At 70.2% G+C, this 113,437-nt stretch carries 100 protein-coding genes, 1 tRNA gene and 2 pseudogenes (2 of these 103 cut by a window edge); 49 read left to right on the plus strand and 54 right to left on the minus strand.

Features of this window, described 5'->3' with window-relative positions:
• Window positions 1–980 carry the 3' portion of a hypothetical protein gene (locus ACFY0T_RS03715; RefSeq protein ID WP_388864731.1) on the plus strand. The gene continues 655 nt to the left of window position 1, outside the view, so only the last 980 of its 1,635 coding nucleotides appear in the window; the start codon falls outside the window, past its left edge; it ends in the stop codon at window positions 978–980.
• Here the strand turns inward: ACFY0T_RS03715 and ACFY0T_RS03720 are convergent.
• Window positions 934–2,985, minus strand: coding sequence for a bifunctional glycosyltransferase 87/phosphatase PAP2 family protein (locus tag ACFY0T_RS03720; RefSeq protein ID WP_388864369.1), 2,052 nt, complete (start codon window positions 2,983–2,985; stop codon window positions 934–936). The genes ACFY0T_RS03715 and ACFY0T_RS03720 overlap by 47 nt on opposite strands.
• A 308-nt stretch (window positions 2,986–3,293) precedes the next feature.
• Between ACFY0T_RS03720 and ACFY0T_RS03725 the strand changes: the two are divergent.
• The 3 genes and pseudogenes from ACFY0T_RS03725 to ACFY0T_RS03735 all read left to right on the plus strand — a co-directional run bounded on the left by ACFY0T_RS03725 (window position 3,294) and on the right by ACFY0T_RS03735 (window position 6,822).
• Window positions 3,294–4,831 (plus strand): annotated as a pseudogene (locus ACFY0T_RS03725) (MFS transporter).
• A 68-nt stretch (window positions 4,832–4,899) separates the two neighbouring features.
• Window positions 4,900–6,042 carry a DUF2330 domain-containing protein gene (locus ACFY0T_RS03730; RefSeq protein WP_388864370.1) on the plus strand — a complete coding sequence of 381 codons (1,143 nt, stop codon included), beginning with the start codon at window positions 4,900–4,902 and terminating at the stop codon, window positions 6,040–6,042.
• A gap of 108 nt (window positions 6,043–6,150) precedes the next feature.
• On the plus strand, window positions 6,151–6,822 hold the full coding sequence (locus tag ACFY0T_RS03735; protein ID WP_388864371.1) for an O-methyltransferase: 672 nt from the start codon (window positions 6,151–6,153) through the stop codon (window positions 6,820–6,822).
• 23 nt (window positions 6,823–6,845) lie between these two features.
• Here the strand turns inward: ACFY0T_RS03735 and ACFY0T_RS03740 are convergent, their stop codons facing one another.
• A complete protein-coding gene (locus tag ACFY0T_RS03740; RefSeq protein WP_388864372.1) occupies window positions 6,846–7,241 on the minus strand; it encodes a hypothetical protein in 396 nt (131 codons plus the stop codon).
• Window positions 7,242–7,380: 139 nt separating this feature from the next.
• On the opposite strand from ACFY0T_RS03740, the gene ACFY0T_RS03745 reads away from it, so the two are divergent.
• The gene (locus ACFY0T_RS03745; RefSeq protein ID WP_388864373.1) at window positions 7,381–7,785 is read left to right on the plus strand and encodes a DUF1992 domain-containing protein; all 405 of its coding nucleotides are present in this window, start codon (window positions 7,381–7,383) and stop codon (window positions 7,783–7,785) included.
• Between the two features lie 119 nt (window positions 7,786–7,904).
• Here the strand turns inward: ACFY0T_RS03745 and ACFY0T_RS03750 are convergent, their stop codons facing one another.
• Both ACFY0T_RS03750 and ACFY0T_RS03755 read right to left on the minus strand, forming a co-directional pair.
• Complete coding sequence (locus ACFY0T_RS03750; protein WP_388864374.1) at window positions 7,905–8,669, minus strand: hypothetical protein; 765 nt, start codon at window positions 8,667–8,669, stop codon at window positions 7,905–7,907.
• A gap of 5 nt (window positions 8,670–8,674) precedes the next feature.
• Window positions 8,675–9,337 carry a hypothetical protein gene (locus ACFY0T_RS03755; protein WP_388864375.1) on the minus strand — a complete coding sequence of 221 codons (663 nt, stop codon included), beginning with the start codon at window positions 9,335–9,337 and terminating at the stop codon, window positions 8,675–8,677.
• A gap of 187 nt (window positions 9,338–9,524) precedes the next feature.
• Between ACFY0T_RS03755 and ACFY0T_RS03760 the strand changes: the two genes are divergently transcribed.
• Window positions 9,525–10,043: a GNAT family N-acetyltransferase gene (locus tag ACFY0T_RS03760; RefSeq protein ID WP_388864376.1), complete on the plus strand. Its 519-nt coding sequence runs from the start codon at window positions 9,525–9,527 to the stop codon at window positions 10,041–10,043.
• A gap of 64 nt (window positions 10,044–10,107) precedes the next feature.
• Here ACFY0T_RS03760 and ACFY0T_RS03765 read toward each other — a convergent pair whose 3' ends face one another.
• Entirely contained in the window at window positions 10,108–12,204 is a 2,097-nt protein-coding gene (locus ACFY0T_RS03765; protein ID WP_388864377.1) for a DHA2 family efflux MFS transporter permease subunit, read from the minus strand.
• Window positions 12,205–12,414: 210 nt separating this feature from the next.
• Between ACFY0T_RS03765 and ACFY0T_RS03770 the strand changes: the two genes are divergently transcribed.
• Window positions 12,415–13,410 carry a peptidoglycan-binding protein gene (locus tag ACFY0T_RS03770; RefSeq protein ID WP_388864378.1) on the plus strand — a complete coding sequence of 332 codons (996 nt, stop codon included), beginning with the start codon at window positions 12,415–12,417 and terminating at the stop codon, window positions 13,408–13,410.
• Window positions 13,411–14,134: 724 nt separating this feature from the next.
• Here ACFY0T_RS03770 and ACFY0T_RS03775 read toward each other — a convergent pair.
• Together ACFY0T_RS03775 and ACFY0T_RS03780 are read right to left on the minus strand one after the other, a co-directional pair.
• On the minus strand, window positions 14,135–14,800 hold the full coding sequence (locus tag ACFY0T_RS03775; protein WP_388864379.1) for an HAD-IA family hydrolase: 666 nt from the start codon (window positions 14,798–14,800) through the stop codon (window positions 14,135–14,137).
• Between the two features lie 692 nt (window positions 14,801–15,492).
• Window positions 15,493–16,074, minus strand: coding sequence for a TMEM165/GDT1 family protein (locus tag ACFY0T_RS03780; protein ID WP_388864380.1), 582 nt, complete (start codon window positions 16,072–16,074; stop codon window positions 15,493–15,495).
• Between the two features lie 499 nt (window positions 16,075–16,573).
• Here ACFY0T_RS03780 and ACFY0T_RS03785 point away from each other — a divergent pair, with 499 nt between their 5' ends.
• The 5 genes from ACFY0T_RS03785 (at window position 16,574) to ACFY0T_RS03805 (ending at window position 22,722) form a co-directional block, all read left to right on the plus strand.
• Window positions 16,574–17,218, plus strand: a complete 645-nt coding sequence (locus tag ACFY0T_RS03785) for an HNH endonuclease family protein (protein ID WP_388864381.1) — start codon at window positions 16,574–16,576, stop codon at window positions 17,216–17,218.
• A 110-nt stretch (window positions 17,219–17,328) separates the two neighbouring features.
• Window positions 17,329–19,008, plus strand: a complete 1,680-nt coding sequence (locus ACFY0T_RS03790) for an alkaline phosphatase D family protein (RefSeq protein WP_388864382.1) — start codon at window positions 17,329–17,331, stop codon at window positions 19,006–19,008.
• A gap of 424 nt (window positions 19,009–19,432) precedes the next feature.
• On the plus strand, window positions 19,433–21,340 hold the full coding sequence (locus ACFY0T_RS03795) for an FAD/NAD(P)-binding protein (protein WP_388864383.1): 1,908 nt from the start codon (window positions 19,433–19,435) through the stop codon (window positions 21,338–21,340).
• Between the two features lie 86 nt (window positions 21,341–21,426).
• A complete protein-coding gene (locus ACFY0T_RS03800) occupies window positions 21,427–21,876 on the plus strand; it encodes a DoxX family protein (protein ID WP_388864384.1) in 450 nt (149 codons plus the stop codon).
• 222 nt (window positions 21,877–22,098) lie between these two features.
• Entirely contained in the window at window positions 22,099–22,722 is a 624-nt protein-coding gene (locus ACFY0T_RS03805) for a DedA family protein (protein WP_388864385.1), read from the plus strand.
• 1 nt (window position 22,723) lies between these two features.
• Here the strand turns inward: ACFY0T_RS03805 and ACFY0T_RS03810 are convergent, their stop codons facing one another.
• Complete coding sequence (locus tag ACFY0T_RS03810) at window positions 22,724–22,951, minus strand: DUF2277 domain-containing protein (RefSeq protein ID WP_388864386.1); 228 nt, start codon at window positions 22,949–22,951, stop codon at window positions 22,724–22,726.
• Window positions 22,952–23,251: 300 nt separating this feature from the next.
• Here ACFY0T_RS03810 and ACFY0T_RS03815 point away from each other — a divergent pair, with 300 nt between their 5' ends.
• A complete protein-coding gene (locus ACFY0T_RS03815) occupies window positions 23,252–24,025 on the plus strand; it encodes an MBL fold metallo-hydrolase (RefSeq protein ID WP_388864387.1) in 774 nt (257 codons plus the stop codon).
• A 142-nt stretch (window positions 24,026–24,167) separates the two neighbouring features.
• Window positions 24,168–25,082: a ketopantoate reductase family protein gene (locus ACFY0T_RS03820; RefSeq protein ID WP_388864388.1), complete on the plus strand. Its 915-nt coding sequence runs from the start codon at window positions 24,168–24,170 to the stop codon at window positions 25,080–25,082.
• 525 nt (window positions 25,083–25,607) lie between these two features.
• On the opposite strand, the gene ACFY0T_RS03825 is transcribed toward ACFY0T_RS03820, so the two are convergent.
• From ACFY0T_RS03825 to ACFY0T_RS03840, 4 genes are read right to left on the minus strand one after another with little or no spacing between them, the layout of a single operon-like run.
• Entirely contained in the window at window positions 25,608–26,546 is a 939-nt protein-coding gene (locus ACFY0T_RS03825) for a LysR family transcriptional regulator (RefSeq protein ID WP_388864389.1), read from the minus strand.
• Between the two features lie 58 nt (window positions 26,547–26,604).
• On the minus strand, window positions 26,605–27,192 hold the full coding sequence (locus tag ACFY0T_RS03830) for a hydrolase (protein WP_388864390.1): 588 nt from the start codon (window positions 27,190–27,192) through the stop codon (window positions 26,605–26,607).
• 58 nt (window positions 27,193–27,250) lie between these two features.
• Window positions 27,251–27,643: a hypothetical protein gene (locus ACFY0T_RS03835; protein ID WP_388864391.1), complete on the minus strand. Its 393-nt coding sequence runs from the start codon at window positions 27,641–27,643 to the stop codon at window positions 27,251–27,253.
• Window positions 27,640–28,098: a MarR family winged helix-turn-helix transcriptional regulator gene (locus ACFY0T_RS03840; RefSeq protein ID WP_388864392.1), complete on the minus strand. Its 459-nt coding sequence runs from the start codon at window positions 28,096–28,098 to the stop codon at window positions 27,640–27,642. Before ACFY0T_RS03840 ends, ACFY0T_RS03835 begins: the two co-directional genes overlap by 4 nt.
• 263 nt (window positions 28,099–28,361) lie before the next feature.
• On the opposite strand from ACFY0T_RS03840, the gene ACFY0T_RS03845 reads away from it, so the two are divergent.
• Window positions 28,362–28,694, plus strand: coding sequence for a hypothetical protein (locus ACFY0T_RS03845; protein WP_388864393.1), 333 nt, complete (start codon window positions 28,362–28,364; stop codon window positions 28,692–28,694).
• A gap of 67 nt (window positions 28,695–28,761) precedes the next feature.
• Here the strand turns inward: ACFY0T_RS03845 and ACFY0T_RS03850 are convergent, their stop codons facing one another.
• The 3 genes from ACFY0T_RS03850 to ACFY0T_RS03860 all read right to left on the minus strand — a co-directional run bounded on the left by ACFY0T_RS03850 (window position 28,762) and on the right by ACFY0T_RS03860 (window position 31,305).
• Window positions 28,762–28,968 (minus strand): DUF6886 family protein, encoded by a 207-nt coding sequence (locus ACFY0T_RS03850; protein ID WP_388864394.1) that lies wholly within the window; start codon window positions 28,966–28,968, stop codon window positions 28,762–28,764.
• Between the two features lie 375 nt (window positions 28,969–29,343).
• Window positions 29,344–29,679, minus strand: a complete 336-nt coding sequence (locus ACFY0T_RS03855) for a hypothetical protein (protein WP_388864395.1) — start codon at window positions 29,677–29,679, stop codon at window positions 29,344–29,346.
• Window positions 29,680–29,940: 261 nt separating this feature from the next.
• Window positions 29,941–31,305 carry a chaplin family protein gene (locus ACFY0T_RS03860; protein ID WP_388864733.1) on the minus strand — a complete coding sequence of 455 codons (1,365 nt, stop codon included), beginning with the start codon at window positions 31,303–31,305 and terminating at the stop codon, window positions 29,941–29,943.
• Window positions 31,306–31,719: 414 nt separating this feature from the next.
• Between ACFY0T_RS03860 and ACFY0T_RS03865 the strand changes: the two are divergent.
• Window positions 31,720–31,848 (plus strand): annotated as a pseudogene (locus ACFY0T_RS03865) (integrase); the annotation flags it as partial.
• A 67-nt stretch (window positions 31,849–31,915) separates the two neighbouring features.
• Here the strand turns inward: ACFY0T_RS03865 and ACFY0T_RS03870 are convergent.
• A tRNA-Val gene (locus ACFY0T_RS03870) sits at window positions 31,916–31,990 on the minus strand.
• Window positions 31,991–32,278: 288 nt separating this feature from the next.
• On the opposite strand from ACFY0T_RS03870, the gene ACFY0T_RS03875 reads away from it, so the two are divergent.
• Both ACFY0T_RS03875 and ACFY0T_RS03880 read left to right on the plus strand, forming a co-directional pair.
• Window positions 32,279–33,061: a DUF4097 family beta strand repeat-containing protein gene (locus tag ACFY0T_RS03875; protein WP_388864396.1), complete on the plus strand. Its 783-nt coding sequence runs from the start codon at window positions 32,279–32,281 to the stop codon at window positions 33,059–33,061.
• Window positions 33,062–33,136: 75 nt separating this feature from the next.
• Window positions 33,137–34,558: a hypothetical protein gene (locus ACFY0T_RS03880; RefSeq protein ID WP_388864397.1), complete on the plus strand. Its 1,422-nt coding sequence runs from the start codon at window positions 33,137–33,139 to the stop codon at window positions 34,556–34,558.
• Between the two features lie 262 nt (window positions 34,559–34,820).
• Here ACFY0T_RS03880 and ACFY0T_RS03885 read toward each other — a convergent pair whose 3' ends face one another.
• The 3 genes from ACFY0T_RS03885 to ACFY0T_RS03895 form a co-directional block, all read right to left on the minus strand.
• Entirely contained in the window at window positions 34,821–35,957 is a 1,137-nt protein-coding gene (locus ACFY0T_RS03885) for an amidase domain-containing protein (RefSeq protein WP_388864735.1), read from the minus strand.
• 155 nt (window positions 35,958–36,112) lie between these two features.
• Complete coding sequence (locus ACFY0T_RS03890) at window positions 36,113–37,411, minus strand: hypothetical protein (RefSeq protein WP_388864398.1); 1,299 nt, start codon at window positions 37,409–37,411, stop codon at window positions 36,113–36,115.
• A gap of 117 nt (window positions 37,412–37,528) precedes the next feature.
• Complete coding sequence (locus ACFY0T_RS03895; protein WP_388864399.1) at window positions 37,529–39,595, minus strand: transglycosylase domain-containing protein; 2,067 nt, start codon at window positions 39,593–39,595, stop codon at window positions 37,529–37,531.
• A 410-nt stretch (window positions 39,596–40,005) separates the two neighbouring features.
• Between ACFY0T_RS03895 and ACFY0T_RS03900 the strand changes: the two genes are divergently transcribed.
• Window positions 40,006–40,233 (plus strand): zinc ribbon domain-containing protein, encoded by a 228-nt coding sequence (locus tag ACFY0T_RS03900; RefSeq protein ID WP_388864400.1) that lies wholly within the window; start codon window positions 40,006–40,008, stop codon window positions 40,231–40,233.
• A gap of 283 nt (window positions 40,234–40,516) precedes the next feature.
• On the opposite strand, the gene ACFY0T_RS03905 is transcribed toward ACFY0T_RS03900, so the two are convergent.
• Genes ACFY0T_RS03905 through ACFY0T_RS03915 form a run of 3 tightly spaced genes read right to left on the minus strand, consistent with a single transcriptional unit; the run spans window position 40,517 to window position 45,089 of the window.
• Window positions 40,517–41,335 (minus strand): HAD family hydrolase, encoded by an 819-nt coding sequence (locus ACFY0T_RS03905; RefSeq protein ID WP_388864401.1) that lies wholly within the window; start codon window positions 41,333–41,335, stop codon window positions 40,517–40,519.
• Window positions 41,335–43,875 (minus strand): phosphoribosyltransferase, encoded by a 2,541-nt coding sequence (locus tag ACFY0T_RS03910; protein WP_388864402.1) that lies wholly within the window; start codon window positions 43,873–43,875, stop codon window positions 41,335–41,337. Before ACFY0T_RS03910 ends, ACFY0T_RS03905 begins: the two co-directional genes overlap by 1 nt.
• Before the next feature lie 44 nt (window positions 43,876–43,919).
• Complete coding sequence (locus ACFY0T_RS03915; protein ID WP_388864403.1) at window positions 43,920–45,089, minus strand: HpcH/HpaI aldolase/citrate lyase family protein; 1,170 nt, start codon at window positions 45,087–45,089, stop codon at window positions 43,920–43,922.
• 180 nt (window positions 45,090–45,269) lie between these two features.
• Here ACFY0T_RS03915 and ACFY0T_RS03920 point away from each other — a divergent pair, with 180 nt between their 5' ends.
• The gene (locus ACFY0T_RS03920; RefSeq protein WP_388864404.1) at window positions 45,270–46,139 is read left to right on the plus strand and encodes a TerD family protein; all 870 of its coding nucleotides are present in this window, start codon (window positions 45,270–45,272) and stop codon (window positions 46,137–46,139) included.
• A 247-nt stretch (window positions 46,140–46,386) separates the two neighbouring features.
• On the opposite strand, the gene ACFY0T_RS03925 is transcribed toward ACFY0T_RS03920, so the two are convergent.
• The 6 genes from ACFY0T_RS03925 to ACFY0T_RS03950 all read right to left on the minus strand — a co-directional run bounded on the left by ACFY0T_RS03925 (window position 46,387) and on the right by ACFY0T_RS03950 (window position 50,965).
• Window positions 46,387–47,124: a Tellurium resistance gene (locus tag ACFY0T_RS03925; RefSeq protein WP_388864405.1), complete on the minus strand. Its 738-nt coding sequence runs from the start codon at window positions 47,122–47,124 to the stop codon at window positions 46,387–46,389.
• A 144-nt stretch (window positions 47,125–47,268) separates the two neighbouring features.
• Window positions 47,269–48,417 (minus strand): DUF475 domain-containing protein, encoded by a 1,149-nt coding sequence (locus tag ACFY0T_RS03930; protein WP_388864406.1) that lies wholly within the window; start codon window positions 48,415–48,417, stop codon window positions 47,269–47,271.
• A gap of 111 nt (window positions 48,418–48,528) precedes the next feature.
• Complete coding sequence (locus ACFY0T_RS03935) at window positions 48,529–49,104, minus strand: TerD family protein (protein ID WP_388864737.1); 576 nt, start codon at window positions 49,102–49,104, stop codon at window positions 48,529–48,531.
• Window positions 49,105–49,202: 98 nt separating this feature from the next.
• Entirely contained in the window at window positions 49,203–49,778 is a 576-nt protein-coding gene (locus ACFY0T_RS03940; RefSeq protein WP_388864407.1) for a TerD family protein, read from the minus strand.
• A gap of 113 nt (window positions 49,779–49,891) precedes the next feature.
• Window positions 49,892–50,350 carry a peroxiredoxin gene (locus ACFY0T_RS03945; protein WP_388864408.1) on the minus strand — a complete coding sequence of 153 codons (459 nt, stop codon included), beginning with the start codon at window positions 50,348–50,350 and terminating at the stop codon, window positions 49,892–49,894.
• Between the two features lie 186 nt (window positions 50,351–50,536).
• The gene (locus tag ACFY0T_RS03950) at window positions 50,537–50,965 is read right to left on the minus strand and encodes a DUF3052 domain-containing protein (RefSeq protein WP_388864409.1); all 429 of its coding nucleotides are present in this window, start codon (window positions 50,963–50,965) and stop codon (window positions 50,537–50,539) included.
• Between the two features lie 424 nt (window positions 50,966–51,389).
• Here ACFY0T_RS03950 and aceE point away from each other — a divergent pair, with 424 nt between their 5' ends.
• Window positions 51,390–54,137 (plus strand): pyruvate dehydrogenase (acetyl-transferring), homodimeric type, encoded by a 2,748-nt coding sequence (gene aceE, locus ACFY0T_RS03955; RefSeq protein WP_388864410.1) that lies wholly within the window; start codon window positions 51,390–51,392, stop codon window positions 54,135–54,137.
• 108 nt (window positions 54,138–54,245) lie between these two features.
• On the plus strand, window positions 54,246–55,019 hold the full coding sequence (locus ACFY0T_RS03960; protein ID WP_388864411.1) for a potassium channel family protein: 774 nt from the start codon (window positions 54,246–54,248) through the stop codon (window positions 55,017–55,019).
• Window positions 55,020–55,481: 462 nt separating this feature from the next.
• On the opposite strand, the gene ACFY0T_RS03965 is transcribed toward ACFY0T_RS03960, so the two are convergent.
• Window positions 55,482–57,131: an MFS transporter gene (locus ACFY0T_RS03965; protein WP_388864412.1), complete on the minus strand. Its 1,650-nt coding sequence runs from the start codon at window positions 57,129–57,131 to the stop codon at window positions 55,482–55,484.
• 113 nt (window positions 57,132–57,244) lie between these two features.
• Between ACFY0T_RS03965 and ACFY0T_RS03970 the strand changes: the two genes are divergently transcribed.
• The 3 genes from ACFY0T_RS03970 (at window position 57,245) to ACFY0T_RS03980 (ending at window position 60,253) form a co-directional block, all read left to right on the plus strand.
• Window positions 57,245–57,904, plus strand: coding sequence for a TetR family transcriptional regulator (locus tag ACFY0T_RS03970; RefSeq protein ID WP_388864413.1), 660 nt, complete (start codon window positions 57,245–57,247; stop codon window positions 57,902–57,904).
• Window positions 57,905–58,115: 211 nt separating this feature from the next.
• The gene (locus tag ACFY0T_RS03975; protein WP_388864414.1) at window positions 58,116–59,324 is read left to right on the plus strand and encodes an alpha/beta hydrolase; all 1,209 of its coding nucleotides are present in this window, start codon (window positions 58,116–58,118) and stop codon (window positions 59,322–59,324) included.
• A gap of 74 nt (window positions 59,325–59,398) precedes the next feature.
• Window positions 59,399–60,253 (plus strand): DUF4429 domain-containing protein, encoded by an 855-nt coding sequence (locus tag ACFY0T_RS03980; protein ID WP_388864415.1) that lies wholly within the window; start codon window positions 59,399–59,401, stop codon window positions 60,251–60,253.
• Between the two features lie 205 nt (window positions 60,254–60,458).
• Here the strand turns inward: ACFY0T_RS03980 and ACFY0T_RS03985 are convergent, their stop codons facing one another.
• On the minus strand, window positions 60,459–61,475 hold the full coding sequence (locus ACFY0T_RS03985; RefSeq protein WP_388864416.1) for an aldo/keto reductase: 1,017 nt from the start codon (window positions 61,473–61,475) through the stop codon (window positions 60,459–60,461).
• A complete protein-coding gene (locus ACFY0T_RS03990; protein WP_388864417.1) occupies window positions 61,475–61,960 on the minus strand; it encodes a MerR family transcriptional regulator in 486 nt (161 codons plus the stop codon). Before ACFY0T_RS03990 ends, ACFY0T_RS03985 begins: the two co-directional genes overlap by 1 nt.
• A 96-nt stretch (window positions 61,961–62,056) precedes the next feature.
• On the opposite strand from ACFY0T_RS03990, the gene ACFY0T_RS03995 reads away from it, so the two are divergent.
• Window positions 62,057–62,527: a GNAT family N-acetyltransferase gene (locus ACFY0T_RS03995; RefSeq protein WP_388864418.1), complete on the plus strand. Its 471-nt coding sequence runs from the start codon at window positions 62,057–62,059 to the stop codon at window positions 62,525–62,527.
• Between the two features lie 19 nt (window positions 62,528–62,546).
• Window positions 62,547–63,368, plus strand: coding sequence for a serine hydrolase domain-containing protein (locus tag ACFY0T_RS04000; RefSeq protein ID WP_388864419.1), 822 nt, complete (start codon window positions 62,547–62,549; stop codon window positions 63,366–63,368).
• 137 nt (window positions 63,369–63,505) lie between these two features.
• Here ACFY0T_RS04000 and ACFY0T_RS04005 read toward each other — a convergent pair whose 3' ends face one another.
• The gene (locus tag ACFY0T_RS04005; protein ID WP_388864738.1) at window positions 63,506–64,162 is read right to left on the minus strand and encodes a pirin family protein; all 657 of its coding nucleotides are present in this window, start codon (window positions 64,160–64,162) and stop codon (window positions 63,506–63,508) included.
• 95 nt (window positions 64,163–64,257) lie between these two features.
• Between ACFY0T_RS04005 and fasR the strand changes: the two genes are divergently transcribed.
• From fasR to fabF, 5 genes are all read left to right on the plus strand, one after another.
• Window positions 64,258–65,463 (plus strand): fatty acid biosynthesis transcriptional regulator FasR, encoded by a 1,206-nt coding sequence (gene fasR, locus ACFY0T_RS04010; protein WP_388864420.1) that lies wholly within the window; start codon window positions 64,258–64,260, stop codon window positions 65,461–65,463.
• 89 nt (window positions 65,464–65,552) lie between these two features.
• Window positions 65,553–66,470, plus strand: a complete 918-nt coding sequence (locus tag ACFY0T_RS04015; protein ID WP_388864421.1) for an ACP S-malonyltransferase — start codon at window positions 65,553–65,555, stop codon at window positions 66,468–66,470.
• Between the two features lie 13 nt (window positions 66,471–66,483).
• Window positions 66,484–67,515 carry a ketoacyl-ACP synthase III gene (locus tag ACFY0T_RS04020; RefSeq protein ID WP_388864422.1) on the plus strand — a complete coding sequence of 344 codons (1,032 nt, stop codon included), beginning with the start codon at window positions 66,484–66,486 and terminating at the stop codon, window positions 67,513–67,515.
• 72 nt (window positions 67,516–67,587) lie between these two features.
• Complete coding sequence (locus tag ACFY0T_RS04025; protein WP_388864423.1) at window positions 67,588–67,836, plus strand: acyl carrier protein; 249 nt, start codon at window positions 67,588–67,590, stop codon at window positions 67,834–67,836.
• A 129-nt stretch (window positions 67,837–67,965) separates the two neighbouring features.
• Window positions 67,966–69,237 (plus strand): beta-ketoacyl-ACP synthase II, encoded by a 1,272-nt coding sequence (fabF, locus tag ACFY0T_RS04030; protein ID WP_388864424.1) that lies wholly within the window; start codon window positions 67,966–67,968, stop codon window positions 69,235–69,237.
• Window positions 69,238–69,426: 189 nt separating this feature from the next.
• Here fabF and ACFY0T_RS04035 read toward each other — a convergent pair whose 3' ends face one another.
• Window positions 69,427–69,921 (minus strand): DUF3145 domain-containing protein, encoded by a 495-nt coding sequence (locus tag ACFY0T_RS04035; RefSeq protein WP_388864425.1) that lies wholly within the window; start codon window positions 69,919–69,921, stop codon window positions 69,427–69,429.
• 220 nt (window positions 69,922–70,141) lie between these two features.
• On the opposite strand from ACFY0T_RS04035, the gene ACFY0T_RS04040 reads away from it, so the two are divergent.
• Window positions 70,142–71,044: an SGNH/GDSL hydrolase family protein gene (locus ACFY0T_RS04040; protein WP_388864426.1), complete on the plus strand. Its 903-nt coding sequence runs from the start codon at window positions 70,142–70,144 to the stop codon at window positions 71,042–71,044.
• A 36-nt stretch (window positions 71,045–71,080) separates the two neighbouring features.
• Entirely contained in the window at window positions 71,081–72,166 is a 1,086-nt protein-coding gene (locus ACFY0T_RS04045) for an aldose epimerase family protein (RefSeq protein ID WP_388864427.1), read from the plus strand.
• On the opposite strand, the gene ACFY0T_RS04050 is transcribed toward ACFY0T_RS04045, so the two are convergent.
• From ACFY0T_RS04050 to ACFY0T_RS04065, 4 genes are all read right to left on the minus strand, one after another.
• Window positions 72,163–73,113 carry a hypothetical protein gene (locus ACFY0T_RS04050; protein WP_388864428.1) on the minus strand — a complete coding sequence of 317 codons (951 nt, stop codon included), beginning with the start codon at window positions 73,111–73,113 and terminating at the stop codon, window positions 72,163–72,165. The genes ACFY0T_RS04045 and ACFY0T_RS04050 overlap by 4 nt on opposite strands.
• A 123-nt stretch (window positions 73,114–73,236) precedes the next feature.
• Window positions 73,237–75,726: a beta-glucosidase gene (locus ACFY0T_RS04055; RefSeq protein ID WP_388864429.1), complete on the minus strand. Its 2,490-nt coding sequence runs from the start codon at window positions 75,724–75,726 to the stop codon at window positions 73,237–73,239.
• Between the two features lie 96 nt (window positions 75,727–75,822).
• Entirely contained in the window at window positions 75,823–76,212 is a 390-nt protein-coding gene (locus ACFY0T_RS04060; RefSeq protein WP_388864430.1) for a RidA family protein, read from the minus strand.
• 12 nt (window positions 76,213–76,224) lie between these two features.
• On the minus strand, window positions 76,225–77,037 hold the full coding sequence (locus tag ACFY0T_RS04065; protein ID WP_388864431.1) for an NAD(P)-dependent oxidoreductase: 813 nt from the start codon (window positions 77,035–77,037) through the stop codon (window positions 76,225–76,227).
• A 130-nt stretch (window positions 77,038–77,167) separates the two neighbouring features.
• Between ACFY0T_RS04065 and ACFY0T_RS04070 the strand changes: the two genes are divergently transcribed.
• Window positions 77,168–78,076 carry a LysR family transcriptional regulator gene (locus tag ACFY0T_RS04070; protein ID WP_388864740.1) on the plus strand — a complete coding sequence of 303 codons (909 nt, stop codon included), beginning with the start codon at window positions 77,168–77,170 and terminating at the stop codon, window positions 78,074–78,076.
• A gap of 132 nt (window positions 78,077–78,208) precedes the next feature.
• The gene (locus tag ACFY0T_RS04075) at window positions 78,209–79,489 is read left to right on the plus strand and encodes a pyroglutamyl peptidase (protein WP_388864432.1); all 1,281 of its coding nucleotides are present in this window, start codon (window positions 78,209–78,211) and stop codon (window positions 79,487–79,489) included.
• Here ACFY0T_RS04075 and ACFY0T_RS04080 read toward each other — a convergent pair.
• The 5 genes from ACFY0T_RS04080 to ACFY0T_RS04100 form a co-directional block, all read right to left on the minus strand.
• Window positions 79,461–80,075 carry a LysE family translocator gene (locus tag ACFY0T_RS04080; RefSeq protein WP_388864433.1) on the minus strand — a complete coding sequence of 205 codons (615 nt, stop codon included), beginning with the start codon at window positions 80,073–80,075 and terminating at the stop codon, window positions 79,461–79,463. The genes ACFY0T_RS04075 and ACFY0T_RS04080 overlap by 29 nt on opposite strands.
• The gene (locus ACFY0T_RS04085) at window positions 80,072–80,884 is read right to left on the minus strand and encodes an EI24 domain-containing protein (RefSeq protein WP_388864434.1); all 813 of its coding nucleotides are present in this window, start codon (window positions 80,882–80,884) and stop codon (window positions 80,072–80,074) included. The genes ACFY0T_RS04080 and ACFY0T_RS04085 overlap by 4 nt, the downstream gene beginning before the upstream one ends.
• 156 nt (window positions 80,885–81,040) lie before the next feature.
• Complete coding sequence (locus ACFY0T_RS04090) at window positions 81,041–81,859, minus strand: hypothetical protein (protein ID WP_388864435.1); 819 nt, start codon at window positions 81,857–81,859, stop codon at window positions 81,041–81,043.
• A gap of 412 nt (window positions 81,860–82,271) precedes the next feature.
• A complete protein-coding gene (locus tag ACFY0T_RS04095) occupies window positions 82,272–82,700 on the minus strand; it encodes an organic hydroperoxide resistance protein (protein ID WP_388864436.1) in 429 nt (142 codons plus the stop codon).
• 94 nt (window positions 82,701–82,794) lie between these two features.
• Window positions 82,795–83,817: an NADP-dependent oxidoreductase gene (locus ACFY0T_RS04100; RefSeq protein WP_388864437.1), complete on the minus strand. Its 1,023-nt coding sequence runs from the start codon at window positions 83,815–83,817 to the stop codon at window positions 82,795–82,797.
• A 126-nt stretch (window positions 83,818–83,943) separates the two neighbouring features.
• On the opposite strand from ACFY0T_RS04100, the gene ACFY0T_RS04105 reads away from it, so the two are divergent.
• The gene (locus ACFY0T_RS04105) at window positions 83,944–84,381 is read left to right on the plus strand and encodes a MarR family winged helix-turn-helix transcriptional regulator (RefSeq protein ID WP_388864438.1); all 438 of its coding nucleotides are present in this window, start codon (window positions 83,944–83,946) and stop codon (window positions 84,379–84,381) included.
• 136 nt (window positions 84,382–84,517) lie between these two features.
• On the opposite strand, the gene ACFY0T_RS04110 is transcribed toward ACFY0T_RS04105, so the two are convergent.
• Window positions 84,518–85,339 carry a hypothetical protein gene (locus ACFY0T_RS04110; RefSeq protein ID WP_388864439.1) on the minus strand — a complete coding sequence of 274 codons (822 nt, stop codon included), beginning with the start codon at window positions 85,337–85,339 and terminating at the stop codon, window positions 84,518–84,520.
• A gap of 254 nt (window positions 85,340–85,593) precedes the next feature.
• Here ACFY0T_RS04110 and ACFY0T_RS04115 point away from each other — a divergent pair, with 254 nt between their 5' ends.
• From ACFY0T_RS04115 to ACFY0T_RS04150, 8 genes are all read left to right on the plus strand, one after another.
• Window positions 85,594–86,751 (plus strand): mandelate racemase/muconate lactonizing enzyme family protein, encoded by a 1,158-nt coding sequence (locus ACFY0T_RS04115; protein WP_388864440.1) that lies wholly within the window; start codon window positions 85,594–85,596, stop codon window positions 86,749–86,751.
• A complete protein-coding gene (locus tag ACFY0T_RS04120) occupies window positions 86,748–87,752 on the plus strand; it encodes a zinc-binding dehydrogenase (RefSeq protein ID WP_388864441.1) in 1,005 nt (334 codons plus the stop codon). The genes ACFY0T_RS04115 and ACFY0T_RS04120 overlap by 4 nt, the downstream gene beginning before the upstream one ends.
• Window positions 87,753–87,873: 121 nt before the next feature.
• Window positions 87,874–88,842, plus strand: coding sequence for a hypothetical protein (locus ACFY0T_RS04125; protein ID WP_388864442.1), 969 nt, complete (start codon window positions 87,874–87,876; stop codon window positions 88,840–88,842).
• Between the two features lie 140 nt (window positions 88,843–88,982).
• A complete protein-coding gene (chvE, locus tag ACFY0T_RS04130) occupies window positions 88,983–90,089 on the plus strand; it encodes a multiple monosaccharide ABC transporter substrate-binding protein (protein ID WP_388864443.1) in 1,107 nt (368 codons plus the stop codon).
• A 32-nt stretch (window positions 90,090–90,121) separates the two neighbouring features.
• Window positions 90,122–91,672, plus strand: a complete 1,551-nt coding sequence (mmsA, locus tag ACFY0T_RS04135) for a multiple monosaccharide ABC transporter ATP-binding protein (protein WP_388864444.1) — start codon at window positions 90,122–90,124, stop codon at window positions 91,670–91,672.
• Window positions 91,669–92,916: a multiple monosaccharide ABC transporter permease gene (gene mmsB, locus ACFY0T_RS04140; RefSeq protein WP_388864445.1), complete on the plus strand. Its 1,248-nt coding sequence runs from the start codon at window positions 91,669–91,671 to the stop codon at window positions 92,914–92,916. The genes mmsA and mmsB overlap by 4 nt, the downstream gene beginning before the upstream one ends.
• A gap of 56 nt (window positions 92,917–92,972) precedes the next feature.
• Entirely contained in the window at window positions 92,973–94,121 is a 1,149-nt protein-coding gene (locus tag ACFY0T_RS04145) for an aldose epimerase family protein (protein WP_388864446.1), read from the plus strand.
• Window positions 94,122–94,357: 236 nt separating this feature from the next.
• Window positions 94,358–96,046, plus strand: a complete 1,689-nt coding sequence (locus ACFY0T_RS04150; protein WP_388864447.1) for a pyridoxal phosphate-dependent aminotransferase — start codon at window positions 94,358–94,360, stop codon at window positions 96,044–96,046.
• 21 nt (window positions 96,047–96,067) lie between these two features.
• Here ACFY0T_RS04150 and ACFY0T_RS04155 read toward each other — a convergent pair whose 3' ends face one another.
• The gene (locus ACFY0T_RS04155; RefSeq protein WP_388864448.1) at window positions 96,068–97,036 is read right to left on the minus strand and encodes an arabinan endo-1,5-alpha-L-arabinosidase; all 969 of its coding nucleotides are present in this window, start codon (window positions 97,034–97,036) and stop codon (window positions 96,068–96,070) included.
• A gap of 255 nt (window positions 97,037–97,291) precedes the next feature.
• On the opposite strand from ACFY0T_RS04155, the gene ACFY0T_RS04160 reads away from it, so the two are divergent.
• Complete coding sequence (locus ACFY0T_RS04160) at window positions 97,292–98,557, plus strand: ABC transporter substrate-binding protein (RefSeq protein WP_388864742.1); 1,266 nt, start codon at window positions 97,292–97,294, stop codon at window positions 98,555–98,557.
• Between the two features lie 63 nt (window positions 98,558–98,620).
• Here the strand turns inward: ACFY0T_RS04160 and ACFY0T_RS04165 are convergent, their stop codons facing one another.
• Entirely contained in the window at window positions 98,621–98,815 is a 195-nt protein-coding gene (locus tag ACFY0T_RS04165; RefSeq protein ID WP_388864449.1) for a hypothetical protein, read from the minus strand.
• A gap of 140 nt (window positions 98,816–98,955) precedes the next feature.
• Between ACFY0T_RS04165 and ACFY0T_RS04170 the strand changes: the two genes are divergently transcribed.
• Together ACFY0T_RS04170 and ACFY0T_RS04175 are read left to right on the plus strand one after the other, a co-directional pair.
• Window positions 98,956–99,723 (plus strand): intradiol ring-cleavage dioxygenase, encoded by a 768-nt coding sequence (locus ACFY0T_RS04170; protein WP_388864450.1) that lies wholly within the window; start codon window positions 98,956–98,958, stop codon window positions 99,721–99,723.
• Window positions 99,724–99,904: 181 nt separating this feature from the next.
• The gene (locus ACFY0T_RS04175) at window positions 99,905–101,164 is read left to right on the plus strand and encodes an MFS transporter (RefSeq protein WP_388864451.1); all 1,260 of its coding nucleotides are present in this window, start codon (window positions 99,905–99,907) and stop codon (window positions 101,162–101,164) included.
• Between the two features lie 43 nt (window positions 101,165–101,207).
• On the opposite strand, the gene ACFY0T_RS04180 is transcribed toward ACFY0T_RS04175, so the two are convergent.
• Window positions 101,208–102,125 (minus strand): sulfite exporter TauE/SafE family protein, encoded by a 918-nt coding sequence (locus tag ACFY0T_RS04180; protein ID WP_388864452.1) that lies wholly within the window; start codon window positions 102,123–102,125, stop codon window positions 101,208–101,210.
• A gap of 240 nt (window positions 102,126–102,365) precedes the next feature.
• On the opposite strand from ACFY0T_RS04180, the gene ACFY0T_RS04185 reads away from it, so the two are divergent.
• Window positions 102,366–105,335, plus strand: a complete 2,970-nt coding sequence (locus tag ACFY0T_RS04185) for a beta-galactosidase (protein WP_388864453.1) — start codon at window positions 102,366–102,368, stop codon at window positions 105,333–105,335.
• Here the strand turns inward: ACFY0T_RS04185 and ACFY0T_RS04190 are convergent.
• From ACFY0T_RS04190 to ACFY0T_RS04225, 8 genes are all read right to left on the minus strand, one after another.
• The gene (locus ACFY0T_RS04190; protein WP_388864454.1) at window positions 105,332–106,834 is read right to left on the minus strand and encodes an alpha-N-arabinofuranosidase; all 1,503 of its coding nucleotides are present in this window, start codon (window positions 106,832–106,834) and stop codon (window positions 105,332–105,334) included. The two genes, ACFY0T_RS04185 and ACFY0T_RS04190, sit on opposite strands and share 4 nt — an antisense overlap.
• 115 nt (window positions 106,835–106,949) lie before the next feature.
• Window positions 106,950–107,918 (minus strand): arabinan endo-1,5-alpha-L-arabinosidase, encoded by a 969-nt coding sequence (locus tag ACFY0T_RS04195; RefSeq protein WP_388864744.1) that lies wholly within the window; start codon window positions 107,916–107,918, stop codon window positions 106,950–106,952.
• A 27-nt stretch (window positions 107,919–107,945) separates the two neighbouring features.
• Window positions 107,946–108,803 carry a carbohydrate ABC transporter permease gene (locus ACFY0T_RS04200; protein ID WP_388864455.1) on the minus strand — a complete coding sequence of 286 codons (858 nt, stop codon included), beginning with the start codon at window positions 108,801–108,803 and terminating at the stop codon, window positions 107,946–107,948.
• Entirely contained in the window at window positions 108,800–109,750 is a 951-nt protein-coding gene (locus tag ACFY0T_RS04205; RefSeq protein ID WP_388864456.1) for a carbohydrate ABC transporter permease, read from the minus strand. Before ACFY0T_RS04205 ends, ACFY0T_RS04200 begins: the two co-directional genes overlap by 4 nt.
• On the minus strand, window positions 109,747–111,105 hold the full coding sequence (locus tag ACFY0T_RS04210) for an extracellular solute-binding protein (RefSeq protein WP_388864457.1): 1,359 nt from the start codon (window positions 111,103–111,105) through the stop codon (window positions 109,747–109,749). Before ACFY0T_RS04210 ends, ACFY0T_RS04205 begins: the two co-directional genes overlap by 4 nt.
• Window positions 111,106–111,333: 228 nt before the next feature.
• Window positions 111,334–112,185 carry an SMP-30/gluconolactonase/LRE family protein gene (locus tag ACFY0T_RS04215; RefSeq protein WP_388864458.1) on the minus strand — a complete coding sequence of 284 codons (852 nt, stop codon included), beginning with the start codon at window positions 112,183–112,185 and terminating at the stop codon, window positions 111,334–111,336.
• Entirely contained in the window at window positions 112,182–112,955 is a 774-nt protein-coding gene (locus tag ACFY0T_RS04220; RefSeq protein WP_388864459.1) for an IclR family transcriptional regulator, read from the minus strand. The genes ACFY0T_RS04215 and ACFY0T_RS04220 overlap by 4 nt, the downstream gene beginning before the upstream one ends.
• A 177-nt stretch (window positions 112,956–113,132) precedes the next feature.
• Window positions 113,133–113,437 carry the 3' end of a PucR family transcriptional regulator gene (locus ACFY0T_RS04225; RefSeq protein ID WP_388864460.1) on the minus strand. The gene runs 946 nt beyond the window's last position, so 305 of the gene's 1,251 nt are visible here — the last part of the coding sequence; its start codon lies off the right edge, out of view; the stop codon is at window positions 113,133–113,135.

The following is a 113,437-nucleotide window of genomic DNA, read 5'->3' on the forward strand; positions in this document are numbered from 1 at the left end:
TCGTGGTCGGCGCGACGACGCTGCTGTTCCCGTTCGCCGGGGAGCAGTTGATGCCGCCCGCCCGGGTCTGGCCGCCCGTGCTGCTCGGGCTGACCGTCGCCGCGCTGGCCCCGCGGGGCTGGCGGGTGGCGCGGTGGAGCGGTGTCGTCTACGCCGCCGGGACCGTCCTGACGTATCTGATCCCCTCGCCGGTCGGCACGAACGTCGAGCGGTTCGCGGAGCTGTTCGCGCCGGCCGTGCTGCTGGCGGTGCTGCTGGGAGCGCCCCGCCTCAGAAGGCTGCGGCGCAACGCGCTGATCGCGGCCCTCGTGTTCTCGGTCGGCTGGGTCGGCAAGAAGACCGTCGACGATCTGGAGGTCTCGACCGCCGTACCGGCCTGGGCCGCCCACACCCATGGCGTCGTCACGGAGCTGAAGCGGCTCGGCGCCGACCGCGGCCGGGTCGAGGTGGTCCCGGCCCGCAACCACCGCGAGGCCACCACGCTCGCCCCGCATGTGAACCTGGCGCGCGGCTGGAACCGCCAACTGGACATGGAGCGCGGCCGGCTCTTCTACGACGGTTCGTTCTCGGCGGCGACCTACCGGGCCTGGCTCAACCGCTGGGCGGTCGGCTATGTCGTCCTGCCGTCGGGCAAGCCCGACGGATTCGCGGAGGACGAGGCGCGCCTGGTGAAGAACCGGCCCGCGTGGCTGGAGCCGGTGTGGAACGACGCGCACTGGCGGGTGTTCCGGGTGCGCGGCGCGGTGCCGCTGGTGTCGGCGCCCGCCTCCGTCGTGCGGACCACGAGCGCCGAGGTCGACGTGCGGATACCGAGGCCCGGCTCGGTGACCCTGCGGGTCGCGTACTCGCCGTGGCTGCGCGCCGAGGGCGGCTGCCTGGAGAAGGACGGCGAGTTCACGCGGCTGACGGTGACCGAGCCGGGCGAGTACCGGATCAGCTCGGAGTACGGCCCGTCGCCGGGACCAGCTCCTTCGTGCTGACCTCCACTGGCTTCATCAGCGCCCCGGGCCGCGGGCCCTGGAGGAGGTAGGTCAGACCGAAGCCCGCGCCGACGACGGCCGCGCCGCCCACCGCGTCCAGTACCCAGTGGTTTCCGGTCGCCACGATCGCGGAGACCGTGAAGAACGGGTGCAGCAGGCCCAGCGCCTTCATCCACCACTTGGGCGCCAGGACCGCGATGACGAGCCCGCACCACAGGGACCAGCCGAAGTGCAGCGAGGGCATCGCCGCGTACTGGTTCGTCAGCGCGGTCAGCGTGCCGTAGTCCGGCTTGGAGAAGTCCTGCAAGCCGTGCACCGTGTCGATGACGCCGAGGCCCGGCATCAGACGCGGCGGGGCGAGCGGGTAGAGCCAGAAACCGACGAGCGCGAGCAGGGTGGCGAAGCCGAGCGCCGAGCGCGCCCAGCGGTAGTCGGCGGGGCGGCGGGCGTAGAGCACGCCGAGGACGGTGAGCGGGACGACGAAGTGGAACGACTCGTAGTAGAAGTCGAAGAAGTCCCGCAGGAAGCCGACCTTCACCACCGCGTGGTTGGCCCAGTGCTCGATGTCGAGGTGCAGGAACCGCTCGATGGCGAGGATCTGGTCGCCGTGGTGCTCGGCGGTGGCCCGCCCGCCCGCGTTGGTGCCGCCGGTCGCCGCGAGTCTGACCTGCTGGTAGGCGGAGTAGCCGACGCGGATCAGGAGCAGTTCGAGCAGCAGGTTCGGTCGGGTGAGGACGCGGCCGAGGAAGGGCAGCAGCGGCACCCGCTTGAAACGGGTGGGGACGGGCTCCGCGTAGTCGGTGGGGATCGGCTTGCGGTAGTACTCCGAGGTGCGCGACAGGAACGGCACGACGGTGGCGGCGGCGAGCGCGGCCAGCAGCACCACGTTGTCGCGCAGCGGGTAGAGCGCCGCCATGTTCGGCAGCATCATCTTCGCGGGCAGCGTCATGACGAGGATGACGGCGACCGGCCACATGTAGCGGTCCGAGGTCTTCCTGCCGACCCGGCCGACCACCGCGAGCAGCACCCACAGCAGCTGGTGCTGCCAGGTCGTGGGCGAGACGGCGACGGCGACACAGCCGGTGATCGCGACGGCGAGCAGCAGCTGCCCGTCCTGCGCGTACCGCACCGCGCGGCGCAGGCCGAGGACGGCGACGGCCGCCCCGAGGACCAGGAACAGGCCGATCTCCAGCGGCCCTTCGAGGCCGAGCCGCAGCAGCGCGCCGTGCAGCGACTGGTTGGCGAGGTCGTCCGCGTCCTTGCCGAGGCCGACGCCCGCCAGGTGGTGCACCCAGTACGTGTACGAGTCGTGCGGCATCGCCGACCAGGCGAGCGCGGTCAGGCCGGCGAAGGTGATCCCGGTGGACGCGGCGGCGCTGCGGCGGCCGGTGAACCAGAGCAGCGGCGCGAAGAGCAGCACGGTCGGCTGGAGCGCCGCCGCGAGCCCGATCAGGACGCCGCTCGCGCGCTCCCCGCGTACGGCGAAGCAGCCGAGCAGGACGAGCAGGACCGGGATGATGCTGGTCTGGCCGAGGTAGAGGGTGTTGCGCACCGGCAGCGACAGCATCAGCAGGCTGATCGCGACGGGCGCGGCCAGCAGCGACGTACGCCGGCTCACGGGCTGCGGCAGGGCGCGCGCCGCGACCAGGCCGAGTGCGACGACCAGCAGCAGGGTGCCGAAGGTCCAGCCCCACCCGAGGGCCTGTTCGGCGGCACGGGTGAGGGGCTTGAGGACGAGTCCGCCGAACGGCGTGCCGGTGAACCGCGTCGAGTCGTACAGCGAGCCCTTCACATGGAGCACGCCGTTCGTGCCGACCCAGGTCTCCAGGTCCGTCAGCCGCTCCCCCTTGGGCGTGCTGAGGACGACGGTGACCTGCCGTACCGCCAGGACGGCGGCGATCACCCACAGCCCGATACGGGCGGCGCGCAGCCGTTCCCTCGCTGTCTCGGCAGCCCCCGCCCCGAAGGCATTACCCGCTCGTCCGCCGTGCTCCACGTTCGCCACGCCTCGTCGGCCCTCCCGCCCCATCCGTCCCGTGTGTCCCGCAGGTCTCATCCTGTGCGAACCCCGAGAGGCTCGCACCACCCCCGCTGTGAGACGCAGGCAACCCCCTCTTCACCTGACGGCCTCCCGTCTTTTGTCCGGATGACGATAGTGCGCGAACGGTTCGGTGACCCCCTCGCTCCGCGACATAGATCACAGACAGGCCATCGAAAAGGGATTCCCAGCCGCTTCATCACCCCTGCGTACGACGTATTCGTGCGCTCTGTGCAGTGAGTCGCGTACGGCACGTAATGCAGATGAATGCCCCTATGGTCGCTTTTCGGTCCGCCCCCGGGTGGGCCGATTCCGGTCCGCCCCCGGATGGGCCGATTCCGGTCCCGCTCCGTCCCCGGGTGGGCCGCGTCCCTGTCCCCGTCGAAAGGCATGCCCTTGTCATCCGCCACGACCGTCGCGCCCGTCGTCCCCGGACCCCGGACTCCCGCACCACCGGAGGCCACCGTCACCGACCCCGCCCTGGTGAAACGCGCCGTGAAGGCCGCCGCCCTGGGCAACGCGATGGAGTGGTTCGACTTCGGCGTCTACAGCTACATCGCGGTGACCCTGGGCAAGGTCTTCTTCCCGTCGGGCAACCCCACCGCGCAACTGCTCTCCACCTTCGGCGCCTTCGCCGCGGCCTTCCTCGTCCGCCCGCTCGGCGGCATGGTCTTCGGCCGCTCGGCGACCTCCCCCACGCCTTAAGGGCGTGGGGGGACCCCCAGGCCGTCAGAAGGTCCTCGCGCTCACCATGATCATGATGGCCGCGGGCACCTTCGCGATCGGCCTGATCCCGTCGTACGCGACGATCGGCGTCGGGGCGCCCCTGCTGCTCCTGGCGGCCCGTCTGGTGCAGGGCTTCTCGACCGGCGGCGAGTACGCGGGCGCGTCGACCTTCATCGCCGAGTACGCGCCCGACAAGAAGCGCGGCTTCCTCGGCAGCTGGCTGGAGTTCGGCACGCTCGCCGGATACATCGGCGGCGCGGGCCTGGTGACCCTCATGACCGCCTTCCTCTCCACCGAGGACCTGCTGTCCTGGGGCTGGCGCGTGCCGTTCCTGATCGCGGGCCCGATGGGCATCATCGGCCTCTACCTGCGGATGCGCCTCGAGGAGACCCCGGCGTTCGCGGCGGAGCTGGAGAAGTCCTCTCAAAAGGAGAAGGACCGCCCCAAGGTGCCGCTGCGCGAGATGATCACCGGCCAGTGGCGCGCCCTGCTGCTGTGCATGGGCCTGGTGCTGGTCTTCAACGTCACCGACTACATGCTGCTCTCCTACATGCCGAGCTATCTGACCAGCGAGCTCAAGTACGACGAGACGCACGGCCTGCTCGTCGTGCTCGGGGTCATGGCGCTGATGATGATCGTGCAGCCCTTCGCGGGCGCCCTCACCGACCGGATCGGCCGCCGCCCGGTGATCGCCGCGGGCTGCGCCGGCTTCCTGGCCCTCTCCATCCCGGCCGTGCTGCTGATCCGCCAGGGCAGTCTGCTCGCGGTCGCGCTCGGCATGGGCGCCCTCGGTCTGCTCCTGGTCTGCTTCACCGCCGCGATGCCCGCGGCGCTCCCCGCGCTCTTCCCGACGAAGGTCCGCTACGGCTCGCTGTCCATCGGCTTCAACGTCTCCGTCTCGCTCTTCGGCGGCACGACCCCGCTGGTGGTCACGGCGCTCATCGGGGCGACCGGGAACATGATGATGCCCGCCTACTACATGATGGCCGCGGCCGTGATCGGCGGCGTGGCGGTGTGGTTCATGACGGAGTCGGCGGGACGGCCGCTGCCGGGCTCGGCGCCCTCCGTCGAGCCTTCGGTGCGCTGACCTGGAACCGTGGCTTCCGTCGTGTCGTCTGAGACCCTGTCCGACGGCACGACGGAAGGCTACGGGGGATGTTGCGCGACATACGGACGCGTTGGTCGAGTTTCGTACGGGGGCGGGTCCTGACCGTCCTCCTGGCGCTGTTGGGGATCCAGCTCGGATCGCTGGTGGCACCGGCGTACGCCTGCGGGTGCGGCGCGATGGTGCCGGACGGCACCCGGCACGTCACCGTGAACCGCGAGATGTCCGTCGTCCGCTGGGACGGCCGCCAGGAACAGATCGTGATGAGCCTGACGGTCTCCGGGGACGCCCACAAGGCCGCGTGGATCATGCCGGTGCCGCACCGCGCGACGGTGAAGCTGGGCGACAGCGCGCTGTTCGACCAACTCGACGAGGCGACCGCGCCCGAGCACCGCACCCGGCACTACTTCTGGCCGGACAGCGGCGACTGGCCCTTCGCGGGCGACGACGACAGCGCGGACGCCCCACGAGCCGGCGCGACGGCACCCTCCGTCGGCGTCGTCGGGCGCGAGCGCCTCGGCCCCTTCGACGTGGCCCGCCTGACCGCCACCGACTCCGACGCGCTCGGCGACTGGCTCGCCGACAACGGCTTCGCCCTCCCCGACCGCCTCGACCAGGCGCTGCGCCCGTACGTCGACCAGGGCTGGGAGTACGTGGCGATCCGCCTCGCCCCGGAGAAGACCGACACCCCGCTCGGCGGCACCCTCGACCCGCTCCACCTCACCTTCGCCAGCGACAGGCTGGTCTACCCGATGCGGCTGTCCCGCCTGGCCAGGACCCCGCAGTCGCTGGGCCTGTACGTCCTGGCCGCGCACCGCATGGAGCCGACCTCGGCGATCGGCGGGGACCAGCCGGTGGTCTCGTACGCGGGCCGCGTCTCCTCGACGTCGGGTGCGCTGGCCCCGCTGGCGACCGACGGCACCGACTTCCTCACCGCCCTCGACCAGGAGTTCCCGCAGCCGTCGAAGATCTGGGGCGACCACGTACTGCACCGCGCGGCGAGCGACGCGACGTACCGCAGGGTGATCTACGAGGACCGGCTGCTGAGGGTCGGCGGGGTCCCGGCGTGGCTGCTGACGGTGGGCGGCGTGTTGTCGGCGGCCGTCGTGGTCGTGGCGATCCGCGTACGGGCCCGCAGGCGCCGTCCGGTGCTGCCGCCCCCTCCGGTGCAGGCACCGCCGCCGATCGGCTGACGTCGCGGGTGAACACCCGGAAACCCGCTGGCGAGCGCGTGCGCCCGCGACTAGATTCGCGGGGGGACTAGTTAGGGCATCTAACTAGACATACGAAAGGCATGGTGCATGAGCGAGTCGCAACGCTGGAACGACGTCGACGACTACTTCACCACCCTCCTCGCCCCGGCCGACGACATCCTGGCCGCCGCGCTGCGCGACAGCGACGCGGCCGGGCTGCCGCCCATCAACGTCGCGCCGAACCAGGGCAAGCTGCTCCAGCTCCTCGCCCAGATCCAGGGCGCCCGCCGTGTCCTGGAGATCGGCACGCTCGGCGGCTACAGCACGATCTGGCTGGGCCGCGCCCTCCCGGCCGACGGCCGGCTGATCACCTTCGAGTACGACGCCAAGCACGCCGAGGTCGCCCGCGGCAACCTCGCCCGCGCCGGCCTCGACAAGATCGCCGAGGTGCGGGTGGGCCCCGCCCTGGAGTCGCTGCCCAAGCTGGCCGAGGAGAACCCGGAGCCGTTCGACTTCGTCTTCATCGACGCCGACAAGGTGAACAACCCGCACTACATCGACTGGGCCGTCAAGCTCACCCGCCCCGGCAGCCTGATCGTCCTCGACAACGTCGTACGGGGCGGCGCGATCACCGACGCGGCCAGCACCGACCCGAGCGTGCGGGGGACGCGGGCCGCGCTCGAACTGATCGCCTCCCACCCGAAGTTGAGCGGTACGGCGATCCAGACGGTGGGGATCAAGGGGTACGACGGGTTCGCGCTGGCGCGGGTGCTGGCGTAACCGCGGCTGGGGTCCAGGGCCCCCTAGGCCTCGTGATAGAAGCCCACGTTCACGGTGCGCGGGCCGGTGCGGTCCTGGATGACCAGCTCTCCGGAACTGCCCGCGGGGAGCTTGGCCGTGCCGCCGTACGGGAAGCTCTGAGGCGGCTGACCGGCCAGCGTCAGCCGTACCTCGGAGGACGGCTCCGGGTGCGAGCCGCGCAGCCAGGTGACCTGCCAGGAGCCGTCCGGGCCGCACAGGAACTCCAGGTGGACCCGGGACACGAACAGCCAGTCGTCGGGGGTCGCGAGACGGCACACGGCCCGGTCCCGGCCCACCCGCAACACGGCTCCGGGGTCGCTCGGCGCGTCGGCCATCAGCATTCCGGCCGTCGCACCCGCGTCCGCCCCGGACACCGAGGCCATGGTGAGTTCGAGCACGCGCGCTCCTTCGTGTGGTGCTGGGCCAATGTGTTTGGCGCAGGTCCAATTGTCCTCGCGCGGGGCACCGTTGGCGCACCGCCGCCGCATGATAATTCGACCGATCGCCCCGCCGTGCGGCCTCCGGCACAATGGACTCATGACCGAGCGCAAGCCACCCGGTGTCAGCTTCGAGTCCTGGATCGACAGACAGATCCGCGACGCGCAGGCGCGCGGCGAGTTCGCCGAACTTCCGGGCGCGGGCAAGCCACTGCCGCAGGCCACCGACACGTCGTACGACGAACTGTGGTGGATCAAGCAGAAGATGGCCCGCGAGGGGCTGTCCGTCCTCCCGCCGTCGCTGGCGCTGCGCAAGGAGGCCGAGGACGCGCTCGCCGCGGCGTCCGCCGCCCCCTCGGAGCGGGTCGTCCGCCGGATCGTCGAGGACATCAACACCAAGATCCGCGAGATGATGTTCAAACCCCCGCCCGGCCCTCCCCTCGGCCTCAAGCCGTACGACGTGGAGGAGATCGTCCGGGACTGGCACGAGCGCCGGGAGAGCTGACCCGGCGGCAGCAGTGAGGGCCGCGCCCCGGGACATGGTCCGGGGCGCGGCCCTCACGGTTGCCGTGAGTCCAGCGCGTACGCGAAGGTCGTGCGCAGAGCTCGTACGCGGGGTCGTGCTCAGAGCCGGAGGAGGCGCTCCGTCATGTCGCGGTAGTCCCGGAGGGCCAGCCGGAGGTCTTCGGTGGACGGGGTGGACCGGGTGGACGGCGTGGACGGGGTGGCCTCGTCGCCCGGCTGCCAGGACGTCCGGAGCGTGCGGCGGCGGTGGGCCACGGCCTCCGTGAAGCGTGCGGCCAGCTCCTCCAGTACGTGGTCGGCCTCCTCCACGGCGTCCCGAGGGCCGTCGACGAAGCCGCCGACCGCGTGCCGCAGCCGCAGCGAGAACTTCTCGCACTCGTCCTCGCGGAGCAGGCGCGCTGCGGCCCGGCCACGGACGCCGACGTCCCTGGCAGCGGTCGAATCGCCGTCGGCGCGAGGGGTGGACGGGGACTCGTCCCCGCGCCCGGTACCGGCGCCTTCGCGAGGCGCGGCAACGGGATGGTGCCGCTCGGCCTGGTGTACTGCGGTGCCCTCGCCGGACGCGGCGGTGGCGCCGGGACGGGCCCGTTCTTGCTCACCGCTCGGGGACTCGTGGGCGGGGGTTGCGGGGGTGGGGGTTGCGGGGGCCGGGGTCGCGGGGGCGGGGAGCTCGATGCCCTGTTCGGGCGCGGTGCCTGTGCCGGGACGGTCCGGCGTCTCCGCGCGGGCCGCCGTGCCCTCGCCCACCATGGCCTTGGTGGGCGCAGGGGCTGCTTCGGTCGTGTCCGGGGCGCCCGCGCGGCCCTTCATCGCCTCGCGGCGGCGTGTTTCTTCGGTGCCGTTACCTGATGTCGCGTCCTTCACGTTCCTCAACTCCCCTTTGCGTGGCGCCTGGTGAACGCCCACGGCAGGTGGCCGCCCCGACCGTCGGAGGAGGGGGAGGGGGAGGGCTCGGGGCGGGCGGTGGCCTGGCGGGGCGGCGTCAGCAGGTCCTCGAAGAGGGCGCGGGCCTCGATCATGGCCTCGCGCATCTCCTCCGTGTCAGCCTGCCGCTCCGGCGTCCCGCCGGTGCGGGCCGACGCGGCACGGTGCACGCGACGGTAGCCGTGGACGTGCTGCCCGTGGTGGACGGAGAGCGCGGCGACCTGCTCCTCGTAACGGCCCCCATCGGGGAACCCGCGCACGCCGGCCAGCTCACCGAGCAGCTGGTCGGCCTCGGCCACCGCCTCCCGCGGCGCATCGACGAAGCGTTCCTGGGCGGCCGTCCAGCGGGCCGCGTACCGTTCGCGGTCCGCGGGCTCCAACGGCCGCTCCCGCAGCGCACCGTGCCGCTCCACCCGCTCGGCCAGGTCGCGCTCGGCGGCCCTGGCGTCACCGTCGTGCCGGGCGACGGTCCGGTCGTACTCGGGCCCGAAGCGCCGGCGCAGTCTGCGCCCGCCCTGGGGCCTCCGGGCGAGGAGGGTCACTGCGGCCGCGACAACGACAACGGCCGCCACGATCACGATCAGAGCGATGATCACGCCTGTGGACATGGATGCCTTCCGAGGTTCTCGACCCAACGGGCCGGTTCCCGGACCGGGTTGCCCGGAAGCCGCCCCTCAAACAGGCCGCGTCACGGCGCGAAGCGCCGCAGCCCCCAGCTCAGTTTCCCTACTGCCCCTGACAGTCCGTCGAAATCCGCTTGCGGGGCCGGGGCGGTGCCTCACAACAATGACCGTCATGACCCGTACGCGTACGACGACTTCCTGGACCGTCGCCCCCGAACCCTTCGACTCCCCCGTCGCCGCCGCGCTGTGGCGGACGTACTACACGGAGGTCAGCGACCGCTGGTACCTGCTGCACGAAGGGCGTACGACGGATCCCGACGAACTGGAGCGGGAGGTCGCGGCGCGGACGGGCAGCGAGTTCGCGGCGCCCACCGGAGTGCTCCTGGTCGCTCGGTACGACGGGGAGCCCGGGGGCACGGCGGGCGTGCGGATGCTGGACGCCACGACGGGCGAACTGAGCCGTGTCTTCGTCCGTGAGGAACTGCGCGGCAAGGGCGGCGGCCCCGTGCTGCTCGCCGCGGCCGAGGAGGCGGCACGCGCCCTGGGCGCCGAGCGGCTGATCCTCGACACCCGCAGCGACCTCGTCGAGGCACGTGCGCTGTACGCCCGGCACGGCTACGAGGAGACCGCGGCGCACAACGACGACATCTATGCCGAGCACTGGTTCAGGAAGGAGCTGAAGCCGACCTGACCGGCTGGCTCAGGGGGTTCGGGTTCGGAACGCCGGCGGTTCGGGACTCCGGGCGGTCAGAGGCTCAGGCCGGCTTCCCCTGCGTGCGCGGCACCGTCCCCTCGTGCGGGCGCTCCGCGTCGGAGCCGCACATCTCGGCGTTCAGTTCCTGGACCAGCTGGGCCAGGTCGGTGGGGCGGTCCGGGCCCCACCAGTCGCCCAGCAGTTCGGCGAGGGACTCCTCGCGGGCCTTGGCGAGTTTCTCGGCGGCCTCCCTGCCCTGCTCGGTCAGGACGAGGTCGAGCCCCTCGCGCAGAGCGAGCCTGCGCTCCTCCACCTGCCGGGCGGCGGCGAGGATGATGGGCAGCGGTACGGCGCTGCGCTCGGCCAGCTCCGCGGGCTCCGCCCACCCGTACTTCCTGATCCGCAGCAGCAGCCAGCTCGCGGCGGGCAACAGGTCCAGGCCCGCCCGCTCGGTGATCTTCTCGTAGATCCGGCGCCGCCCCTCCCGGGTGCCGAGCACCGACAGCGCCCGGCACACCTCGTCGTACGACGACCGCTCCACCGGATTGCTGGCGAGCGTCTCCGTGACGTCCGGCGCGGTGACGGATCCGCGCAGCTTGTCCTCGCGCAGGAACCAGGCCAGTACGAAGCCGAGAAGCGCGACCGGGGCGGCGTACAGGAAGACGTCCGTGATGGACGTCGCGTACGCGTGCATGACGGGCTGCTGCAGATGCGACGGCAGGTCGGCGATGCCCTTCGGGTCGGCCTTGAGGGAGTTCGGGGTGATGCCCGCAGGGAGCCGCTGCCCGCTGAGCACGGCTGTCAGGTTGTCGCCGAGGCGGCTCGCGAAGACCGTGCCGAAGATGGCGACGCCGAACGAGGCGCCGATGGAGCGGAAGAAGGTCACGCCCGAGGTGGCGACCCCCAGATCCTCGTACGACACCGCGTTCTGCACGATCAGGACCAGTACCTGCATGACCAGGCCGAGGCCCAGCCCGAAGACGAAGAAGTACGAGCTCATCTTGCCCGTCCCGCTGTTCTCGTCGAGCTGGTGGAGCAGGAGGAGGCCGACCGTGGTGACCCCCGTGCCCGCGATGGGGAACACCTTCCAGCGGCCGGTGCGGCTGACGATCTGCCCGGAGACCGTGGAGGAGAGCAGCAGGCCGAACACCATCGGCAGCATGTGCACACCGGACAGCGTGGGCGACACGCCCTGCACCACCTGGAGGAAGGTCGGCAGATAGGTCATCGCGCCGAACATCGCGAAGCCGACGATGAAGCTGATCACGGCGGAGAGGGTGAAGGTGCGGATGCGGAAGAGTTTGAGGGGAAGGACGGGTTCGGCGGCCTTCCCTTCCACGGCCACGAACGCCACGGCCAGGACCACGCCGAGGACCGCGAGGCCGATGATCTGCGGCGAGCTCCAGCTCCAGGTGGTACCGCCGAGCGAGGCCACCAGGATCAGGCTGGTGGCGACCGCGGCGATCAGGAGGGTGCCGAGATAGTCGATGACGTGCTGCGCGGCCTTCCTGGGGATGTGCAGGACCGTCGCGATCACGGCGAGCGCGACGATGCCGACAGGCAGGTTGATGTAGAAGACCCAGCGCCAGCTGAGGTGCTCGGTGAACAGCCCGCCGAGCAGCGGTCCCAGCACGCTGGTCGCACCGAAGACGGCGCCGAACAACCCCTGATATTTCCCCCGTTCACGCGGCGAAACGATGTCGCCGACGATCGCCATCGACAGCACCAACAGACCGCCGCCGCCAAGTCCTTGCAGCGCCCGGAAGCCGATGAGCTGGGGCATGTTCTGCGCCATGCCGCACAGCGCGGACCCGATCAGGAAGATCACGATCGCGGCCTGGAACAGCTTCTTCCGGCCGTACTGGTCGCCGAGCTTGCCCCACAGCGGGGTCGCCGCGGTCGACGCGAGCAGGTACGCGGTGACCACCCAGGACAGGTGCTCCAGACCGCCGAGGTCGCTCACGATCGTCGGCAGCGCCGTCGACACGATCGTCTGGTCGAGCGCGGCGAGCAGCATGCCGAGCAGCAGGGCGCCGATCGAGACGAAGACGCTGCCGTGCACGGTGTCGCGGGCGTCGGCGGCGGCTGCGGCGCGGCGCCGCACGGCGGACTCGTTCACGCCGGTCGGCGCGTCCGCTCCTGGTACGTCGCCCGTCATGCAGGCCTCCCGTGGGCGCCAAGGGTCTCGGTCTCACTCCATGGTGGTCGGTGTGACCGGTTATGGCCTGTTGAGTCCTCGTTGAGTCCGTAAACCCCTCACTGAGTACTCGCCGAAGCCTCCGGAGGCCGGGATTCCGGGGACTCCTGGAGATTGCGTGAAGGACCTCCGGATAACCTCAGGAGTTCTCCAGGGGGGAGGGACCCACGCGTGACTGAACAGAACAGCCATATTTGCCCCGAGTGCGCGGCGCCCCGCGCGCCGGACGGCACCCCGTCGTGCGCCTGCACACAGCGGGCGTCCGACGCCTTGCGCGATGCGCGTACGGCGGAGGCGGCTGCGGCGGAGGACTTCGATCCCTTGCGGATTCGGCCCTATGTGGAGTTGGGGACGGAAGGCTCCGCGGAGGGCTCCGTAGGGGATGGGGCGTCGGGAGGCGCCGACAACGGGGGCGCGCCCACGATGCGGCTCGCCGCTGTGCCGTCCGAACCGCAGCCGTACGTCGCCGACGTACGGCTGTTCCATGAGCAGCCTCCGCCGACGGCGTCGGCGGAGGCCGGACCACCGGCCGTATCGGACGAGCGGCCCCGGCGTCGGCGGCGTACCGCTGTCCTGGGCGTCGCCGGAGGCGTCGTGGCCGTGGTCGCCGCGGCGGGCATCGCGAGTGGGCTGTTCTCGTACGACGCTCCTGCTCGGGACGGGGCGTTGCCGGAGGATGTGCGGGCGAGCGTGCCGGACGTGTCGTCCGAGGCGGCGACGGTGACGCCGTCGGAGAACGCGCCGTCCACGGCGCCGACGTCGGCGCCTGCCGTACCCGCCCCGTCGCGCAGCGCGAGCCCGTCGCCCTCGGCGTCCCGGTCGAGCGAGTCGGCGACACCGTCCCGGTCGGCCACGCCGACACAGCCGCAGACGCAGACGCCAACGACCGCGACTGCGACTGGCTCGATAGAACCCACGCGGAATGGATCGGACAACCGCCGCGCGCAGACCCTGCGACGCGGCGACAAGGGCCCCGAGGTCACCGAACTCCAGCTGCGCCTACGCCAGTTGTCCGTCTACACGGGCGACGACAACGGCAAGTACGACGACCAGCTCGAACAGGCCGTACGCCGCTACCAGTGGGCGCGAGGCATCACGGCCGACGAGCAGGGCGTGTACGGCAGCGCCACCCGGACGAGCCTGGAGTCGGAAACCGCAGAACCGTGACGCGTGACCGCCCCGCTTTCCGCCGGTGGGTGGGTCGGGGCCGTGTCAGTACATCCGCCCCGTCGACGGTTGCAGCTGGGCGTGGTGCCGTTGCTCGGCCTGGTGACCATCACGGGGCGACGGGGCATTTGATGTACTGACACGGCCCCTCCTGTGGTCTGGCGGCAGCGGGTACGCGGGGGCGCGCGTCGACGGCCGCGGGTACGCAGGCGTCTATGGGCACGGCGGGGCGCGCGTCGACGACTGCGGGTACGCAGACGTCGACGGGCACGTGGGGGCGCGCGCCGACGACTACGGGCACGTGGGGGCGCGCGCCGACGACTACGGGCACGTGGGGGCGCGCGCCGACGACCGCGGGCACGTGGGGGCGCGTGTCGAGGGCTGCGGATACGCGGGGGGCCCGCATCGACGACCGCGGCTACGCGGGGGCGCGCGCCGACGACTACAGGCACGCGGTGGCGTATGCCGACGACGGGCGTGCGTCGACGACCGCGGGCGCATCCCACCCACCCCGCTGGATTCCCACCCACCCCGGCTGCCCTCTCTGGGCTGCCCTCTCTCCCCCCAGCCGACAATCTTTCAGCCCTGGCCAGGCGTCTTCAGCCCGTCCGGCGTTTGAGGACGAGGCCGTTAAGGCCGAAGGGGGGTCTGGGGGCGCAGCCCCCAGGTACGGGATGGGTAGGGGCGGAGGGGGCGAAAAACCCGGGCGGTCACCCCAGGGGTGTCACCCGACGTGGAGTCGAATCGTGCCGTCGCCGACGGCCTCCACCCGCACCTGCGTAAGGTCGCGAACGAGAACGTCCGGGCGGTGGAAGCCCGCCCGGGGCCCCACCCCGACGACCCGCATCCCCGCAGCCCTCCCCGCCGCAATCCCCGCCCCGGAGTCCTCGAAGACAACACAGTCCTCAGGGGCAACCCCCAACTCGGCGGCCCCCTTGAGGAACCCCTCGGGATCCGGCTTGCTCGCGCCGACGGACTCGGCGGTCACCCGCACGTCGGGCAGCCCCAGCCCGGCGGCAGCCATCCGCGCGGTGGACAGGGCCACATCCGCAGAGGTCACAAGCGCGTGCGGCACCTCACCGAGGGAGGCCAGAAACTCCGGGGCACCCGGAATCGCGACGACGCCGTCCATGTCGGCGGTCTCCTCGGCGAGCATCCGCGCATTGTCCGCGTGGTTCTGCTCCATCGGCCGGTCCGGCAACAGCACCGCCATCGACGCGTACCCCTGCCTGCCGTGGACGACCTTCATGACCTCGTCCCCGTCGAGCCCGTGCCGGTCGGCCCAGCGGCGCCAGCAGCGTTCGACGACGGCGTCCGAGTTGACGAGGGTGCCGTCCATGTCGAGCAGGAGGGCGCGGGCGGTCAGAACGGTGGTGGCCGTCATCGGCATGCTCCAAAGCGCGGGAAAGGGGGCCATGGCGCGGCCCCCAGGACAAGGCGGCCCCGCCCGCCGGTCAGGGAGTGCGGGCGGGAGCCACTTTGTTCCTCCACGATACAAAATCGCAGCCCCCGGCGCCACCACTCCTGACCTGCGCCTCAGCCAGCAGACCCCATACAGCCACCCCGGCGACATTGCACAGACACCAATCCGACGCCGCACGGACACCAACAGACACCGACAGGCGCCAACGGACACCAAGGCAGCCAATCCCCAACGGCCCCGCAGCCCTCGACACGCGCCCCCACGTACCCGTAGACGGTCGACACACGCCCCCACGGTGCCCGCGGTCGTCGACGCACGCCCCCACGTGCCCGTAGACGTCGGCGCGCGCCCCCACGTGCCCGTAGACGTCGGCGCGCGCCCCCACGTGCCCGTAGACGTCTGCGTACCCGCAGTCGTCGACGCGCGCCCCCACGTACCCGCTGCCGCCAGACCACGGGAGGGGCCGTGCCAGTACATCAAATGCCCCGTCGCCCCGTGATGGTCACCAGGCCGAGCAACGGCACCACGCCCAGCTGCAACCGTCGACGGGGCGGATGTACTGACACGGCCCCGACCCACCCACCGGCCGGCAGGCAGGCGAACCCGCACGGGCCCCGCCCCACCCCCGGCGGCAGGCGACCCGGCGAGCACACCACACGTCAGCCCGCCACCGCCTCGTACAGGCTCCAGCCCCCCAGCCCCAGCATCAGCACCGCCGCCACCTTCGTGACCAGCTCCAGCGGCACCCGCTTCATCAGGGCCCGGCCGCCGACGATGCCCAGCCCTGCCACCGCCCACAGCGCCAGGACCGCGCCGAGGCCGACGGAGAGCGGGTCGTCGTAGCGGGCCGCGAGGTTCGCCGTCATGATCTGGGTGAGGTCGCCGAACTCTGCGACCAGGATGAGCATGAAGCCCGCCCCCGAGACCTTCCAGAAGCTCTGGTTCTCGGGCTTGCGGATCTCCCCCTCGTCCTCGCCCTTCTTCATCAGCAGCACCGCCGCGCCGCCAAGGAAGAGGACACCGGTCAGCGCGTGCACGATCTGCTGCGGCAGCAGGGTCAGCACGCTGCCCGCAGCGACGGCGAGCGCGACATGGAGGGCGAAGGCGGCGGCGACACCGGCGAAGACGTACGAGGCGCGGTAGCGCGTGCCGAGGACGAGGCCGGCGAGCGCGGTCTTGTCCGGCAGCTCGGCAAGGAAGACGACGCCGAAGACGAGCGCCATCACGGTGAAGCTGATCAAAATTCCTCAATCGGTCGGGCTGCCCCACCGAGAGGTCTGCGACTGCGCTGCGACACCTCGGCACGGCAGCGCACAGCGGTGCCCGCACCGGGAGGCGCGGGCAGGAGCACCCACGCCGGACGAAAAACACGACACGGCACGGGTAGTGCACTGCTTGCCGAAGGTCTCGCTGGCCGGCCCCTCGAACGAGGCCTGCCTCCGGGCGCCGGCTCAGGCGAGCTGAGCAGTATGTCGACGGTCCGGCGAAGAGCTACTCCCCTTCTGCGCCATCCATCGTACGGGATCGGCCGACGGGCACCGTAGGGCCTTTGGTCCCGTCAGCGGCCCCACCAGGCACAGAGCTCACTCGCGGCACACACCCCACCGCAAGTCCTGTCGCGAGCATTGCAATGACATGAACACGTCATTAGCTTCTTACCTGACTCACACCTTCCGGAAATACGCCGCCGCAAGCATGTGCTCGCTCACCCCAACGGCCCCCCGCTCCAAGGGAGTTCGCATGTCCAAGGTCTACGCGCGTCGACGGCTGAGCATACTCGCAGCCGTCACCGGCCTGATAGCCATGGCCGGGATTTTCAACGGCCCCACCGCCTCCGCCGCCCTGCCCACCCCGGTCAGCGCCGCCACTGCCCGGACCTACCTCGCCTCCCTCACCGTGGCGACGGAGGACCGCACCGGCTACAGCCGTGATCTGTTCCCGCACTGGATCACCATCTCCGGCACCTGCAACACCCGCGAGACGGTCCTGAAGCGCGACGGTTCGAACGTCGTCACCGACTCCTCCTGCGCGGCCACCAGCGGCAGCTGGTACTCCGTCTACGACGGCGCCACCTGGACCGCCGCGTCCGACCTCGACATCGACCACCTCGTGCCGCTGGCCGAGGCCTGGGACTCCGGCGCCGACAGCTGGACCACCTCCCAGCGTCAGGCCTTCGCCAACGACCTGACCCGCCCGCAGCTCATCGCCGTCACCGACAACGTGAACCAGGCGAAGGGCGACCAGGACCCGGCCACCTGGATGCCGTCCCGCACCGCCTACGCCTGCACCTACGTCCGTGCCTGGGTCCAGGTGAAGTACTACTACGACCTCTCGGTCGACTCGGCCGAGAAGAGCAAGCTGAGCTCGGTCCTCAGCGGCTGCTGATCCGCGGCGCCCGGCCGAACCGCTCGCGGTTGCCGTTCGCGGTTGCCGGAACCTCCCCACCGACCTCCGTCGTTCCGTACCGTACGGGGCGACGGAGGAGGGTGATCACCATGGCGGAGCTGCGCCTGGGACCGCTGTTGAGATACGTCGACGGCTCGTCCGCGACCTTCTGGGTCGAGGCGAGCCGTCCGTGCGTCGCCGAGGTGCGGTGCGCCGACGGCGCCCGCGGCGAGGCCCGCACGTTCCAAGTCGCGGGCCATCACTACGCGTTGGTGCCGGTGAGCGGACTGACGCCGGGCACGACGGTCGCCTACGAGGTTCTGCTGGACGGCGCCACCGTGTGGCCGCCGGCCGACTCCCGCTTCCCGCCCTCGGTCGTCCGCACCCCGGACGGGGACGCCGCCGTCCGCGTCACCTTCGGCTCCTGCCGCTGGGCCGCGCCGCCCGCGGACGAGAAGGACCCGGTGGGTCCGGACGCGCTGGACACCCTCGCCGCCCGCATCGCCGCGGATCCCGACGGCGAACGCCCGGACGTGCTGCTGCTGTTGGGCGACCAGGTGTACGCCGACGAGGTCTCCAAGGCCACCCGCGCGTGGATCGCCGCGCGGCGCGGTCTCGCCGATCCTTCCCCAAGTTCTCGGCTTCGCTCGAACAAGGGAGACCCCATCGGCCATCAGGTCGCGGACTACGAGGAGTACACCCGGCTGTACTACGAATCGTGGCTCGACCCCGAGATCCGCTGGCTCCTGTCCACCGTGCCGAGCTGCATGATCTTCGACGATCACGACGTCATCGACGACTGGAACACCAGCGCCTCCTGGCTCGCCGACATGCGCGCCACTCCGTGGTGGCGCGAGCGGGTGCTGAGCGGCCTGATGTCGTACTGGGTCCATCAGCACCTCGGCAACCTCTCCCCGAGGGAGCTGTCCGACGACCTGCTGTACGCCGCCGTACGCGAAACCCCCGACGGCACGGACGTGTTGCGGGCCTTCGCCGCCCAGGCGGACGCGGACCCGGCCTCCGTCCGCTGGAGCTACCGCCGCGACTTCGGCCGCACCCGCCTCATCATGCTCGACACCCGCGCGGCCCGCGTCCTGGAGGAGCCGAACCGCGCGATGCTCGATCCGGGGGAGGCGGAGTGGCTGCGCGAACAGGCGCTGGACGCGCCCGGCTCGTACGACCATCTCCTCATCGGCACCTCCCTGCCCTGGCTCCTGCCCCACCTCGTGCACGACGCCGAGGCATGGAACGCCGCGCTCTGCCGGGGCGAACGGGGCGCGCGCTGGGCGCGGTTCGGGGAGGATCTGCGCCGGCGGGCCGATCTGGAGCACTGGGCGGCGTTCCCGGAGTCGTTCGAGGCGCTGACGGCACTGATCGCGGAGGCCGGGTCGGGGGCGGACGCACCGGCGACCGTGCTCGTGCTGTCCGGGGATGTGCATCACGCGTACGTCGCCGAGCCGTCGTGGTCCGGTGGCGTACAGCCCGATGCCCGTGTCCTTCAGCTGACCTGTTCCCCCGTCCACAACTCCATCCCGCTCTCCATACGACTCGGGTTCCGCTTCGGGTGGAGCGGACCGGCCCGGGCGCTCGGCCACTGGTTCGCCCGTCATGGCCGCTGTGCGCGCCCGGCGGTCGACTGGCGGAATACCGGCGGCCCTTGGTTCGGCAACCAGTTGATGACCCTGACGCTGCACGGGCGTTCGGCGTCACTGCGGCTCGAACAGGCGCGGGAGCGGCGCGGCGGGAGGGCCCGGCTCGAGGCGGTCATCGAGTCGGCGCTCAGCCCCTGAGACGACGGTGACGACATCGGAGCGGCCGACCACCACTCCGACGGCAAGAGCTTGGTGACCCGCTGGGAGACCGACTACGGCCGCTCCGGCGAGTGCAAGGACGCCAACGGCGCGGGCAGCGGTGGACCGAGAACCCCTCGGTCCCGGGCGCGCTGACGTGTCCGGGCGCCGCCGAGCCCACGGAGGACGTCCGCACTCCTCCGCAATCGACCGATTCCCTACGCTTGTTGTGCCCGTGACCCGTGATGCTCGTGACGCATCCCACACCCGGCGCCGATCATCCGCTCCAGGGCTCGGCTCCCGCACCGTACGACGGCATGATGAGGCGGACCGTCCGCTTCCAGCGGGCGGTTTGCTGCCATGACCGCCCGCTTCCGGCGGACGGTTCACCGCCCTGCGCCCCACACGCCCGGGAGTCACACCCTTGTCTGCAGCACCGGCCGCGCCCTCCGGGACCAGCCATGTCTCCGTCGCCGTCGTCGGCGCGGGTCCGCGCGGCACCAGCGTTCTGGAACGCCTCTGCGCCTCCGTGCCCGAGCTGATCGCGCCGGGCACGCGGCTGACCGTGCACGTCGTCGATCCGGACCCGCCCGGGCCCGGCCGCGTCTGGCGCACCGCGCAGTCCCCGCATCTGCTGATGAACACCGTGGCCTCGCAGGTGACCCTCTTCACCGACGAGAGCGTGGACTGCTCGGGGCCGATATGTCCGGGGCCGAGCCTGCACGCGTGGGCGGGCGGCGAGCTGGGCCCCGACGACTATCCGACCCGCGCCCAGTACGGCCGCTACCTGGAGTGGGTCTTCGGCGCGGTGGTGCGCGGGGCGCCCGACGCGGTGCGCGTCGAGGTGCACAGCGCCCGCGCGGTACGGCTCGACGACGCGGGCGACGGCCGCCAGACCCTCACCCTGTCCACCGGCCGTACCCTGTCGGGCCTCGCCGCCGTGGTCCTCGCGCAGGGCCATCTGCCGGTGCTCGCGGATCCCGCGGAGCAGCGCCTGGCCGCGTACGCCGAGCGGCACGGCCTGCGCCACATCGCGCCCGCCAACCCCGCCGACGTCGACCTCTCCCCGCTCGCCCCCGGCGAACCGGTCCTGCTGCGCGGCCTCGGCCTCAACTTCTTCGACCACATGGCGCTGTTGACCACGGGCCGCGGCGGCCGTTTCGTCCGGACCCGTGTGGGCCTGCGCTATCTGCCCTCAGGCGACGAGCCCCGTCTGTACGCCGGCTCGCGGCGCGGCATCCCGTACCAGGCGCGCGGTGACAACGCGAAGGGCCCGTACGGCCGCCACACCCCGCTCGTCCTCACCGACGAGGTGATCTCCTGTTTCCGAAAGCGCGTGGACTCCGGTGACGCGCCGGACTTCCTGCGCGAGATATGGCCGTTGGTCGCGAAGGAAGTGGAAACGGTCTATTACGACGGGCTGTTGGGGACGTCGGAGGGCCCGGACTTCCGGGACCGCTTCCTCGCCGTCCCACACCGGAGCCCCCAAGAAGCCGCCCTCCTCGACGAGTTCGGTATCGCGCAGGCCGACCGCTGGTCCTGGGACCGCATGTCACGCCCGTACGCCGGACTCGCCTTCAGCGGCCCCGGCGCCTGGCGGGAGTGGCTGCTCGGCCATCTGCGGGAGGACGCCGCGCAAGCCGCGCTCGGCAATGTCGAAGGGCCGCTGAAGGCCGCCCTCGACGTGCTGCGCGATCTGCGCAACGAGCTGCGGCAGATCGTGGACCACGGCGGGCTGTCGGGCGATTCGCGCCGGGCGCACCTGGACCGTTGGTACACGCCGCTCAACGCCTTTCTCTCCATCGGCCCGCCCCGGCGGCGTATCGAGGAGTTGGCCGCGCTGATCGAGGCGGGCGTCCTGGACGTCCTCGGTCCGCGGCTCGAGGTGCGGGCCGAGGACGGGGCGTGGGTCGCGCACTCCCCCGACGTGCCGGGTTCGGTCGTACGGGCGACGACGCTCGTGGAGGCGCGGCTACCGGAACCGGATCTGCGGCGGACCGCCGACGGCCTGCTCGCCCGGCTGCTGAAGACGGGCCAGTGCCGCCCGCACACCGTGGACGGTTACGAAACCGGAGGGCTGGACGTCACTCCGCGCCCTTATCGCCTGATCGACCGTCAAGGCCGGGCGCACGCACGGCGGTTCGCGTTCGGAGTGCCCACGGAGGGCGTGCACTGGGTGACCGCGGCCGGGGCCAGACCGGGCGTGGATTCGGTCACCCTTTCGGACGCCGACGCGGTGGCGCGGGCGGCGCTACGTGCGGCGATGGCGCAAACGGAACCGCGAGCGGAAGCGGAACCATGGCCAGATGTTGAACTTGCAAGCATTGATTAGGTTCGCCTAACGTTGATGACTCACTCGGTTCCGTCCCCAAGATCCGGTCCCCCATGGACCGGACCAGACCGAAGGAGTTCCCCCACATGACCGGACGCCTCAGCAGCGCCCAGCCGTACGCCATCGGCCTGTTCCGCATCGTCGTCGGCCTGCTCTTCGCCTGCCACGGCGCCGCCTCGCTCTTCGGCGTCCTCGGCGGCGCGATGGGCGGTGGCACCATCCCGGCCGGCACCTGGCCCGGCTGGTACGCAGCCGTGATCCAGCTCGTCGGCGGCTCCCTGGTGCTGCTCGGCCTCGGCACCCGCGCCGCCGCGTTCATCTCGTCGGGCTCGATGGCGTACGCGTACTTCGACGTGCACCAGTCGGCCGCCCTGTGGCCGATCCAGAACGGCGGCGAGCTCTCCGTGCTGTTCTGCTGGACCATGCTCCTGCTCGTCTTCACCGGCTCCGGCGCCCTCGGCCTCGACCAGCTGCTGGCGGGCCGGACCGCCTCGGCCACCGAGGACAAGCGGGCCTCGGAGCCTGTCGCGGCCTGACGCACCTCTGTGCATGACCGACGCCCGTCTCCTCGTACAGGAGGCGGGCGTCGGCATGACGGGCACAGCCGGTGAACGTGATGTGACAGACACATGAGCCCCCCGTGGATCGCCTGTCACACCTGCCGCGTACGCTGTATGGCTGTTACAGGCCGCCCTGCCGCTCCCCGCGACGTCGCGGCGTGGTCGTGGCCTACGGGGGATTTCAGGGGGAGTGTTTCGGTGCTGGAGAGTGTGGGGTCGCTGACGGGCAGCCCATGGATCTACGCGGCGGTGGCCGTGTCCGTTCTTCTTGATGTGTTCCTGCCGCTCCTGCCGAGCGGCGTCCTGGTCATCACGGCGGCCACGGCCGCGGCGGGCTCCGCCACCGGCGCCGTCCCGCACGCCGTACCCGACATCCTGATGCTCACCCTCTGCGCGGCCACGGCCTCCGTCCTCGGCGACCTGGTGGCGTTCCGCCTGGCCTGGCGCGGCGGCGAACGCCTCGACCGGGCCATCGCCCGCTCCCGCCGCCTGACCAGCGCGCAGGAACGTCTCGGCGTGGCCCTCTCGCGCGGTGGCGGCGCCCTGGTCGTCATCGCCCGCTTCGCCCCGGCCGGCCGCTCGGTCGTCTCGCTCGGTGCCGGCGCGGCCCACCGCCGCGTCCGCGAGTTCCTGCCGTGGTCCATACTCGCGGGCCTGACCTGGGCCGGGTACAGCGTCGCCCTCGGCTACTTCGGCGGCCAGTGGCTGGGCGCGACCTGGCTCGCCACGGGGGTTTCCTTCGCGGCGCTGTTCGTCGCGGGCGCCGGAGCGGCGTACCTGATGCGGCGGCCCGCGGTCCAGGAGCCGAGCACCGGCGCCTGACCTATCCCGCGCGCTGCGCCGCCCCGCGTACCTCCAGGCCGCCCAGCAGCTCGGCCGTCGCCGCCGCGATCGCCTCGACCGCGTGGTCGAAGACCTCACGGTTGTGGGCGGCCGGGGCGCTGAAACCGGACACCTTGCGCACGTACTGGAGGGCGGCGGCGCGGATCTCCTCCTCGGTGGCCTCTTCGGGGAGCACGGGCGGGCGGAGTGTTTTGATGCTGCGGCACATACGACCAGTCTCTCGCGCGTACGCCGCCGGAACGGTCACCGGCACCGGGAATCCGAAGCGACCACCGGCCGGGAATCCGCAGCAGTCACCGGTAAGGAATCCGAAGCGGTCACCGGTCGGGAGCTCGGAGGACCCACCGGTCGGGAATCCGAAGCGGTCAGCGGCCTGGAGCTCGAAGAGGCCACCGGGTCGTGAGTCCGGAGGGGCCGCCGGTCGGGAGTCGCGAAGATCCGCTGGTCGGGAGTCCCCACGACCCGCCGGTCGGGAATATGGCCGCTCGCTCCACAGATTGTGCAGAGCATGACCACTGTGGAGATCACTTACGTCGGCGGCCCCACGGCCCTCATCGCGCTCGGCGGCGTACGGCTGCTGACCGATCCGACCTTCGACGCGCCCGGCGAGTACCCCATCGGCGCGCGGAAGCTGGTGAAGACGGCCGGACCCGCGCTCCCGGCCGCGGAGATCGGCGCGGTCGACGCGGTGCTGCTCTCGCACGACCAGCACCCGGACAACCTCGACGCGTCCGGGCGTACGTATCTCGCGGGCGCCCCGCTGACCCTCTCGACGGCATCGGCGTACGACCGTATCGGCGCGCCCGTGCGGGCGGTGCCCTCCTGGGAGCACGTCGAACTGCCGCGTCCCGACGGCGGTGTGCTGCGGGTGGCCGCCGTGCCCGCGCAGCACGGCCCCGACGGCTCGGAGCCGCTGGTGGGCGAGGTGACCGGCTTCGTGCTGTCCGGGGACGGGCTGCCCAAGGTGTACGTGAGCGGCGACAACGCGTCCCTGGACGTCGTCCGTGAGATCGCGGGCCGCGAGGGCCCGTTCGACGTGGCGGTGCTGTTCGCGGGCGCCGCCCGCACCCCGCTGGTGCCGGACGCCCCGCTGACCCTGACGAGCGAGGACGCGGCGCGGGCGGCCGAGATCCTCGGCGTCCGCCATGTCGTGCCGCTGCACTTCGAGCACTGGGGCCACTTCACCCAGGACGGCGCCACACTGACGAAGGCCTTCGCGGAGGCCGGACTCACGGACCGGCTGCACCTGCTGGAGCCCGGAACTTCGGTACGACTCCCTTAGCACTCTCCAACTCCCAACCTCCGACCCCAAGCATTTCCTGGGGTTTGGGCAAGCAACTCCGAGGATTGACTCGGGTGTCCAGCGCTTGTGATCATCGCGGGGGTCCTCGCTCGGGGGCCCTGGCGGAGAGAGGCAAGGACTCATGGCGAATGACCGGCTCACGGTGGCGGTACTGGGCCCGGGCGGGGTCGGCGGTCTGCTCGCCGCGCTCCTGGCGCGCGCCGGGCACCGGGTGATCTGCCTCGCCGGGGACGAGACCGCGCGGGCGCTGGCCGCGAACGGCATCCGCGTACGCAGCGGGCACTTCGGCGACTTCACGGCGCGCGTAGAGGCGGACACCGAGTTGCGCGAGCCCGTCGACGCGTGCCTGATCGCGGTCAAGGCCACGGTGCTCGACGCGGCCCTGGCGCGCGTCCCCGCGAAGGCGCTGGGCGACGACGCCCTGGTCGTCCCGTTCCTGAACGGCGTCGAGCACCCGGCGGTCCTGCGCGAGCGCTACCGCCCCGAGCAGGTGGCACCCGCGGTGATCCGCGTCGAGTCAACTCGCCTGGCAGCGGGAGTAATTGAACACGGCAGCCCCTTCGCGGAAATCGACCTCACCGGCGACACCGCGCCGCGCGCCCGGCTCGACGCGCTGGCCGGAGCCCTGGAGTGGGCCGGCGCGCGCGTCCGCGTCCAGGACGACGAGGCGGCGGCATTGTGGGCCAAGATGTCATTCCTCGCGCCCTTCGCCCTGCTGACAACTCGCTACGGGGTGCCCCTGGGCGACGTACGCACCCTCCACCGCGACGAGTTGATCGCTCTGACCGAGGAAACGGCCACCGTCAGCCGAGCATGCGGCGCCCCCATCGACCCGGCGACGTCCCTCTCCCGCTACGACGCCTTCCCCGCCGCAACCAAGTCCTCCATGCAACGCGACGCGGAGGCGGGCCGCCCCCTCGAACTGGACGCAATCGGCGGCGCGTTGCTACGCGCGGCCGAGCGCCACAGGGTGCCGGTACCCGTGGCGAGATGGCTGGTGAGCGAGCTGGCGTCGTCCAGCCGCTCTGGGGGTTGAGGAGTGGGGGCGGAGCCATTGGTGGCGGGGGCGAAGGGGGCGGAGCCGCCGGGGGCCAGGGCGAAGCCTCGGGGCGGGGCCAGGGCGAAGCCTCGGGGCGGGGCCAGGGCGAAGCCTCGGGGCTGGGACGAAGCCTCAGCAGGGACGGAAGCGCAGCCCTCGGGGGCCAGGGGCGCAACCCCGGCGGGGATCAGGGTGCAGCCCTGGCGGAACCGGAGTGCAGCCCCGGCACGGACGGAGACGAAACCCCAGTAGGGACGGAAGCGCAGCCCGGCGGGGACAGGGCGATCCCCGGCAGGGACCAGGGCGCGGCCCGGGTACGGACGAAGGCGCAGCCCCGGCGGAACCGGCGCAGCCCCAGCAGGGAAGCAAAGCCCTTGGGGGGCCAGGGGCGGAGCCCCGGGCAGGGGTGCAGGGGGCGCAGCCCCCGCCGGGGTTCAGGGGCAGCGCCCCTGGCGGGGGTCTGGGGCGGAGCCCCAGGTACGGGAATGGGTAGGGGCGGCGGGGGCGAACAACGCTCGGTCCTCAGCCCCGTACGGCGGTGGCGTCGGAGTCGGCGCCGGCGTCGATGTCGGGCCCCCCACAGTGGCGGGTGACCGTGTCGGCAAAGGCGCGGGCCGGGGGCGACAGCGCGTCCCACTGACGTACGGCCCAGCCTGCCGTGAGAGGCGGAAGCGCCGGAACCGGGATGAAGCGGAGGCCGCGATGGCCGGGACCGCGCCAGCCGGGCAGCGCGGGCACGACGGCATGGCCGAGGCCGAGTTCGGCGAGCAGGATCGCGGTGTCCCAGTCGGCGACGCTGGTGTCGGAGGCGGCGGCCGGCACCCCCAACTCCCGGTAGGCGGTGTCGAGATGGGCCCGAGAGGTGGAGTTCTCGGGCAGCCCGATGAGCCGCATCCCGGCCAACTCCTCCCCCTCGATGCGCCCGCGCCCGGCGAGCTCGTCGTCGGCGCGCACGGCAAGCACCCAGGGCAGTTCGACCACGGCCCGCTGCTCGACCCCACGCACGGCCGCCCCAAGGGTCACCCACGCGAGGTCGAGCCCATGGTCGCCGAGCGCCTCGAAACAACTGCGACTCGAGCTCTCGGTCTGGAACTCCAGGCTCACCTGCGGATACCGCCGCCGGAAGTCGACCACGGCATCGGCCATGAAGTGCCGCACGGTGGCCCCACCGGTGGCGATCCGTACGACGCCCCCGCCCCCACGCACCATCTCGTCGAGCCGCCGCAGCGCGAGGTCGAGCCCGGATATGCCCTCGGCGGCGGCCCGCTCCAGCACCCGCCCGGCACGCGTCGGCACGACACCCCGCGCCTGTCGCTCCACGAGCCCGACCCCCACCTCCCGCTCCAGCCGCCGTACATGCTGGCTCACCGCCGACTGGGTGCACCCCAGCTCCCGGGCCACGGCGCTGAGACTCCCGGCCCGGCAGACGGCGACGAAGACACGCAGATCATCAAGGGTCACGAGGGGCAAAACTATCGGGGGCGGCCCGGGCCCCTGACCTCGGATGCGGGCTCTGGCGTCACACGCGGGTCTTGGCCAGCAGCTCGACGATCTCCGCGGTGGTCCCGGTCTCGCCGAGCCGGGGGAAGATCCGCTCGACGCTGTTGCGGTGCGTGACGTCGTCGATGTCGGACATGGCGTCGGTGGCCAGTGTGACGTGGTAGCCGTGTTCGTGGGCGGCACGGGCGCTGGACTCGACACCGATGCTGGTGGCGATGCCGGCCAGCACGATCTGGGTGATCCCGCGGCGACGCAGCTGAAGATCGAGGTCGGTGCCGTGGAAGGCGCCCCAGTTCCGCTTGGTCACGGTGATGTCCTCGGGGTGCCCGGCCAGCTCGTCGACGAGGACGTCCCAGCCCTCCGGCCAGGTGCGCGAGCGGCTGCCGCCGTCGATACGGCCGGGCGTGGCGTCCGATCCGTCGGCGGCCTGGGTGACCCGTACGAGGACGACCGGGAGGCCGTGCTCCCGGAAGGCGTCGGCGAGTTGACCCGCGCGCCCTACGACCTCGGCGGCGGGGTACGGGGCGAGGTGCGGGTTTCCGACGATGCCGTTCTGCAGGTCGATGAGGACGAGGGCGGTACGCGGGTCGAGCGTGGTGAGAGCCATGGTCAGGCCTTTCCGGGGGCAGAGGATGTCCGGGTGCGGAGGGATCGGTCGAGGAGGGTCACCGCCAGGAGCAGGACAGGTCCGGCGAGCATGAAGAGGGCCAGGTCGTGCAGGCCGCCGGTGTCGGCACCGTGCGGGAAGAAGGCGCGGTGGCGGCGTGCAGCCCGCGCCCCTCCTCCAGCCACTGCGTGAACCCGTACAGGAAGGCGTACGCCGAGGTGTAGCTCAGGAGTTGGCGCAGGGGTGAGGAGTTGACCGGATTCAGGACCGAGCCAAGGACCATCGGGGCGATGAGCCGCCGGTCGAAGCCGTCGGCGGGGCGGGGGCGTGGGAGCCGGGTGGCGCGAGTCCCGGTCCCGCGGGTGGCGCGGGTCTCGCGGGACCCTTGAGTGGCGCGGGTCCCGTGAGTGGAGCGGGTGGCACGGGTCCCGCGGGTGGGTTTCGGTATCACGGCCGGGTGAGCCGCTCCAGTACGGCCATCGCGTCGATGACGGTCTGCCGCTCGGCCTCCGTGCAGTGGTCGTGGAAGGCCCGGGCCAGCCACTCCTCGCGAGCCTGCCGGGTGCCCTCGACGCGCTCGCGCCCGGCTTCGGTCAGCGTGACGAGTTGCCGCCGGCCGTCCCCCGGGTCCGGACTGCGCTCGATCAGCCCCTGCTGGTCGAGCGCGGCGAGCGTGGCGGCCATGGACTGCGGCCGTACCCCTTCGGTCGCCGCCAGCCCACTGGTCGTGGCGGCCCCGCTCTTGCTGAGCAACGTCAGCGCGGACAACTGGGAGGGCGTGAGCTCCTGCGTCTCGGAGACTTCCCTGATCCGCCGCCGCAGCCGGCTGAACGCCACCCGCAGATCGCGCGCGGCGCGGGCGGCGGACTCGGAGATGCCTTCGGGGTCCCCGTTGCTCTCGTCCATGCCGTCACGGTAAATCGTTCAGTCCAGACTGTCCAGTTTCAACTGCACAGTCAGGACTGATTACTTTCTGGGCACCCTCGAGGAGGGCGCCGAGTACGTGACTCGAAGTGACGGTGGCGACTGCTTCACCGAACGCAACGTCCGAAGAAAATCGCAGGCCAGGAGCCACGGGTCCGGTCATCCCGCTTGGTCGCCCACACTCGTTCGCGTGAAGTCCCCTAAGGAACTCGCATCCCAAAATCGAACAGGCGTAGCATTGCCGCGTGGCTGCGACCTATGACTTTCCGAGTGACCTCCTGGCCGGCCAGGAGGAGCTGCATCAGGTCCGGGCCGAGCTGCTGGCCCTGCTGAAACGACTCCCCTGGTCCGTAGAACCCCTGGACGGCTTCAGCGACGCGGGCGGCTGGCGCAAGGTGGAACGCCCCGCCTCCCCCGGCTGGACCGCCGACGAACAGGCCGAGGTGGAGAAGCTCCGCCGACGCGAGCGCGAGCTTGCCGTGTTCGTGACCTGCCACCGCTTCTGGTCGGAGATAGAACCCCCGGAGACGGTCGACGCACGAGCGAAGCTGAAGCACGCCCACGAGGAACCGGAGTGAGCGGGCGAGGGCAGCGGGGCTTGCCGCTGAACTGCAGCGTGCCGGCGACCACCGCGTCCCAGAACTCTCAGAGGTTGTCCAGGACGCGCATCGGGATCCCGGCATCCCGATGCAGCCGCAGGAAATCACCGACCGGCTGGGCGGCACCGAACGGTCCGACGGGCTCGGTCGCCACGAACGCGTGCGGGACCGGCTCGCCGAAGGGCCGGCACGGCGCGGCGGGCAGCCGACTGTCTCTCGACGGGTAGATCACACCCCCGAGGCTGTGCTCCACGCAGCGAGCGTGTTCGAAGGAGGGAGAGGTACGCGCCGCACACAATGCGGCGCGAAAGCTCCGGCAAGCACCGCTGCGATTACTGGTGGTCGGCTGCGGTCGTACCGGTTGCTGTACTTCGCTGCTGCACGGCAACCGGCTCCACCTCATCGGTCCTGCCGTCGTCTACGACGCAACTTCCCGGCGCCGGCGACGGCGAAGAAGAAAGTGCCTCCTACTGTCATAGGGAGGTGAGAGGTAAACCTCTGAGGGTGGTGTCCAAGGAGGACTTGGTCGAACGCGATTCCGATCAGGGCGGCTGCCAGTGTCATCGCCCACAAGAGCAGGACGAGCAACCATGTGCTCCGGGTGCTCAGCCAAGAAATCATTGGATCATCATGTACCCGACGTACCGCCGACCACAGTCCCCTTCGGTTCTCCTGCCCAGCTGCGCGGCGAGACAGACCGCCCCGGACTTCGCGCCGGGTCGTCGCCCGTTTGGCTGGGGTCGAGGTCGTCGAGGATACCGAGCAGCGTGGTGCGGGCTTGGGGCAAGTGGCCTGCCTTCAGCTGGGTGTTGCCCTTGAACGCGGCGAGGCGTACCGGGCTGAGCCAGTTGAGCCACTCCGGGCTGTCGTGCTCGGACCCGGCGGCGAGAGTGTCTTCGGCGTGCCCGATCAGGTGCAATGCCGTCCTGGTCTCTCCCACCGAGCGTGTCGGGACTTCCGACATGCGCTGACTTGGGCAAACACCCTGATCGTTTAGGGGATATATAGGGGACGCGGCTCCGTAGGCGGATGTCGGCGGTTCGAAACCGTCCGCGCCCACCAGGTGAACAGGAAGGAACGGGCCCTTATGGCTGTCTGCCACTGCGGGCAGAGTTGCCGTTGTCTGCCCTCGTTCAGCGGCGTTGGTGTCAACTGGTGATGTCAGCCGGACGATCTGTGCCCGCCGGGACCCGCCCGGTCCCGGCGCGGCGAGTGACCTGGTCGGCTAGCCGTTGACGCAGACGTTGCCCGTCGCCGGGTTGAGCAGTCCGATGACGTTCACGGAGTTGCCGCAAGCGTTGACCGGGATGTCCACCGGTACCTGCACCACATTGCCGGACAGCAGACCGCCCGAGCCCGTCGCGGTGCCCACCGCTGTTGCTCCCTTGGTCTTGACGGTCAGGGTCGCGGGGTCCGGGGGATTCAGGCCAACCGTGGTGATCGCTTCGGGGCGGTTGACGTAGGTGCCCGGCTTGTCGGCCGTGACGTTCACCGTGACCGTGCAGGACTTCTCGCCGGCGGCCAGGTCGCCGCCGTTCAGAGCAACGGACGCGCCCCCCGCCGTCGCGGACACCGTGCCGTTGCCGCAGGTCGTCGATGCGTTCGCGTTCGGGGCCACCTTCAATCCGGCGGGCAGGTTGTCGGCGAAGCTGAAGTCGTTCTTCGCCGCCAGTTCACTGGTGTTGGTCACCGTCATAGCGAGTGTCGAGGTGCCACCCTGATCGATCGTGGCAGGATTGAACGCCTTGTCCAGCTGCGGAGTCGCATCCAGGATCCGGATGTTGTCGAATGCATGGTCATTACCGAACCAGTCGCCTTGCCCATTGACCATCTTGATGCCCAACTGACTATCGTTGAACAGTACAGCTCTGTTGCTGGCGAACGCCCCGGCCCTCAACCCGCTTCCTCCGGGGTAGGGCTTGGAGTTGGGATCGGCGCAGGGATTGATGGGGGTGGTGAAGGTAGGGATGTCTGACCCGTTGCCGGTCAGATAGAACTTCAGCAGCGGAGGAGCCGCTTGGCCGCAATTCACGGCGGCTACGTCCACTGCGAAGGTGATGTAGCGGTTCGGCTTCGCGATCGGGATCGGCTGCTCGGTCCGGAACTCCACCCGGTCGGCGCCAGGTGGCACCCAGTTGGTGTAGGCCGCGACCACGTGGTTGGTCGGCGGATTCGTTCCGCCTACCTGTCCCAGCGCATTGGCCATGTTCTTCAATACTGCCGGGCAGTTAGGCTGATCAGCACCGGTCTGATTGAGGATGATGCCGTTGCATTGTCCGTGGTCAAGCCACCGGGGGTCGGCTGTGTATGTCTCGGTGAGCGGTGGAGCGCCGACGTAGTCCTCCAGGAAGATCGGGGTCTCGCCTGCGTTTTCGAAGTCTTCGACGAACACCGTAACCGGGGCCTGCGGGGCCCTCGGAGTGCCAGATGCATGCCGGGCGTTCACCCCCGGCGACATAACCAGAGCCTGGGCTTGAGAGGCCAGCGGAGCACTCGCGATCGCAAGTGCTACCAGGGACACCGGTGCAGTGCGCGTGCGCCAGGAAAGCTTGACTGCGGAAATTTCCACCATCTCTTTTCCAATCACCACGGCGTACAAGCAACAACGGACATGGGCAGAAATGGCGCAGTCCAGACCATTAGCTATGCACCCCGATAGGCAGGTCACCTTAATTCCAGCACGCGCCCTCAAAAAAGACGACCAGCGACCTCGACGACTGTACCTTTCACCGCGTTGGCCGAACTGGGAACGGACACTGTGGGCTTATATCGGAATTTCATCCAGCAATGTAATGCCTAAATGCGCGCCTCCCGGAAATGGCCACTGAGTTCGAATTAAGGTCGGTGGAACCGACCGGCCCCAGCCACAGAGGTTTTTTCCTGCTCGGCCCGCTGCACGTAGCGCGCCGCCGGGCGCGGCCAGCCGGGGCGCAGACAGGAGGCAGGCCGCGCCGCAGAGGCGGCGCGCGTACGCGCCGTGCGCGGGCCTTGATGAAGTAGGGAAATGGAGATCCTGGGGCACAGCCAGATCGCCGTCACGATGAACGTCTACGCCCACGTGGTCCAGGACACGCAGCGCGAGGCGGTCAGCCACATGGACCGGCTGCTCACGAGGCGCCTACAGCGCGAGTAGTCCCGGCGCTGATGTCAGATCCGGATGTCAAAGACCCCCAGCCATGATCGGTTGGGGGTCTTTGTCCTGGTGGGCGCGGACGGTTTCGAACCGCCGACATCCGCCTTGTAAGGGCGGCGCTCTACCGCTGAGCTACGCGCCCAGGACGAGTCGACAGCCTACATTGCCCGAGGGGATGCCCTGCAAACCCGTATCCGTGAGTGAGGGTGGACGGACCGGGGCGGGGGTTATCCCCACCCCCGATCCGGGAGCGGGCCGGATCCCCCGGCGAGGCCCGGATCCGTACGGTCGAAGAGCCTTCGCAGTCCGTCTTGGGCCCTCGCAGTCCGTCTTGGCCTTCGCAGTCCGTCTTAGGCCTTCGCAGACCGTCTTGGGCGTTCACCGTGCGTCCAAGTCGGGCCTTCGCAGTCCGTCTCAGGGGGAGATCACCATGGCCCGTATCGTTCCCGTTCCTGTCCGCGCGGTCGCCGTTGCCGGTGTCGTCGTGGGCCTCGTCGCGGCTGCCACCGGCTGTGGCGCGTCCGCCGGGGACGACAAGGAGCCGGACCACCGGTCCTTCGCCCTGCACGGCCGCACGCTCACCGTCGACTCGGACGACTCCGCGCTCGAACTCGTGGTCGCGGGCTCGGCCAAGGCGGACAAGGTCGAGGTCACCCGGTGGTTCCGGGGGCGCGTCGTCGTCGGTGGGGACCCCCGGGTGACCTGGGCGATGGAGGACGGCGACCGGCTCGTGCTGCGGATGAAGTGTTCGGGCGTCGTCGCCGACTGCGCGGCCAGGCACCGGATCGTCGTCCCGCGCGGCGTCGCCGTCACCGTGAAGGACGGGGACGGCAGCGTGCGCGCGCAGGGCTTCAAGGAGGCGCTGAGCGTTCGTACGTCGGACGGTTCCGTGCGGGTGACGGACTCCTCGGGGCCGCTGGACCTGTGCAGCGCCGACGGGTCCATCCGCGCGCTGGGCGTCGACTCGCGCAGCGTGCGCGCCCGTACCCAGGACGGTTCCGTACGGCTCGAACTCGGCGTCGTACCCGACCTGGTGGAGTCCCGCAGCCAGGATGGTTCCGTCACCATCGCGCTGCCCCGGGACAGCTATCGCGTGACGACCAGGAGCGGTGACGGCTCGGTGGATGTGTCCGTGCCCCGTGACCCGTCCAGCTCCCATGTGGTGTCCGCCCACACGAACGACGGGAAGATCACGGTACGAACCGCGAACTAACCGGCCCGTGTGTTCGTCCTTAACCGGTGGGAGAATGACAGCCGGGCAAGGCGGATGACAGCACGGGAGAGGGATGTGACGGCGACACCTTCGCAGCCGTATTCGCCGTTTGTGCCATGCGCGCAGCCAGCCCCGCCCGGCCGTCGTGCACGCCGCCGTGTGCGCCGTCGTCCGTCGTACGCCTTCCGTGACACGTTCACCCTCGTCGCCCTCCCCCTGCTCGCCGCGCTCGCGCTGCCCGCCGCCTTCGCGGGCGGCGGCACCCGGCGGTGGTTCGGTGGGCGCGCCGAGAGTCAGCGGGCCGAGGCGCAGGCCGCCAAGGACGCCGCCGCGGCCGCCTTCTACGAGCTCGACACCGCGCAGCGCGATCTGCGGATCTCGATCGAGACGATCACGGCCGTCGACGACTCCTCCGCGGCCCGCCGCGCGGTCTCCGACTTCGAGGCCCTCGGGCGGCAGATCGACGAGGCCAGTACTCGGTACATCACCGCCGTCGACGCCCACGATCTCGACCGCGACGACCTGGAGGCGTCGGTCGCCGCACGGGCGCGCACCGAGCTGACCGCCGCGAAGGACGAGCTGGGGCGGGTCAAGGGGGATCTGGAGCGCTTCGAGCGGGGGCTCGGACCGCTGCTCGGCAAGGCCGAGACGCAGCTCGCCCGGCTCGCCCCGGCCGTCGAGCGCGCCCGCCAGGCCCTGCTCGCCGCCTCGAACGCCCTCGACGGCGTACGGGGATCGGGACTCAAGGCCGACGACCTCGCCGCCCGGCTCGCCGCCCTCGGGCCCGAGCTGACCAAGCTCAACCAGGGGGCCGGACAGCACGGCGTACCGGAGACGCTGGAGCGCGCCGAGCGGGTCTCGCGGGAGGCCGGGGCGGTGCGCGCGGAGGCGGAGCGGCTGCCCGAGCGGGCCGCCGAGATCGACCACCGGCTGGTCTCGCTGCGCACCCGCGCGCAGGCGCTGACCACGCGGTCCGGGCAGGTGGAGCCGGTGCTGAGCGAGCTGCGGCGGCGGTTCTCGGCCGCGTGCTGGCAGGACCTGCAGCACGTACCGGAGCAGGCCGCCGAGAGCGTACGGCAGGCCGAGCTGAAGCTGAAGGAGGCGCAGGCCGCGCGCGACGAGCAGCGCTGGCCGGACGCGACCTCGCTGCTGTCCACCGTGCGGGCGCTGCTGAACAACACGGACGAGGCCGTCTCGGCGGCCGGCGACCGGCTGCGGCGGCTGAACGCCGTGGCGAAGGATCCGCAGCAGGAGATCAACCGGACCCGCTTCGCCATTCGCGACGCCCAGCGGCTGGCCATGGCGGGCCGCAGCACCCCCGACCCGCGGCACGCCCGCCCGCTCGACGACTCCGTCGCCCGCCTCGACCGTGCCGTCGCCACGCTGGAGGGGCGCCACCCCGACTACTGGCACTTCCTGACCGAGACGGAGGCGGTACGGCAGACGGTGGCGCGGGTGGTCTCGCAGATCCGCGAGGAGCGGGGCGGAGGGGTCTGACGCCGCTCGTTTCTGTGGCGTTGGCGGTCCCCGTCGATCGGGCAGATCCTGGACTGCAAGGCCCGCCATCCGGAGCAGGTGGAGTGCGAGCGGCGGCTGCGGGCCTCGGAAACGGCCCTGCGGCGTGCGCGCAGGGCCGTGCCGAAGGGGTGAAACAGCCGAGGAATCAGCCGAGAAATCACCTGAGGAATCGGCCGAGGAATCAGCCGAGGAATCAGCCGAGGAATCAGCCGAGGAATCAGCCGAGGAAACGGCTCAGGACTCAGGTGCGGTACGCGTAGTACGCCGAGTTCGGGTACGCCGCGATGATGCTCGCCACCGACCTGCGGTAGGTGTCGGTGTCGTGGTAGGTCAGATACGGGACGCCACTCGAACTCCGGTAGGAGGTCAGCATGGAGTGGTCCTTGGACCCGTCCTTGTCGAAGTCCATCTGCATCACGTCACCGACGTCCATCTGGTAGACGTTCGCCAAAGCCGTGGACCGCTTGGCCGTCTGCGTGAACCACGACCACTCGTTCACGCCGACCCATGTGTCGGTCTGGCCCGACGTCTTGTAGTACCAAGTGCCGTAGTCCTTGGTCGAGCTCGTGATGGCCTTCCAACCGCCCGCCTTCAGGGACTGGCTCAGGTAGTTGGTGCAGTCGCCGCCGGCCGAATTGAAGCTCCGGTAGGCCGGGTTGTAGTTCTTCCAGTACTTCTCGGCGTACGTCGCCATCGCGGCGTAGTTGTACGTGGTGCCGGTGAGCTTCTTGGGCTTGGCGGGCGCGGGATACGTGGTCGCTGCCCGGGGGGCGTCGACAGCGGCCATCGTGGTCTTGCGCGCCGCCGTGGTGACGGGCTCGTTGATCTGCCGGGGACCCTTGTCCGTCGAGCGCTCGCCCGACAGCTTCCAGGTGCCGTCCTGCTGGGCGCCGAAGGTCAGGACGTGGTGCGCGCGAAAGCCCGTTGTGTCGGGCTCGTCACCGCGGATCTTCTTGTACGTGAGGGTGGTGGTCTCGGTGACCCAGACCGTTGCCCGCTGTCCCGTCACCCGGGTCCTGTTCACGGTGACCTGGGTGTCGGCGGCGGTGTAGGCCTCGCCCAGTGCCGCGAGGCGGGACCGGGTGTCGCGCAGGTCGGACACCGTGGTGGTCTCCGTCCGCGTCAGCGCGTCGGACAGCCGTATGCCGCCGACCGACTTCAGCGCCGTACGCGTCGCCCGGCCGCCATCGAGCAGGGCGGCCGTGCGATCGGTGAACACGGCGTCCGCCGCACGGCCGAAGGCGTCGGTCGTCGCGCGGTCCACCATGGCGGAAGCGCCCCCCATGGACGACGCGTCCGCCGCGTGGGCGGCGGACAGGGGCAGCAGGAGGGCGGAGACGGCGACCGCCGTCACGGTCGAGCGTCTGCGGCTCAACATCTTTGATCTCACTGATGATTCTCCTTGATCCCCGGTCGGACACCGGGGAGGGGAATCTTTACATGTTCTCCTCAACTGTGGGGAGCCCGGGGGGATCCGCCGGGCAACTGATCAACTCCCTTACGGCCCAGGTAGGTTCACGGACCGAACCGCCGTTACTTCACCACCGTCGACCACTCCGGCGACTGCGCGGGGTCCAGGCTGCGCAGCCGCTCCAGGACCTCGGGCTTCTGTACGTCGAGCCAGTCGGCCAGTTCACGGAAGGACACACAGCGAACGCCCTTCTTCGTGCACACGTTCTTGACGACCTGGTCGATGGCCTTCATATAGATGCCGCCGTTCCAGTCCTCGAAGTGGTTGCCGATGAAGAGCGGTGCCCGACTGCCGTAGTAGACCCGATCGAAGCCGTTCATATAGGACTTGACGGTCTCCTGCTCCCACTCGGGGTACTTGGCCGGATCGCCCGTCGTCTCGCCGGCGGACTGGTTGTAGAGGAAGTTGAAGTCCATGGACAGGCCTTGGTACGTGCCGCCCTCGTAGGGAAGCATCTGCAGCGGGAAGTCCCAGACGCCCTCCTTCTTGGTGGGCCATATCTGGAAGTCGCCCGCGGAGCTGGCGTCGTAGCGCCAGTTGTAGTCGTTGGCCGTGGCCTTCATGGCCTTGAGCAGGTTCTTCTGGCCCTCCAGACAGGGCGCGCGCCCGCCGGTGATGTCGCGCGTGGCGTCGAAGGGCAGGGCGGGCAGATCGGTGTAGCCGGTGTTGGTCTTCCACTTCTCGACGAACGAGAAGAACTGGTCGATCTCGCTCTTCCACTCCGCCACGCTCCAGTCCTTGCCGCCCTTGGCGTCGCAGAAGTGGCCGTTGAAGTGGGTGCCGATCTCGTTGCCCTCCTTCCACGCCTTGCCGAGCTGCTCCAGCGTGGTGCGGATGTGCTCGTCGGTGGCGAAGTCGATCGCCGCGGAGCCCGGCTTGTGCATCGGCGGTTCGTAGAGCGTCTTCTTGTCCTTGGGCAGCAGATAGATGCCGGTGAGGAAGAACGTCATGTGGGCGTCGTACTTCATGGCCAACTCGCGGTAGTGCGAGAAGAGTTGGTCGTCGCCCTGGAGGGCGCCGTCCCAGGAGAAGACGACGAACTGGGGTGGTTTCTCACCGGGCTTGAGCGGTACGGGCTTCAACTCGCCCTGCTGCGGGCCGGTGTAGGACGTGGATCCGTCGCCGAGCATCTTGGTCTTGCCGTCCCACGCGGGTTCCTTGGTCGCCTTGGCGGCGGCGCCGTCGTCGGAAGGGTGCGCGCGGGCGGAGGCGGCCGGTGTGGTGGGGTCCGAGTGGTTCAGGGCCAGGTAGGTGGCGGCCGTGGAGGTGACGACGAGGAAGGCGGCCATGGCCGCGAAACCCTGGCGGGCGGAACCGGGAGCGGGGTCACGGCGACGGCGCCGGCTGTGCTTCGAGTTCATACGGGGCACATTCTGCGAGGGGGGTGGAAGGTGGTGCGTGGTGCGGCCGCTCGGCCGTCGGGCTCGGCCCAGCGGAGTCATCCGTCGGGCCCAGCCCAGCGGAGTCGTCCGTCAGGCTCAGCCGAGCGGAGTCATGGCGCCCGACCAGATGCCGTACGGGACGTCGGCGGCGCCGGATGCGTCGTCGATGCCCTGGAGCGGCAGTGGTTCGAGGCTCTTGGACAGGTCCATGCGGTAGAGGACGACCGCGGTCGACACGGAACGGTTCGTGCCCACGTACCAGGCGGCCTTGTCGTCCCCCGTGGTGCCGCTCTTCCCGGCCACCTGTGCCGACGCGGGCGCCGCGCCGGCGTGTCCGGTACGGAAGGAGTCCGTGAGCGCCTCGGTGACCTCGCGGGCCACCTTGGCGCCCACCGCTCGCCGGGTACCGGATGCGTCCAGGGCGACCCGGGAACCGTTGCGGGTGAGGCGGCGCACGGAGTACGGCTCGATGTGCGTCCCGCCCGCGGCGAACGTGGCGTAGGAGCTCGCCATCCGGATCGCGCTGGGCGTGGAGCTGCCCAGGGACAGCGCGGGCACCTGCGGGCCGAGGCTGGACGAGAGCAGGCCCGCCGCCTCGGCGGTCTGTCGCACCTGGGCCAGGCCGGTGTCCATGCCGAGCTGCATGAACGGCGTGTTCACCGACTCCGCGAGCGCCTTGCGCAGGGTGATCCGGCCGTAGGACTTGTCGCCGTCGTTGTGCGCGGCGACCTTCTTGCCGCTGCGGTCCCAGTAGGGGCCCTCGGGCGTGGTGACCGGGACGCCGTCGTCGCCGTCGTAGACGGACTCGGGGGTGACCGGTGTCGCCGCGCTGTCGCGGGTCTTGTGGACGCCGTGCTCCAGGGCGGCGGCGTAGACGAACGGCAGGAACGCCGAACCGGCGGGGACGGTGGTCGCGTTGGACTCGTTGTAGCCCTGCGTACGGTGATCGGGGCCGCCGTAGACGGCGAGGACCCGGCCGTCGGTGGCCACCGAGGCGGCCCCGTAGTGCGCGGTCTTCGCCTTCGCGGGGTCCTTCTCCTTCGCCTTCTTGCGGGCCTTGGTCACGGCGTCGGTGAGCGCGGTCTCCCGCTTCCGGTCGAACGTCGTGTAGATCTGGTAGCCGCCCAGGTCGAACTGTTTGTCCGAGATGTGCGCGGCCTTCTTGGCGTACTGGGTCGCCACCTCGACCAGGTAGTCGCTCTGCTTGCCGGTGTCGTAGGTCCGGGACTGCTTCAGCGGCTCGGGGAACTTCGTGTACGTGGCCCGCTCGGACGGCGACAGCTTGCCGGTCTTCACCATCCGGTCGAGGATCCAGGACCAACGCTCCACGGTCCGCTGGTGGTTGGCCTTGCTCAGCGTGGGGTCGTAGAGGCCCGCGCCCTTCAGCAGCGACGCGAGGAAGGCGGCCTCACTGGCGTTGAGCCTGCTGACGTCCTTGCCGTAGTAGGCCTGGGCGGCGCGCTGGATGCCGTAGGTGCCGCGGCCGAACCAGCTGGTGTTGAGGTAGCCCTCCAGGATCTTGTCCTTGCTCATCTTGTTGTCGAGCTTGAGGGCGATCATCGCCTCGGTGAACTTGCGGCTCACCGTCTGGTTCTGCGTCAGGTAGACGTTCTTGACGTACTGCTGGGTGATGGTGGAGCCGCCCTGCGTGTCCCCGTCGCCCACCGTGCGCACCAGCGCGCGGGTGAGGCCTTTGAGGGAGATGCCCGGGTCGGAGTAGAAGCTCTCGTTCTCCGCAGCGAGGACCGCCCAGCGCACGTGCTCGGGAATGTCCTTCAGCGGCATGGCCTGGCGCCGCACCCATCCGGTACGGGCCATCGGTGTCCCGTCCGACCAGAAGAAGACGTTGTCCTGCTGGGTGGCGTACGTGTTCAGGTTCTCGGGGATGTCCGTGGCCGCGTACGCGATGACCAGCAGCGAGCCGGTCAGCCCCACGGTCAGGGCCCAGCCCGCCAGCCACTGCCGCCAGGAGGGCAGCCAGCGCCGCCAGCCGGTGCGGCCCGGGCGTGGGTACGCCGGTCTGAGCCGGCGGACCAGCGGGGCGAACCGTGCGGCCAGAGCTGCCAGGCCGCGTGCGGCCAGGCCGGCCGCGCCGGGGCGTTGCGGGGGTCTGCGGCGGCGGCCACGCCGGCGTGAACCGGGCCCTCGCTCCGGGCTAGCCACGGTGGGCTCCGGCGCGTGGGCGGGTCAGGGGATGCCGGGCATCCGTTCGATGCCATGCCTGGGTCACGACTGCGTCTCCCTCCGCACTTCACCATTGCGCGCGCGGGTAGATGCAGCGGCCGCACATGCGGCAGCGAGCCCCCCTCTCCCCGACCTTGCGGCTCGTCGCGGCTCCCATAAATTATCAGCGCCTCTTGTGAACTTTTCGATCAGACGCCATACAAAAATGGTCAGTTGACGAAGTCGCCCCTCCGGCACGCCGGACCCACCGGCGGCGCGCGGTGCTCGCCTCCGGCCCTCGCGCCTCCCCTCGGGCCTCGCTTCCCGGCCGTCGGCCCGGCTCGCGGCACCGCGCCGGGGAAGCCCGCGGAGCCCTACGGTCGTCGGTCGGCTCCGGTTAACCTGTGCGCATGCCTCGCTACGAGTACCGCTGCCGGACCTGCGGCGACACCTTCGAACTGAGCCGCCCGATGGCGGAGTCCGCCGCCCCCGCGGCCTGCCCCGCCGGGCACGACGACACGGTGAAGCTGCTGTCGACGGTCGCCGTCGCCAAGGGCGGCTCGTCGTCCGCCCCGGCCCCTGCGCCGCGCGCCGGCGGAGGCGGGGGCGGCTGCTGCGGCGGGGGCTGCTGCGGCTGATCTACGGGGTCGGCCAACGGGGTTTTTCGCCCCCTCCGCCCCTGCCCGTCCCGAACCAGCCTGTCGGCTGCGGGTGGGTGGGGGCTTGTCGCGCAGTTCCCCGCGCCCCTTCAGGGGCGCGGGGAACTGCGCAATCTTTTGGCGGGGGTCTGGGGGCGCGGCCCGGGGCGGCCGGGCCGCGGGGGGGGGGGGGGGGGCTCGTCGGTTGGGGGGGGGGGGGGGGGGCCCCCCCCCCCCCCAAGGACGGGACGGGCAGGGGCGGAGGGGGCGAGAAACCCGGAGGTCAGCGGCCGTCGGAGGCGGTCAGGAACTCCCGTAGGATCCGCTCCCCCGCCGCAACCCCCCGCTCCGGAAGCGCCGTGATCGCGGGCGCCGTCCAGTCGGCGTCAGCGAGCTCGCCGTGGCCGGGACGCCAGCCTAGGTCGGCGGCCAGCAGGAGATCGGCGTCGAGGAGAGAGTCACCGGCCGCGAGGCTGAGCGTCGCACCGCTGCGCCGACCGACCTCCCGCATAGCCGCACTCTTGGTGAGCGGCTTCGGCACGGCGTAGATCTTGCGCCCCTGCAACGACACCGTCCAGCCGCGGTTCTCCGCCCACACGGCCAGCTCCTTCACCCACTCCTCGGGGAGCAGCTCGCGCTCCACCACCAGATAGGCGAACAGGTCCTCCGCGACCCGGTGCTTGCGGACCCACGCCGGATCCGCTGTGGCCGCCAGGTGCTCGCGCACCTCGGCCAACGGCGCGCACTCGCTGGCGAGCCGCTCCGTCACGCTCGCGTGCCAGTCGTGGTCGGAGACGCCGTCGACGAGCAGGTGCCCGCCGTTGGCGCAGATCGCGTACTTCGGGGCGGGGCCCGGCAGGTTGATGCGCTGGTACTGCTTGCGAGTGCGGGTCGTGGTGGGCACGAAGACCGCCGTGTCGCCGAGTTCGGTGAGGAGAGCGGCCGCGGTCTCCGTCATGAACGACAGCGGCTTGCTCTCGTGCACCTCGACGCAGAGCAGCCGGGGCGCGCGGGCGTCCGGCATGGTCAGCGCCAAGGCCGCGGAGGAGTAGATCAGCGTACGGTCGAGGTCGCTGGCGACGAGCACGGTGGGCGCGGACATCAGACCGTCACCGCCTTGCCGTCGGCACCGGTCGCGCCGCGCGTGTACTTCGGGTGGATCAACCCCACGCAGGTGTACGGGAGTTCGGCGACCTCCTCGACGGGCACCCCGCGCTGCCCGGCGAGCAGACGGACGTGGTCGAGGTCGGCGCCCGCCCCGGCGCGCGCGAGGATCTTCCAGGGGACGCGGCGCAGCAGCACCCGGGTGGTCTCGCCGACGCCCGGCTTGACGAGGTTCACATCGTGGATCTCGTACTCCTCGCTGATCCGCTCGACCGCCGCCCAGCCCTCCCAGGTGGGGGTCCGGTCGGCGGCGAGGAGCTCCTTGGCCTGGGCGCAGGCCGCGTCGGCGACGTCGGCGAAGTGGGCGGCGACGGCGTCCAGGAAGTCGACGGAGACGTCGGAGCCGGCGAGTTCGCGGTAGAACTTCGCGCCGTGGAAGTCGTGTTCGCCGACGAGGTCGGCACGCAGGACGGTGCGCGAAATCAGCCCGGAGACCGTCGAGTTGAGGCAGGCGGAGGGGATGAGGAAGTCCTCGCGGGTGCCGTACGTCCGCACGCACGAGCCCGGGTCGGCGAGCACCGCGATCTCCGGGTCGAAGCCGGTGATGCCATCCGACGCCTCGAACTCCCTTATGGCGTCGGCCAGTTCGCGGGTGATCGCACCCTTGCCGGTCCAGCCGTCGACGAAGACGACATCGGCCGGGTCGTGGTGGGCGGCCAGCCAGCGCAGCGCGTTGGCGTCGATGCCACGGCCGCGGACGATGGAGACGGCGTAGTGCGGCAGGTCGAGGTCGTGACGGTGCTTGGCCCAGCGGCGCATCAGGACGCCGACGGGTGTCCCCGCGCGGGCCAGCGACACAAGGACCGGGCGCGGAGAACGTTCGGCCAGCACCAGCTCGGTGACGGCGCCGACGGCCTGGGCGATCCGGGCCGCCGAGGTGCCGAGGGCCGCGTGGAACAGCTCCTGGTACTGGGCGCTCGGCTGGTACTCCACCGGCAGCGACTCCGCGTAGTGCGCGCCGCCGCTCTGAATTGCCTCCTCGCGCTCCTCGGTCGGCGCCTCCAGGCCCACGTCCGAGAGGTCCTGGAGCAGCCAGCCGACCTCGTCGGGCGCGTACGAGGAGAAGGCGGGGCCGCGGAGGGGCTCGGGGAGCATGGAGGGCCTTTCGGTGGACGCCCGTGCGGGGACGTACGAAGGGACGACGGCGAGCAGGACGCTCGGGGTGTGCGCCGCGAGCTGGGCCAACAGGCCGTCGGGGGCGTGCAGTTCGGGGGTGTCGGCGGCGGAGTCGACGACGGCGACCACGGCGTCGAAGCCGGCACCCGCGACGTTGTAGGCGTAGCGCTCGCCGGGGCCGTCGTCCGGGTTGTCGTGGGCCGGGAAAACGATTCGGCTGCGGATCGCGTAGCCGGGGTCGTCGAGGGCGAGCACCGGGGAGCGGGTGGTCGTGGAGTAGCGCACCTCGGCGGCCACCACCTGCTCCAGCTCCCGCGCCAGCCTGAGCGGCGCGTACATCAGCTCCTCGAAGCCGAGCACGAGCACGCGCCGGGCGCCGTCGGGCAGCGCGTCGGCGATCCGGGCGGCCATGGCGGGCAGGGCACCCTCCAGCCGTATTCGATGCCCGGGCGTGAACCCGTGCCGCCCACCATCCGGAACACCGCGCGGCCACCCGAGCTCGACACGAGCGGCCTGCCCGGCGGGTCCGGGCGCCGCGGAAGCGAGCGCCGCAGATCCAGACGCCACAGGCCTGGGAGCCGTAGGCCCGGGAGCCGTGGAACCGGACGTCGCGAGGCCAGGCACCGCGAGGCCAGGCACCGTCGGCTCATGGGCCGCGACCAGCGCCTGCCCCTTCTCCAGGACCCCCTCCGGGAGCCTGACCGTCCCCGACGCCGCGGACACCAGGTCCACCCGCGCGCCGATCTCCCGGGCGAACTCCTCCAGGCGCCCCAGGTCGGCGGCCGAGCGCATGTCGACCAGCGCCACGACGACGTATCGCTCGCGCGGATACCGCTCGTGCAGGGCGCGGATCGTGTTGAGGACCGTGTTGCCGGTGGAGAACTCGTCGTCGACGAGGACCAGGGGGCCGGAGCCCGCCAGCAGGCCCGGGTCCTCGGGGAGCAGCAGATGCGAGGTGGCGTGCGAGTGGGACTCCTCGAAGCCGCCCGCCCGGGCGACGCCCTCGACCGGGCGGCGGGTGGAGTGCAGATAGGGCGCGAGGCCGACACCGTCCGCGACCGAGTGGCCGAGGCCGGTGGCCGTCTCGGCGTACCCGAGGACCACGGCCGCACCGGCCTCCTCGGTGCCCAGCAGGTCGCGCACCCGCCGGCCGAGCGCGAACCCGTATCCGTACACCACGGACGGCGACTGCGGTACGTGCTTGCCGAGGACGTTCGAGACGAGCAGATGCGCGCGCTTGGGGTTGCGCCGCAGCGCGAGCCCCAGCAGGTCGCTCAGCTTCTCGTCACCGACCAGTTCGACACCGAGCCGCTCGGCGACCCAGGTCCCGGTCCACACCAGGTCGTTCACTGCGTTGTTCATCAATTCCTTGTTGATCGGGTTCCGCATCGCCGGGTCGGGCCGGCTCACGCCGGGAGCCCGGCGGCGAGCAGGTCCACGAAGCCGATGTCCTCGTGGGCGACGCCGAAGACCTCGGCGCGCTGAAGGGTGCGCTCGGCCCAGGCGCGGTGCGGCTTCACCTCGTTCATCTTGTTCGTGTACGCCGACCGCAGTACACCCCCGCCGCCGCGCTCGGGCCGGAGGATGTCCTGCGCGTCGCTGAACTCCTCGTGGCTGACCACGGACAGCGCGTGCACGGGCAGGACGTGCGAGGGGTGGATGCAGGTCTTGCCGAGCAGGCCGTTGGCCTGGTCGAGGGTGATCTCGCGGAGCAGTCCGTCCATGGCGTGCTCGATCAGCGCCTCGCGCAGTTCCTCCGCCTGGCCCTCCAGGAAGGGGCTGCGGCGCAGCTGCGGCTTGAACATGCGCTCCTGGACCCGGAAGTACTCCCACACCGGCCCGGTCACCGTGAAACCGGTGCCGTCCGCCCGCCCCAGCATGTTCACCACGTCGGCGATCACGGAGGCGACGACCTGGACGTCGTATGCCGTCATGTCGGGGGCCCTGCGCAGGGCGTACGAGGAGCAGAAGTCGGTCACCCCGAGGCGCAGCGCGAGCACCCGGTCGCGGTACTTGCCGACGGCGCGGGAGATCCCCTCCAGGGTGTCCACGCGCGACTCCCGGTACAGCAGCTCGGGCGATTCAAGGACCGGCATGGCAAAAAGCCGCCTGCCGCTCGCCACCTCGGCGGAGGTCAGCGCCTCCAGGAAGGGCATGCCGCGTTCCTCGGTGAACTTCGGCATCACGAATCCGGACAGCAGCCGGACGGCGGGACCGAGGCGCTGGACCAGGTCGGGGATCTGCTCGGGGAAGCGCACCCGGATGAACAGCAGCGGCAGCTCGCCGTCCGCCGACCGTCCCGCGAGCTCGGTGAACTGCCGGACCAGGTTCTCCTCGGCGCCCACGACCTCCGCGTCGTCGATCGAGTCCTCCAGGCACAGCACCATCGAGACCACACCGCGCCCGGCCTGCTTGATGATGTCGTCGGCCAGCTGCGACCGGGTCGCTGGGCTGTACAGCGTGGCCCCGAGGGCCGCCGCGAGGACCCGGGCCGGCGAGTCGGCAGTGAAGGCGCTCGGCTCCCGGAAGAAGAGGCGCTGTCGCTCCTCAGGGGCGATGTGCCCGAAATGACGCATAAAACTCCCCCGTGGCGGCTAGGCGGCCCAATTCAATGTGGCCGGTAATAGTACGTATGGATCCATGTCAGAGGTTCCCACCGGGCATGAAGTTCAGGTAACTCGGCCGTGTCCAACTCCCACGGATCCTGGGGAGACCCCGCGTTGTCGTGACCAGGACCGAGAGGGCAGGATGACCGCATGACGCACGCGATGCTGAAGGGGTCGAACGTCCCGCTGGACGCCACAGCGGTGCGCGCCGTGCTGCGCTGGACACCCGGGCAGGGTGTCCCTGATGTCGATGCCTCGGCGCTGCTCCTCGGCCCCGACGGTCGTGTGCGATCCGACGAGGACTTCGTCTTCTACAACCAGCCCCGCCATCCCTCCGGCAAGGTCTGGCGGCTCGGCAAGAAACGCGTCACCGAGGGCCTGACCGACACGATCCAGACGGATCTGGCGGGTGTCGAGTCCGGTGTCGGACAGATTCTGCTGGTCGCATCGGCGGACGACGTCCCCTTCGACCGCGTACGGGATCTGCGCATCCTGCTGTACGACGCCGCCGTCGCGGACGGCGAACCTCTGGCGTACTTCGACATCAAGCCGGAGACCGGTGCGGAGACCGCGCTGATCTGCGGCGAGCTGTACCGGCGCGGTGAGGGCTGGAAGTTCCGGGCGCTCGGCGAGGGCTACTCCGACGGTCTGGTGGGGCTGGCGACCGACTTCGGGATCTCGGTCGACGAGACGGAGGCCGGGGCGGCCGCCGCGGCGCCCGTGTCCGGAGCCGTGCCCGATGCTGCGCCGGTGTCCGGGGCCGTACCCGAGGCGGCCTGGTCGGCGCCCGCCGCCGTCCCGGAGACCTCGGTGCCGCTGCCGCCCGAGCAGCCCGCGCCCGTGCCGCAGCAGCCCGCGTACGGCTATCCGCAGCCGCAGACGGCTCCCGCGGCGGCGGCCGCCGCCCAGCCGGCGTACGGGTATCCCCAGCCGGCCTACGGGTATCCGCAACCGGTGGGCGTCGCCCCCGACCCGAGCTTCCGGCTGCCCCCGCAGGGGCCTCAGTTCATCGGACGTTAGGCGGTACGGCGCCGCGTCCGGTACGCCGTGGGTGGGACCGCGAGCCCGGCGGTTACAGGGTGCCTCCCCCAAGCTCTTCGAGCAGGGGGTACCCCCAGCGCCCACCCGTGCCGCCTGGGGGTCCCCCCACGCCGTTAAGGCAGTGGGGGAGGCACGATTGCCCGCAGCTAGGACAGCCCCGGAAGGGGCGCGGAGACCGCTGCCCCGAGCTATTGGGCGAACCTGCCAAGCCGGCGGCAGCGCGACGTCATCGCTCCACCTTCGACTTGTAGCCCCGGCCCCACTGGAGCCCCCACCCGTAGAGCCGGTCCAGTTCGGCCTGGAAGCCGTACACGAACTTCACCTCGCGGCGTACGGTCAGCTCGCCCTTGTTGTTCTGGATCATGACGACCGCGCAGGAGCGGGCCTGCGGATGGCGCTCGTCGAGGCCGATCTCGATGCGCGGGCCGTTGCTCGGGTAGAGCGTGATGATCGCGTGCGTACGGTCGAAGGCCGGGGTCTGGTCGTAGATGTAGACGAAGACCAGCAGGCGTTTGATGTCGTCGCGGTGGTCCAGGTTGACGTAGGCGGTCTCGCCGGAGGCGGAGCCGAAGCGGTCGTCGCCGCTGAGCTTGACGTACGGCGGGGCGTTGAGCTCGCCGAAGAAGCTGCCGAGCGGCTGGACCACACCCTTGGTGCCGTCCGTCAGCTCGTACATGACGCCCAGGTCGAGGTCGACGTTGACCATGCTCTGGGTGTGCGCCTGGACCACTTCCGGTTTGAAGGTGCGGAAGGGGTGGCGCAGCAGGCTGCCGCGCTGCGGCCCGCCTATGTCGGAGGTGCGCATCCGCCAGGACAGGTTGATGCGCAGATTGCCGGTGGCCGCGCCCTGTTTGGTGAGCGAGACCGTGTGGTTCCGCTTGGTCAGTTCGATGGCGTTGGTGGCCGCGCTGCCGGAGTCGAAGTCCACCGAGCGTCCGCGCCACAGGTCCTGCCAGATGCCCATTCCGCCCCCCACGTTCCTCGATATGCGGCGGGGCGGCCGTCGAGGACTTGTCCTCGACGGCCGCCCCGCTCAGAGCGTTCCTCAACCGGAGGGGTGTCACACCCGAAACCGGTGGGGTGTCACACGCCGGAGACCGGCGGCTTGTCACACCCCGGACGAGACCTCAGCCTTCTCGTCCGAGGTCTTACCTTTTCCCTCGGCCGCTGCGAGCGCCCTGTTGCGGCGCACGGACGACCAGAAGGACCAGGCGATCAGGACGACGCCGACGAGGCCGGTGATGACCTCGTTGATCTCGTACTGGATGGTGATCATGAGGAGCACGGCGAGGGCGCCGATCGCGTAGTGCGCGCCGTGCTCCAGGTAGACGTAGTCGTCGAGGGTGCCCTGGCGGACCAGGTAGACGGTGAGCGACCGGACGTACATGGCGCCGATACCGAGGCCGAGCGCCATCAGCACGATGTCGTTGGTGATGGCGAAGGCGCCGATGACACCGTCGAAGGAGAAGGACGCGTCCAGCACTTCCAGGTAGAGGAACATGAAGAACGCGGCCTGGCCGGCGAGGACGATGGCCGGCTTCTTCTTGCCGGTCCGCTCGGCCTCCTCCTCTTCCTCGTGCTCGCGCTCCTCCTCTTCCTCGAGCTTGTCCTCGAAGTAGCCGGAGAGTCCGCCGACGACCATGTACGTGATCAGGCCGGCGACGCCGGCGATCAGCACCGTCTGCGCCTTGTCGACGTGCGCGCCGCCGTGCTGGTGGGCGTGGGTCGCGAAGGTGAACGAGGTGATCAGCAGGACGACCAGGGCGATGCAGACCGCCAGCATGTCGACCTTGCCGAGCTTGGCGAGCGGGCGCTCGATCCAGCGCAGCCACTGGATGTCACGCTCCTCGAAGATGAAGTCGAGGAAGATCATCAGCAGGAACATGCCGCCGAAGGCGGCGATCGCCGGGTGGGCGTCGGTGACGAGTTCCTGGTAGTGGTCCTTGTTGTTCAGCGCGAGGTCGACCGCGTCGATCGGGCCGATCTTGGCGCTGATGGCGACGATGACGACGGGGAAGACCAGTCGCATGCCGAAGACCGCGATGAGCACACCGACCGTGAGGAAGATCTTCTGCCAGAAGGCACTCATCTTCTTCAGGATTCCGGCGTTGACCACCGCGTTGTCGAAGGACAGCGAGATCTCCAGGATGGACAGGATCGCCACGATGCCAAAGGCGGTCCACCCCCCGTAGATCACCGCTGCGACCAAGCCGAGCGCGGTGACCGCAAACGACCAGCCGAAGGTTTTCAGAAGCACTGGCTACCCAATCATCGTGTGTGTACGGGTCTCCCCCGCGCCGTACTCGGCTTTACCTAACGTTGACCACGAAGTCTAGAGGGCTGCCCCTTCGGCTGGCGTAGGTGGGCCCTAGGAAACATTGACCCCGAAGTCGAGGGCGATTCCTCGCAGGCCCGACGCGTACCCCTGACCGACCGCGCGGAACTTCCACTCCTGGTTGTAGCGGTAGACCTCGCCGAAGATCATCGCCGTTTCGGTGGAGGCGTCCTCGGAGAGGTCGTAGCGGGCCAGCTCCTGGCCGTCGGCCTGGTTGACGACGCGAATGAACGCGTTGCTGACCTGGCCGAAGGTCTGGCCGCGGTTGTCGGCGTCATGGATCGAGACCGGGAAGACGATCTTGTCCACGTTGGCCGGCACCTTGGAGAGGTCGATCAGGATCGACTCGTCGTCGCCCTCGCCCTCACCCGTGAGGTTGTCACCGGTGTGCTCCACCGAGCCGTCCGGGCTCTTGAGCTGGTTGTAGAAGATGAACCACTCGTCCCCGAGCACCCGGCCCCCTTGGCACAGCAGCGCGCTGGCATCCAGGTCGAAGTCGGCTCCGGTGGTGGAGCGCGCGTCCCAGCCGAGCCCGATCATCACCTGCGTGAGGTTCGGTGCGGCCTTCGAGAGGGAGACATTGCCCCCCTTGGCGAGCGTGACGCCCATGATGCTGGTCCTCCCCGAGGTCATCTTTGAGTTGTACAGCGGGCCCGGCACCGCACTTGAGGGTGCGGCGCCGGACCGATGAGCCGAAGGCCTACGGCTCAGACGTTCACGCCGAAGTCCTGCGCGATGCCGCGCAGGCCCGAGGCGTAGCCCTGGCCGATGGCGCGGAACTTCCACTCCGGGCCGTTGCGGTAGAGCTCGCCGAAGACCATCGCGGTCTCCGTCGAGGCGTCCTCGGAGAGGTCGTACCGTGCGATCTCCGCGCCGCCCGCCTGGTTCACCACGCGGATGAACGCGTTGCGCACCTGTCCGAAGGACTGCTGGCGGTTCTCCGCGTCGTAGATCGACACGGGGAAGACGATCTTCTGCACGTCGGCCGGGACGGCGGCGAGATTGACCTTGATCTGCTCGTCGTCGCCCTCGCCCTCACCCGTGAGGTTGTCACCGGTGTGCTCCACCGAGCCGTCCGGGCTCTTGAGGTTGTTGAAGAATACGAAGTTCTGGTCGTTGGCGACCTTGCCCTGGTCGTTCGTCAGCAGTGCGCTGGCGTCGAGGTCGAAGTCGGTGCCGGTGGTGGTGCGGACGTCCCACCCCAGACCGACGATGACCGCGGTCAGTCCCGGGGCCTCCTTCGACAGCGATACGTTGCCGCCCTTGCTGAGGCTGACTCCCACGAGTCCTCCCAATGGTGTCCAGGGGCGGGGAGCCCCGTAGTGCGTTGGTATCGGATCAACGATTCGATCCTAGTGACGGGTTCCCGCACCCCGCAGGGCTTGGAACCGAACAATCACAGGGTGTCGAGCGCCTTGACGTACTCATTCAGGTCACGCGCGTCCGGCAGAGCGTTGACGACGGTCCAGCGGACCACGCCCTCCTTGTCGATGATGAACGTGCCGCGCACCGCGCAGCCCTTGTCCTCGTCGAAGACGCCGTACGCGCGCGAAATGTTGCCGTGCGGCCAGAAGTCGGAGAGCAGCGGGTACTCCAGGCCCTCCTGCTCGGCGAAGACGCGCAGGGTGTGGATGGAGTCGTTGGAGACGGCCAGCAGCTGGGTGTCCCGGTCGGTGAACTGCGGCAGGTTGTCGCGCAGGGAGCACAGCTCGCCCGTGCACACGCCGGTGAAGGCGAAGGGGTAGAAGAGCAGCACCACGTTCTTCTCACCACGGAAGTCGGACAGCTTCACGGTGGCGCCGTGGTTGTCCTTGAGCTCGAAGTCCGGGGCCTTGGAGCCGACCTCGATCGCCATAGTCACACGCTTCCCTTCCAAGGGTCTGTTCGGGTGACGACCAGCCTACGCAGTGATCGACACGCGCCCCGGCAACGGCATCGCCGCGCCGCCCCGGGCGACCCGGCCCGGCGCATGCGTGAGGCCCCCGCCGACGGTGGTGTCGGCGGGGGCCTCACGATGCTCTGCGGCAGACGGAGCGGGAGCTCAGCGCTTCGACTTGGGCGTGCCCAGGCGCGTACCCGACCACTCCTTGCCCACGGAGATGCTCTTCGTCTGGGAGAGGCCGGCGGTCTGTGCGGCATCGCTGATGTCGCTGGGCTCGACGTAACCGTCCCGGCCGGTCTTCGGAGTCAGCAGCCAGATCATGCCGCCGTCCTCGAGGAGACCAATGGCGTCCACCAGAACGTCCGTGAGATCGCCGTCCTCATCGCGGAACCACAACAGCACGACGTCGGCGACGTCGTCGTAGTCCTCGTCGACCAGTTCCTGGCCGATCTGCGATTCGATGCTTTCACGGAGCTCGTGGTCAACGTCGTCGTCGAAGCCGATCTCCTGGACCACCTGTCCGGGCTCGAACCCCAGCCTGGCGGCCGGGTTGGTCCGCTCCTCCGCGTGGTCCGCGGTCGCGCTCACGGCTTGCCTCCTGATTGTGTTGCGGTAGATGTCCAGCCACGCGCGTGCGCGAAGCATTGGCCGTAGTCCACACGGGCGGGGCGGATCGCGCAAGTACCCGGCCGTCGAGACCGCCGAAACGGTGACGTTCCCGGCGGTGTCGCCGCAACTCCAGGCATGGACTCGCGGTGGCAGGTGACGCGCACCACACCTTTCTGCCCGATTTGTGAATTTCGGAACCCTCGAAGCGTACGAGACCCGAACGACTTTGCGGAACGCGTCATGGAGTGCAGCGTATCGTTACGTTTTGGTCGGGCCCGTCCCAACGGTCTGCAGGAATGTCTCGGTTACCTCCCAGTAGAGATGACGATTCCGTCCCCTAGGTACACGATGGGGAACGGTGCAGACATCAAGCAAAGTGGCCCTCTGACAGCGAAGGAACAGCGTGGCTTCCGGATCCGATCGCAACCCGATCATCATTGGCGGCCTTCCCAGCCAGGTCCCGGACTTCGACCCTGAGGAGACTCAGGAGTGGCTCGACTCCCTCGACGCCGCCGTGGACCAGCGCGGCCGTGAGCGGGCCCGTTATCTGATGCTGCGGCTGATCGAGAGGGCCCGCGAGAAGCGCGTGGCCGTGCCCGAGATGCGCAGCACGGACTACGTCAACACCATCGCCACCAAGGACGAGCCGTTCTTCCCCGGCAACGAGGAGATCGAGCGCAGGATCCTCAACGCGACCCGCTGGAACGCGGCCGTGATGGTGTCCAGGGCCCAGCGCCCCGGTATCGGGGTCGGCGGCCACATCGCGACGTTCGCGTCCTCCGCCTCGCTCTACGACGTGGGCTTCAACCACTTCTTCCGCGGCAAGGACGAGGGCGACGGCGGCGACCAGATCTTCTTCCAGGGGCACGCGTCCCCCGGTATCTACGCCCGCGCCTTCCTCCTCGACCGGCTCTCCGAGCAGCAGCTCGACGCGTTCCGCCAGGAGAAGTCGAAGGCGCCGTACGGCCTGTCCTCGTATCCGCACCCGCGGCTGATGCCGGACTTCTGGGAGTTCCCGACCGTCTCGATGGGCCTCGGCCCGCTCGGCGCGATCTTCCAGGCGCGGATGAACCGCTACATGGAGGCGCGCGGCATCGCGGACACCTCCAGGTCGCACGTGTGGGCGTTCCTCGGCGACGGCGAGATGGACGAGCCGGAGTCGCTCGGCCAGCTGTCCATCGCGGCGCGCGAGGGCCTGGACAACCTGACCTTCGTGGTCAACTGCAACCTGCAGCGCCTGGACGGCCCGGTGCGCGGCAACGGCAAGATCATCCAGGAGCTGGAGTCGCAGTTCCGCGGCGCCGGGTGGAACGTCATCAAGCTGGTGTGGGACCGCAGTTGGGACCCGCTGCTGGCGCAGGACCGCGACGGCGTGCTGGTCAACAAGATGAACACCACGCCGGACGGCCAGTTCCAGACGTACGCCACCGAGACCGGTGCGTACATCCGTGAGCACTTCTTCGGCGACGACCACCGGCTGCGCGCGATGGTCGAGCACATGACCGACGACCAGATCCTGCACCTGGGCCGCGGCGGTCACGACCACCGGAAGATCTTCGCGGCGTTCTCGGCGGCCAAGGAGCACAAGGGCCAGCCGACGGTGATCCTCGCCAAGACGATCAAGGGCTGGACGCTGGGTCCGAACTTCGAGGGCCGCAACGCCACGCACCAGATGAAGAAGCTGACGGTCGCCGACCTCAAGGGCTTCCGCGACCGGCTGCACCTGCCGATCTCCGACAAGCAGCTGGAGGACGGCCCGCCGCCGTACTACCACCCGGGCCGCGACTCGGAGGAGATCCAGTACATGCACGACCGCCGCAAGGGGCACGGCGGGTACGTCCCGACGCGCGTCGTGCGGTCGAAGCCGCTGCAGCTGCCGGACGACAAGACGTACGCGAGCGTGAAGAAGGGCTCGGGTCAGCAGTCGATCGCCACGACCATGGCCTTCGTGCGGCTGCTCAAGGACCTCATGCGGGACAAGGAGATCGGCAGGCGCTTCGTGCTGATCGCGCCCGACGAGTACCGCACCTTCGGCATGGACTCGTTCTTCCCGAGCGCGAAGATCTACAACCCGCTCGGCCAGCAGTACGAGGCCGTGGACCGCGATCTGCTGCTCGCGTACAAGGAGTCGCCGACCGGCCAGATGCTGCACGACGGCATCTCCGAGGCGGGCTGCACGGCGTCGCTGATCGCGGCGGGTTCGGCGTACGCCACGCACGGCGAGCCGCTGATCCCCGTCTACGTCTTCTACTCGATGTTCGGTTTCCAGCGCACCGGCGACCAGTTCTGGCAGATGTCCGACCAGTTGGCGCGCGGTTTCGTTCTCGGTGCGACCGCCGGTCGTACGACGCTGACCGGTGAGGGTCTCCAGCACGCGGACGGCCACTCGCAGCTGCTCGCCTCGACGAACCCGGGCTGTGTCGCCTACGACCCGGCGTTCGGGTACGAGATCGCGCACATCGTGCGGGACGGTCTGCGCCGGATGTACGGCTCGTCCGAGGAACACCCGCACGGCGAGGACGTCTTCTACTACCTCACCGTCTACAACGAGCCGATCCAGCACCCGGCCGAACCGGAGAACGTGGACGCCGAGGGCATCCTGAAGGGCCTCTACCGCTTCAGCGAGGGCACGTCGGGGTCGATTCCCGCGCAGATCATGGCGTCGGGTGTCGCGGTCCCGTGGGCCGTCGAGGCGCAGAAGCTCCTCGCCGAGGAGTGGAACGTCAAGGCGGACGTCTGGTCGGCGACCTCCTGGAACGAGCTGCGGCGCGAGGCCGTCGAGGTGGAGCGGCACAATCTGCTGCACCCCGAGGAGGAGCAGCGCGTCCCGTACGTGACGCAGAAGCTGTCGGCCGTCCAGGGTCCGTTCGTGGCCGTCTCCGACTGGATGCGCTCGGTGCCGGACCAGATCTCGCGGTGGGTGCCGGGGACGTACCAGTCCCTCGGTGCGGACGGCTTCGGCTTCGCGGACACGCGGGGCGCGGCCCGGCGCTTCTTCCACATCGACGCGCAGTCGATCGTGGTCGCGGTGCTGACCGAGCTCGCGCGCGAGGGCAAGGTCGACCGGTCGGTGCTGAAGCAGGCGATCGACCGCTACCAACTGCTCGACGTGACGGCGGCCGACCCGGGGGCGGCGGGCGGCGACGCGTAGACCGGACGTACGACGGTTGAGGGGCGGCGGGGGCATGGCCTCCGCCGCCCCTCCGTCGTCGGGCCGCCCCGCTCTCCGCTTTTTCTGCTTTCTTTCTACGATGCGGGCATGAAGGATGAATCGGCACAGGCTCGTTGGGAGCTGCACACCCAGCGGCCTCTGCTCGCGCTCGCGGTGGCCTTCGCCCTCGCGTACGCCGTGCCGATCGTGGACAGCAGCGCCAGCCGTTCGCTGACGGCCACGTGCACGGTGGTGGAGTGGGCGGTGTGGGGGGCGTTCGCCGCCGACTATCTCGTACGGCTCGTACTGGCCCGGGAGCGGCGGGAGTTCGTCCGCACCCACTGGCTGGACCTGTGCGCGGTGATCCTGCCGATCCTTCAGCCGCTGCGGCTGCTGCGGCTCGTCTCCACGCTGCTGCTGGTGGGGCGGCGGGCGCGGATGGCCTCGCAGATCCGGCTGACGACATACGTCGGCGGCGCGGTGATCGGGCTGCTGATGTTCGGCTCGCTCGCGGTGCTGTCCGTGGAGCGGGACTCGCCGAACGGGAACATCAAAACGCTGGGCGACGCGGTGTGGTGGTCGTTCACGACGATGACGACCGTGGGGTACGGGGATCACGCCCCGACCACCGGCCTGGGCCGCATGCTCGCGGTCGGGCTCATGCTGTCCGGTATCGCCCTCCTCGGTGTCGTCACCGCCAACATCGCCGCGTGGTTCATCTCCCGCTTCGAGAAGGACGACGTGGAGGAACGCCGCCAGACCGCCGCGATCGAGGCGCTGACGGAGGAGGTACGCGCCCTGCGGGCGGAGGTAGCCGCCCTGTCGCGCCCGACCCCCTCGGGGGTGCCCCACCCCGTGCCGGGTGCCTCCGAACCGTCGTAGCTAGCTGTGGGCATGCGTGCCGCTAGGCGCGGCACCGCTGTGCCCACCCAGCGGCACCCTGCACGCGCCCGGCGCGGGCGTTACGCGTCCTCGCTGTGGGCAATCGTGCCGCTGGGGCGGCACGGGTGGGCACAGCGGCACCCTGCACGCGCCGGTAAGCGCACCCACCCCGAGCCCAGCCCCGGTGCCGGGAGCCTTCGTCGCAACGGCACCCGGCTGGTGGCTGCGGTTGCCCGCAGCGGGGGCGGGCTTCGGGACGGGTGTTGGTGCCCGTAGTGGTGGCCGCACGCGCGCTGCCCCCCTCCGGCAGCGCGCCGCAGCATCGGCCGTTCTCCGCGCCGTACATGCCGCGCGGAGGAGCTTGACCCACTGTGACCTGGGGCGCGTGCCGAGCGGGAGGGATCTTCAGCTCAGTCACCCTGATAGGCGAAGATAGGCGAACGTGCCCGAAGTGAGGGCCCGTCAGATGTGCCCGGCCCCCGCCCCCGCGGCCTCCGCGTTCTCCCCCCGCTTGGTGAGCATCGCGACGAACACCGCCACGACGGCGACCCCCGCGGCGACGAGACACGCGAGGCTCATCCCGGAGATGAACGTGTCGTGCGCGACATCGGTGATCTTCGCGGCGATCGCGGCCGGGGTGTCCTTGGCGACCGGCGCGGCGCCGACCTGGACCGCCTCGGAGGCCTGGTCGAGCTGCGCCGGAGTGAGCGGCGGCAGCTTGGCCTCGGCCCAGTTGCCCGCGAGGTCGCCGTCGACCTTGGAGGCCATCACGGCACCCAGCACCGCCGTACCGAGGCTGCCGCCGATCTGCATGGCGGCCTGCTGGAGACCGCCGGCGACACCGGAGAGCTCCATCGGCGCGTTGCCCACGATGACCTCGGTCGCACCGACCATGACCGGCGCGAGGCCGAGGCCGAGCATGGCGAACCAGAGCGACATGATGCCGCTGCCCGTGTCCGTCTCCAGCGTGGACATGCCGAACATCGCGATGCCGGTGAGGGCCATGCCGCCGGCCAGCGGGATCCGCGGACCCGACTTGGTGATCAGGGCGCCGGCCAGTGGCGAGCCAACGATCATCATGCCGGTCAGCGGGAGCAGGTGCAGGCCCGCGTCCACCGGGCTCATCCCGTGCACGTTCTGAAGGTAGAAGGTGACGAAGAATAGGCCGCCCATGAAGGCGATGGCCATCAGGACCATGAGCACCACGCCTGCCGACAGCGGCACCGAGCGGAACAGCGCCAGCGGGATCAGCGGCTCCTTGACCCTGGTCTCCCAGAAGGCGAAGAGCCCGAAGCCGAGCACCGAGGCGCCCAGGAAGGCCCACGTCAGACCGTCGCCCCAGCCCCAGGTCGGGGCCTTGATGAGCGCCCAGACCAGGCAGAACATGGCGCCGGAGAGCAGCGCGATGCCGAGGACGTCGAGGGAGCGCGGGGCGCTGTGCTCTTCTAGCGGGCTCCGCCCGCGGGCAGCGCGGTGGTCGGTCAGGATCAGCACGCCCAGGACCAGCGCGAGGACGCCGACGGGCACGTTGATGAAGAACACCGACTGCCAGCTGACGTGCTGGACCAGCAGACCGCCGAGGATCGGCCCACCGGCGGTGGAGGCGCCGATGACCATGCCCCAGATGCCGATCGCCATGTTCAGCTTCTCGGCCGGGAAGGTGGCCCGCAGCAGGCCGAGCGCGGCCGGCATCAGCAGCGCGCCGAAGAGGCCCTGGAAGACGCGGAAGGTGACCACGAGGGCGATGCTGTCCGACAGGCCGATGGCCCCCGAGGCGGCGGCGAAGCCGACGACGCCTATGAGGAAGGTCTGCCGGTGTCCGAACCGGTCGCCGAGCTTGCCCGCGGTGATCAGCGTGACCGCGAGCGCGAGGAAGTAGCCGTTGGTGATCCACTGGACGTCGGCGAAGCTCGCGCCGAGGTCCTTCTGGATGGCCGGGTTGGCGATGGCCACGATGGTGCCGTCCAGGGCCACCATCATGACCCCGACGGCCACGGTGATGAGGGTGAACCACGGATGGCCGCGCAGCCCCTTGGCCGGGGCCGAATCCGACGGGGCGACGGGTGTCTTGCCCCCCGGGCCCGTCGTGCCGATGGTGGTCTGACTAGTCATGCTTTCGAGGTTAGTGACAGCCACTGACAGTTGACAATCCCATTCACAAGTCGGTAACTGTCACGCCACTCACGGATAGGCTGAACTGGGCAAACAGTTCGAAGAGGAGGCCCATGGACATGGCGTACACGACCGAGGCGGCGCCACGCCCGGGGCTGCGCGAGCGCAAGAAGAAGCGCACGCGCGACGCGCTGCTGCGCGCCGCGCTCGAACTGTTCACCACCAAGGGCTACGAGCAGACGACCGTCGACGAGATCGCCGAGGCCGTCGACGTCTCCCAGCGCACCTTCTTCCGGTACTTCGCGGGCAAGGAGGACGTCGCCCTCTTCAGCCAGCGGATCGCGGAGTCGCACTTCCTCGCCGCCGTGCGTGAACGCCCGCCCCACGAGGCCCCGTTGGAGGCGCTGCGGCTGGCCGTCCTGGAGAGCTGGGACACCATCGGCCAGGCGATCGAGGCCGTCATCCCGATCGAACTGCACATGCGCATCTTCCAGTTGATCGAGTCGACCCCCGCACTGCTCGCCGTCCACCTGCGCCACTCCGCCGAGCTGGAGGAGGAGATCGCACGGGTGATCGCCGAACGTGAGGGCCTCGACGTGGACGCGGATCCGCGGCCGCGCGTCGCGGTCGCCGTGTTCGGCGGGGTGATGCGCGTGACGGGCCGGCTGTGGGGCGCGGGCGAGGACACCAGCGTCGAGGCGATCCGCGAACTGACCGTCTCGTATCTCGACCAAGTGGGACCCGCGTTGGCGGAGAAATGGCGAACGGAGTGAGTACTGGCGGGAAAAGAGTGATCACTGGCGGGAAAGCTGTCATCACTGGCGCGAAAGCGGAAAAGCGGTGCGCGGAATGATCGTTGACGCACACGCAGCGTCACCATTTAACTCAAACTGAACCCGCTTTGACCCAATTACCCCGCCAGAAACGTGATCCCTCTCACTCGTTTAACGGGAGGCACCTCACTTCTCCTAGGGTGTCCTCTCAGTGACTTCCTTCGACACATCCCCCCAACTCAGCGTTTGGCGCGCACTGCTCGCGCTGGCCGTGGTGTTCGTGATGCTGGCCACCGGTGGCTGGACCGCGCTGAACAGCCATCGGGCAGCGACGCCGCTCCAGGCGTCACGTGCCGCGTGGGAGCACGGCAGCCTCGCCGGGCACCGGCTCCCGGACCTGGACTCCACGCCGAGCCGGCTGGCCAGGTTCTTCGCCACGCTCGACGGCCACCAGCGCTCCCGGCTCGCCCACCGCTATCCGCTCGCGGTCGGCAACATGAACGGGGCACCGGTGACGCTGCGCTACCGGGCGAACCGCATCGCCCTGGACCAGCAGCGCAAGGTCGAGCGCAAACGCATGCACGACAACCGGCTCTCGTCCCTCGGCCAGCACGACGCGGGCCGCCGTATGCACCGCTACGAGGCGCTGCTGCACAAGGGCCGCAAGATCCTCGCCTTCGACCCCATGGGGTCGGGTCGGGTCGCCGAGGTCTTCGGCAGCCTCGACAAGGCCGAGCGGATCTCCGTCGTGGTGCCCGGCGTCGACACCGACCTGCTCAGCTTCCAGCGCACCGTCAAGATGTACTCGGCGCCGGTCGGCATGGCGCGTTCGCTGTACGCCGCGGAGCGCGCGGCGGATCCGACCGCGCGTACGGCCGTGATCGCGTGGGCCGACTACACGACGCCCAGCGGGCTCGGTATGGACGCGGCCACCGCCATGCGCGCCGAGGAGGGCGCGCTCCGGCTGAACGCACTGCTGCGGGCGCTGCCGGGAGGCTCACCGGTGGCGCTGTACTGCCACAGCTACGGCTCCGTACTGTGCGGGGTCGCCGCCCGCCAGCTGCCCTCCCGGGTCTTGGACATAGCGGTCGCGGGCAGCCCCGGCATGCGCGCCGACAAGGCGTCGGGACTGCACACCTCGGCCCGGGTCTGGGCGATGCGGGACTCCGACGACTGGATCCAGGACGTACCGAACCTGGAGGTCGGAGGGCTCGGGCACGGCGCCGACCCGGTGTCGAAGGGGTTCGGAGCGCGGGTGCTGTCCGCCGAGGACGCGAAGGGCCACACCGGCTATTTCGAGCCGGGCACGGACAGTCTCCGCAACTTCGCGGAGATCGGCGTGGGGGCGTACCGCGCGGTGCGCTGCGCGCACGACGATGACGCGTGCCGGACGGGTTTGTCCGGCGCCGCGTCGGCCTGACGCGCGTAGAGCGCGAAAAAATGCGGTCTGCCCGAGGAGCGACGGAGGCTTGCGTGCCGCATACGATGGCCCGCATGGGTGACGTACTGGCCGGATTTCATGCCGCCTGGGAGTTCGAGTCCGACTCCGTGCTCATCCGCTTCGAACGGGGGATCCGGACGCCGAAGCTGTTCCAGGCGCTGGGCGAACGCCGCATCCCCCTGGAGGCGATCGCGGCGGTGACGCTGACGCCTGGGAAGCGTGGCACGGTCGTTCTGCGTGCCGTGCCAAGGGCGGGTGCCGATCCGCTGATGGAGGCGGCCGCGGGACAGCTCAAGGAAGGGTGCGACCCCTATCGCCTGGTGCTGCCCGCCGAGCGGGAGACCCTCGCCGAGTACTACGCGGACGAGCTGCGCGGGCAGCTCACCGAGGACGACGAACCCGCCGAGCGCTATCTGGTGAGTCCGCCCGAGGCGCCGCTGCAGTTCAAGGCGTACGACGGGAAGGCGTCCTTCGACGGCAAGTCGGTGTCCTTCCGGTGGTTCTGGACGGGCGCCTCGTCGGCGAAGTGGAAGGCCGGCGACCAGACCTTCCCGGTCGCCGATCTGAGCGGAGTCGAGTGGCGCTCCCCCGAGGTCTTCGAGGGCCATCTGCGGCTGCTGCGCCGTGAGGCCGCGCCCGCGCAGCCCGCCCAGGCCGACCAGGACCCTGCCGCCGTCGTCTTCGGCCTCGGGTACGGGCCGGTGCACGAGTCACTGCCGTTCGCGGCCTCCGTACTGGCCGCGGTGCGCTCCGCCGGTGCTGCCGTGCCCGCCGTGGCCGCCGCGCCGCGCCGCGACCCGGCCGACATCGCCGAACGCATTCGCCATCTCGGCGAGCTGCACGAGGCGGGGCTCGTGACGGATGAGGAGTTCACCTCCAAGAAGGCCGAACTCCTGGCAGAGCTGTAAGGACGCAGGGCGCGCGCAAGAGCATGGATTCGCCCCCTCCGCCCCTGCCCGTCCCGTACCTGGGGGCTGCGCCCCCAGACCCCCGCTAAAAGATTGCGCAGTTCCCCGCGCCCCTTCAGGGGCGCGGGGAACTGCAAGCGCAGGGACGGGCAGGGGCGGAGGGGGCGAACAAACCTGCGGCCTCAGCCACGTCCGGGCTGAGGGCTTACTCCCGGCCCGCCGACGTGAACGTCATGTCCGCGTAGCGGTTGCCCGCGACCTTGGAGGCTATGGGCTCCAGCAGGTCCAAATCCTCCTTGGTGAGGACGATGCGGGTGGCGGCGGTGTTCTCCTCGACGCGGGTGCGCTTGGTGGTGCCGGGGATCGGGACGACGGGGAGGCCGTGCACGGTGGCGCGCTGCTGGGCCCAGGCCAGAGCGATCTGGCCGAGGGTGGCGCCGTGGGCGTCGGCCACGGAACGTACGGGGTCCAGCAGCGCGGCGTTGACGGCCGCGTTGTCACCCGTGAAGCGGGGCATCGTGCGGCGGAAGTCGTCGGTCGTCAGGTCTTGGTCGGCATTGGCGAAGGAACCCGTGAGGAAGCCACGCCCGAGCGGGGAGTACGGCACGAGCGCCACGCCCAGCTCACCCGCCGCCGGCACGACACCCGCCTCGATGTCGCGGCTGAACAGCGACCACTCCGACTGCACGGCCGCGATGGGGTGTACGGCGTGCGCGGCACGCAGTTCGGCGGCCGTCACCTCGCTCAGGCCCAGGTGCTTGACCTTGCCCTCGCGCACCAGGTCGGCCATGACGCCGACAGTCTCCTCGATGGGGACGTTCACATCACGGCGGTGCATGTAGTAGAGGTCGATCACGTCGACGTCGAGGCGCTTCAGGCTCGCCTCGACGGCCTGCCGGATGTACGGCGGGTCGTTGCGGATGATCCGCCGCGTCAGGTCGTCCGGCGAGATCGACAGGGCGAACTTGGTGGCGATGACGACCTCGTCGCGGTGCGCCTTGAAGAACGGCGAGAGGAACTTCTCGTTCTCCCCCTGACCGTACGCGTCGGCGGTGTCGAAGAGCGTGACGCCCATCTCCAGCGCCCGCTCCAGGGCGGCCCGGGACTCGTCCGCGTCCGCCGGGCCGTACGCCCAGCTCATGCCCATGCAGCCGAGGCCCTGCACACCGACCTCGGGCCCCCCAGTACCGAGCCTCACCTTCGCGATCTTGCTGTCCGTCATCAGGACCTCTCCGACGCCAGGGCCCGCCCGGCGTCCGCGTAGAAATTGATCTTGTGGTCGAGCACCGCGAGGGTGTCCTGGAGCTCGGCGATCCGGGCCTTGACGTCCCGGCGGGTCGCCTCCAGGAGTTCGTAGCGCTCGACGTAGGTGTGGTCGCCCTCACGCACCATTTCCGCGTACCGCACCATGTCGGCGACCGGCATCCCGGTGAGCCGGAGCTTGCCGACGAGGTCCAGCCAGTCCAGGTCGCGGTTGCTGTAGCGGCGCTGCCCCGTGTGCGAGCGGTCGATGTGCGGCATCAGCCCGATCCGCTCGTACCAGCGCAGGGTGTGCGCGGTGAGGCCGGTGAAGGCGACGACCTCGCTGATCGTGTAGTTGTCCTGACCGTCCGGCCGCCGGTGCCGATCGGGAGGCGCGGCGCAGGTGTCGGTCCTGGTCCTGGTGCCGGTCTCGGCGGCCTCGGCCGTGGTCTCCATCACCGTCATGACCCCCACGCTAAAACCTTGGAGTGCACTCCAAGCAAGCGGAATCCGGGGAAAATCCACGGACGCGGCCGAGCCGCGGTGACTACCGTGCGGATCATGAGTCTCGTACGCCGCGCCCTGCCCGAGGACGCCGAGGAAGTGCTGCGCCTGCGTCAGGTGATGATCGATTCGGTCTTCGCCGCGGACGGCTCCACCGAGTGGCACGCCCAGTCACTGCCGACCATACGCCGCAAGCTCGCCGATCCCGACGGGAACTTCGTGGCCTTCGTCGTCGACCACCCCGACCGCCCGGACGCGCTCGCGGCGCTCGTCGCCGGGACCATCGAGTACCGGATCGGGCGTGCGGGCAATCCGCACGGCGCGGTGGGCCACGTCTTCAGCGTCGCCACCGATCCGGACGCGCGGCGGCGCGGTTACGCCCGCGCCTGCATGGAGACGCTCCTCGACTGGTTCCGTGAGCGGGGCGCCGCGCAGGTCGACCTCAACGCCTCCGCCGAGGCCGAGCCGCTGTACGCCGCCCTGGGGTTCGTACGCAAGCCGGACCCCTCGATGCGGCTTCAGCTCTGAGCCGCTTACGCTCGTACGCATGTCCTTGCACAGCCTGGCGTTGATCGAGAACTGGCCCGTTCCCACGGCCGCGGCGGCCGTCGTCCGCGCGGACGGCACGGTGCTCGGGACCCATGGGCCCCTGACGCACCGCTTCCCGCTCGCCTCGGTCACCAAGCCGCTCGCCGCGTACGCCGCGCTCGTCGCGTACGAGGAGGGGGCGATCGAGCTCGACGAGCCGGCGGGTCCGCCCGGTTCGACGGTCCGTCATCTCCTCGCGCACACCTCGGGGCTCGCCTTCGACGAGCACCGGGTGACGTCCGCGCCCGGGGAGCGGCGGCTGTACTCGAACGCCGGGTTCGAGGTGCTCGGGGACCACATCGCCAAGGCGACGGACATTCCCTTCGCGGAGTATCTGCGGCAGGCGGTTCTGCAGCCGCTGGGCATGGCCTCGACCACGCTCGACGGGTCGCCCGCCAAGGACGGCGTCTCCACGGTCGACGATCTGGTGCGGTTCGCCACCGAGGTGCAGGCGCCGCGGCTGCTCGACGCGCGTACGGTCGCCGAGGCGATGACCGTGCAGTACCCGGGCACGAAGGGTGTCCTGCCGGGGTACGGGCACCAGAACCCCAACGACTGGGGGCTCGGCTTCGAGATCCGCGACTCCAAGTCGCCGCACTGGACCGGCAGTTCGTCCTCCCCGCGGGCCTTTGGGCACTTCGGGCAGTCCGGTACGTTTCTGTGGGTCGACCCGGATGCGGGGGCCGCGTGCGTCGCGTTGACCGATCGGGCGTTCGGGCCCTGGGCGGTGGAGGCGTGGACCCCGTTCACGGATGCGGTACTGGCCGAGGTGCGGGGCTGAGGCTCGGGCCGTTTTTTCGCCCCTCCGCCCCTACCCGTCCCGTACCTGGGGGGGGCTCCGCCCCCCCAGACCCCCCATCGCGCTTCGCGCTCGTCCTCAAACGCCGGACGGGCTGAAAGATTGCCCCCGGGCCGGCGTCAAGTCGTCGTCATTTCCCACAGCAGCAGTTCCGCCGGAGAGCCCGCCACCGCGTCCAAGTCCTTCGCGTCCGTGATGCGTGCCGCGTCCCCCGGTCCCAGTTCCTCGCCGTCCAGGCGGACTTCGCCGCGGACGACGTGGACGTACACGAAGGGCGCGTCGGGGACCGCCGTCCGCTCACCCGCCGTCAGGCGGCGTACGTGCAGCATCGCGCCCGCCTCGGGGACCGCGTACGGCGTGGAGTCGGCGATGCCGTGGACGACCTCGTAGGACGGGTCGCCGCCCGGCTCCAGCGGGGCCAGCCACATCTGGACGAAGACGAGCGGTGCCGAGCCGTCGTTGCGCTCGACGTGGCGGACACCGCCCGCCGAGCTCAACCGCTGCACATCCCCCGGCCGCACGACCGACTCGTGGCCCGTCGAGTCCCGGTGCGTCAGCTCGCCCTCCACCACCCACGTGACGATCTCGGTGTGGCTGTGCGGGTGCTCGTCGAAGCCGGCACCGGGGTCGAGCCACTCCTCGTTGCAGGCGATCACCGCGCCGAAGCGGAGGTTGTCCGGGTCGTAGTGCGGGCCGAAGGAAAAGGCGTGGAGCGAGGAGATCCCGGCCGCCGGGTCCCCTCCGCGGTAGCGCTCGTCGGCGCGGCGGACGTCCATCACGTCCACCACCGTAGCCCCGGTCCGGCGCCCTCCCCGCGCTTACATGCGACCCGCCGCCGCACGCCTCCGTCCGGATAAGGCAGTCTTGTCCCGTGCCCGAACCCGAATCCAGCAACACCGAGCGCCCAGCGCATCAGGTCCACGCGCACTCCGCGACCCTGAAGCGGCTGGAGAAGTCCTCCGGAAGCCTCGCCGCCCAGGCCATCGCGCGGATGGACGAGACGCTGCCGTGGTACCGGGCCATGCCCCCGGAGAACCGTTCCTGGATCGGTCTCGTGGCCCAGGCCGGTATCGCGGCCTTCACCGAGTGGTTCCGGCATCCCGACGCCCCCCAGGCCATCTCCACCGATGTCTTCGGGACCGCTCCCCGCGAGCTGACCAGGGCGATCACCCTGCGCCAGACCGTCGAGATGGTGCGGACCACCATCGAGGTCATGGAGAGCGCGATCGACGAGGTCGCCGCTCCGGGTGACGAGTCCGTGCTGCGCGAGGCCCTTCTCGTGTACGCCCGCGAGATCGCCTTCGCCACCGCCCAGGTGTACGCGCAGGCGGCCGAGGCACGCGGTGCCTGGGACGCCCGGCTCGAATCGCTCGTCGTGAACGCCGTGCTCTCGGGCGAGGCCGACGAGGGCGCCGTCTCCCGGGCCGCCGCCCTCGGCTGGAACTCTCCCGAACATGTCTGCGTGGTGCTGGGTACGGCGCCCGACGGTGACAGCGAGCTGACCGTCGAGGCCATCCGACGGGCCGCCCGGCACGCCAAGTTGCAAGTCCTGACGGGCGTTCTCGGTGATCGGCTCGTCGTCATCGCGGGCGGCAGCGACAATCCGCTGGCCGTCGCCAAGTCGCTGATCGGCCCGTACGCCGCAGGCCCCGTCGTCGCCGGGCCGATCGTGCCCGATCTGCTCGCCGCGACCCGGTCCGCGCAGGCCGCCGCCGCCGGGCTCAAGGCGTGTTTCGCCTGGCAGGACGCCCCGCGGCCGGTTCTGGCGGACGATCTGCTGCCGGAGCGCGCGATCGCCGGAGACCCGTCCGCCCGCGAGCAGTTGGTGGAGGAGATCTACAGACCACTGGAGGAGGCCGGCTCCGCGCTCCTGGAGACGCTCAGCGTCTATCTGGAACAGGCGAGCAGCCTCGAAGGCGCCGCCCGGATGCTCTTCGTCCATCCCAACACCGTGCGCTACCGGCTCCGACGTGTGACTGACGTCACCGGCTGGTCACCGTCGGATGTACGCTCCGCGTTCACGCTGCGGATCGCGCTGATCCTGGGGCGTCTCGCCGATGGAGATCCCCAAACCTAGCCTTTTGTCGGGGACCTACAATTCCCCTTCGTGTTCTTCGTCCTTGTCCTCACGGGCGGTCGTGGCCGTCCACAAGAGAGAGTGTGAGAGTGCTCGTACTCGTCGCTCCCGGCCAGGGCGCTCAGACGCCCGGCTTCCTGACTCCTTGGCTCGATCTCCCTGGCGCCGCCGACCGCCTTGCCGCGTGGTCGGACGCCATCGGACTCGACCTCGCCCACTACGGCACGCAGGCCGACGCGGACGCGATCCGGGACACGGCTGTCGCGCAGCCGCTCCTCGTCGCCGCCGGTCTTCTGTCGGCCGCGGCACTCGGTGACATCACGCCCGGTGCCGTCGCGGGCCACAGCGTCGGCGAGATCACCGCCGCCGCGTTCGCGGGAGTGCTCGACGACACGACCGCACTGCAGCTCGTCCGCAAGCGGGGCCTGGCGATGGCCGACGCCGCCGCCATCACGCAGACCGGGATGTCCGCGCTCCTCGGCGGTGACCCCGCGACGACGGTTCCGCACCTGGAGAAGCTCGGTCTGACCCCGGCGAATGTGAACGGCGCGGGCCAGATCGTGGCCGCCGGCACGCTGGAGGAGCTGGCCGCCCTGGAGGCGGACAAGCCCGAGGGCGTACGCCGGGTCGTGGCCCTGAAGGTCGCGGGCGCGTTCCACACCCACCACATGACCCCGGCGGTCGACGCGCTGGCCGAGGCCGCCGCGGGACTGGACCCGGCGGACCCGCGGATCACGTACGTGTCGAACAAGGACGGCAAGACCGTCGCGGCCGGCTCCGACGTCCTGGCTCGTCTGGTCGGCCAGGTCGCCAACCCGGTCCGCTGGGACCTGTGCATGGAGACCTTCAAGGATCTCGGCGTGACCGCGCTCCTCGAGGTGTGCCCCGGCGGCACCCTGACCGGTCTGGCCAAGCGTGCGCTGCCCGGTGTCCAGACGCTGGCGCTGAAGACCCCCGACGACCTCGACGCGGCTCGCGAGCTCATCGCCGAGCACAGCGCGGCCTAAGGAGCCCGAGAGCATGTCGAAGATCAAGGCACCCAAGGGCGCTCCCTTTGCGCGCATCCTCGGCGTCGGCGGCTACCGCCCGGTCCGGGTCGTGCCCAACGAGGTGATCCTGGAGACGATCGACTCGTCCGACGAATGGATCCGCTCGCGCTCCGGCATCGAGACCCGGCACTGGGCCTCCGACGAGGAGACCGTCGCCGCGATGTCGATCGAGGCGTCCGGCAAGGCCATCGCCGACGCCGGGATCAACGCGGACCAGATCGGCGCCGTGGTCGTCTCCACCGTCTCGCACTTCAGCCAGACCCCGGCCATCGCCACCGAGATCGCCGACAAGCTCGGCACCAACAAGGCCGCCGCCTTCGACATCTCGGCCGGCTGCGCGGGCTTCGGCTACGGCCTGACCCTCGCCAAGGGCATGATCGTGGAAGGCTCCGCCGAGTACGTCCTCGTCATCGGCGTCGAGCGGCTTTCCGACCTGACCGACCTGGAGGACCGCGCGACGGCCTTCCTGTTCGGCGACGGCGCGGGCGCGGTCGTCGTGGGCCCCTCCGAGGAGCCGCACATCGGCCCGACCGTGTGGGGTTCCGAGGGCGACAAGGCCGGCACGATCAAGCAGACCGTGCCGTGGGACCGCTTCCGGATTGGCGACGTGTCCCAGCTTCCGCTCGATTCCAAGGGCGAGATCAAGTTCCCTGCGATCACGCAGGAGGGCCAGGCGGTGTTCCGCTGGGCCGTGTTCGAGATGGCGAAGGTCGCCAAGGAGGCGCTGGACGCCGCCGGGCTTTCGCCGGACGACCTGGATGTCTTCATTCCCCACCAGGCCAACGAGCGGATCATCGACTCGATGGTGAAGACGCTGAAACTGCCGGAGCACGTCACGGTCGCCCGCGACGTACGCACCACCGGCAACACCTCGGCCGCCTCGATCCCGCTCGCAATGGAGCGGCTTCTGGCGACCGGTGAGGCGAAGAGCGGCGACACCGCGCTCGTCATCGGATTCGGGGCGGGTCTCGTGTACGCCGCCACGGTCGTTACCCTCCCCTAGGCACACCGTCCGGATCTTTCCGGCCGGAGTACCGCCACACCCTCTGGAATACACACCGAAGGAGCGCCTGACATGGCCGCCACTCAGGAAGAGATCGTCGAAGGTCTCGCCGAGATCGTGAACGAGATCGCCGGGATCCCCACCGAGGACGTCCAGCTGGACAAGTCCTTCACCGACGACCTGGACGTCGACTCGCTGTCCATGGTCGAGGTCGTCGTCGCCGCCGAAGAGCGCTTCGACGTCAAGATCCCGGACGATGACGTCAAGAACCTCAAGACCGTCGGCGACGCTGCCGACTACATCCTCAAGCACCAGGCCTGATCCTCCGATCACCTGGGCTGAGAGCCCAGGTTCGCCCGGGCCGAGTGGCCCTGGTTCGCCTGGGCCGCATGCCCCGCCACCCGGCGGTGGCGCCGCTGAATCCTCGTATCCGTTGGAGAAAGAATTCCCGTGAGCCCGACCAATCGCACCGTGGTCGTCACCGGTATCGGCGCAACCACACCGCTGGGTGGCGACGCAGCCTCTACCTGGGAGGGCCTGATCGCCGGCAAGTCCGGTGTCCGCCCCCTCGAGCAGGAGTGGGCCGCCGACCAGGCGGTCCGTATCGCGGCGCAGATCGCCGTGGAACCGGGCGAGGTCATTCCGCGCCCGCAGGCCCGCCGTCTGGACCGCTCGGCGCAGTTCGCGCTGATCGCGGCCAAGGAGGCCTGGGCGGACGCCGGTTACACCGACAAGGCGGGCGAGGACGCGAACGTCGACCCCGACCGGCTCGGCGCGGTCATCGCCTCCGGCATCGGCGGCGTGACGACCCTGCTCGACCAGTACGACGTGCTCAAGGAGAAGGGCGTACGCCGTGTCTCCCCGCACACCGTGCCGATGCTGATGCCGAACGGCCCGTCCGCCAACGTGGGCCTCGCCGTCGGCGCCCGCGCCGGTGTGCACACCCCGGTCTCCGCCTGTGCTTCGGGCGCCGAGGCCATCGGCTACGCCATCGAGATGATCCGCACCGGCCGTGCCGACGTCGTCGTCGCCGGTGGCACCGAGGCGGCCATCCACCCGCTGCCCATCGCCGCGTTCGGCAACATGATGGCGATGTCCAAGAACAACGACGACCCGCAGGGTGCCTCGCGCCCCTACGACGTCGCCCGTGACGGTTTCGTCCTCGGTGAGGGCGCCGGCGTGATCGTCCTGGAGTCGGCCGAGCACGCCGCCAAGCGCGGCGCCCGTGTCTACGCGGAGGCGGTCGGCCAGGGCATCTCGGCCGACGCCCACGACATCGTGCAGCCGGAGCCCGAGGGCCGCGGCATCTCGCACGCCCTGCAGAACCTGCTCGACAACACCGACCTGGACCCGGCCGAGATCGTGCACGTCAACGCGCACGCGACGTCGACGCCGGCGGGTGACGTGGCCGAGCTGAAGGCGCTGCGCAAGGTGTTCGGCGACGACGCGGACCACTTCGCGGTGTCCGCGACCAAGTCGATGACCGGGCACCTGCTCGGCGGTGCGGGGGGTGTCGAGTCGGTCGCGACCGTGCTTGCCCTGTACCACCGGGTCGCTCCCCCGACCATCAACGTCGAGAACCTCGACCCCGAGGCGGAGGCTGTCGCCGACGTTGTTCGCGGGGAGGCGCGGAAGTTGCCCGTGGAGGGCCGTATCGCTGCCCTGAACGACTCGTTCGGGTTCGGTGGGCACAACGTGGTGCTCGCGTTCCGTACGGTCTGAAGCCGGCCTTAGCTGTACTGAACGGCGTGTGGCCCGTACTCCTTGTTGGTGGAGTTCGGGCCACACGCCGTTCGTCGTCGGTTGTCGGCCCACCTCGGGCCGGTGGGGGCTGGTCGCGCCCACGCGGCGGAGCCGCATATTGATACAGCCCCGCGCCCCTAAAGGGGCGTTCCTCGCTTATCAGTGCTGTCAGACCACCTGGTGGAGCCAGCGGACCGGGGCGCCCTCGCCCGCGTAGCGGAAGGGCTCGAGCTCGTCGTCCCACGGCTTGCCCAGGAGCTTGGCCAGGTCGGCCTCGAGGTCGGTTTCGCCACGCTGGGAGCGCAGGAGGGCGGCGCGGAGGCGGTCCTCGGGGATGAGGATGTCGCCGTGGATGCCGGTGACGGCGTGGAAGATGCCCAGCTCGGGGGTGCAGCTGTAGCGCTCGCCCTCGGCCGTGGGGCACGGCTCGGCGGTGACCTCGAAGCGCAGCAGATGCCAGCCGCGCAGCGCGGAGGCGAGCTTGGAGGCGGTGCCGGCCTCGCCCTTCCAGGAGAACTCGGATCTCCAGGTGCCCGGCGCGGCGGGCTGCCGGATCCAGTCGAGGTTGACGCGCGTGCCGAGCACCCCCGCGACCGCCCACTCGACGTGCGGGCACAGCGCGCGGGGCGCGGAGTGCACGTAGAGAACTCCACGTGTCGTCACTGGGGCCTCCGGACAGAGCGAGACATCTTGTAACTTAGCGGGACGGCAGTGGCAGGGCGGCCACGGGGCGAGGCTACCGTGCGGCGGCGCAAGGAGTGTGACGTACCGTCGGTCCCGACGCCCGGAAACACCGAGGTTTCACCCAACGGGACGCGTGTGCTGACCGACCGTGTTCAAGGGGTGGCGATCAACCCTACAAAACGAACGAGGGGACCAGGGGATGCGCAACCGCAGTCACCGTTCACGGGCCGTCCTCGCCGTCGCGGCGGCGGCTGTGCTGGGCGTCGCCGGGTGCGACGCCTCCGGTGGCAACTCCCCCGCGCCAAGAGGTACGACGGCCAACGCGCTGCCCTCCCCGAAGCCCACGCCCACCTGGGACCGCAGCCCGGAGTCCGTGGCCGCGGTCGGCGACTCCATCACCCGCGGCTTCGACGCGTGCTCCGTGCTGTCGGACTGCCCCGAGGCGTCCTGGGCGACCGGCAGCGACACGCAGGTGCGAAGTCTGGCCGTACGACTGCTCGGGAAGACCGGGGCCGCCGAGCGCAGTTGGAACTACGCGGTGACCGGCGCGCGGATGGCGGACCTGCCCGGCCAGATGGCGCAGGCGGCGACCAGGAAGCCGGAGCTGGTGACGGTGATGGCGGGCGCCAACGACGCCTGCCGCTCCTCCACCTCGGCGATGACGTCGGTCGCCGACTTCCGTGCCGAGTTCGAGGACGCGATGGACACGCTGCGCAGCGCCCTGCCCAAGACCCAGGTGTATGTGTCGAGCGTGCCGGATCTGAAGCGGCTGTGGTCCCAGGGGCGCGGCAACCCGCTGGGCAAGCAGGTCTGGAAGCTGGGCATCTGCCCCTCGATGCTGGGCGACGCGGACGCCGTGGACTCGGTGGCGACCCTGCGGCGCGCGAAGGTGCAGGACCGGGTGGAGGCGTACAACAAGGTCCTTGAGGACGTGTGCGCCAAGGACCGGCGCTGCCGCTTCGACGGGGGCGCGGTCTTCGACTACCGGTTCGGCACGGACCAGTTGAGCCACTGGGACTGGTTCCATCCGAGCAAGGACGGCCAGGCGCGGCTCGCGGAGATCGCGTACCGGACGGTGACGGCCAAGCAGCCGGTGGCCTGACGGCTCCCCGCGGATCCTTGGCCTAGGCTTTCGATCATGCGCAGCGAACTCTTCGGCACCCTTCCCGATGGCACCCCGGTCCACCGCTGGACGCTGGAGCGGTCGGGCGTACGGGTGCGGGTCCTGACGTACGGCGGGATCGTGCAGTCGGCCGAGGTCCCCGACCGATGGGGGTCCCCCCGCTCATGGGGGTCCCCCCGCTCGAGCGAAGCCGAGAGTGGGGGAGAAGCCGAGAGTGGGGGAGAAGCCGAGAGTGGGGGAGAAGCCGAGAGTGGGGGAGGGCGGGCCGTGGACGTGGTGCTGGGGTTCCCCGACCTGGCGGGTTACCTCACCCATCCGGAGCCGTACTTGGGGGCGCTGGTCGGGCGGTACGCGAACCGGATCGCCGGCGGCCACTTCCCGCTCGGCGATCTGACCTACTACCTCGCGCAGAACAACGGGCCCAACTCCCTGCACGGCGGCGAGCTCGGCTTCGACAAGCGTGTGTGGGACGCCGAGCCGGTCGAGCACGGGGTGCGGCTCACCCGGGTCAGCCCGCACGGCGAGGAGGGCTTTCCTGGCCGCCTGGAGGTCTCGGCGACGTACACGCTCGAGGCGGACGGCGCGCTGCGGATCGCGTACGAGGCGGTCACCGACGCGCCGACCGTGGTGAACCTGACCAACCACACGTACTGGAACCTGAGCGGCTCGGGGAGCGCGGGCGGGCACGAACTCCGCCTCCTTGCCTCGCGGTTGACGCCGGTGGACGGAGATCTCATCCCCACCGGGGAACTCGCCCCCGTCGAGGGCACCCGCTTCGACTTCCGGCAGGCGCGGAAGGTGGGCGCCGGGTACGACCACAACTTCGTGCTCGACAAGGGGGTCAGCGCCTCGCCTGTGGACGTCGCCGAGCTGCACGATCCCGTCTCCGGGCGTGTGGTCACCGTGGCGACCACCGAACCCGGACTGCAGCTCTACACCGGGGACCACCTGAGCGACCCCTTCGTTCCGGGTGACGGCATCGCGCTGGAGACACAGCACTTCCCCGACTCCCCGAACCGGCCGGAGTTCCCGAGTACGGAACTGCGGCCGGGCGAGGTGTACACGTCAGAGACCGTTTATCGCTTCACGGTTCGGCACTAGGAGTTCTCGCCGCGCATCCGCTTGGTCGCCTTGCCGAGTATCGACATGGCGCCCAGGCAGATCGCGGTGACGGTGCCGCCGACGGCGATGGGAAGCGCGTCGAAGCCCTTGATTCCGTTGAACAGGATCAGCGCCCCCAGCGCCATGATGATCGAGTACAGGCTCTGGCCGACCCGGGCACCGGCCGGGATGACCCGGAGCAGCTGCGGGATGGTCGTCGCGGCGGCGATCCCCATGCCGAGCGGGATGAACACCGCGAGCATCAGCCCGCCGAAGCCGAACGAGTTCCCGTACGCGCCCCAGTCGGCGCCCTTGACAAGCAGATAGCCGGCGGCGCCCAGCGACAGCAGGACGAGGACGCCATTGACGTACGCGGCCTGTGTGGCCGCCTTGCGGGCGCTCGGCAGATGGGCGGCCGGGGAGCGCCAGGCGTCCGGGGTGAGCCGGCGCAGCTGCTCCTTGAGGCCCCGCGCCTTCATGAGCGACAGGACGCCGACGACCAGGCCGACGAGGCCGAGCGCGGTGCCGGCGAAGCCGATCGGCTTCTCGGTGACGCCGTAGTGGGCGCCGCCGAAGGTCAGCGGGATGCCCAGGACGAAGCCGAACGCGTACACCTTGCTGGTCTGCTGGATCTTCAGCACCAGCTCGCGCTGCCCCGCGCTCAGATTCGGGTCCAGCCTCATCTGGGCCTCGCCCAGGTTCTGTTGGGGCGCCATCGGCTGCTGGGGCTGCGGCTGCGGCGGGTAGGGCTGGTACGGCTGCTGGGGCGGGTACGGCTGCTGGGGATAGCCCTGCTGTGGCGGGTGGGGCGCCTGCTGCCCTTGATACGGGCCCTGCTGCCCTTGATACGGGCCCTGTTGGCCGGCGTACGGGCCCTGCTGCGGCGGGTACGGGCCCGGTTGCGGCGGGTAAGGGCCTGGTTGCTGACCCTGCTGACCTGGATACATGCGCTTCTCCCCCGAACTGGCGTGTTGTCGGCCCGCGAGTCTGCCATACGGGGACGGGACGACGAGCCCCGGTCCGGCCGTCAGGTTCCGGACCGGGGCTGCTCAAGGGGGCGCTTCGTACGGTTACGCCTCGATGATCGTGGTCACTCGGCGGTCCGTGAGGGAACGGCCTGCCTGAACCTCGTACGAACCCTTCACATAGGTCCACGAGTTGGCGTTCTCGTCCCAGATCTCGAAGGCGCGGCGCGGGAGTTCCACGACGGCATCGACGCTGTCGCCCGGCCCGGCCTCGACGCCCGCGAAGCCGGCGAGCCAGCGGGCGGGCCGGTCGGCGTCGGCCTCCACCGGGGCCAGGTAGACCTGGACGACCTCGCGCCCGGCGCGCTCGCCGGAGTTGCGCACGCGGATCGTGGCCGTCGTACCGCGGATCTCGATCGACTCGTACGTCCAGTCGGTGTAGCCGAGGCCGTGTCCGAAGAGGTACGAGGGGGTCTTGCCCGCCTTCTCCCAGGCGCGGTAGCCGATGAACACGCCCTCGGTGTACGGGAGTTCACCGTCATACGGGACGACCTGGGTGACCGGGGCGTCCGCGAACGAGCCCCAGGTGCTGGGCAGTCGGCCGCCCGGCTCGTACGCGCCGGTGAGGACGTCGGCGAGGGCGGCGCCGCCCTCCTGGCCGGGGAACCAGCTCAGCAGTACGGCGGCGACCTCGTCGCGCCACGGCAGTTCCACCGGGGAGCCGGAGTTGACGACCACGACGGTGTTCGGGTTGGCGGCGGCGACGGCGTGTACCAACTCGTCCTGGCGGCCGGGGAGTCGGAGGTCCTTGCGGTCGAAGCCCTCGGACTCGACGCGGTCGGTGGTGGCGACCACGACGACCACGGTGTCGGCGGCGCGGGCGGCCGCGACGGCCTCGGCGATCAGCTCGTCGGGGTCGCGCTGCGGCTGCTGGTGGGCGAGCGCGAAGCCGACGACCTTCATCGGGATGCCCTCGGGGAGGGTGACCACGTGGGTGAGGGAGACCTCGACCGGCTCGCCCGCGGTCAGTTCGGCCCGGGCGCGGGGCACCGGGGCGCTGAAGAACGCCTCGAAGGGGTCGTCCTTGTCGGTGCGCTGGGCGTCGTCGAAGTACGTGGTGCCGTCGACGGTGAGGGTGAAGACGCCCAGGCCCTTGATGCCGAAGGTGTGCGGGCCGCTGTCGCGCGGGGTGAAGGTACCGGTCAGTTCGACGGTGTGCAGGGTGTCGTGGGTGACTCCCTCGGGAAGGTCGTCGCCCATCCACTGGATCTGGCCGCCCGGCGCGGAGCCGCTGCCGATGATCTCGCCGTGCGCGTCGCGGCAGACGGCGCGCAGCTCGAACCCCTTGTCGGCGAGGGCGAGTTCCTCGGTCGGGTCGGCGCCGACGGCGTACGTCAGGCTGCCCTCGGGGAGGGCGGCCGTGAGGCCGTCGAGGGGCGAGACGATGCCGGAGGGGAAGACGGTGGCGGAGCCCCCGCCGAGGACGCGGGCGTCGCGGGCGGCGGCGCCGATCAACGCCACCGTCCCCGGCTTCAGGGGCAGCACCTTGCGCCCCTCGCCCGCGTCGTCGCCCACGTCACCGCCCACCTCGTCGCCCACCTCGTCGCGCACTTCGTTGCGTACGAGAACGAAGGCGCGGCGGGCGATCTCGCGGGCCAGTGCCTCGCCGTCGATGGGGGCGGGCGGCTCGGTCACGACCGGCTCGGCGCCGTCCAGGATGCCGACGCGGGCGGCGAGGCGGAGTACGTTGCGGACGGCCTCGTCGACCTGCGACTCCTCGACGCGGCCTTCCCGTACGGCCTGCGCGAGCGGGGCGCCGTACACGGTCTGCGGGCCGGGCATGGCGACGTCGAGGCCGCCCTCGATGTCGCCGGTCGTCGAGCGGGCGGCCATCCAGTCGGAGACGTTGAAGCCGTCGAAGCCCCACTCGCCGCGCAGGACCTCGTTCACGAGGTAGCGGTGCTCGGTCATCGTGGTGCCGTTGACCGAGTTGTAGGCGGTCATGATGCCCCAGGGGTGGGCGTTCTCGACGATGGCCTCGAAGGGGGCCAGGTACAGCTCGCGCAGGGCGCGTTCGGAGACGACGTTGTTCACCGTGAAGCGGTCGGTCTCGGCGTCGTTGGCGACGAAGTGCTTGACGGTGGTGCCGACGCCGCCGGACTGCACGCCCTGTACGTAACCGCTGCCGATCCGGCCGGTCAGATACGGGTCCTCGCTGTACGCCTCGAAGTGGCGGCCGCCGAGCGGGGAGCGGTGCAGGTTGACGGTCGGGGCGAGCAGGACGTGCACGTTCTTGCGGCGGGCCTCCTGGGCGAGCAGGGCGCCGGCGCGGCGGGCGAGGGCCGGGTCCCAGGTGGCGGCGAGCGCGGTGGGGGACGGAAGCGCGATGGACGGGTCGTCGGCGGTCCAGCGGACGCCGCGGACGCCGATCGGGCCGTCGGACATGACCAGGGACTTCAGCCCGATCTCGGGGAGCGCGGGCAGCGACCACATGTCCTGGCCGGACAGCAGCCGCGCCTTCGCGTCCAGGTCCAGCCGGTGCAGGGCGGCCTCCACGACCGCCTGGCGGGCCTGATCGGCCGGGGTTGCCACCATCGCGGTGCCTCCTCGTCGAAGTCCATGGACGCCTCAATCCTGCCTCGGCCGCCTGCGAGGGAACCTCAACCGCAACCATCAATTGAGCAGTACGGATCACTCCGGCCCTGTCACCGCGGCGACGACCTCGATCTCGATGAGGGCGTCCGGCTTGAAGAGGCGCGCGGCCTCGAAGGTCATGCTGGTGGGTGCGGTGCCGGTGAGGAACTTTCGGCGTACGGCGCCGTATTCGTCGAGCTGGTCGATGTCGGTCAGGTAGGTACGGATGTTGATGATGTCGGCGAGGGTCGCGCCGTGCGCCTTGAGCAGGGCGTCGATGGTCTCGAAGACACCGCGGCTCTGGGTGGCGAGGTCCGCGCCCTCCGCGACCTGGCCGGAGAGGTACAACAGGGCGCCGCCGCCGGGGAGTTCCACGCGGGCGACCTGCGAGTAGTAGGCATTGGCGGGCTGGGGCGCGGAGGCCGGGTTGTCGAGCGTGATCCGCATGCGGGCGTTCCCTCAGGCTGAGTGACGGATATGGGTGACGGCCTTCGCGATGTCCGCGTGGGCGATGTCCGGGTCCGCGGCGGCTCGCCTGAAGTGCTCCAACACCGCTTCCATGGCCGGGAGTCGGGCCGCCTTGGTCGCCAGGTCGGCGTCCTTGACGGCGAGCGAGGTGTCGAAGTGCACACCTTCGGCGAAGGCGCGGCCGACGGCGCCGCCGAGCGGGCCGCTCGCGAGGGCGGTGCGCGCGGTGTCCTCATCGATGCCGAGCGCGTCCGCGAGGGCCATCGCCTCGGCGACGACGGCGACTCCGCCGAGTACGGCGGTATTGACGACGAGCTTGAGCGCGGCGCCCGAGCCGAGCGGTCCGGTGCGGGTGACGGTGCCGAAGTGGGCCAGGACGTGCTCGACTCCGGCCATGTCGCCGCCCGCGAGGATGCCGAGCTGCCCCGCGGCGGCCTTGTCGGTGCTGCCCATGACGGGCGCGTCGACGAGGGTCACGCCCTCTCCCAGCCGGGCGGCCAGCTCCTTGACCACGTCCGGGCCGACCGTCGACATCTCCACCCAGCACGTGCCCGGGCGGAGCCCCGGCACGATCGCGTCCGCGACCGCGTCGAGCGCGGCCGGGTCGGCGAGCATCGTGATGACCACGTCCGCGTCCCGTACCGCCTCGGCCGGGGAGGCGGCGAGGGTGGCACCCTCCGCGACGAACGGCTCCGCCTTCGCGGCGGTGCGGTTCCAGACCGTCAACGGGTACCCGGTGCCGAGGAGTTGACGTGCCATCGCGGCGCCCATGTGGCCGAGTCCGAGAAAAGCGATCTTTTCCATGCCCTCGACGCTAGGCACCCACGGATGATGCGGCAAGCGAATGTCTAGCATGAGAGCCATGCTGAACTCGCATGACAATCCGACGGTCGGCGCCGTCGGCGCAGGGGGCCGTCTCAGCGACGTACCCGATCTGTCGACCGTATGGCTGCGGGTCTTCCTCGAAGTCGCCCGGCACGGTTCGTTCACGGTGGCCGCGCGGACGCTCGGGTGGACGCAGTCCGCGGTGTCGCGGCAGATCTCCTCGCTGGAGGCGGCGCTCGGCGGGGCCCCGCTCTTCGACCGGCTGCCCCGGGGCGTACGACTGACGGAGGCCGGGCGGGTCCTCGTGCCGCACGCCGAGTCGGTGGTCGAGCGGCTGCACGGCGCGGGGCGGGAGCTGGCCGCGCTGCGGGAGGTGGCGGGCGGGCGGCTGCGGTTGGGCGCCTTCGCGACCGCGGACGCGGCTCTCGTCCCGCGGGCCATCGCGGCGTTCCGCGCCCGCCACCCCGGGGTCCGGCTCACCCGCGAGGAGGGCTTCACCCCCGTACTCCTGGACCGGCTGACCGCCGACCACCTCGATCTGGCGGTCGTCTCGACAACGGGCCGCGCCCCGCTGGACGCCTACACCCTGCACCATCTGCTCGACGAGTCCCTGTACGTCGCCGTCCCCGCCGACCATCCGCTGGCCGCCGAGCCCTCCGTACGACTGCCCCAACTCGCCGACGCCGACTGGATATCCGGCGGCTCCCGCCCCGAGGGCACCCTCCTCGACGCGGCCCTGCGGCACGGGTTCCGCCCGCGCGTCGCCCACGTCGTGGCCGAGTGGACCGCCAAGCAGGGGTATGTCGCCGCCGGTCTCGGCGTGACCCTGATCCCGGCGCTCGCCGCGGAGTCCGTGCGGCCCGACATCGCGCTGCTCCCGGTGCTCGACGAGGACGCGCCGGCGCGGGCGGTGTACGCGGCGACGGTGCGCGGGCGGTCCCTGACACCGGCGGCGGAGGCGTTCCTGGCCGCGCTGCGGGAGTCCTCCGCCAAGATCCCTGGTACCAGGGCGACTTGATCCGGCCGCCCGCACCGCGCGGGCCGTGGCCCGGGCGTCTCACCCCTCACGCACCATGGCGTTCGCCCCAGCCGTCACGGGATACTTCCGCCGTCCGGAAGCACCCCACTGCGACGGAAGGCCCGAACTCCCTTGACTCATATATGTGCTCGGATCGGTGTGCTCGGACTGGCGCTGGTGGCGGGGCTGACCGTCACGCCCAGCGCGTCGGCCGCCGACACCTCCACCGTCGAGGAGCAGCGGCTCGACAAGGCCGCGCCTCAGGAGATCCTGCGGCGTTCCGGATTCGACACCGTGGCACCGGAGTTCGCACGGTCACTGGACGCGGCGCACTCCTACGCCCAGGCCCGCCACCTCGTCGTACGCGAGGGATCGGCGCTGTGGCGGCGGGCCGTCGACCGGGCGCAGGGGCGGGGTCCGGCGGGCGGGGATCTGAGCCGCGACGACGACCGGCCGCTGTACTGGGCCCGGCTCGGCATGACCCGTGAAGTGCGCCAGTGGGAGCCGGAGTTCGGCCTATCCGAGGCCCAACGCGCCGAGCTGCTGGACGCGTTGGAGCAGAACTCGCGCGGCCAGAACGCGATCCGCTATCCGCGCGCCAAGGGGGTGAAGCGGATCCTGGTCACCGGGTTCGACCCGTTCACCCTGGACCGCGACGTCCGGATCTCGAATCCCTCCGGGGCCACCGCGCTCGCCCTCGACGGTACGACGATCCAGACCGCGGACGGTCCGGCGCGCGTCGAGACGGCCCTGTTCCCGGTCCGCTGGCAGGACTTCACCGACGGCATGGTGGAGCGGACGCTGCGGCCGTATCTGCCCCACGTGGACCTGTTCACGACGGTCAGCCAGGGCCGCGTCGGCCGCTTCGACGTGGAGCGGACCAACGGGGCCTGGCGGGGCGGCTACCCGGACAACCTGAACCTCCCGGTGACCGAGACGGTCCCGGTCAGCGACCCGGGCTCGCAGCCGCAGTGGACCTCGACGACCCTCCCGTACAAGGAGATCGTCGCCGCGAGCACCGGCCGCTTCCCCATGTACGACAACACGTCGGTGACCGAGATCCCGGCTGGGGGTACCGATCCGGTCGTACGGCCCGACGGTCCGACCAAGGGTTCGACGGCGCGTGCCGGGGGCGGCGGCAACTACCTCTCCAACGAGATCGCGTACCGCGCGACGCTGCTCCGCGACCGCCTCGGCCTGCGCTCCACACTCCCCGGAGGGCATGTGCACACGCCGGTGCTGCAGTTCGGCACGGGCAACACGGATCCGGCGACCGGGACGGTCACCGATCCGGACTTCGTGCGGAACCGGCTGGACATCATCGCGCAGGTGCGGGCGATCCTGACGGTGGCCATGGACGCGAGTTCGTCGGCCGCGTCGGTCGTCAGTGCGACGGAGCGAAAGCGAGGCTGATGCCGAGGCCGGCCAGGACGGAGCCGATGACCTTGTTCAGGACCTTCTGGCCGCGCAGCATCAGCGTGCGCATCCGGTCCTGCGAGAAGAAGACCGCGACGACGCCGAACCACAGCAGGTGGGCGAAGGACATGAACAGCCCGTAGCCCACCTGCCGGTAGACCGGGGTGCCGGGGCTGACGACCTGGGCGAAGGTCGAGACGACGAAGAGGGTCGTCTTGGGGTTCAGGACGTTGGTGAGGAACCCGGTGCGCAGGGCGGCGAACGGGGTCAGGGCCGTCTTGTGGCCGAGGTCGACCTCGACGTCTCCGCGGGCGCGGAAGGTGCGTACGCCGATGTAGACGAGGTACGCCGCGCCGATCAGCTTGATCACGGTGAACAGGGCGGTGGAGGACGCGATCAGGAGTCCGACGCCGAGCATCGTGTACGTGACGTGCACGAGGACGCCCGCGGCGACACCGGTGGCGGCGAACAGCCCCGTCCGGCGGCCGTAGAGATAGCTGTTGCGGACGACCATGGCGAAGTCGGCGCCGGGGGCGATGACCGCCAGGACGGTGATGACGGCGACGGCGAGTATCTCGGTCACGGGGTGGCTCCCTCCTCGGGGGCGTCTGCGGTGTCGGGAGTGTCCACGGTGGTGTCGTCCGCGGTGTCCTCACCGAGGAGGTCGCGCGCCATGAGGGTGGCGCCCGCTACGGCTCCGGGCATCAGGAACACCGCGACGAACGGAACCAGGAAGGCCAGGCCCAGCGGCGTGCCGAAGCCCCAGACCAGCATCTTGCGGGAGCGGAGCAGGGTGAGGCGTGCGCGGAGGTCGACGCCGCGGCGCTGGAGGGCGACGGCGGTGAGTTCCTCGGTGAGGAAGAAGCCGGTGACGAAGAAGCCGATCACCGGGATGACGGTCTGGCCGACGAACGGGATGAAGCCGAGGGCGAAGAGCAGCACGCCCCAGAAGGCCGCCCTCACGACGATACGGAGGCTGTCCCGGGCCGAGATCCACAGTTCCCGCCAGAGCGGGAGCCCCGACTCGGGGGCCGTGCCGTCCGGGGAGACGTCGCGGTCGACCTGCTCGGAGAGGTTCTCGTAGAAGGGCTGTCCTATGAGGAGGGTGACCACGGTGAAGGTGAGGACGGCGAGGAGGAGGGCGAGGGCGAACAGTACGACGGTGAGGAATCCACGGAAGAGACCCACCCAGGGGCTGGTCCAGTCATCCGCGAACGGGGTGGCCCAGGTGACGAAGTCCTCGCCGTACACGGCGAGGGCGACGAGCGCTGCCGCGTACAGCACGAGCGTGATGAGTCCCGGCACCAGCCCGAACTCGTACTGCTTCCCGTGCCCAGCCACCCATCGCTGGCCCCGCACCAAGTAGCCGAAGCCCACCCCAAGATCGCGCATGGGGGAACTTTAGCGGGCGCCCGGTGGGGCTGCGGCCGGTGGGTTTTTCGCCCCCTCCGCCCCTGCCCGTCCCGTACCAGCCTGTCGGCTGCGGGTGGGTGGGGGCTTGTCGCGCAGTTCCCCGCGCCCCTGAAGGGACGCGGGGAACTGCGCGAACTACACCGGGGTGACCGCCACCACCACGCTCTGGTCTGCCGCGGGCGAGACCGCCGCTGAGATGCGGACGGCCGCCGCGCGGGCGACGCGCCCCGCGCGGGAGGCCGAGGCGAGGAGGAGCGGCTGGAGTTGTTCCAGGCTGGACACGAGGAGCTCCTCGCTCGCGATGAGGAGCGGACGGGCGGCGGTCATCGCGGCGGCCGCCGCCTCCGTGAGGTCGGCGAGCGGCGGAAGGCCGGCTCGTACGACCCCCGCCCCTGCGGCAGCCGCCCGCTCAGCCAAGGCCACCTGAAGCGGCAGCAGCGGAGCCAGCGCGGCGGTCAACGCGTCGGCGATGCGCCGGAGTTCGGGCGACGAGTTCCGCAGGACGTCCGCGGCGGCCCGTACGACGGGAGTCAGCGCGAGCAGCGCCCCCGCCGCGACCCCGGCCGCCGCGGGCAGCAGCGGCGAGGTGGCGTCCACCAGCTCCCCCAGGGCGACGGCCGCCTCTTCCACGGCGGGTTCCACCGCGTCGAGGACGGGCAGCAGACTGTCGCCCAGCGCGGCGAGGAGCGCCTGGGCGGGCTCGCTCACGGGATGCACCGCGAGCGGCGCCCCACTCGTACCCAGCCGCGTCAGCGTGTCCACGATCCGGTAGAACGCCTCCTGCGCCTGTGGGGACGCACTCGCTTCGGCCAGCTCCGCCGTCGTCTCGCGCAGGACGCGCAGCACCTCGGCCCCCGACCCGTCCCGGGGGTCGAACGTGTTGATGGCGATTCTGGTGATGTTCCCGGCCGTGTCGAGGAGTTGGCCGGTGATGTCGGTGGTGTTGCGCGCCATGCGCACCACGTCTTCTCTGCTGGGGAGCGACGGGATCGAAGAAATCGACGGTATCGGGGACATGGGTGGGCCCTCCCTTCCGGCGGCCCGGCCCTCCCTCGCGCCGGCGCCCGCACTCAGCATGCCCCTTCCGGCCCGCCGGGGATGCGCCATCCGGAGATCCGCCGCGACGCCCGCGACGGCCGTGACGGCAACGACCTCTTGTTGCGGGAGAGTCGAACAGGTAGGCACCCATGGCCTCGTCGGAAGGGGGAGTTCCCGTAGCTGGGGAGAGCCTTGCCGGCCGTGTCCTGAGGGTCGTGGTACGGCAGGGTCGTGGTACGGCGGGGTCGTGGTACGGCGGGGTCGTGGTACGGCGGAGGCCGCACCCCACGTCCTAGGGTGCGGCCTCCGCCGTATGCAACGACTGCCGTCAGGCAAGCGTCACGGTGATGTTGCCGCGGGTCGCCTTCGAGTACGGGCACACCTGGTGGGCCTTCTCGACGAGCGCGCGGGCGGTGGCGGCATCGGCGTTCGGGATGTCGGCGGAGATCTCGACGATGATCCCGAACCCGTCCTCGTTCTTGCCGATGCCGACCTTCGCGGTGACGGTCGAGCCGGAGATGTCGGCGTTCTCCTGGCGTGCGACGACGCCGAGGGCGCCCTGGAAGCAGGCGCTGTACCCGGCGGCGAACAGCTGCTCCGGGTTGGTGCCCGTGCCGTTGCCGCCCATCTCCTTGGGCGGGTTGACGATGACGTCGAGCTTGCCGTCGTCGGTGGCGACCCGGCCGTCGCGACCGTTCTCGGCGGTGGCGACGGCGGTGTACAGGACGTCAGAACGTCGGATTGCGGAGCTGGACATACGGTGCGTTCCTCCTTGGTCCGCCGCGACTCGCGCCCACGATCGCGACGACTTCGGAAAGAAGTTATCGCATGCCGGAAACAACCGTGAAGCCTTACAGCTTGACGATCATCTTTCCGATGTTGTCGCCGCGCAGAACCCCGAAGAACGCCTCCAGGTTGTTCTCGATGCCCTCGACGACCGTCTCGCGGTACTTGAGCTCGCCGGAGCGGACCCAGGCGCCGACCTCCTGGACGAACTGCGGCTGCAGGTCGTAGTGGTCGCCGACGAGGAAGCCCTCGATACGGCCGCGGGTCTGGATCAGCCGGACGAGGTTCTTCGGGCCGCCGACGGGCTCGGTGCTGTTGTAGATGGAGATCATGCCGCAGACGGCGATCCGGCCACCCTGGTTGAGGGAGCCGATGGCCGCCTCCAGGTGGTCGCCGCCCACGTTGTCGAAGTACACGTCGACGCCGTCCGGGGCGGCCTCGCGCAGCTGCTCGTCCACCGGGCCGTTCTTGTAGTTGAAGGCGGCGTCGAAGCCGTACTCCTCGACGAGCAGCTTGACCTTCTCGTCGGACCCGGCGGAGCCGATAACGCGCGAGGCGCCCTTGAGCTTGGCGATCTGCCCGACCTGGCTGCCGACGGCACCGGCGGCGCCGGACACGAAGACGGAGTCGCCCTCCTTGAAGGAGGCGGTGCGCAGCAGACCGGCGTAGGCGGTGAGCCCGGTCATGCCGAGGACGCCGAGGTACGTCGACAGCGGCGCGGCCTCCGGGTCCACCTTCACGGCCTGCTTGGCGTCGACGACGGCGTACTCGCGCCAGCCGAAGAAGTGCAGGATGTGGTCGCCGGCCTCGATCCCCTCGGCGTTCGAGGCGACGACCTCGCCGACGGCGCCGCCCTGCATGACCTTGCCCAGTTCGAAGGGGGCGGCGTACGACTTGGCGGCGCTCATACGGCCGCGCATGTACGGGTCGACGGACAGGTACTTGTTCCGCACCAGGACCTCGCCCTCCCCCGGCTGTCGGACCTCGGCCTCGACCAGGGCGAAGTCCTCGCCCTTGGGCCAGCCGACCGGGCGGCTGACCAGGTGCCATTCGCGGCTGACGGTGGGGAGCTGGGGGGTGTCGGTCATGGGGGGCGCCTTTCCTGCGTGCGGCCGGGCTGCGGCTGCGGCTGCGGCTCACGAATACTTCAGTACCTGAAACAACCATGCTCCTGAATATTTCAGGATGTCAAGTAACGAGGTAGTCTGGAGTCCATGCCCGCCTCGCAGAAGACACCCCGAATGGACCCCCTGACCCTGGAGGTCGTCGAACTCATCGGGACGGTGGTGGCCCGCTACCACGAGGAGTACGAGGACGCGGCGGCGGAGCACGCGCTGACCGGTACGCAGGCGCGACTGCTGAGCCTGCTCGCTCTGGAGCCGCTGCCGATGCGGCGACTGGCGCAGCAGCTGAAGTGCGAGCCGTCGAATGTCACCGGGATCGTGGACCGACTGGAGGCTCGGGGGCTGGCGGAGCGGCGACCCGACCCGGCCGACCGCCGCGTGAAGCTCGCCGCGGCGACGCCCGAGGGGCGGGCCGTGGCCCGGGGCCTGCGCGACTCCCTCAACTTCGCCCGAGAGCCCCTCGCGGGGCTGGCGGAGGAGGAGCGGCTGGCACTACGGGACCTGCTGCGACGGATGCTGGGGGCGTAGTTTCGGGCGGCCCGTCAGGGGCGCGGGGAACTGCGCGACCAGCCCCCACCCACCCGCAGACAATGAACCACCCAGGGGGGTCTGGGGCGCAGCCCCAGGGAAGGGACGGGCAGGGGCGGAGGGGGCGAAAAACGCCCTACGTGCACCACCACAAGAAGCGGTTGCAGGTTTCCGATGGCGAAGGGTCCGGGGTCGGCACGGACGTCGTCGGGGCGACCGTGGCGGGCGCGGTCGTTTCGGGGGCCGAGCTGGAGCTGGGGGCCGAGGTCGCGCGCCCCGGGGTCGTGCCGGTGGTTGCCGACTCTTCGTCCTGGGTCTTCTTTTTGTCCTTGCCGGAGGCGGACGCGGACGGCGACCCGGAAACCGAGGGGGACGCGGAAGCGTCGGGCGAGCCGGTCGGCGAGGCGCCACCCGCCCCCGACGTGTCCCCCAGCGGCTGGGCCGTCTCCCCGCCCTCCGAGGAGGACGAGCCGTCGGCCGACTCACCCCCGGCAGCCGCCGGCTTCGGCCCCAGCCCAGGCGCGTCGATGCCGAGTTCCGCGAGGCTCAGCCCACCCGCCGCGAGCACGAACCCCGCGGCAATGAGCAGCGTCCGGCGCCGCCGCCGACGGTGTACCGCGGCCTTGCGATCACGCCGACTCGCGCCCCCCGGACCGTCCGCACCACCCGGCCCGTCCGGGCCACCCGGACCGCTCGACTCCTCTACGGCCCGCCCGCGACCACGAGCGCCCCGCCCCCGCCCCCGCCGCCGCGCGGCCCGTCCAGGGCGCTCGTCCGCGTCGTCATCCGCGTCGTCGTCCTCGTCGTAGTACGCGTCGGCATCCGTCGCGTCCACGCCCGTTTCGGTATGCGTATCGCTCTCCGCCGCATGTGTGCGGAGTTCTTCGGCTGGGGTGCCGCACCCCGGGCAGGCAAGGGCGCCGTTGAGGTGCCGTCGGCACGGGTGGCAGTAGTCCATGACGCGGGAAGACTAAGTTCCTCCTGGGTAACGTTCATAGGCACAGCTGTGAATGTTGTGTGCTGAACTTCCCGTTCCGGCGTGCCGAGTTGAGACACCCCCGAACATTCCCCGCCATCCCGCGCCCATCGCGTCGAAACCGTTATGCGTTCGACCCATTGACACTCCAGGGGCCACGTCCTTACTGTCACGCCAGCATTTCGAACGTGTGACGAAATTTCGAACAGAGCCGAAGAGCACAGGGGGCAACTGCCGTGCGCATCACGGGAATCAGCACACACGTAGTCGGGACGCCCTGGCGCAACCTGACCTACGTCCAGGTGCACACCGACGAGGGCATCACCGGAGTCGGCGAGACCCGCATGCTGGGCCACACCGACGCGCTGATCGGCTACCTGCGGGAGGCGGAGGCCAATCACATTCTCGGCTCCGACCCGTTCGCTGTCGAGGACCTCGTCCGACGGATGAAGTACGGCGACTACGGGCGCGCCGGCGAGATCGTGATGTCCGGCATCGCCGTCATCGAGATGGCCTGCTGGGACATCAAGGGCAAGGCCCTCGGAGTGCCGGTCTGGCAGCTCCTCGGCGGCAAGGTCACCGACAAGGTCAAGGCGTACGCCAATGGGTGGTACACGACCGAGCGGACCCCGGAGGCCTATCACAAGGCCGCGCAGGAGGTCATGGCCCGCGGGTACAAGGCCCTCAAGATCGACCCCTTCGGGACCGGGCACTTCGAGCTCGACCACGCCCAGACCCTCTACGCCGTCTCCCTCATCGAGGCCGTGCGCGACGCCATCGGGCCGGACTCCGAGCTGATGCTGGAGATGCACGGGCGCTTCTCCCCTTCCACCGCGATCCGCCTCGCCCGCGAGCTCGCGCCCTTCAAGCCCGCCTGGCTGGAGGAGCCGGTTCCGCCGGAGAACCTCAAGGCGCTGGAGAAGGTCGCCGCCAAGGTCGACATCCCGGTCGCCACCGGTGAGCGCATCCACGACCGCATCGAGTTCCGCGAGCTCTTCGAGAGCCAGGCGGCCGACATCATCCAGCCCGACGTCGGTCACATCGGGGGCATCTGGGAGACGCGGAAGCTCGCCGCCACCGCCGAGGCGCACTACGTGCTCGTCGCCCCGCACAACGTCGGCGGCCCCGTGCTCACCGCCGCCTCCCTCCAGGTCGGCTTCACGTCCCCGAACTTCAAGATCCTTGAGCACTTCAACGATTTCGCGGACGCGGAGATCAAGAAGGTCGTGAAGGGCGCCCCGCAGGTCGTCGACGGCTACTTCCAGCTGTCGCACGAGCCCGGTCTCGGCGTCGAGCTGGACACCGACGCGGCGGCCGAGTTCCCGCAGCAGCAGGCCCGGTTCGACCTCTGGGCGGACGGCTGGGAGCAGCGCAAGCCGAAGGGGACCCAGTGAGCACCGCGGTCGTCATCGAGGCGCCGGGCGAGCACCGGCTGGCCGCGCACGAGCCCCGGGAGCCGGAGGCCGGCGAGGCGCTGGTCCGCGTGCACGCGGTCGGCATCTGCGGCAGCGACCGCGAGGTCTACCAGGGCAACCGGCCCGACGGGTACGTCCGTTACCCGCTCACGCCCGGCCACGAGTGGTCCGGGACCGTGGCGAAGGTCGGCGCGGGCGTGCCCGGGTCCCTCGTCGGGCGCAAGGTTGTCGGTGAGGGCTTCCGCAACTGCCAGGTCTGCGACCGCTGTCACGCGGGCGAGACCACGCTGTGCACGGCGGGGTACGAGGAGACGGGCTTCACCCAGCCCGGCGCGATGGCCACCACCCTCACCCTCCCCGCCCGGCTGCTCCACGTCCTTCCCGACGACGCCGACCTGACGGCCGCCGCCCTGCTGGAGCCCGCCGCCTGCATCGCGGCCGCCGCCCTCAAGGCGAACGCGCGGCCCGGCGAGAGGGTCGCGGTCGTCGGCACCGGGACGCTCGGCATGTTCGCCGTGCAGTTCCTGAAGGCGGGCTCCCCGGCCGAGCTGCTCGTGGTGGGCACCCGGCCCGATCGCGACCAGCTCTCCCGGGACTTCGGCGCCACCGACTTCCGCACCCGGGACCAGGAGCTCCCCGACGACTTCGACGTCGTCATCGAGACCGCCGGGTCCGCGTCCGCCGCGCGCACCGCCGCCTCCCTGCTCAGGCGCGGCGGACGCCTGGTCCTGACGGGGATCCCGGCGCCGGGCGCCGAGGGACTCGACCCCACCGATCTCGTCGTACGGCAGCTGGAGGTGCACACCGTGTTCGGGGCACCGCCGGAGGCCTGGGCGCACACGGTGCGGGTGTTCGGCGCGGGGCTGCTGAACCCGTCGCCGTTGGTCACGCACGAGCTGCCGCTCGCCGAGTTCCCGGCGGCCATCGAGCTGGTGGGGTCCGGCGATCCCAAGGTCGGAAAGGTGCTGCTGAGGCCGTAACTCACCCCGAGCCGTACGCCGGTACGGAGTTACCTGACGGCTCCGTACCGGCGTACCACCAAGCCCCCGCACACCCAAAGCCGCGAACCTCGTCCGAAATATCGAACATGAAGGACAGCTTGTGACCGACGCCTCCACTACGGCAGCCCGTCGACCCGGTGAGCAGGCGCTCGCCGCGCTCGGCCTGGGCGCGCCCGCCCTCTCCCCCGCCGACGCCTCGCCGCACACCTTCCCGGGAGGCGGCCGCTGGCGCACCGAGGTTCCCTCCGTGGAGGGGCCCGAGGCGCTGGCAGTAGTCCTCAAGGAGTCCTCGCGCCTCGATGTGCCGATCCACCGGATCAGCCAGGGCAGCGGTGTCTGGATGCTGACCGACGCCGAGATCACCGAGATGGTCGAGGCCACCGGTGAACGCGACATCGAGCTCTGCCTCTTCACCGGTCCGCGCGGCACCTGGGACATCGGCGCCTCCGTACGCACCGACTCGCGCGGCGCCGGACTGCGCGCCCGCGGCCACGACGCGGTCGCCGGCTGTCTCGAAGACGCCGTCCGCGCCACCGAGTTGGGCGTCAAGTGCCTCCTCGTCGCCGACGAGGGCGTGCTGTGGACCCTCCACCGGGCGCGCGTCGCCGGGATCATCCCGGCCGACACGACCCTCAAGGTCTCCGCGCTGATCGGCCCGGTCAACCCGGCCGCATACGCCGTGTACGAGAACCTCGGCGCCGACTCCGTCAACGTGCCGAGTGATCTGACCCTCGATCACCTCACCGAGATCCGGCGGGTTTCCGCCGCCCCCATGGACATGTACATCGAGGCCCCCGACGACCTCGGCGGGTACGTGCGGATGTACGAGGTCGCCGAGCTGATCCGGCGCGGCGCACCGCTCTACCTGAAGTTCGGTCTGTCCAAGGCTCCCGGGATCTACCCGTACGGGCACCATCTGCGGGACCTGACCCTGTCCACCGCCCGGGAGCGGGTGCGGCGCGGCCGACTCGCCCTCGATCTGCTCGCGCGGCACGGAGCGGACGGCGACATGGCGCCGCTCGGTTCCCGACTGCCGGGCGCACTGAACAGATTCGACCTCCGGGCATAACGTTCCGGAAACCTCGCTTCACACAAGCCGACACAGCCGCGCACAATCCAACACACCTGTCCTCGGTCTTCCGGCGCCACCCTCGGGAGCGCCTTCGCACCGCGAGACCGAGCCCTGCACACACATCAAGGATGATGATCATGCGTAACCGCAGAGCCGCCCTCGCCGCCATAGCCGGAGCCGCCTCCCTCGCTCTGACCCTGACCGCCTGCGGGCAGGACAGTGAGGGCGGCAGCAATGAGGACAAGGGCAGCAGCAAGGGCGGCACCATCGGCATCGCGATGCCGACGAAGTCCTCCGAGCGCTGGATCGCCGACGGCAAGAACGTGGTCAAGAACCTGGAGTCCAAGGGCTACAAGACCAAGCTGGTCTACGGCGAGGACGACCCCGACCAGCAGGTCTCGCAGATCGAGAACCTGATCACGCAGGGCGTGAAGGCCATCATCGTCGCGGCGATCGACAACAAGTCGCTGAACAACGTCCTCCAGCAGGCCGCCGACGCGAAGATCCCGGTCATCGCCTACGACCGCCTCATCCTCGGCACCAAGAACGTCGACTACTACGCGTCGTTCGACAACACCAAGGTCGGCGAGCTGCAGGCCAGCTACATCGTCGACAAGCTCGGTCTGAAGAGCGGCAAGGGCCCGTTCAACATCGAGCTGTTCGCCGGCTCCAACGACGACAACAACACCAAGTACTTCTTCAACGGCGCGATGAGCGTCCTGCAGCCGTACATCGACAGCAAGAAGCTGGTCGTCAAGTCCGGTCAGACGGGCCTCACCCAGGTCACCACCCTGCGCTGGGACGGTGCCACCGCGCAGAAGCGCATGGACGACATCCTCACCAAGTCGTACAAGAGCGCCAAGGTCGACGCGGTGCTCTCGCCGTACGACGGCATCTCCATCGGCATCCTGTCGGCGCTGAAGTCGGACGACTACGGCTCCAAGAGCAAGCCGCTGCCGGTCGTCACCGGCCAGGACGCCGAGCTGGCCTCGGTGAAGTCGATCATCGCGGGCGAGCAGACGCAGACCGTCTACAAGGACACCCGTGAGCTGGCCAAGGTCGCCTCGACCATGGTCGACGACGTCCTCAACGGCAAGAAGCCCGAGACCAACGACACCAAGACGTACGACAACGGCGCCAAGGTCGTCCCCGCCTACCTGCTGCAGCCGGTCAGCGTCGACAAGACCAACTACAAGCAGGTGCTGATCGACGGCGGCTACTACACCGAGTCCGACCTCAAGTAACCGCCGGACCCTACTGATTGGAAGGCACGACCATGGCGGGACCCGTCCTGGAAATGCGCTCGATCGTCAAGACCTTTCCCGGCGTCAAGGCGCTGTCGGACGTCACCCTGACCGTCCGCCAGGGCGAGGTCCACGCCATCTGCGGCGAGAACGGCGCCGGGAAGTCCACCTTGATGAAGGTGCTCTCCGGCGTCCATCCGCACGGCAGTTACGAGGGTGAGATCCTCTTCGAGGGAGAGGTCTGCAGCTTCAAGGACATCCGGGCGAGCGAGCACCACGGCATTGTCATCATCCACCAGGAGCTGGCGCTGGTGCCGTTCCTCTCCCTCGCGGAGAACATCTTCCTCGGCAACGAGCACGCCAAGAGCGGGCTCATCAACTGGAACGAGACCCTGCGGCACGCCACCGAGCTGCTGCGCCGGGTCGGTCTGGACGATCACCCCGAGACCCGCGTCGCCGACATCGGCGTGGGCAAGCAGCAGCTCGTGGAGATCGCGAAGGCGCTGTCGAAGAAGGTGAAGCTGCTCATCCTGGATGAGCCGACCGCGGCCCTGAACGACGAGGACAGCGGCAAACTCCTCGATCTCATCCTGGAGTTGAAGAAGCAGGGCATCACCTCGATCATCATCTCCCACAAGCTGAACGAGATCCGCAAAGTCGCCGACTCGGTGACGATCCTGCGTGACGGGCGGTCCATCGAGACCCTCGACGTGAAGGCGCCGGAGACCACCGAGGACCGGATCATCTCCGGCATGGTCGGCCGCGACCTCGACCACCGCTTCCCCGAGCGCACCGCGTACGAGGGAGAGGTGGGTGCGGCACCGGCCCTGGAGATCCGCAACTGGACGGTCCATCACCCGATCGACCAGCAGCGCAAGGTGGTCGACGACGTGTCGATCAACGTGCGGCGCGGGGAGATCGTCGGCATCGCGGGCCTCATGGGCGCCGGCCGCACCGAACTCGCGATGAGCGTCTTCGGGCGCACCTATGGCCGGCACGCGGGCGGCACGGTCCTCAAGGACGGCAAGGAGATCCGTACGAAGTCCGTCGCCGAGGCGGTCGGGCACGGCATCGCGTACGTCACCGAGGACCGCAAGCACTACGGCCTCAACCTCATCGACACCATCAACCGCAACATCTCGCTGACCGCCCTGAACAAGGTCGCCAAGCGCGGTGTCGTCGACGAGCACGAGGAGCGGCAGGTCGCCGAGCGCTTCCGCAAGTCCATGAACATCAAGGCGCCGACCGTCTTCGAGCCGGTGGGCAAGCTGTCCGGCGGCAACCAGCAGAAGGTCGTCCTCAGCAAGTGGATCTTCGCGGGTCCGGACGTGCTGATCCTGGACGAGCCCACCCGCGGCATCGACGTGGGCGCCAAGTACGAGATCTACACGGTCATCGACCAGCTGGCCGCCGAGGGCAAGGCGGTCGTCTTCATCTCCTCCGAGCTGCCCGAACTGCTCGGCATGTGCGACCGCATCTACACCATGGCCGCCGGGCGGCTCACGGGCGAGGTCCCGCGGGCCGAGGCCACGCAGGAAGTGCTGATGCGCCAGATGACGAAGGACAAAGAGGTATCCCGATGAGCACGGATGTAACCGCCAAGACCCCGGCCCCGGCGCCGCCCGGGAAGAGCGGAAGCTCGGCCACCGGCGGCGGCCTGCTGCAGCTGATGATGGACGGCCTGCGCCGCAACATGCGGCAGTACGGCATGCTGATCGCGCTCGGCCTGATCGTCGCCCTCTTCGCGGTCTGGACCGACGGTGACCTGCTGCTGCCGCGCAACGTCTCCAACCTGGTGCTGCAGAACAGCTACATCCTGGTCCTCGCGATCGGCATGATGCTGGTGATCATCGCGGGCCACATCGACCTGTCGGTCGGCTCGCTGACCGCGTTCGTGGGCGCGTTCGCGGCCGTGCTGACGGTGCAACACAGTGTGGCGTGGCCCCTCGCCCTGGTGCTGTGCCTGGTGGTGGGCGCCGTCGCGGGCTCGGTACAGGGATTCCTGATCGCGTATCTCGGCATACCGTCGTTCATCGTCACCCTCGCCGGCATGCTGCTCTTCCGCGGTCTGACGGAGATCCTGCTGAAGGGCCAGACCCTCGGCCCGTTCCCGGACGGGCTGCAGAAGATGGGCAACGGCTTCCTGCCGGAGGCCGGCCCGGACACCAACTACCACAACATCACGCTGCTCCTTGGCCTCGCGCTGATCGTCTTCGCGGTCCTCCAGGAGATCCGCGACCGCAAGCGCCAGCAGGAGTTCTCGCTGGTCGTGCTGCCGAGGAACATCTTCCTGCTCAAGCTCGTCGCCATCGTCGCCGCGATCCTCGTCGTCACCATGCTGCTCGCCAGCTACAAGGGCGCGCCGATCATCCTGATCGTCCTCGGCGTCCTGGTGGTCGGCTACGGCTACGTCATGCGCAACGCCGTCTTCGGCCGTCACATCTACGCGATCGGCGGCAACCTGCCGGCGGCGAAGCTGTCCGGCGTCAAGGACAAGAAGGTCACCTTCTACGTCTTCCTGAACATGGGCGTGCTCGCGGCCCTGGCGGGTCTGGTGGTCGCCGCCCGTCTGAACGCGGCCTCGCCGAAGGCGGGCCTGAACTTCGAACTCGAGGCCATCGCCTCGTCGTTCATCGGTGGCGCGTCCATGAGCGGCGGTGTGGGCACCGTCCTCGGCGCGATCATCGGTGGTCTCGTCCTCGGCGTGCTGAACAACGGCATGAACCTCCTCAGCGTCGGCACCGACTGGCAGCAGGTCATCAAGGGCCTGGCCCTGCTCGCGGCCGTCGGCTTCGACGTATGGAACAAGCGCAAGTCCGGTTCGTAAGTCAGCTCGGGCCCCGCCGGAAACGGCGGGGCCCCACCTTTATGGGAGCCGCACACATGGAACTGAACAGACGCACGGTCATCGCAGGAGCCGCGGCCGCGGGCATCGCCGCGACCACGCTCGGGGGAACGGCACACGCCACGGGAGGCAGGACGCCGGTGAAGGAGCTCTTCGGCAAGCTCGCGGACGGCACGAAGGTCTACCGCTGGTCGCTGGAGAACGGCGGCACGCGGATGAAGGTCCTCTCCTGGGGCGGCGTCGTCCAGTGCCTGGAGATCCCCGACCGGCACGGCCACTACGCCAACATCTCCCTGGGCTTCGACAACATCGATGACTACGTCGCGAAGACCCCGTACTTCGGCGCCCTGATCGGCCGCTACGGCAACCGCATCGGCAAGGGCCAGTTCACCCTCGACGGCAAGAGCTACCAGCTCTCCGTCAACGACGGCGTGAACAGCCTGCACGGCGGTACCAAGGGCTTCGACAAGCGGATCTGGGACGTCGAGCCGTTCACCAAGGGCTCCGACGTCGGTCTGCACCTGTACTACACGAGCGTCGACGGGGAGATGGGCTACCCGGGCACGCTCAAGACGAAGGTGACGTACACCCTCACCAAGCACGGCGACTGGCGCATCGACTACGAGGCCACCACCGACAAGGCCACCGTCGTCAACCTCACCAGCCACGTCTACTGGAACCTGGCCGGCGAGGGCAGCGGCACGATCGAGGACCACGAGCTCACGATCGCCGCCTCCCGCTACACGCCCACCGACTCGGGCCTGATCCCCACCGGCGAGCTGGCGAAGGTCGCCGGTACCCCCTTCGACTTCCGCAAGACCAAGAGCATCGGCCGGGACATCCGCGACGCCCACCCGCAGCAGGTCACCGCCAAGGGCTACGACCACAACTGGGTCCTGGACAAGGGCATCACCGCCAAGCCCGCGCACATCGCGACCCTGCGCGACCCGTCGTCCGGCCGCACGCTGAAGATCGCCACCGACCAGCCGGGTCTGCAGTTCTACTCGGGCAACTTCCTCGACGGCACCCTCGTCGGCACCGGCGGCCGCACCTACCGCCAGGGCGACGCGCTGTGCCTGGAGACCCAGCACTTCCCGGACTCGCCGAACCAGCCGTCGTTCCCGTCGACGGTGCTGCGGCCGGGGCAGACGTACCGCAGCACGACGGTGCACTCGTTCGGCGCCTGAGGTTCTTGACCGCTCCGCGGGGCCTCCGGGCCCTGCGGCTTCGCGGGGCCTCCAGGCCCTTGACGGCTCAGCAGGGCCTCCGGTTGCCTCGGGACGCGAACCCGCACTGAATTCACACGAGTTGAACAGCGCCACCTCCGTATCCGTATGAGAGGGCGGCCCGTGCTCCCCCGCACGGGCCACCCAAAGACGGAGGGCCCGTCCTCCCCAGCGGGCCCGCCCTATACGGAGGTTCCATGGCCGGCAATGTCACCTCGCTCTTTCGCGGCACTGCGGCGCACAGCCCGTCCATGGCCGCGCTGGCGCGGGAGAGCGACGGGGCCGGTCCCGTGGACTTCTGCATCCCCTGCAACCCGTACTTCCCGACGCCCGCGATGTTCGACGAACTCGCGGGCCGGCTGCGCGAGATCATCACGTACTACCCGAGCAGCGCCGACACGATCACGGCCGAGCTGTGCTCGCTGCTCCAGCTCCCGCCGCAGTGCGTCGCGATGGGCAACGGTTCCACCGAACTCATCACCTGGATCGACCACTTGCTGGTCCGGGAGTCCCTCGCGATCCCCGTCCCCACCTTCGGCCGCTGGACCGACCAGCCGATGGAGACCGGCAAGCGGGTCGACATGTTCCCGCTCCAGGAGTCCAGCGGGTTCGCCCTCGACCTCGCCGCCTACGCCGAGTTCATCCGCGCCCGGGGCACGCGCGTGGCCGTCATCTGCAACCCGAACAACCCCGACGGCGGCTTCCTCCCCCGCCAGTCCGTCATCCAGTTCATGGACGCGATGGCGGACCTGGACCTGGTCGTCATCGACGAGTCCTTCCTGGAGTTCGCCGACGCCGAGTCGGAGCCGAGCGTGGTCGAGGACGCGGTGATGCGGCCCAACGTCATCGTGCTGCGCAGCCTCGGCAAGAACTTCGGCCTGCACGGCATACGCTTCGGCTACCTGGTCGCCAATCCGGCGCTGGCGGGGCGCGTCCGCTCCATGCTGCCGAAGTGGAACCTCAACTCCTTTGCCGAACATGTGGTGTTCATGCTGAAGGAGCATGGCGCCGAGTACATGGAGAGCCTGCACATGGTCCGCCGCGACCGGCTCGACATGGCCCGCCAGCTCTCCGCACTCCCCGGCCTGACGGTCTACCCCTCCCAAGGCAATTTCCTCTTCGTGCGCCTCCCCGTCGGCGCCGAAGGCACCGTGGTCCGGGACCGGCTGCTGACCGAGCACCGGATCCTGGTCCGCGAGTGCGGCAACAAGATCGGTTCGTCCAGTCGCTTCCTGAGACTCGTGGTGCGCCCCCAGGTGGATGTGCGTCGCCTGGTGTCCGGCCTGGAACAGGTGCTCTACGGGACCAGGAGGGGAGCCGCCGTGCCCGAGCTGAGCACAGGGACCAGCTACAGCTCGGGTACGGCGGCGGTGGACCGCCTGGTCAGCGCCACGAACGGGGCGGGCATGCAGGGGCTGGCGGCACAGGCGGGCGCCTGGCCGGGGCCCGCGGCGGCGCAGCCCGTGCCCCAGCCGGCGCCACAGCCCTCGCCGGTACCGAGCCTGCCGCCCTCGCAGCCCGCGCAGCCCGCGGCGGCGGTGGCGGTGGCCAACTTCCCCGCCCCGCAGCCCACTCCGCAACCCGCGCGGCCCGCCGCCCCGCAGCCCACCGCCTGGCCGGCAGCAGCCGCGTCGGCACAGCCACCGGGGGCGATGCCCGCCGCGGCCCCGGCGGCCGGACTGCAGCCCGTCGCCCAGACCGGCATGCCCGGGATGGCCGGGGTGGCCGGGATGGCCGGGATGGCCGCCTCGCAGGGTGCCCAGGGAGGGCTGACAGCGGCCCAGGTCCGCGGCCGGACCCAGCCGGAGCCCCAACCCCCGCAGCAGCCCCAACAACCCACCGGCTGGCCGGCGGTGGGCGCGATGCTGTACGGCCAGGCGGGATAAGTACGTGAGGGCCGGCTGACCTCAGTAGGCGACGGGCCACCCACTGCTCCAGTTCAGCAGGTTGATCCCGAGCTTGGGTGTCCCGCTGTCGTTGCCGTCGTAGTAGTGGTAGACGATCAGGTCCCCGTCCGAGTCGGCCATGATGGACTGCCCGCCGGGCCCGATGACGCTGCCGTGCGACTCCAGCACGGGCGTACCGCCGTTGCTCATCATCGCGACGCCGCTCTTGTCGTAGTACGGCCCGGTGACGCTGGTGGCGCGCCCCACCTTGACCTTGTAGGTGGAGCTGGTGCCCTGGCAGCAGACGTCGTACGAGGCGAAGAGGTAGTAGTAGCCGTTGCGCTTGACGATGTACGGGGCTTCGACGGCCTTGGTCCCGGTCGGCCGCGAGGCGATCGAGTACCTCGTGGTGTTACTGCTCAGCTGCTTCCCGGTCGACGGATCGATCTGGATCATCTTGATGCCGGTCCACCAACTGCCGAAGGACAGCCACCACTTGCCGTTGTCGTCGACGAAGAGATTCGGGTCGATGGCGTTGTAGTCACTGGAGGTGGTGGAGGTGTAGACGACTCCGTAGTCGGTCCAGGAGCCGGGCAGCCCGGTCGTCGAACCGGCGAGCCCGATGGCGGACTTGTTGGACCCGAAGGTCGAGACGGCGTAGTACATCAGGTACTTCCCGCCGTGGTACGAGATGTCGGGCGCCCAGGCCTCCGTCGCGTACGTCGACCACCAGCTCGGCTTGGTGGTGAACGCATCGCTTCCGGCGCTGAACGCGATCCGGTCGGTGGAGGTCTTGTAGCTCAGGCCGCCACCGGTGGCGTACAGCAGATACCGCCCCGCCGAGGTGCGGATCATCGTCGGGTCGTGCACGACGACGGAGCCGGTGACGGTGCCGGGATTGGGGTACGCCGACGCGGTGGTCGGGATCAGGGCGAGAAGGACGGCCGCCGGGACGGCGAGGAGTGCGGTTCTGCGGGAGGTGCGGCTCATACAGACCCTCCTGTTCGAAATGGCGAACGCAGGTCAGGACCTCGAACGGGAACTGAACGGGACCGTAGAATCGAAGCGCTTGCGCGTCAACGCTTCTCACACACCGAACCCCCGTCACGCACCTGTGACTTCCGGCCACTCACGACACACCACCGGAACCAAAACGCAACCGCCACGGCCCTGTGCGCCGCCTCCCGCCCGGCCTACGATCGACGCCTTCGTCTACGCGCGTCAAAGGTGGCTGAAACAGAGGTGATGGCCGTGCGCCGCAGAGTCCGGATCATGGTGACGATGGCGGCCGCGCTGGGCCTCACGGTGGGCGTCAGCGGCTGCGGCGCCGAGACGGGGGCGGACTCGAAGACCATCACCCTGACCGTCGTCGCGACCAACTACGGCGACAGCGTCCACAAGAACTCGCTCGGCTACTGGGACCGGGTCGGGCTCGCCTTCCAGTCCTCCCACCCGGGCATCCGCGTGGTCGCGAAGGTCTACCCCGCCGACACCGTCGACGCGAAGGTCGCCGAGCTGGTGAAGCAGGGCAAGGCACCCGACATCGTGCAGACCGACAGCTACGCCGAGTACGCGGCGAAGGGCATGCTCTACTCGGCGGACGAACTGCTCTCGATCCCCGTCCAGGCCGGGTTCGTGCAGAGCCTCGCCGAGGCCGGGGAGGTGCGGAACGCCCAGTACGGACTGCCGTTCACCGCGAGCACCCGGCTGCTCTACTACAACAAGGACCTGTTCCAGCAGGCGGGCCTGGAACCGCCCACCACCTGGCAGGAACTCCTCGTCGACGCACGGGTGTTGAAGGCGCGGGGCGTGAAGTACCCGATCGCCGTGCCCCTCGGCCCCGAGGAGGCGGAGGCCGAGACGCTGATGTGGCTGCTGGCCGGGGAGGGCGGCTACACCGACGACGCCGGCGCCTACGACTTCACCTCCGACGCCAATGTGTCGACACTCAAGTGGATCAAGTCGAACCTCGTCGACACGGGGCTTACGGGCCCGGTCGCGCCCGGCAAGCTGAACCGCGGCGCGGCACTGGAGGCCTTCGTCGACGGCGAGGCAGCGATGGTGAACGCCCCACTCTCCCTGATGCGCCAGATCGAGGACTCCACGCTGAACGTCCCCTACGGCACCGTCCCGCTGCCGAGCCGCACCGGCAAGGCAGTACCGACGATGGGCACCGCCGACTGGACCATCGCCTTCAAGCAGGGCGGACACCGCGAGCAGATCGGCCAGTTCCTCGACTTCCTCTACGGCGACAAGTACGTCACCGAGCAGGCGGCGGAGTACCAGCTGCTGCCGGTCACCACGTCGGCGACCGACGCCATGCGCGCCGACAAGCACTACCGCAGCCTCTGGAACGGCCTGGACACGCTGGACAACATGGACCTCTACCCGCTCTCCGAGACGAACTGGTCGAGGGTCTCGACGGCGATCAGAACAAAGATCGGTACATCGGTCGCACCGGGCGGCGACCCGGAGGCGGTCCTGACGTCGATCGCGAAGGCGGCGCGCTGAGCCACCCGCAGCCGAAGGGCCACGCGGCACGCCGGGCGGGCTGGTGAGGGCGCGATCGCGCCCTCACCCCCGGCCCAGAACGCAGCCGACCTGAGGGCGGACCTGGCTCGCGCCGAGAAACCGGTCCACTCGGTGGCGTGCACACAGGAGCACGGCGGCGTCGATCCTTTCCTTGCCCTCTTGGCCGCCCCGGTCGGTGCCCCCTTGGTCACCCCGGTCGGTGAGGAAGTCGGCCAGCTCCGCAAGGAGCTCATCCACCGCCTGCCGTCCCGGCCGGGTGCGGCCCCCGAGGTGCGGCTCTCGAGCGGCATCAGCCTGTCTCACAAGGAACTTGACGCTTCATCACTTTGCCGCTCTGACAGCTCGCCGACAGGATCCACTCCTACGGTGCCGTGTCCATGACAGACACTTCAGGAGCCAACCCGATCGGGCGCCGCACCGTACTGATCGCCACCGGCGCCACGGCCGCCACCCTGGCCGTAGGCGCCGCCGCGCCCGAAGCCCGCACAACCGCGCAGGCCGACGACACGTCCCCCGTCGCCGCCGCGGCCGTCTGCACCCTCACCAAGGAGATGACCGAAGGCCCCTACTACCTCGACGGACAGCTCGTCCGCTCCGACATCACCGAAGGCAAGGCGGGCGTCCCGCTCAAGCTGGCGCTCACCGTCGTCGACGACGACACCTGCGCCCCGCTCAGCAACGCCCTCGTCGAGATCTGGCACAGCGACGCGCTCGGCGAGTACTCCGGATTCGTCGGCAACAACGGCCACAACGAACCGGACGACGGCACCTTCCTGCGCGGCGGCGTGCTCACGAACTCCAGCGGCGTCGCGAACATCACCACGATCTACCCCGGTTGGTACCGCGGCCGCTGCGTGCACATCCACGTCAAGGTCCACACGAACGTCACGCTCACCTCCGACGGCTCCTTCACCGGCGGCCAGGAACTCCACACCGGCCAGCTCTTCTTCAGCGAGACGATCACCACCGGCGTCGCCAAGGTCTCCCCGTACTCGACCAACACGGTCACCCGTACCACCCTCGCCCAGGACTCCATCTACGACGACGGAGGCGTCACCTCCGGCCTCCTCACCCTCACGGCCCTGGGCAGTTCGGTCTCGTCCGGCTATACGGGCACCCTGACACTCGGCGTCGAACAGAGCTGAGCCGGCGGACCCGCACATCTTTCCCCCACGGAGACAGGGCGACAGGGGTGGCCCCACCGGCCGGTGGGGCCACCCCCGCCGGACAGGCCGCGCGAAGCAATCGCACGCCTCTTGCTCTTGCAAGTAATATGCAACAAGCTTGGCGGGCCCTTACCGCCTGCCCAGGACGCGGAGCCACGTCATGCCCCATCTGCTGCCGGATGCCGGACCCCAGCGCGTCATCGCCGCCTCGAACTTCGTTTACACCGTCGGCAGCGGCCTCTATCTGACCGCCGGGGTGCTGTACTTCACCGAGGCGGTTCACCTCCCGGCAGCCCAGGTGGGTCTCGGGCTCGGGATCGCCGGAGTCGTCTCGCTGGCCGTGGGCATCGCCGTCGGCCATCTCGCGGACACGCGCGGCGCCCGCGGCGTCTACGCGACCACCCTTGTCGTCCAGGCACTGGCCACGGCCGCCTTCGTACTGGCGGACAGCTTCTGGCCGTTCGTCCTCGCGGTCTGCGCGGCCACCGGGGCGAAGGCGGCCGGTCTGGCCGCGCGCAGCCCGCTGATCAGACACTTCGGAGGGGACCGGCCGCAGCGGTTCCGCGCCTACCTCCGGGCTGTCACCAACATCGGCATCTCCCTCGGTGCCCTGCTCGCGGGCTGGGCCGTCCAGGTGGGCACCCTCACCGCGTACCAGCTTCTGGTCGTCGGCAACGCCATCGCCTTCACCGCCTCGGCGGCCGTCCTGGCCCTGCTGCCGCCCATCGCGCCCGCGCCCGCCGTCCACGGACCGCGCTGGGTCGCCCTGCGGGACCGGCCCTACCTTCTGCTCACCGCCCTCGACGGCGTCATGGCCATCCAGTTCAAGGTGCTCACCGTGGCCATCCCGCTCTGGCTGGTCACGGCCACCGCCGCACCGCGCTGGCTCATTTCGGGCACCATGCTCACCAACACCGTCATCGTCATCGCGCTTCAGGTACGAGCCGGCCGCACCGTCGACACCCCCACGGCCGGCGGAGCCGCCTACCGCCGCTCGGGCGTGGCCTTCCTCGTCTCCTGCGCGCTGATCTCGCTCTCCGCGGGGATACCGACGTGGGCCGCGGCAACGCTGCTCATGACCGCGGTACTGATCCACACGGTCGGCGAACTGTGGCACTCCGCCGCGGGCTTCGAGGTGTCCTTCGCCCTCGCCCCACAGCACGCCACCGGCCAGTACCTCGGCGTCTTCGGCCTGGGCGCCGGCCTGGCCGAGGCTCTCGGCCCCACCCTCCTCATCTCGCTCTGCATCACCTGGGGCCGCCCCGGCTGGTACGTCGTAGGAGCCCTGTTCGCCGTGACGGGCCTGGCAGCACCGCCCGCCGTCCGCTGGGCAGAACGCCGGCAGCACGCTCGGCAGAACCTCTCGCCGCGCGAGCCGCGAGCCGCGAGCAATGACGGCGCGAAGAGCCTTGCTGGTTAGGCCGCGGCCACTGGTCACCTGACGCGCCGAGGCCCCTGCCTCCCTACGCCGTCACGGGCTGCCGCTCCTCGACCGCCGGCTCGGCCGACTCCGCCGCCTTCTCCTTGCGATAGGCGCGGATCGAGTACGTCAGGGCGGCGGCCCACAGCGCGTACAGGAGGACGTGGACCGGGGTGCTGAGCCCCGCGGAGGCGCCGATCCAGTCGCTCTTCAGGAGCGTACGGACGTTGGTGACGATGATGACGCCGCCGACCGCGGAGCCCAGCACGCGCGGCGGGACCAGGCGCACCAGCCAGGCGGCGACGGGCGCGGCGACCAGCCCGCCGAGCAGGAACGCGAGGACCCAGCCCCAGTTGAGGCCCTGCGAGCCGAGCGAGAAGAGGAAGCCGAGGCTCGCGGTGATGGCGACCAGGAACTCGCTGGTGTCGATCGAGCCGATCACCTTGCGCGGCTCCATCCGCCCACTGGCCAGAAGCGCCGGCGTACCGACCGGGCCCCAGCCGCCTCCGCCCGTCGCGTCCAGGAAGCCGGCCACCAGGCCGAGCGGGGCGAGGAATCGCTTGCGCAGGGGCCTGCCGAGCTGCCCCTTGGGCATGCCGCGGAAGGTGAAGCGGGACATGACGTACAGGCCGAGGCCCAGCAGGATCAGCGACATGGCCGGTTCTGCCACCTCGGTGGACAGCTTGGAGAGGACCGTCGCGCCGAGGAAGGAGCCCACCGCGCCGGGTACGCCGATCTTGGCGACCACCTTCCAGTCCACGTTTCCGAAGCGCCAGTGCGAGGCCCCGGACATCAGCGTGGTGCCGATCTCGGCGAGGTGGACCGTGGCCGAGGCGGCGGCCGGGTTGGTGCCCATGGCGAGCAGCAGCGTCGTCGAGGTCACGCCGTAGGCCATGCCCAGGCTGCCGTCCACCAGCTGGGCGCCGAGGCCCGCGAGGGCGAGCAGGATGAGCGTGCGCAAGGGATCCGTCCCGTCGTTCCTGGCCTTCCCCCACCGGTTCGGCGGGGATGAACGGGAGGTGACGCTAGGGGCTCTAGCTGAGGACAGCCTTAGGGTGAGATGAGGATCGTTCACGCGTACGGAGACGATCGGGCCGCCCGTACCGCGTAATCCGCCCGCGCCGAGATCCTCATATGACCATGGTGGGACGTACCGCTGTGGACAATGGCCACCCGCGCCGCTGTCCTCGGGAGGACCCGCATGGTGTTGAGCAGACGTACCTTCAGCGCACTCGCCGGCACCGCCGCGCTCGGCTTCTCGCTGAGCGGCAGCGGCAGCGATGAGGCGTGCGCCGTCGGAGAGGCGCGCAGCGCTCCCACCGGGCCCCCGCCCGGACCGCCCGCGGCCGACCACAAGGCGCACACCGTCGGCTTCGACCGCTACTCGATGCTGATCGACGGCAAGCGCCTCGTGCTCTGGTCCGGCGAGGTCCACCCCTTCCGGCTGCCGAGCCCGTCCCTGTGGCGGGACGTGCTGGAGAAACTGCGCGCCCACGGCTACAACACGATCAGCGTCTACGTGTCGTGGAACTACCACTCCCCGGCGCCGGGGAAGTACGACTTCTCCGGGGTCCGCGACCTCGACCTGTTCCTGCGGACGGCCGCCGAGACCGGCCTGTACGTCATCCTGCGTCCGGGCCCGTACATCAACGCCGAGGTCGACGCGGGCGGCTTCCCCGGCTGGCTGACCGTCACCAAGGGCACCGCCCGCACCTCCGACCCGACCTATCTGAAGTACGTCGACGAGTGGCTGACCGCCGTCGACCGGATCGCCGTCAAGCACCTCTACACCAAGGGCGGCGGCACGATCGTCCTCTACCAGCTGGAGAACGAGTACGCGAACAACGTCACCAGCCCCCTCGGCCGCGACTACATGGCCCACCTGTACGCGAAGGTCCGCGCGGACGGCATCGACGTGCCGCTCTTCCACAACGACAAGGGCAGGAACGGGCATTGGGCCCCGGGCACCTTCGACACGGGCGGGGAGAAGGGCCGCTATCTGTACGGCTTCGACGGCTATCCGTCGCCCTTCGCGCCCCCGCCCGACTGGGGCTACTTCGGCATCGGCGGTACGAAGGGCGGCTCGACCGCGAGTCCCGAAACCCCGGGGCTCATCGCCGAGTTCGGAGGTGGCTGGTTCGATCCCTGGGGCGGGGTGGAGTTCGACGGCAAGGGGTACGCGGAGTCGCGCCGCACCCGGGACGCGGCGTACGAGCGGCGCTTCTACCTCACCAACCTCGCCAACGGCATCAAGATCCACAACGTCTACATGACGTTCGGCGGCACGTCCTGGGGCTGGCTGCCCGCGCCCATCGTCTACACCTCGTACGACTACGGTGCCGCCCTCGACGAGGCCCGGCAGCCGACCGCCAAGCTGATCCCGATGCACCAGATCGGTCAACTGATGTACTCCGTACCCGACTTGGCGAAGCTCGACCGCGCCGAGGACATCACGGTCGACGGGAAGGGGATCAAGGCGTACCACCTCGTCAATCCGGACACGAAGGCGCACTTCTACGTGCTGCGCAATGACAGCTCCGCCGGGGTCGTCGCCACCATCCCGCTCGCCGGAACGACCGTCACCGTGCCGGTCCCCGGTCTCGACGCCCGGCTGCTCGCCACCGGAATCGCCCTCGGGCGACGGAAGTTGAGGTACTCCACCGCCCAGCCGATGCTGTGGCTGAGCGCCGGGCGCCAGGACATCGCCGTGTTCACGGGCCGCGCGGGCGAGTCGACGCAGACCGCACTGGAGTGCGCGAGCGAACCGACGGTCACCGTGCTGGAGGGGAATGCCAGGCACACGTACGCGGACGGCGTGCTGCGCGTGGACGCCCAACTGAGCGGAATCGCCCGGGTGTTGGTGGAGGGCGGCGGCACCTCGGCGCCTCTTCTCCTGCTGCTCGCCGACGACGAGGCCTCCGGACGGCTCTGGCGGTACGACACCCCCTCCGGCCCGGTGCTGGTGTACGGCCCCGCGCTCGTGCGCACCGCCGCCCTGCGCGACACGGTCGTCCATCTCACCGGGGACACAGTGGAGGCGGCGGACCTGGAGGTCTGGGGGCCGCGCGGGATGAGTGACGTCGTCTGGAACCAGGGCACGTTGAAGACGCACGCGACCAAGTCGGGGAGCCTGCGGGCCGAGCAGCGGCTGCCCGGCGTGCCCGGCGTCCAGCTCCCCGCACTGACCAACTGGCGCCGGTCCGCCGAGAACCCGGAGTCCGCCTCCGACTACGACGACGCCCGGTGGAAGCTCGCGAACAAGAAGTCCTCGTACAGCACCACCCCCGTACCCGCCGGGCAGCCCGTGCTGTTCGCCGACGACTACGGCTACCACTACGGCGACGTCTGGTACCGGGGACACCTCACGGACGCGGGCGGCGCGGGCTCCGTGGCCCTCTCCTACATCTCGGGCGCGCAGGGGCTGCTGATGGCGTGGCTGGACGGGAAGCCGCTGGGCACGCACCGGATGCCGGTGCCGGACAAGAAGACGGTCAGGCGGGGGACGTGGTCCGCCACGGCCACGTTCCCCATCCCCTCCAAGACAGGGCCGCGGGTGCTGTCCGTCCTCGTGCGTCGTATGCAGCACGACGAGGACGGGGCGGCGAAGGACACGCACAAGGTGGCCCGAGGGCTGACGGCCGTGACCTTCAACGGGGCTTCCCCGGCCATCACTTGGCGAATTCAGGGCGAGGCGGCCCCGGACCCGGTGCGCGGGCCGGTCAACAACGGGGGTCTGCACGGGGAGCGCCACGGCTGGCATCTGCCGGGGTTCGCCGACGACCACTGGAAGGTCGTCGACTTCCCGCGTGCCGAGCGGCGGCAGGGCGTCACCTGGTACCGCACCGACTTCCGGCTCGCCGTCGACACCGGCGTGGACGCCTCGATCGGACTCACGCTCACCGATGACCCGGCCCGCGCCTACCGTGTCCAGATCTTCCTGAACGGCTGGAACATGGGCCAGTACATCAACGATGTGGGCCCCCAGCACACCTTCGTCCTGCCGAACGGGCTGCTGCGCACACGGGGGCTCAACACACTGGCCCTCGCGGTGCTGTCCGACGGGACCACACCCTCAGGTCCCGGCGAGGTGAAGCTGACGCTGCTGGGCAGCGCGGCCGGAGGAGTGCCGGTGACACTGGTCGACTCCCCCGGCCTTACCCGCACGAGCTAGCTCAGCCGGATCACGTTCCACGACAGCGGCTCCAGGACGGCGCTCAGCATGCCGTCCTGGAGGGTGGTCCCCTCGACCGGGTGCGGGGTGACCCGCTCCTGGTCGTCGCGGGTGTTGGTGGCGTCCGGGTCGGCGTCGGCGAGCGCGCTGTGCTCGACCACCGACGTCAACCCCAGGCGGTTCAGGGCGACTTCGAGCGGCAGCGACTCGGTCTGGCTGCGGTTGACGGCGAAGACGGTGACCGAGCCGTCCTCGGCGCGCACGGCGGTGGCGTGCAGCAGATCCGCCTCGCCGTACTTCTTCGTCTCGTACGTCGGCGAGTCCACCCGTACGTCGAGAACCTGCCCGCGCCCGTACTTCGAGGCCTGCGCGAAGGGGAAGAAGGTCGTCTGCCGCCAGGCCGGTCCGCCCGGCTCCGTCATGATCGGCGCGATGACGTTGACGAGCTGGGCGAGGCAGGCGACGGTGACCCGGTCCGCGTGCCGCAGCAGCGCGATGAGCAGGGAGCCGAAGACGACCGCGTCCGTGACGGAGTAGACGTCCTCCAGGATGCGCGGGGCCTCCTGCCAGTCCTCCACAGGGTGCGGGTTGGGCCGGCTCTGGTACCAGACGTTCCACTCGTCGAAGGAGAGGTTGATCTTCTTCTTGGACTTCAGCCGGGCGCCCACGTGGTCGCAGGTCGCCACCACGTTCTCGATGAAGGACTCGGTGTCGACGGCGGAGGCGAGGAAGGAGTCCCGGTCGCCGTCGGTCTCCTCGTAGTAGGCGTGCAGGGAGATGTAGTCGACGAGGTCGTACGTCTCCTCGAGGACGGTCGACTCCCACTCGGCGAAGGTCGGCATGCCCTGCCCGGAGGAGCCGCACGCGACGAGTTGGAGGTCCGGCTCGATCTGCCGCATCGCGCGGGCGGTCTCGGCGGCGAGCCGGCCGTACTCCTCGGCCGTCTTGTGCCCGGTCTGCCAGGGCCCGTCCATCTCGTTGCCCAGGCACCACAGCTTGATGCCGAAGGGGTCCTTGTCGCCGTGTGCCACCCGCAGGTCCGAACGGGCCGTCCCGGAGGGGTGGTTGGCGTACTCCTGGAGCTCCAGGGCCTCGGCGACACCGCGTGTGCCGAGGTTGATCGCCATCATCGGCTCGGCCTGCGGGCCGATCTTCTTCAGGAAGGCGATGTACTCGGAGAGGCCGAAACGGTTGGTCTCGGTGGAGCGCCAGGCGAGGTCGAGCCGGCGGGGGCGCTCCTCCGCCGGGCCCACCGAGTCCTCCCAGTTGTAGCCGGAGACGAAGTTGCCGCCGGGGTAGCGGACGGCGGTGACGCCGAGCTCGCGGACCAGCTCCAGCACGTCCGTGCGGAGGCCCGCCTCGTCGGCCGCGGGGTGGCCGGGCTCGAAGATGCCGGTGTAGACGCAGCGGCCGAGGTGCTCGACGAAGGAACCGAAGAGACGGGGGTCGACCTTGCCGACGGTGAAGGCGGGGTCGAGGGCGAAGCGGGCGGTGCGCATGTTTTCCTTTCGGGGCGGTGTGTTGGGGGTTTCTTTGGTGCGTTGGCGGGTGCGGGCTGTCCGGGGCTGGGCGCGCCTACACGGCGGAGCCGCACATCGATCCAGCCCCGCGCCCCTACCGCACGCTTGGCCAGCCGTTCTTTGTCCAGCTCAGCCTGTTCAGCCCCAGCTTGGGCGTGCCGTTGTCGTCTGCGTCGTAGTAGTGGTAGGCCAGCCAGTCCTGGCCTCGGTCGCGGAACACCGACTCGCCGCCGGTGCCGATGTAGCGGCCGTGGCCGGCCAGCAGCAGGTCGCCGCCGCCCTCCAGCAGGGGCGTGCCCGTGCTGTCGACGTAGGGGCCGGTCACCGAAGTCGACCTGCCGACCCTGATCTTGTAGGTGGAGTTGACGCCGGCGCAGCACGCGTCGTACGAGGCGAAGAGGTAGTAGTAGCGGCCGTGTTTGAGCACGTAGGGGCCCTCGACGGCGTACGGGGCGTCCGGGCGGGTCGCCAGGTGGTGGACGGTGGCGCCCTCGACGGCCTTGCCGGTGCTCGGGTCCAGCTCGACCATGCGGATGCCGGTCCAGTACGAGCCGAACGCCATCCACAGCTTGCCGTCGGCCCTGGTCACCGCCGGGTCGATGGCGTTCCAGGTGTCGGTCCTCTCCGAGGTGAAGACCTTGCCGTGGTCGGTCCAGGTGCCGGGCAGGCCGCTCGGGGAGGTGGCGACACCGATCGCGGAGTGGTTGGTGCCCCAGGAGGAGACGGCGTAGTAGAGCCAGTACCGGCCGTCGCGGTACGAGATGTCGGGGGCCCAGGGGTCGCCGGTGTCGTTGTACTCGTACCACCAACTCGGCGGCGTGGCGAAGGCGTTGCCCGCGTCGTCCCACTGGACGCGGTCCTTGGAGAGGCGGGCGCCGATGATGCCGCCGGTCGAATAGGCCACGTATCCGCCGGACTTGAGGTGGATGACGGTGGGGTCGTGGATGATCTGCTGGCCGGTGAGGGGCTGCGGGTCGGGGTAGGTCACGTCCGCCTGTGCCATGGTGGGCAGCAGGGCGATGGCGGTCGCGGCGAGCAGGGCCGCGAGTCTGAGGCGCTTCAGCTTCAACTCAGTACCTCCTGCGATGAGTTACTGGCCTGCCAGACCCGTGTGGGCCACGCCCCGCACGATCTGGCTCTGGAAGAAGACGAACACGACGATCAGCGGGAGTCCGGCGATCAGGCCGCCGGCCATGAGCTGGGGCCACACGATGCCGAAGGCGTTCTGCACGGTGGCGATGCCGTTCGGCATGGTCATCAGGTCGGGGTTGTTGGTCACCATGTAGGGCCACAGGAAGTTGTTCCACGAGGCGATGAAGGTGAAGATGCCGACCGCCGAGAGGGAGGGCTTCGACAGCGGGAGGACAATGGTGAAGAAGATCCGCCAGCGGCCCGCGCCGTCGATGAACGCGGCCTCCTCCAGCTCGCGGGGCAGCGACTGGAAGAACTTGTAGAGGATGTAGACCATCGCCGCGGGCGCGCACTGCGGCAGGATCATGCCCCAGTAGGTGTCGACCATCCCGAGCGACTGCACGGTCGTGAAGAGGGGGACGCCGAGGATGGCCGGGGAGAACATCAGGCCCGCCATCGTGACCGCCATCAGGGCGGACTTGCCGCGGAACTCGGTGCGCGCGAAGCCGTAGGCGGCGAGCGAGGCGACGAGCAGCACGATGAACGTGACGCAGACCGACACCACCAGCGAGTTCACGAACCAGTTGGGGATGTTGCCGGCCTCCACGACGCTCTTCCAGGAGTCGAGCGTGAAGTCCTTCGGGATCCAGTGCGGTGAGGTCACCGACTCGGTCGGGGACTTGAGCGAGGTCGACAGGGCCCAGACGAGCGGGGAGATCCAGACGAGGGAGAGGGCCGCGGCGACGACGGTCAGGGCGATCTGCGCGGGCGTCCAGGTGCTGCGGGACGTGCGCAGTACGGGAGTTGGCGTGGTCATCGGGTGACCTCCTCGCGGTTGCGCAGCAGCCACATCCGTCCGAGCGCGACCACGGCGATGATGAGGAACAGGATGAAGGAGATCGCGGAGGCATAGCCCACGCGGTAGCTGGTGAAGCCCTGTTCGAGGGTGTACTGGACGAAGGTGCGGGTCGATTCCTCGGGTCCCGGGCCGAACTGGTACATGACCACGACCTGGTCGAAGACCTGGAGCGAGGCGAGGATCTGCAGGGCGAAGACCAGGCCGGTGATGTTGCGCAGGTTGGGCACGGTGATGTGGACGAGCCGCTGGAAGGCGTTCGCGCCGTCCAGCTCGGCGGCCTCGTAGAGGTGTTGCGGGATGTTCTGCAGTGCGGCGAGGTAGAGCAGGAAGCTGAACCCGACCGTCCACCACAGGGTCGCGATGACGACGGCGGTCATGGCCGTGGACTTCTGTGCCAGCCACGGGGTGTCGAGGCCGAGGACGTGGTTGACCATGCCGTTGGTGGGCTGGAACAGCCACCACCACAGGTTGCCGACGACGGCCGACGGCAGCAGGAACGGCGCGAAGAAGCACAGCCGCCACAGCCACTTGAAGTGCACCGTGTGGTGCGCGATCAGCGCCATCAGCAGCGCCACGACGACGATGCACGGGACGACGTAGAGGGTGAACTGGACGCTGTGCCAAAGGGAGGACCACACCAGGTCGTCCTTGAGGGCCTCGCGGTAGTTGGCGAGGCCGACGAAGCTGGTGTGGTCGCCGGAGATGTTGGCGTCGGTGAGGCTGAGGTAGAGGCCGCGGACGACGGGCACGATGACGAAGAGGCCGTACAGCACGAAGAACGGGGCGACGAACCAGCCGCCGTGCTGGAAGCGGCGGCCCCAGCGCACCCGAGCGGACTCCGCGGCGGCGGCCGTGCGGGGCCGCAGGGTGGTGGCGGGCGCGAGGGTACTCGTGGTGCTGCTCATGCGCCGGCCCCCTTCAGCTCCTGGGCGGCCGTCCTGCCGTCCATCGGGTTCTTCATCGCGAGCAGCTGCTCCAGTGCGGACTTCATACGGCGGGCCGCGGCATCCGGCTTCGCGGAGCCGACGTTGGAGGAGGCGACGACTGGGCCGATGCGCTGGGCGAGGATGCCGGTGGAGCCGGCGAACCAGATGTGCGGCTCGGTGGCCGGGTGCTCCATGGCCGGCTTGGAGTACTCGTTCTGCGGGGTGAGCTTGAGGTACGCCGGGTCCTGGAAGGTCGGCAGGTACGCGGGGACGTGGCCGCCGCCCGCCCAGGCGGTGGCGTGCTTGACCAGGTAGGCGGCCAGCATGTGCGCGCCCTCGTTGGCGGCGCCGCCGCGGTCGGCCTGGTGGGGCAGGACGAAGGAGTGCGACTCGGCGTGGGTGGCCGGGGTGCCGAAGACCGGGGGCAGCGGCTGGGCGCCGTAGTCGACCTTCTCGCCGCCGAAGTACGGCACGGACCAGTTGCCCTCCCAGGTGAACGGCGACCCGGCGATGAAGGCCTCGCCGTCGGCCGCGCCCACGGTGACGTAGCCGTCGGTGACGTGCTTGCGGAAGAACTCCAGGACCTGGGTGGCCTTGTCGGTGTCGAAGGTGACGTCGGTCTGCTCGTCGTTGAAGTAGGTCCCGGCCAGCTGCTGGTAGAAGGCGACGAAGAACCACCAGGAGAAATTCTGGTCGTTGGCGTGCAGTCCGAGGGTCTGGACACCGTTCTTCAGCTGCTTCTTGGCCGACTTGAGGATCTCGAACCACTCGTCGGTGGAGGTCGCGGACGGCAGCTTCCCGTCGGCGTCGAGCAGGCCGGCCTTCTTGCAGACGTCCTTGCGGTAGAAGTTCAGCTGAACGTGGATGTCGAGGGGCAGGGCGTACAGCTTGCCGTCGACGATGCCGCGCTGCCACAGCACCGGGTTGAAGTCGGCTTCCTTGACGCCGTACTTGGCGAGCAGGTCCATGTCCCAGGGGTCCAGGAGGCGGCCGGGCGCGAAGCCGGGCACGCGGCCCTGGTGCATGACGGCGAGGTCCGGCGCACGGTTGCCGGCCGCGGCCATGGCGAGTTTGGTGTAGTACGGCCCTCCCCAGGTCAGTGTGGATGCCTTGACCGCGACGTCCGGATGCGCCTTGCGGAAGGCGTCCACCATCGCGACCTGGTTGGCGCCGTCACCACCGCTGAAGAGGTTCCAGTAGCGGACGCGGGTACGCGCACTGGACGCGAGCGCGTCCGCACCGGTCCCGAGCGCGGCGAAGCCGAGGCTGCCCGCGACCGTCAACCCGCCCATTCCAGCCAGGAGTTGCCTGCGATTCAGGCCAGGTCGTCCCATGCCCTGCCCTCACTGTTCGAGATTTCGATAGCTGATCGCAACTTCGAACGGGACCGTAGATAGGAAGCGCTTTCCAGTCAATGGTTTGCGCAAGAATCGAGAAATCCGAAGTCCCCGCCCAGCGAGCGGCGGCTCAGCGACTGAACGGGGACGTACGGGAACCGAACGGGGACTTCCGCGAACTGGACGGGGATTCCCGCGAACTGGACAGGGATTTTCCGGGAGTTGCTATCCGGCGAACGCGGGCTGCGGCAGGCCCTTCCCCGCGCCGGGGATGACCAGGACCGAGCCGGAGAGCGGGTGCGGGGCGTCCAGGCCCGTGCGGGCCGTGGTGATGTAGAGGTCGGTCAGGTCGGGGCCGCCGAAGGCGCAGGCGGTGGGGCGGCGGACGGGGAGGTCGATGACCCGGTCAAGGTCGCCGGACGGCGTGTAGCGGCGGACCGCGCCGCCGTCCCAGAGGGCCACCCAGACACAGCCGTCGGCGTCGACGGTGAGGCCGTCGGGGAAGCCGTCGTCGACAGTCACCAACAGCCGCCTGTTGGTGGGCAGTTGATCCTCGCCCACGTCGAAGACGTCGATGCGGCGGGTCGGCGAGTCGATGTAGTACATCAGCCGGCCGTCCGGGCTCCAGCCCGTGCCGTTGCTGACGGCGACGTCGTCGAGGATCGTGCGTACGGTGCCGTCCGGGGCGATCCGGGACAGCGAGCCGCCGCGCGGTGCCTCGTCGTAGCGCATGGTGCCGAAGAACAGCGAGCCGTCGGGGGCGACCGCCGCGTCGTTCGCGCGGCGGCCCGGGACGGGCTCCCGGTGCAGCCATCGGAAGGGCTCACCGGAACCCGCCGGTCCGTACAGGCCCACGCCGTCACGGAGGTTGACGACCAGGCCACCACCCGCGCGGGGCTTGGCGGCGCCCCCGTGCTGTTCGGTGGCCATGACCGTGCGGTGTCCCGAGACGGGGTCGTACGTGTGGACCCGTGAGCCGAGGATGTCGACCCAGATGAGCCGCTGTTCGCGCGCGTCCCAGGTCGGGCCCTCGCCGAGGGCCGCGTCCGCGCGGACCGCGACCTCGACGGGCGTCATCCGACGCTCCGGTGACCGAGCCGCTCGGACAGCTCGGCGGCGCCCTTCACGGCGAGCTGCTCCAGTTCGGCGCGGCGCTCGTCGCTCCAGCGGATCATCGGTACGGAGATGGAGAGGGCGGCGACGACCTGTCCCGTGCGGTCGCGCACCGGGGCGGCGACGCAGCTCACGTCCGGGTTGGACTCGCGGCTCTCCACCGCGATGCCGCGCCGGCGGATCTCGGCGAGGGCCTCGCGCAGGGCGGCCGGGTCGGTGATGCTGTTGGGCGTCATCGCGACCAGCTCGGCGTTGTCGGGGATGCGGGACGTCAGCTCCGGCGCGGGGAGCGAGGCGAGCAGCATCTTGCCGACGGAGGTGCAGTGCGCGGGCAGCCGACGGCCCGCCGCCGACACCATGCGCACCGCGTGCGTGGAGTCGACCTTCGCGATGTAGATGACGTCGGTGCCTTCGAGGATGGCCACGTGCACGGTCTCGTCGCAGGTCTCGGCGACCGAGCGGGCGACCTGCTGGCCCTCGGCGGCGAGGTCCAGCTGCTCGGCGTAGCGGCTGCCGAGCTGGTACGGGCGTACGCCGAGCCGGTAGCGTCCCGGCTGACCGGGCACCTGGACGATGTACGACCGGGCGGCGAGCGTGGTGACCAGCTCGTGCACCGTCGTGCGGGGCAGCTGCAGCTTGCGCACGATGTCGGGGGCGGAGAGAGTGCCGTCCCCGTCCAGGAAGAGCTCGAGTATGTCGAGAGCTCGGGTCACGGCAGGTACGAGGCGTCCCACAACCGGCCCCCTCCCTTATGTTCGAAATTTCAACAGACGATCGGCATGACGAACACAGGTTACTCATGGCTGTCTTGGGCGGGCAATGGGCGGGTAACGGGTGAGCTGGGCGAGACGGGTGGGCGGCGCCGGGTGCCTGGTGGGCGGGGGTGCACTGGGGAAGGCCCCGACGGGAGGTCAGCGCCGGGCGCGGGGGTCGCCCAGCTCGCCCCGGAGGCGTTGCGCCCGCAGCACGAGCTCCAGCTCGAACCGCCGGTCGGGGTCGTCGATCTCGTCACCCCAGAGTTCGCGTATCTGCCGGAGGCGGTAGCGCACCGTCTGGGGATGGACACCGAGCCGCGCCGCGACCTCGGGGGCACCGCCACGCGTTTCCAGCCACGCCAGCAACGTCTCGGCGAGCCGCCGCCCATGCGTGGGCCCGCAGTGCTCCAGCGGCGCCAGACACCGCAGCGCGAGATCGTCGATCAGCTCCTCGGGCTGGA

The organism is Streptomyces sp. NPDC001530, assembly GCF_042894545.1.
Lineage (GTDB): Bacteria > Actinomycetota > Actinomycetes > Streptomycetales > Streptomycetaceae > Streptomyces.

Coding starts and splice junctions, on each gene's coding strand:
- ACFY0T_RS04005 (WP_388864738.1), bottom strand. CDS start 64,162: ATGGACGTCCGCCGCGCCGACGAGCGCTACCGCGGAGGGGACCCGGCG.
- ACFY0T_RS03970 (WP_388864413.1), top strand. CDS start 57,245: ATGGACATGGCGTACACGACCGAGGCGGCGCCACGCCCGGGGCTGCGC.
- ACFY0T_RS04185 (WP_388864453.1), top strand. CDS start 102,366: ATGGTGTTGAGCAGACGTACCTTCAGCGCACTCGCCGGCACCGCCGCG.
- ACFY0T_RS04160 (WP_388864742.1), top strand. CDS start 97,292: ATGGCCGTGCGCCGCAGAGTCCGGATCATGGTGACGATGGCGGCCGCG.
- ACFY0T_RS04100 (WP_388864437.1), bottom strand. CDS start 83,817: ATGACCGACACCCCCCAGCTCCCCACCGTCAGCCGCGAATGGCACCTG.
- ACFY0T_RS04050 (WP_388864428.1), bottom strand. CDS start 73,113: ATGTATCCAGGTCAGCAGGGTCAGCAACCAGGCCCTTACCCGCCGCAA.
- ACFY0T_RS03735 (WP_388864371.1), top strand. CDS start 6,151: ATGAGCGAGTCGCAACGCTGGAACGACGTCGACGACTACTTCACCACC.
- ACFY0T_RS04175 (WP_388864451.1), top strand. CDS start 99,905: ATGCCCCATCTGCTGCCGGATGCCGGACCCCAGCGCGTCATCGCCGCC.
- ACFY0T_RS03965 (WP_388864412.1), bottom strand. CDS start 57,131: ATGACTAGTCAGACCACCATCGGCACGACGGGCCCGGGGGGCAAGACA.
- ACFY0T_RS03755 (WP_388864375.1), bottom strand. CDS start 9,337: ATGTCCACAGGCGTGATCATCGCTCTGATCGTGATCGTGGCGGCCGTT.
- ACFY0T_RS04190 (WP_388864454.1), bottom strand. CDS start 106,834: ATGCGCACCGCCCGCTTCGCCCTCGACCCCGCCTTCACCGTCGGCAAG.
- ACFY0T_RS03980 (WP_388864415.1), top strand. CDS start 59,399: ATGGGTGACGTACTGGCCGGATTTCATGCCGCCTGGGAGTTCGAGTCC.
- mmsB (WP_388864445.1), top strand. CDS start 91,669: ATGAGCACGGATGTAACCGCCAAGACCCCGGCCCCGGCGCCGCCCGGG.
- ACFY0T_RS03960 (WP_388864411.1), top strand. CDS start 54,246: ATGAAGGATGAATCGGCACAGGCTCGTTGGGAGCTGCACACCCAGCGG.
- ACFY0T_RS04055 (WP_388864429.1), bottom strand. CDS start 75,726: ATGGTGGCAACCCCGGCCGATCAGGCCCGCCAGGCGGTCGTGGAGGCC.
- ACFY0T_RS03890 (WP_388864398.1), bottom strand. CDS start 37,411: ATGAACTCGAAGCACAGCCGGCGCCGTCGCCGTGACCCCGCTCCCGGT.
- ACFY0T_RS03935 (WP_388864737.1), bottom strand. CDS start 49,104: ATGGGCGTCACGCTCGCCAAGGGGGGCAATGTCTCCCTCTCGAAGGCC.
- ACFY0T_RS03760 (WP_388864376.1), top strand. CDS start 9,525: ATGACCCGTACGCGTACGACGACTTCCTGGACCGTCGCCCCCGAACCC.
- ACFY0T_RS03765 (WP_388864377.1), bottom strand. CDS start 12,204: ATGACGGGCGACGTACCAGGAGCGGACGCGCCGACCGGCGTGAACGAG.
- ACFY0T_RS03875 (WP_388864396.1), top strand. CDS start 32,279: ATGGCCCGTATCGTTCCCGTTCCTGTCCGCGCGGTCGCCGTTGCCGGT.
- ACFY0T_RS04110 (WP_388864439.1), bottom strand. CDS start 85,339: ATGGACTACTGCCACCCGTGCCGACGGCACCTCAACGGCGCCCTTGCC.
- ACFY0T_RS03885 (WP_388864735.1), bottom strand. CDS start 35,957: ATGTTGAGCCGCAGACGCTCGACCGTGACGGCGGTCGCCGTCTCCGCC.
- ACFY0T_RS04215 (WP_388864458.1), bottom strand. CDS start 112,185: ATGACGCCCGTCGAGGTCGCGGTCCGCGCGGACGCGGCCCTCGGCGAG.
- ACFY0T_RS03745 (WP_388864373.1), top strand. CDS start 7,381: ATGACCGAGCGCAAGCCACCCGGTGTCAGCTTCGAGTCCTGGATCGAC.
- ACFY0T_RS03985 (WP_388864416.1), bottom strand. CDS start 61,475: ATGACGGACAGCAAGATCGCGAAGGTGAGGCTCGGTACTGGGGGGCCC.
- ACFY0T_RS04065 (WP_388864431.1), bottom strand. CDS start 77,037: ATGGAAAAGATCGCTTTTCTCGGACTCGGCCACATGGGCGCCGCGATG.
- ACFY0T_RS04145 (WP_388864446.1), top strand. CDS start 92,973: ATGGAACTGAACAGACGCACGGTCATCGCAGGAGCCGCGGCCGCGGGC.
- chvE (WP_388864443.1), top strand. CDS start 88,983: ATGCGTAACCGCAGAGCCGCCCTCGCCGCCATAGCCGGAGCCGCCTCC.
- ACFY0T_RS03925 (WP_388864405.1), bottom strand. CDS start 47,124: ATGGGCATCTGGCAGGACCTGTGGCGCGGACGCTCGGTGGACTTCGAC.
- ACFY0T_RS03995 (WP_388864418.1), top strand. CDS start 62,057: ATGAGTCTCGTACGCCGCGCCCTGCCCGAGGACGCCGAGGAAGTGCTG.
- ACFY0T_RS03945 (WP_388864408.1), bottom strand. CDS start 50,350: ATGGCGATCGAGGTCGGCTCCAAGGCCCCGGACTTCGAGCTCAAGGAC.
- ACFY0T_RS03830 (WP_388864390.1), bottom strand. CDS start 27,192: ATGGCTCTCACCACGCTCGACCCGCGTACCGCCCTCGTCCTCATCGAC.
- ACFY0T_RS03820 (WP_388864388.1), top strand. CDS start 24,168: ATGGCGAATGACCGGCTCACGGTGGCGGTACTGGGCCCGGGCGGGGTC.
- ACFY0T_RS03800 (WP_388864384.1), top strand. CDS start 21,427: ATGACCGGACGCCTCAGCAGCGCCCAGCCGTACGCCATCGGCCTGTTC.
- ACFY0T_RS03920 (WP_388864404.1), top strand. CDS start 45,270: ATGACGCACGCGATGCTGAAGGGGTCGAACGTCCCGCTGGACGCCACA.
- ACFY0T_RS03815 (WP_388864387.1), top strand. CDS start 23,252: ATGACCACTGTGGAGATCACTTACGTCGGCGGCCCCACGGCCCTCATC.
- ACFY0T_RS04045 (WP_388864427.1), top strand. CDS start 71,081: ATGCGCAGCGAACTCTTCGGCACCCTTCCCGATGGCACCCCGGTCCAC.
- ACFY0T_RS04040 (WP_388864426.1), top strand. CDS start 70,142: ATGCGCAACCGCAGTCACCGTTCACGGGCCGTCCTCGCCGTCGCGGCG.
- ACFY0T_RS03785 (WP_388864381.1), top strand. CDS start 16,574: ATGTCCAAGGTCTACGCGCGTCGACGGCTGAGCATACTCGCAGCCGTC.
- ACFY0T_RS03910 (WP_388864402.1), bottom strand. CDS start 43,875: ATGAACAACGCAGTGAACGACCTGGTGTGGACCGGGACCTGGGTCGCC.
- ACFY0T_RS03810 (WP_388864386.1), bottom strand. CDS start 22,951: ATGTGCCGCAGCATCAAAACACTCCGCCCGCCCGTGCTCCCCGAAGAG.
- ACFY0T_RS03775 (WP_388864379.1), bottom strand. CDS start 14,800: ATGCCGATGACGGCCACCACCGTTCTGACCGCCCGCGCCCTCCTGCTC.
- ACFY0T_RS04205 (WP_388864456.1), bottom strand. CDS start 109,750: ATGAGCAGCACCACGAGTACCCTCGCGCCCGCCACCACCCTGCGGCCC.
- ACFY0T_RS04155 (WP_388864448.1), bottom strand. CDS start 97,036: ATGAGCCGCACCTCCCGCAGAACCGCACTCCTCGCCGTCCCGGCGGCC.
- ACFY0T_RS04095 (WP_388864436.1), bottom strand. CDS start 82,700: ATGTCCAGCTCCGCAATCCGACGTTCTGACGTCCTGTACACCGCCGTC.
- ACFY0T_RS03990 (WP_388864417.1), bottom strand. CDS start 61,960: ATGACGGTGATGGAGACCACGGCCGAGGCCGCCGAGACCGGCACCAGG.
- ACFY0T_RS04060 (WP_388864430.1), bottom strand. CDS start 76,212: ATGCGGATCACGCTCGACAACCCGGCCTCCGCGCCCCAGCCCGCCAAT.
- ACFY0T_RS04170 (WP_388864450.1), top strand. CDS start 98,956: ATGACAGACACTTCAGGAGCCAACCCGATCGGGCGCCGCACCGTACTG.
- ACFY0T_RS03840 (WP_388864392.1), bottom strand. CDS start 28,098: ATGGACGAGAGCAACGGGGACCCCGAAGGCATCTCCGAGTCCGCCGCC.
- ACFY0T_RS04150 (WP_388864447.1), top strand. CDS start 94,358: ATGGCCGGCAATGTCACCTCGCTCTTTCGCGGCACTGCGGCGCACAGC.
- ACFY0T_RS04025 (WP_388864423.1), top strand. CDS start 67,588: ATGGCCGCCACTCAGGAAGAGATCGTCGAAGGTCTCGCCGAGATCGTG.
- ACFY0T_RS03915 (WP_388864403.1), bottom strand. CDS start 45,089: ATGCGTCATTTCGGGCACATCGCCCCTGAGGAGCGACAGCGCCTCTTC.
- ACFY0T_RS03905 (WP_388864401.1), bottom strand. CDS start 41,335: ATGTCCGCGCCCACCGTGCTCGTCGCCAGCGACCTCGACCGTACGCTG.
- ACFY0T_RS03730 (WP_388864370.1), top strand. CDS start 4,900: ATGTTGCGCGACATACGGACGCGTTGGTCGAGTTTCGTACGGGGGCGG.
- ACFY0T_RS04020 (WP_388864422.1), top strand. CDS start 66,484: ATGTCGAAGATCAAGGCACCCAAGGGCGCTCCCTTTGCGCGCATCCTC.
- mmsA (WP_388864444.1), top strand. CDS start 90,122: ATGGCGGGACCCGTCCTGGAAATGCGCTCGATCGTCAAGACCTTTCCC.
- ACFY0T_RS04210 (WP_388864457.1), bottom strand. CDS start 111,105: ATGGGACGACCTGGCCTGAATCGCAGGCAACTCCTGGCTGGAATGGGC.
- ACFY0T_RS04200 (WP_388864455.1), bottom strand. CDS start 108,803: ATGACCACGCCAACTCCCGTACTGCGCACGTCCCGCAGCACCTGGACG.
- ACFY0T_RS04105 (WP_388864438.1), top strand. CDS start 83,944: ATGCCCGCCTCGCAGAAGACACCCCGAATGGACCCCCTGACCCTGGAG.
- ACFY0T_RS03790 (WP_388864382.1), top strand. CDS start 17,329: ATGGCGGAGCTGCGCCTGGGACCGCTGTTGAGATACGTCGACGGCTCG.
- ACFY0T_RS04000 (WP_388864419.1), top strand. CDS start 62,547: ATGTCCTTGCACAGCCTGGCGTTGATCGAGAACTGGCCCGTTCCCACG.
- ACFY0T_RS04085 (WP_388864434.1), bottom strand. CDS start 80,884: ATGCGCGATCTTGGGGTGGGCTTCGGCTACTTGGTGCGGGGCCAGCGA.
- ACFY0T_RS03855 (WP_388864395.1), bottom strand. CDS start 29,679: ATGTCGGAAGTCCCGACACGCTCGGTGGGAGAGACCAGGACGGCATTG.
- ACFY0T_RS04090 (WP_388864435.1), bottom strand. CDS start 81,859: ATGGCGCGCAACACCACCGACATCACCGGCCAACTCCTCGACACGGCC.
- ACFY0T_RS03900 (WP_388864400.1), top strand. CDS start 40,006: ATGCCTCGCTACGAGTACCGCTGCCGGACCTGCGGCGACACCTTCGAA.